The sequence below is a fragment of the Dyadobacter sp. genome (assembly GCF_039919315.1).
Classification (GTDB): Bacteria; Bacteroidota; Bacteroidia; order Cytophagales; family Spirosomataceae; genus Dyadobacter.
Genome location: NZ_JBDSFX010000026.1, coordinates 1 through 89,498 on the forward strand (window position 1 = coordinate 1; position 89,498 = coordinate 89,498).

85 protein-coding genes and 1 tRNA gene are annotated in these 89,498 nt (G+C 44.6%); 33 read left to right on the plus strand and 53 right to left on the minus strand.

Features of this window, described 5'->3' with window-relative positions:
- Positions 1-272, plus strand: a 272-nt coding sequence (locus tag ABIO93_RS07560; RefSeq protein WP_348066121.1) for a type II toxin-antitoxin system RelE/ParE family toxin, incomplete at its 5' end; no start/stop codon positions are given.
- On the opposite strand, the gene recF is transcribed toward ABIO93_RS07560, so the two are convergent.
- Positions 269-1,372 (minus strand): DNA replication and repair protein RecF, encoded by a 1,104-nt coding sequence (gene recF / locus ABIO93_RS07565; RefSeq protein ID WP_348066123.1) that lies wholly within the window; start codon positions 1,370-1,372, stop codon positions 269-271. The two genes, ABIO93_RS07560 and recF, sit on opposite strands and share 4 nt — an antisense overlap.
- 128 nt (positions 1,373-1,500) lie before the next feature.
- On the opposite strand from recF, the gene pdhA reads away from it, so the two are divergent.
- The 3 genes from pdhA to ABIO93_RS07580 all read left to right on the plus strand — a co-directional run bounded on the left by pdhA (position 1,501) and on the right by ABIO93_RS07580 (position 3,743).
- On the plus strand, positions 1,501-2,532 hold the full coding sequence (gene pdhA / locus ABIO93_RS07570; RefSeq protein WP_348066125.1) for a pyruvate dehydrogenase (acetyl-transferring) E1 component subunit alpha: 1,032 nt from the start codon (positions 1,501-1,503) through the stop codon (positions 2,530-2,532).
- A 136-nt stretch (positions 2,533-2,668) separates the two neighbouring features.
- Positions 2,669-3,541 (plus strand): twin-arginine translocase subunit TatC, encoded by an 873-nt coding sequence (gene tatC / locus ABIO93_RS07575; RefSeq protein ID WP_348066127.1) that lies wholly within the window; start codon positions 2,669-2,671, stop codon positions 3,539-3,541.
- A 13-nt stretch (positions 3,542-3,554) separates the two neighbouring features.
- A complete protein-coding gene (locus tag ABIO93_RS07580; protein ID WP_348066129.1) occupies positions 3,555-3,743 on the plus strand; it encodes a hypothetical protein in 189 nt (62 codons plus the stop codon).
- Between the two features lie 11 nt (positions 3,744-3,754).
- Here ABIO93_RS07580 and ABIO93_RS07585 read toward each other — a convergent pair whose 3' ends face one another.
- The 5 genes from ABIO93_RS07585 to ABIO93_RS07605 all read right to left on the minus strand — a co-directional run bounded on the left by ABIO93_RS07585 (position 3,755) and on the right by ABIO93_RS07605 (position 8,398).
- The gene (locus ABIO93_RS07585) at positions 3,755-4,846 is read right to left on the minus strand and encodes an aminotransferase class I/II-fold pyridoxal phosphate-dependent enzyme (RefSeq protein ID WP_348066131.1); all 1,092 of its coding nucleotides are present in this window, start codon (positions 4,844-4,846) and stop codon (positions 3,755-3,757) included.
- A gap of 20 nt (positions 4,847-4,866) precedes the next feature.
- The gene (locus ABIO93_RS07590) at positions 4,867-5,877 is read right to left on the minus strand and encodes a dipeptide epimerase (protein WP_348066133.1); all 1,011 of its coding nucleotides are present in this window, start codon (positions 5,875-5,877) and stop codon (positions 4,867-4,869) included.
- Positions 5,878-5,895: 18 nt separating this feature from the next.
- Entirely contained in the window at positions 5,896-6,771 is an 876-nt protein-coding gene (locus ABIO93_RS07595) for an NAD kinase (RefSeq protein ID WP_348066134.1), read from the minus strand.
- 91 nt (positions 6,772-6,862) lie between these two features.
- Positions 6,863-7,534: a CBS domain-containing protein gene (locus ABIO93_RS07600; protein ID WP_348066136.1), complete on the minus strand. Its 672-nt coding sequence runs from the start codon at positions 7,532-7,534 to the stop codon at positions 6,863-6,865.
- Positions 7,535-7,624: 90 nt separating this feature from the next.
- Positions 7,625-8,398, minus strand: a complete 774-nt coding sequence (locus ABIO93_RS07605) for an alpha/beta hydrolase (protein WP_348066138.1) — start codon at positions 8,396-8,398, stop codon at positions 7,625-7,627.
- A 341-nt stretch (positions 8,399-8,739) separates the two neighbouring features.
- On the opposite strand from ABIO93_RS07605, the gene ABIO93_RS07610 reads away from it, so the two are divergent.
- Positions 8,740-9,648, plus strand: coding sequence for an alpha/beta hydrolase (locus ABIO93_RS07610; protein ID WP_348066140.1), 909 nt, complete (start codon positions 8,740-8,742; stop codon positions 9,646-9,648).
- 4 nt (positions 9,649-9,652) lie between these two features.
- On the opposite strand, the gene ABIO93_RS07615 is transcribed toward ABIO93_RS07610, so the two are convergent.
- The 7 genes from ABIO93_RS07615 to glpK form a co-directional block, all read right to left on the minus strand.
- Entirely contained in the window at positions 9,653-10,813 is a 1,161-nt protein-coding gene (locus ABIO93_RS07615; protein WP_348066142.1) for a polysaccharide biosynthesis protein, read from the minus strand.
- 114 nt (positions 10,814-10,927) lie between these two features.
- The gene (locus ABIO93_RS07620; RefSeq protein ID WP_348066144.1) at positions 10,928-12,325 is read right to left on the minus strand and encodes an NADH-quinone oxidoreductase subunit N; all 1,398 of its coding nucleotides are present in this window, start codon (positions 12,323-12,325) and stop codon (positions 10,928-10,930) included.
- Positions 12,326-12,333: 8 nt separating this feature from the next.
- A complete protein-coding gene (locus tag ABIO93_RS07625; protein ID WP_348066146.1) occupies positions 12,334-13,782 on the minus strand; it encodes an NADH-quinone oxidoreductase subunit M in 1,449 nt (482 codons plus the stop codon).
- 56 nt (positions 13,783-13,838) lie between these two features.
- On the minus strand, positions 13,839-15,755 hold the full coding sequence (gene nuoL, locus ABIO93_RS07630) for an NADH-quinone oxidoreductase subunit L (RefSeq protein WP_348066148.1): 1,917 nt from the start codon (positions 15,753-15,755) through the stop codon (positions 13,839-13,841).
- 63 nt (positions 15,756-15,818) lie between these two features.
- Positions 15,819-16,172, minus strand: a complete 354-nt coding sequence (gene nuoK / locus ABIO93_RS07635; RefSeq protein WP_348066150.1) for an NADH-quinone oxidoreductase subunit NuoK — start codon at positions 16,170-16,172, stop codon at positions 15,819-15,821.
- A 104-nt stretch (positions 16,173-16,276) separates the two neighbouring features.
- On the minus strand, positions 16,277-17,086 hold the full coding sequence (locus ABIO93_RS07640; RefSeq protein ID WP_348066152.1) for a 3'-5' exonuclease: 810 nt from the start codon (positions 17,084-17,086) through the stop codon (positions 16,277-16,279).
- Between the two features lie 293 nt (positions 17,087-17,379).
- A complete protein-coding gene (glpK, locus tag ABIO93_RS07645; protein WP_348066154.1) occupies positions 17,380-18,879 on the minus strand; it encodes a glycerol kinase GlpK in 1,500 nt (499 codons plus the stop codon).
- Positions 18,880-19,048: 169 nt separating this feature from the next.
- On the opposite strand from glpK, the gene pbpC reads away from it, so the two are divergent.
- Positions 19,049-21,349, plus strand: a complete 2,301-nt coding sequence (gene pbpC, locus ABIO93_RS07650; protein WP_348066156.1) for a penicillin-binding protein 1C — start codon at positions 19,049-19,051, stop codon at positions 21,347-21,349.
- Positions 21,350-21,449: 100 nt separating this feature from the next.
- Here pbpC and ABIO93_RS07655 read toward each other — a convergent pair whose 3' ends face one another.
- The 3 genes from ABIO93_RS07655 to ABIO93_RS07665 form a co-directional block, all read right to left on the minus strand.
- On the minus strand, positions 21,450-22,364 hold the full coding sequence (locus ABIO93_RS07655; RefSeq protein ID WP_348066158.1) for a M28 family peptidase: 915 nt from the start codon (positions 22,362-22,364) through the stop codon (positions 21,450-21,452).
- Between the two features lie 172 nt (positions 22,365-22,536).
- A complete protein-coding gene (gene cysS, locus ABIO93_RS07660) occupies positions 22,537-24,039 on the minus strand; it encodes a cysteine--tRNA ligase (protein WP_348066160.1) in 1,503 nt (500 codons plus the stop codon).
- A gap of 23 nt (positions 24,040-24,062) precedes the next feature.
- Positions 24,063-24,455, minus strand: a complete 393-nt coding sequence (locus ABIO93_RS07665) for a DUF5618 family protein (protein ID WP_348066162.1) — start codon at positions 24,453-24,455, stop codon at positions 24,063-24,065.
- A gap of 195 nt (positions 24,456-24,650) precedes the next feature.
- Here ABIO93_RS07665 and ABIO93_RS07670 point away from each other — a divergent pair, with 195 nt between their 5' ends.
- The 3 genes from ABIO93_RS07670 (at position 24,651) to ABIO93_RS07680 (ending at position 27,063) form a co-directional block, all read left to right on the plus strand.
- Entirely contained in the window at positions 24,651-25,568 is a 918-nt protein-coding gene (locus ABIO93_RS07670) for a PfkB family carbohydrate kinase (protein WP_348066164.1), read from the plus strand.
- A 117-nt stretch (positions 25,569-25,685) separates the two neighbouring features.
- Entirely contained in the window at positions 25,686-26,495 is an 810-nt protein-coding gene (locus ABIO93_RS07675) for a glycerophosphodiester phosphodiesterase family protein (RefSeq protein WP_348066166.1), read from the plus strand.
- Positions 26,496-26,520: 25 nt separating this feature from the next.
- Complete coding sequence (locus ABIO93_RS07680; RefSeq protein WP_348066168.1) at positions 26,521-27,063, plus strand: hypothetical protein; 543 nt, start codon at positions 26,521-26,523, stop codon at positions 27,061-27,063.
- Here ABIO93_RS07680 and ABIO93_RS07685 read toward each other — a convergent pair.
- The 4 genes from ABIO93_RS07685 to kdsA all read right to left on the minus strand — a co-directional run bounded on the left by ABIO93_RS07685 (position 27,057) and on the right by kdsA (position 29,647).
- Positions 27,057-27,590 (minus strand): DNA-3-methyladenine glycosylase I, encoded by a 534-nt coding sequence (locus ABIO93_RS07685; RefSeq protein WP_348066170.1) that lies wholly within the window; start codon positions 27,588-27,590, stop codon positions 27,057-27,059. The genes ABIO93_RS07680 and ABIO93_RS07685 overlap by 7 nt on opposite strands.
- Positions 27,591-27,628: 38 nt before the next feature.
- Complete coding sequence (locus ABIO93_RS07690) at positions 27,629-28,087, minus strand: GyrI-like domain-containing protein (protein WP_348066172.1); 459 nt, start codon at positions 28,085-28,087, stop codon at positions 27,629-27,631.
- A gap of 82 nt (positions 28,088-28,169) precedes the next feature.
- Entirely contained in the window at positions 28,170-28,838 is a 669-nt protein-coding gene (locus ABIO93_RS07695) for a phosphatase PAP2 family protein (protein WP_348066174.1), read from the minus strand.
- Positions 28,835-29,647: a 3-deoxy-8-phosphooctulonate synthase gene (kdsA, locus tag ABIO93_RS07700; RefSeq protein ID WP_348066176.1), complete on the minus strand. Its 813-nt coding sequence runs from the start codon at positions 29,645-29,647 to the stop codon at positions 28,835-28,837. The genes ABIO93_RS07695 and kdsA overlap by 4 nt, the downstream gene beginning before the upstream one ends.
- A gap of 230 nt (positions 29,648-29,877) precedes the next feature.
- Between kdsA and ABIO93_RS07705 the strand changes: the two genes are divergently transcribed.
- The 5 genes from ABIO93_RS07705 (at position 29,878) to ABIO93_RS07725 (ending at position 34,597) form a co-directional block, all read left to right on the plus strand.
- The gene (locus ABIO93_RS07705) at positions 29,878-30,114 is read left to right on the plus strand and encodes an acyl carrier protein (protein ID WP_015813362.1); all 237 of its coding nucleotides are present in this window, start codon (positions 29,878-29,880) and stop codon (positions 30,112-30,114) included.
- A gap of 44 nt (positions 30,115-30,158) precedes the next feature.
- Entirely contained in the window at positions 30,159-31,412 is a 1,254-nt protein-coding gene (gene fabF / locus ABIO93_RS07710; protein WP_348066179.1) for a beta-ketoacyl-ACP synthase II, read from the plus strand.
- Positions 31,413-31,433: 21 nt separating this feature from the next.
- Positions 31,434-32,180 (plus strand): ribonuclease III, encoded by a 747-nt coding sequence (gene rnc / locus ABIO93_RS07715; RefSeq protein ID WP_348066181.1) that lies wholly within the window; start codon positions 31,434-31,436, stop codon positions 32,178-32,180.
- A 236-nt stretch (positions 32,181-32,416) separates the two neighbouring features.
- Positions 32,417-32,848, plus strand: a complete 432-nt coding sequence (locus tag ABIO93_RS07720) for an Hsp20/alpha crystallin family protein (RefSeq protein ID WP_348066183.1) — start codon at positions 32,417-32,419, stop codon at positions 32,846-32,848.
- A 216-nt stretch (positions 32,849-33,064) separates the two neighbouring features.
- Positions 33,065-34,597 (plus strand): Do family serine endopeptidase, encoded by a 1,533-nt coding sequence (locus ABIO93_RS07725; protein ID WP_348066185.1) that lies wholly within the window; start codon positions 33,065-33,067, stop codon positions 34,595-34,597.
- A 76-nt stretch (positions 34,598-34,673) separates the two neighbouring features.
- On the opposite strand, the gene ABIO93_RS07730 is transcribed toward ABIO93_RS07725, so the two are convergent.
- Positions 34,674-36,308 (minus strand): pseudouridine synthase, encoded by a 1,635-nt coding sequence (locus tag ABIO93_RS07730; protein WP_348066187.1) that lies wholly within the window; start codon positions 36,306-36,308, stop codon positions 34,674-34,676.
- A 304-nt stretch (positions 36,309-36,612) separates the two neighbouring features.
- On the opposite strand from ABIO93_RS07730, the gene ABIO93_RS07735 reads away from it, so the two are divergent.
- The 4 genes from ABIO93_RS07735 (at position 36,613) to ABIO93_RS07750 (ending at position 42,413) form a co-directional block, all read left to right on the plus strand.
- Positions 36,613-38,562, plus strand: coding sequence for an acetoacetate--CoA ligase (locus ABIO93_RS07735; protein ID WP_348066189.1), 1,950 nt, complete (start codon positions 36,613-36,615; stop codon positions 38,560-38,562).
- A gap of 105 nt (positions 38,563-38,667) precedes the next feature.
- A complete protein-coding gene (locus ABIO93_RS07740; RefSeq protein WP_348066191.1) occupies positions 38,668-40,371 on the plus strand; it encodes a S41 family peptidase in 1,704 nt (567 codons plus the stop codon).
- Between the two features lie 36 nt (positions 40,372-40,407).
- A complete protein-coding gene (locus tag ABIO93_RS07745; protein ID WP_348066193.1) occupies positions 40,408-41,160 on the plus strand; it encodes an SDR family NAD(P)-dependent oxidoreductase in 753 nt (250 codons plus the stop codon).
- Positions 41,161-41,183: 23 nt separating this feature from the next.
- Positions 41,184-42,413, plus strand: coding sequence for an MFS transporter (locus tag ABIO93_RS07750; protein WP_348066195.1), 1,230 nt, complete (start codon positions 41,184-41,186; stop codon positions 42,411-42,413).
- 20 nt (positions 42,414-42,433) lie between these two features.
- On the opposite strand, the gene ABIO93_RS07755 is transcribed toward ABIO93_RS07750, so the two are convergent.
- The 3 genes from ABIO93_RS07755 to ABIO93_RS07765 form a co-directional block, all read right to left on the minus strand.
- The gene (locus tag ABIO93_RS07755) at positions 42,434-43,120 is read right to left on the minus strand and encodes a peptidoglycan DD-metalloendopeptidase family protein (RefSeq protein WP_348066197.1); all 687 of its coding nucleotides are present in this window, start codon (positions 43,118-43,120) and stop codon (positions 42,434-42,436) included.
- Positions 43,121-43,171: 51 nt separating this feature from the next.
- Positions 43,172-45,745 (minus strand): zinc-dependent metalloprotease, encoded by a 2,574-nt coding sequence (locus ABIO93_RS07760; protein ID WP_348066198.1) that lies wholly within the window; start codon positions 45,743-45,745, stop codon positions 43,172-43,174.
- 83 nt (positions 45,746-45,828) lie between these two features.
- Entirely contained in the window at positions 45,829-46,764 is a 936-nt protein-coding gene (locus tag ABIO93_RS07765) for a phosphatase (protein ID WP_348066200.1), read from the minus strand.
- A 157-nt stretch (positions 46,765-46,921) separates the two neighbouring features.
- Here ABIO93_RS07765 and rpsU point away from each other — a divergent pair, with 157 nt between their 5' ends.
- The 3 genes from rpsU (at position 46,922) to ABIO93_RS07780 (ending at position 50,746) form a co-directional block, all read left to right on the plus strand.
- The gene (gene rpsU / locus ABIO93_RS07770; RefSeq protein ID WP_026629542.1) at positions 46,922-47,116 is read left to right on the plus strand and encodes a 30S ribosomal protein S21; all 195 of its coding nucleotides are present in this window, start codon (positions 46,922-46,924) and stop codon (positions 47,114-47,116) included.
- 105 nt (positions 47,117-47,221) lie between these two features.
- The gene (locus ABIO93_RS07775; RefSeq protein WP_348066202.1) at positions 47,222-48,094 is read left to right on the plus strand and encodes a tyrosine-type recombinase/integrase; all 873 of its coding nucleotides are present in this window, start codon (positions 47,222-47,224) and stop codon (positions 48,092-48,094) included.
- Between the two features lie 66 nt (positions 48,095-48,160).
- A complete protein-coding gene (locus ABIO93_RS07780) occupies positions 48,161-50,746 on the plus strand; it encodes a phosphoenolpyruvate carboxylase (protein WP_348066204.1) in 2,586 nt (861 codons plus the stop codon).
- A gap of 56 nt (positions 50,747-50,802) precedes the next feature.
- Here the strand turns inward: ABIO93_RS07780 and ABIO93_RS07785 are convergent, their stop codons facing one another.
- The 6 genes from ABIO93_RS07785 to ABIO93_RS07810 form a co-directional block, all read right to left on the minus strand.
- Positions 50,803-52,245 (minus strand): lipopolysaccharide biosynthesis protein, encoded by a 1,443-nt coding sequence (locus ABIO93_RS07785; protein ID WP_348066206.1) that lies wholly within the window; start codon positions 52,243-52,245, stop codon positions 50,803-50,805.
- Positions 52,246-52,266: 21 nt separating this feature from the next.
- Positions 52,267-52,800 carry a dTDP-4-dehydrorhamnose 3,5-epimerase family protein gene (locus ABIO93_RS07790; RefSeq protein ID WP_348066208.1) on the minus strand — a complete coding sequence of 178 codons (534 nt, stop codon included), beginning with the start codon at positions 52,798-52,800 and terminating at the stop codon, positions 52,267-52,269.
- 18 nt (positions 52,801-52,818) lie between these two features.
- Positions 52,819-53,727: a glycosyltransferase family 2 protein gene (locus ABIO93_RS07795; RefSeq protein WP_348066210.1), complete on the minus strand. Its 909-nt coding sequence runs from the start codon at positions 53,725-53,727 to the stop codon at positions 52,819-52,821.
- Positions 53,728-53,798: 71 nt separating this feature from the next.
- Entirely contained in the window at positions 53,799-54,296 is a 498-nt protein-coding gene (locus tag ABIO93_RS07800; protein ID WP_348066212.1) for a hypothetical protein, read from the minus strand.
- A gap of 147 nt (positions 54,297-54,443) precedes the next feature.
- A complete protein-coding gene (locus ABIO93_RS07805) occupies positions 54,444-55,031 on the minus strand; it encodes a hypothetical protein (protein WP_348066214.1) in 588 nt (195 codons plus the stop codon).
- A 5-nt stretch (positions 55,032-55,036) separates the two neighbouring features.
- Positions 55,037-56,893 (minus strand): M12 family metallo-peptidase, encoded by a 1,857-nt coding sequence (locus tag ABIO93_RS07810; protein ID WP_348066216.1) that lies wholly within the window; start codon positions 56,891-56,893, stop codon positions 55,037-55,039.
- A 239-nt stretch (positions 56,894-57,132) separates the two neighbouring features.
- On the opposite strand from ABIO93_RS07810, the gene ABIO93_RS07815 reads away from it, so the two are divergent.
- The 3 genes from ABIO93_RS07815 to ABIO93_RS07825 all read left to right on the plus strand — a co-directional run bounded on the left by ABIO93_RS07815 (position 57,133) and on the right by ABIO93_RS07825 (position 59,003).
- Entirely contained in the window at positions 57,133-57,567 is a 435-nt protein-coding gene (locus ABIO93_RS07815) for a MarR family transcriptional regulator (RefSeq protein WP_348066218.1), read from the plus strand.
- A gap of 229 nt (positions 57,568-57,796) precedes the next feature.
- Positions 57,797-58,528, plus strand: a complete 732-nt coding sequence (locus ABIO93_RS07820; RefSeq protein WP_348066220.1) for an SIMPL domain-containing protein — start codon at positions 57,797-57,799, stop codon at positions 58,526-58,528.
- A gap of 148 nt (positions 58,529-58,676) precedes the next feature.
- Positions 58,677-59,003, plus strand: coding sequence for a YtxH domain-containing protein (locus tag ABIO93_RS07825; protein WP_348066222.1), 327 nt, complete (start codon positions 58,677-58,679; stop codon positions 59,001-59,003).
- A gap of 50 nt (positions 59,004-59,053) precedes the next feature.
- Here ABIO93_RS07825 and nudK read toward each other — a convergent pair whose 3' ends face one another.
- Positions 59,054-59,635, minus strand: coding sequence for a GDP-mannose pyrophosphatase NudK (nudK, locus tag ABIO93_RS07830; protein WP_348066224.1), 582 nt, complete (start codon positions 59,633-59,635; stop codon positions 59,054-59,056).
- Positions 59,636-59,778: 143 nt separating this feature from the next.
- On the opposite strand from nudK, the gene ABIO93_RS07835 reads away from it, so the two are divergent.
- Positions 59,779-60,285 (plus strand): cupin domain-containing protein, encoded by a 507-nt coding sequence (locus ABIO93_RS07835; RefSeq protein WP_348066226.1) that lies wholly within the window; start codon positions 59,779-59,781, stop codon positions 60,283-60,285.
- 5 nt (positions 60,286-60,290) lie between these two features.
- Here the strand turns inward: ABIO93_RS07835 and ABIO93_RS07840 are convergent, their stop codons facing one another.
- Together ABIO93_RS07840 and ggt are read right to left on the minus strand one after the other, a co-directional pair.
- Complete coding sequence (locus ABIO93_RS07840; RefSeq protein WP_348066228.1) at positions 60,291-61,685, minus strand: hypothetical protein; 1,395 nt, start codon at positions 61,683-61,685, stop codon at positions 60,291-60,293.
- Positions 61,686-61,770: 85 nt separating this feature from the next.
- Entirely contained in the window at positions 61,771-63,552 is a 1,782-nt protein-coding gene (gene ggt, locus ABIO93_RS07845) for a gamma-glutamyltransferase (RefSeq protein ID WP_348066230.1), read from the minus strand.
- A gap of 129 nt (positions 63,553-63,681) precedes the next feature.
- On the opposite strand from ggt, the gene ABIO93_RS07850 reads away from it, so the two are divergent.
- Together ABIO93_RS07850 and ABIO93_RS07855 are read left to right on the plus strand one after the other, a co-directional pair.
- On the plus strand, positions 63,682-64,923 hold the full coding sequence (locus ABIO93_RS07850) for an ABC transporter permease (protein WP_348066232.1): 1,242 nt from the start codon (positions 63,682-63,684) through the stop codon (positions 64,921-64,923).
- Positions 64,924-64,988: 65 nt separating this feature from the next.
- Positions 64,989-65,441, plus strand: coding sequence for a hypothetical protein (locus ABIO93_RS07855; protein WP_348066234.1), 453 nt, complete (start codon positions 64,989-64,991; stop codon positions 65,439-65,441).
- An 8-nt stretch (positions 65,442-65,449) separates the two neighbouring features.
- On the opposite strand, the gene ABIO93_RS07860 is transcribed toward ABIO93_RS07855, so the two are convergent.
- Complete coding sequence (locus tag ABIO93_RS07860; RefSeq protein ID WP_348066236.1) at positions 65,450-65,782, minus strand: translation initiation factor; 333 nt, start codon at positions 65,780-65,782, stop codon at positions 65,450-65,452.
- 17 nt (positions 65,783-65,799) lie between these two features.
- Positions 65,800-66,675, minus strand: a complete 876-nt coding sequence (locus ABIO93_RS07865; RefSeq protein WP_348066238.1) for a diacylglycerol kinase family protein — start codon at positions 66,673-66,675, stop codon at positions 65,800-65,802.
- Between the two features lie 226 nt (positions 66,676-66,901).
- Between ABIO93_RS07865 and ABIO93_RS07870 the strand changes: the two genes are divergently transcribed.
- Complete coding sequence (locus ABIO93_RS07870; RefSeq protein ID WP_348066240.1) at positions 66,902-67,336, plus strand: nuclear transport factor 2 family protein; 435 nt, start codon at positions 66,902-66,904, stop codon at positions 67,334-67,336.
- Between the two features lie 54 nt (positions 67,337-67,390).
- Here ABIO93_RS07870 and ABIO93_RS07875 read toward each other — a convergent pair whose 3' ends face one another.
- Positions 67,391-67,873: a lipocalin family protein gene (locus ABIO93_RS07875; RefSeq protein ID WP_348066243.1), complete on the minus strand. Its 483-nt coding sequence runs from the start codon at positions 67,871-67,873 to the stop codon at positions 67,391-67,393.
- A 120-nt stretch (positions 67,874-67,993) separates the two neighbouring features.
- Positions 67,994-68,986, minus strand: a complete 993-nt coding sequence (gene meaB, locus ABIO93_RS07880; protein WP_348066247.1) for a methylmalonyl Co-A mutase-associated GTPase MeaB — start codon at positions 68,984-68,986, stop codon at positions 67,994-67,996.
- A 137-nt stretch (positions 68,987-69,123) separates the two neighbouring features.
- Between meaB and ABIO93_RS07885 the strand changes: the two genes are divergently transcribed.
- The gene (locus ABIO93_RS07885; RefSeq protein WP_348066251.1) at positions 69,124-71,118 is read left to right on the plus strand and encodes a M1 family metallopeptidase; all 1,995 of its coding nucleotides are present in this window, start codon (positions 69,124-69,126) and stop codon (positions 71,116-71,118) included.
- 72 nt (positions 71,119-71,190) lie between these two features.
- Here ABIO93_RS07885 and ABIO93_RS07890 read toward each other — a convergent pair whose 3' ends face one another.
- The 5 genes from ABIO93_RS07890 to yihA all read right to left on the minus strand — a co-directional run bounded on the left by ABIO93_RS07890 (position 71,191) and on the right by yihA (position 75,375).
- Positions 71,191-72,135 carry a ketoacyl-ACP synthase III gene (locus tag ABIO93_RS07890; RefSeq protein ID WP_348066255.1) on the minus strand — a complete coding sequence of 315 codons (945 nt, stop codon included), beginning with the start codon at positions 72,133-72,135 and terminating at the stop codon, positions 71,191-71,193.
- Between the two features lie 132 nt (positions 72,136-72,267).
- Positions 72,268-73,401, minus strand: a complete 1,134-nt coding sequence (locus tag ABIO93_RS07895) for a glycosyltransferase (RefSeq protein ID WP_348066257.1) — start codon at positions 73,399-73,401, stop codon at positions 72,268-72,270.
- Positions 73,398-74,057 (minus strand): deoxyribose-phosphate aldolase, encoded by a 660-nt coding sequence (gene deoC, locus ABIO93_RS07900; RefSeq protein ID WP_348066259.1) that lies wholly within the window; start codon positions 74,055-74,057, stop codon positions 73,398-73,400. Before deoC ends, ABIO93_RS07895 begins: the two co-directional genes overlap by 4 nt.
- 77 nt (positions 74,058-74,134) lie before the next feature.
- Positions 74,135-74,659: a DUF5606 domain-containing protein gene (locus ABIO93_RS07905; RefSeq protein ID WP_348066261.1), complete on the minus strand. Its 525-nt coding sequence runs from the start codon at positions 74,657-74,659 to the stop codon at positions 74,135-74,137.
- Positions 74,660-74,766: 107 nt separating this feature from the next.
- Complete coding sequence (gene yihA / locus ABIO93_RS07910) at positions 74,767-75,375, minus strand: ribosome biogenesis GTP-binding protein YihA/YsxC (RefSeq protein WP_348066263.1); 609 nt, start codon at positions 75,373-75,375, stop codon at positions 74,767-74,769.
- A gap of 176 nt (positions 75,376-75,551) precedes the next feature.
- On the opposite strand from yihA, the gene ABIO93_RS07915 reads away from it, so the two are divergent.
- The gene (locus ABIO93_RS07915; protein ID WP_348066299.1) at positions 75,552-76,010 is read left to right on the plus strand and encodes a thioredoxin fold domain-containing protein; all 459 of its coding nucleotides are present in this window, start codon (positions 75,552-75,554) and stop codon (positions 76,008-76,010) included.
- A 73-nt stretch (positions 76,011-76,083) separates the two neighbouring features.
- Here the strand turns inward: ABIO93_RS07915 and gmd are convergent, their stop codons facing one another.
- A complete protein-coding gene (gene gmd / locus ABIO93_RS07920; protein WP_348066265.1) occupies positions 76,084-77,196 on the minus strand; it encodes a GDP-mannose 4,6-dehydratase in 1,113 nt (370 codons plus the stop codon).
- Positions 77,197-77,267: 71 nt separating this feature from the next.
- Positions 77,268-77,894, minus strand: a complete 627-nt coding sequence (locus tag ABIO93_RS07925; RefSeq protein WP_348066267.1) for an SPOR domain-containing protein — start codon at positions 77,892-77,894, stop codon at positions 77,268-77,270.
- Between the two features lie 55 nt (positions 77,895-77,949).
- On the opposite strand from ABIO93_RS07925, the gene murB reads away from it, so the two are divergent.
- Positions 77,950-78,966, plus strand: coding sequence for a UDP-N-acetylmuramate dehydrogenase (murB, locus tag ABIO93_RS07930; RefSeq protein WP_348066269.1), 1,017 nt, complete (start codon positions 77,950-77,952; stop codon positions 78,964-78,966).
- A 139-nt stretch (positions 78,967-79,105) separates the two neighbouring features.
- Here murB and ABIO93_RS07935 read toward each other — a convergent pair whose 3' ends face one another.
- The 4 genes from ABIO93_RS07935 to ABIO93_RS07950 form a co-directional block, all read right to left on the minus strand.
- Positions 79,106-81,073 carry a T9SS type A sorting domain-containing protein gene (locus ABIO93_RS07935; RefSeq protein WP_348066271.1) on the minus strand — a complete coding sequence of 656 codons (1,968 nt, stop codon included), beginning with the start codon at positions 81,071-81,073 and terminating at the stop codon, positions 79,106-79,108.
- A gap of 123 nt (positions 81,074-81,196) precedes the next feature.
- Positions 81,197-81,907: a glycosyltransferase family 2 protein gene (locus ABIO93_RS07940; RefSeq protein ID WP_348066273.1), complete on the minus strand. Its 711-nt coding sequence runs from the start codon at positions 81,905-81,907 to the stop codon at positions 81,197-81,199.
- 63 nt (positions 81,908-81,970) lie between these two features.
- The gene (locus ABIO93_RS07945; RefSeq protein WP_348066275.1) at positions 81,971-82,879 is read right to left on the minus strand and encodes an ROK family protein; all 909 of its coding nucleotides are present in this window, start codon (positions 82,877-82,879) and stop codon (positions 81,971-81,973) included.
- Positions 82,880-82,952: 73 nt separating this feature from the next.
- Positions 82,953-83,663: an SDR family oxidoreductase gene (locus ABIO93_RS07950; protein WP_348066279.1), complete on the minus strand. Its 711-nt coding sequence runs from the start codon at positions 83,661-83,663 to the stop codon at positions 82,953-82,955.
- 62 nt (positions 83,664-83,725) lie between these two features.
- Between ABIO93_RS07950 and ABIO93_RS07955 the strand changes: the two genes are divergently transcribed.
- Both ABIO93_RS07955 and ABIO93_RS07960 read left to right on the plus strand, forming a co-directional pair.
- A complete protein-coding gene (locus ABIO93_RS07955; protein ID WP_348066283.1) occupies positions 83,726-84,454 on the plus strand; it encodes an ABC transporter permease in 729 nt (242 codons plus the stop codon).
- A 45-nt stretch (positions 84,455-84,499) separates the two neighbouring features.
- Positions 84,500-85,246, plus strand: a complete 747-nt coding sequence (locus ABIO93_RS07960; protein WP_348066287.1) for an ATP-binding cassette domain-containing protein — start codon at positions 84,500-84,502, stop codon at positions 85,244-85,246.
- A gap of 6 nt (positions 85,247-85,252) precedes the next feature.
- Here the strand turns inward: ABIO93_RS07960 and ABIO93_RS07965 are convergent, their stop codons facing one another.
- From ABIO93_RS07965 to ABIO93_RS07985, 5 genes are all read right to left on the minus strand, one after another.
- Complete coding sequence (locus tag ABIO93_RS07965; protein WP_348066289.1) at positions 85,253-86,755, minus strand: oligosaccharide flippase family protein; 1,503 nt, start codon at positions 86,753-86,755, stop codon at positions 85,253-85,255.
- A gap of 138 nt (positions 86,756-86,893) precedes the next feature.
- Positions 86,894-87,499, minus strand: a complete 606-nt coding sequence (locus ABIO93_RS07970; RefSeq protein WP_348066291.1) for a TetR/AcrR family transcriptional regulator — start codon at positions 87,497-87,499, stop codon at positions 86,894-86,896.
- A gap of 235 nt (positions 87,500-87,734) precedes the next feature.
- Positions 87,735-87,805, minus strand: a tRNA-Gln gene (locus ABIO93_RS07975).
- Between the two features lie 66 nt (positions 87,806-87,871).
- Positions 87,872-88,750: an ACP S-malonyltransferase gene (gene fabD / locus ABIO93_RS07980; protein WP_348066294.1), complete on the minus strand. Its 879-nt coding sequence runs from the start codon at positions 88,748-88,750 to the stop codon at positions 87,872-87,874.
- Between the two features lie 98 nt (positions 88,751-88,848).
- Positions 88,849-89,498, minus strand: a 650-nt coding sequence (locus tag ABIO93_RS07985) for a gliding motility-associated C-terminal domain-containing protein (protein ID WP_348066296.1), incomplete at its 5' end; no start/stop codon positions are given.

Here is an 89,498-nt window from a genome sequence, read left to right on the forward strand (position 1 = left end):
AGCTAAAGTGGACTTCTCTGGCAAAGGATAATTACCTTGACACGGTATCTTACATTTACGATACCTGGGGAGAATCAAGTGCAGAAAAATTTACAGATAATTTGGAAACCAGTTTGAAAAACCTGGAAAGATTCCCTTTTGTGGGTAAACAGCACGACCTAATACCTTCGGTTCGTCAGTTGGTGTTAGGCAGGCAACAGAGCTTATACTACACTGTATTTGATAATATGGTGCTAATTCTGAATATTATAGATGCAAGAAAGCGTCGCTAATCCTTTGTATTCAATATCTTTTCAATCTCAAAAAACCTGACATCAGCCTTCACGTGTTCCAAAATTCTTTGGGAGCGTTCGGGGCGGGCGTCTGTGATGAATACTTGACCGAGAAAACCGGTATCGATTAGTTCAATGAGCTTTTGAATGCGGCGGTCGTCGAGTTTATCAAAAATGTCATCCAGCAAAAGAATAGGCGTTTTTTCTTTTTCTTCTTTCAGTAACTCAAACTGCGCCAGTTTCAATGCAATCAAGAATGATTTCTGCTGACCTTGCGAGCCGAATTTCTTCAAAGTAACCCCGTCAATTTCGAAAATGTATTCGTCTTTGTGTACGCCTTTACCAGTTCGCTGCGCGTGCAGATCACGACTGCGGTTCTTGCGGAAATCCGATGGGAAATCTTCACTCGCTACTTCGCTTTCATAAATAACGTCGACTTGCTCGTGCCCGCTGCTCAGAAATTGATAGTACTTGTGAAAAAGCGGCACAAAACGCTCCATGAACGTACTGCGGTGCTTATAAATCCTTTGAGAAAGGATAATTAAAGGCTCATTGTAAGTTTCCAGCAGGTCTTCATCCAGATAATTGCGTTCGGAAAACAGTTTCAGCAGCCCGTTGCGCTGGGTCAGTATCTTATTATATTGCAGAAAATCAAGAAGATAGCCAGGTGTTGCCTGCGCAAGCACACCGTCGAAGAACCTCCGCCGCTCTTCGCTGCCATCACGGATCAGGTCGGTATCGTCGGGGGCTATTAAAACAAGGGGAAACAGACCAATATGGTCGCTGAGCCGGTCATAGTTCTTTTTATCGGCCATAAACACTTTTCGCTGGCCCCGCTGGAAGCTGCAGGTGATCTGCGTATTGCGTCCGGAATCTTTGAAAATACCGTCCAGAACGAAGAAATCATTAGCGTGCCGGATACCCAGGGCATCCTGATTGTGAAAGGCGCTTTTGGTAAGTGTCAGGAAATATATCGCATCGAGGAGGTTGGTTTTGCCACTTCCGTTCTCCCCAACAAGGCAATTTACATGTTCGCCAAAGGTAAAGGCTTTCTCTTCATAGCTTTTAAAGTATGTAAGGTGGAGCTTTTCTAGCCACATGAACTTCTTTGTTATTTAGTTTATGCTTATTTTCGCAAATCATTTGCGTGAGTACGGCAAAAAACAGACTCTGTTCAAACCACTAACTTTAAGACAAAGTTCTGTCTTTATAAACGAGAACCAAATACATGGCCACCGTTACGGAAAAAAAGAAATCTTCAGCCCCCAAAAAATTACAGCATTCGAAGGAACGTTACCTGTTCTGGTTCGAGAATATGCTTTTGCAACGTCGCTTTGAAGAAAAAGCGGGCCAGCTTTATGGCCAGCAGAAAATACGTGGTTTTTGTCACTTGTACATCGGTCAGGAGGCTTGCTCTTCCGGTGCCGTGACGGCACTGAAAGAGGGCGACAAGTACATTACCGCTTACCGCGACCACGGCATTCCCCTTGCATTGGGAACTTCTCCTAATGCGATCATGGCTGAACTTTATGGTAAAAAGACAGGGACTACCAAAGGAAAAGGTGGATCTATGCACATTTTCGATAAAGAAAAAGGCTTTGTAGGTGGACACGGAATCGTTGGAGCCCAGATCCCATTGGGAGCGGGTATTGCTTTTGCCGAAAAGTATAACAAGACCGGAAACCTTTGTATCTGCTATTTCGGTGACGGAGCTATTCGCCAGGGAGCTTTCCACGAAGCGTTGAACATGGCAATGAGCTGGAAGTTACCGGTTATTTTTGTTGTGGAAAACAATGGTTATGCGATGGGAACTTCGGTAGCAAGATCTTCCAATGTAACAGAACTTTACACATTGGGTGAAGCTTACGACATTCCATCTGAGCCTGTTGACGGAATGAGCGTAGAAGCGATCCACGAAGCAGTTGAGAGAGCGTCAGAACGTGCCCGTAAAGGCGATGGTCCGACATTCCTTGAATTCCGTACCTATCGTTATCGCGGACATTCCATGTCAGATCCTCAGAAGTACCGTTCTAAGGAAGAAGTAGAGGAATACAAACATCGTGATCCGATCGAGCAAATCCGTGCAGTAATTTTGGATAATAAGCTGGCTACGGAGGAAGAGCTGGAAAACATTGATAAAAAGATTAAAGAGACAGTAGCAGAATCTGTACAGTTTGCAGAGGAATCGGAGTTCCCGGATGCGAAAGAAGCCTACACAGATGTGTATGTTGAAAGCGATTATCCGTTCGTAATGGATTAATCTGAATAGAAACACTTTATAAAAACCCGCCGGACTTACTTCGACGGGTTTTTTGAGTAATTTCAGCTTTTCCTCAAAGACAGCAATCCTGTTTTTGCTTTTTCACGTAGATAGAGTTTTAGTAATATTTAATAATATGCCCTTGGATCAGGAATTTGAGAACGAAGAAGAAGATAGCGAAGCCAAAGAGATGTCGTTTCTGGGGCATCTGGAAGAGTTAAGATGGCATGTGATCCGCGCAGGCGGTTCGATTCTGGTATTCGCCATTCTTGCTTTCATCTACATTAAAGAAATCTATCATTATGTCATTATAGCCCCTTCGCAGCCCGATTTCTGGACGTATCGGATGATGTGCATACTTGCTGATAAGGTTAATTACGATGAATTGTGTATCAAGGCGTTGAACTTTAAATTGCAGGCCATCGGTGTAGGCGATCAGTTTACAATGAGTATGACGTCGGCGGTCATTGCCGGACTTGTGTTTGCTTTTCCATATGCGTTTTGGGAAGTATGGCGGTTTATCAAGCCAGGCCTGAAACCTTCGGAGCGCAAATCAGCGCAGGGAGCGGTTTTTTATGTTACGTTCCTGTTTTTTTCAGGGGTATTTTTTGGATACTATATCGTGACCCCCTTGGCCATAAACTTCCTGGCAAATTTTACCCTCGATCCGTCTATTATCAATGAATTCAGTTTGTCATCCTACATTTCGCTGGTGGCAACGTTGACATTGGCTTGCGGTATCGCGTTTCAGCTTCCTATTGTGGTTTATGTGCTTGCAAAAGTCGGTGTGCTTACGCCTGCATTTATGCGTGAATATCGGAAACATGCCATGATCGTAATCCTGATCGTAGCAGCGGTCATTACACCATCACCAGATATTTACAGTCAGGTAATCGTTGCCATTCCATTGTTCCTGCTGTATGAATTGAGTATCATGGTAGCAGGGAAAGTTGAAAGAGAGAAATTGAGAGAGGAGAAAAGATTAGCGACTACCGGAGATAATAATTAATTGGCCCTGCCTTTTGGGAAAATCCGTATCATCGGCACAAGAGTCGCAAGAAAAGAAAAGAGAGAATATTACCAAAAAAGACAGATTAACTGACGTCTTTTATGTTAAAACCCTCGTCGACGAAGACACGACGAAATGGATTGCTAAGGATGTTCCGATAGATCTTGATCGGCTCCTGGCTGAATCTAAAATAGTAAGATAGATTTTTGAAACTTATATGTTTCTGTTACAGACCTCAGCCAATCGGTTGAGGTCTTCTTTTTGATGGATAGAGCTGATCGCAAGACGGGTTATCGGTGCGTCTGTGGGTAGCGGGTAGGAGAAGCACGATGCCATGATTCCATTTTTCAGCAAATGGTCGAAAAGCGCCGTGCTTTTACTGCACATGACCGGATATCCTGGTAGCGAAACGAAGAGATCGGAATTCGGAATTTGACTGTTCAGGTAGGCAATATTTGCTGATAGCTTTGAAAATGCAGACCCATAGACATTTGTTTCCAGTAACTTTTTCAATGTATATGCATAGGCAGGGGTAGGGGGCGATGCGCCGGCAAACCAGGGTGACTTGCGTAGCAATGCGGTTATATGTTCGCTTCCCCAGATCGCCCCACCAGGAATGCCAAGTGCTTTGTTGAGGGAGGATAGAAAGATGGTTTTCTCTCTCAATGTTGCATGAAGTTTATCTCCTGCACCATCTCCATTCGGTCCCGACACGCCCAATGAATGTGATTCGTCCACTATTAACCAGACGTTTCCCACATTGTGAAGCAGATTAAATATCGAAAGGTCATATTCCTCCACCATAGGAGAGCCCGTGGCATCCGTACAAATAATGTGCACGGAGTCTTTGGAATCATCATTGATCGAAGTTACAATGCTGGCCGCCCAGCTGTTCCAGGGAGTCTCATTTGAAGTATAGTTTTTCCCCCAGATCGCCGGATGTACACGCGGAGCATAATGATAGATTACATTTGAATATTCCCCGGTTTCTTTGAGCACATTCTCAATTTCCTTCATAACAAGCTGGCCGGCCAGCATACCCGACGAAATCAAAAGTGCAGAATCTCCCTGAACAAACCGTGCAAATAGCGTTTCTACTTCCTCAAATACGCCCAATCGCAAGCTGTTATTTCTCGAACTACCAAAGTGCGTACCATACAAGTTAATACCTTCCAAAAGGCAGCTACGAAATTCTTCGTTGTGACCCATTCCGAGATAATCCGTACCACTAAACCAGAGGTATTCGGTTCCATCGGTTGTCAGAACAGTCCTTCCCGGAAGCGTATTGGTTTGAAAAACGGCCACTGGATTTTGATAATAGGATTTTATTTTAAAATCGCACCGGTGCCATTCGAATCAGCATAAATCACTTTTCCAAAATCAAATGTGACACCAGTAGCCGGGTCATTGCTGATGAGGAGTGAGCCGTCCATATCGACATAATCCAGCAATGGAAGCAGGTGTGCGATGGCCGAAATGCCTACACTGGATTCAGTCATGCACCCTACCATCGTTTTCATTCCAAGACTTTTAGCCTCGGAAATCATTCTCAAAGCTGCGGTAGGTCCGCCACATTTGGTGAGCTTGATATTAACGCCATGGAACAATCCGTGACATTTCTTTACATCGTTTTCAAGTATGCAACTTTCATCGGCGATAATGGGCAATTGGCTGGCTGCGAATACCTTTTTCATTCCTTCAATATCGTCAGCAGCCAGTGGCTGTTCAATGAATTCGACACCTAGTTTTTTCAGCTTTGGAGACAGTTCGATGGTCTGCTCGGCAGTCCAGGCGCAATTGGCATCCACACGGAAAATAGCGTCGGTATGCTTGCGCAACTCCTGCACTATACGAAGATCTTCGTTGGTGCCTAATTTGATCTTATAGATGGGCCAGGGGAGCTCTTGCATCTTGGAAACCATTTTTTCCACAGTGTCAATTCCAATCGTGAAATTGGTCATAGGCAAATGGTCCGCCGATAATCCCCAGCTTTGATATAGCTTCTGATGTTTCTTTTTAGCAAAGTAATCCTGCGCTGCTTCATCGAGCGCACATTGTGCAAAGGAATTGTCTTTTAAAAGTGGATTGACCAGCGCCCAGAGTTCTTCCGCAGATTGGTATGCTTTACCCTCGACCATATTTCTCACGCCATCAAGAGCAGAGATCATATTTTCAATGGTAATACCGTAATATGGATTCGATGTCGCCTCGCCCAGGCCACTCAGTTGTGCGTCCCGTAGCTCAACGATCAACGTAGGTTGAACATCACGCGAGTCGTGGGCGATCGTGAAGGTATGTTTTAGATGGAGGTCAAACGTGTGAAATATCAGCTGCATAGTATAAATGTGTGTTGATCAATTGCGCATGTCAAGTCCCCAGGACAACTTGCTTCTGAGGGTATTTAGAAAACTATCGTCCAGCATTTTGATCAACTTGGCCGTAAAATCTGCTTTTCTGATAGTCAATTGCGTGTTTTCGTCTACTACCCTGGATCGGGCGTCGAGAGAAACCAAGAAATTATTGCTACGGCTTTTTACTTCCAACTTGATCACCGCGGTGTCCTCTACCACCAGAGGCCGCACGTTCAGGTTATGCGGACTGATGGGGGTGATGATGAAATTTTGCGAATGCGGAACAAGTACTGGCCCGCCACAGCTCAACGAATAGCCGGTAGAGCCAGTCGGGGTGGAAACGATCAGTCCATCTGCCCAATAGGAATTTAGAAACTCGCCATTCAGGTAGGTATGTACGGTGATCATGGACGAAGTATCGGTTTTAGTGATAGTGAAATCGTTCAAGCCAAAATTCAGTCCGTCAAACAGATCAATGTTGGAATCGACGGCGACTAATGTTCGATCATCTATCCGGAATTGGCTGGTTTCTAATGCGGCTATCATATCGGCGATCCTTTCGGGCGATACTGTCGCTAAGAAACCTAACCGGCCTACATTGATACCGATAGCGGGAATCTGCCGTTTTCCAACGTGTGTGATGGTTTCAAGCAATGTACCGTCGCCTCCCATGCTCACAACCAGGCGTGCGTCAAAAAGCTCTTCGGGTTTGTCATAAACAAGTTGAGAAAAATGCGCAATTCCGGTTTGGTCCAAAAAAATACGGAAGGGCCTGGAAAGCTGGACTTCAACTTTACGACGGGACAGTTCGTTGAACATATTTTCAATGAACGGGCGGGCGGACTCATTAAAGTTACGTCCGTGAATTGCTATTTTCATGAAAGAAAAAGTAAATCATCTTGTTTCTCCCGAAATATACGCGACAAATGTCCCGATTCAAAAGAGAAGAATTATTAGAAGCAAGAAGAAACTAGGTGGCAAGGTATCGCAAAAGCATGTCCAGGCGCTCCTGGTCCACACTTTCGATCGGATCATTGGCATGGGCTTCTTCCACTTCATAACCGAAGCGTTCAAGCGTTGCAATGATCGGGGTAATATGGGTGCGGTTGAGTTTTAAAGTAAGCTTAGCCTCATTCAGCGGATCGTAGCTTTCACCGGATGAATAGTAGCTGCTTAAAATCTTGGTGCCATTCGATTCGACCAAACGGCTGATTTCTGATAGGGAATAACTTCGCTCAGCTATTTTAAGTACAATTACTGCGCCTTTTTCCTGAACGCCGAGATCGTTGACAAAATGTTCCACAAGCTCATTGACCAGTATGCTTCCAGCGAAGCTCCTGTCGTCATGCAGGACTGGAATAATCTGCAAGCCGAACTGGTTCACGATCCGGAGCAGCTCATATGGATGTTGATCTTCTGCCGCAAAAATGTCTTTGTGCTGAATGATCAGTCTGGCGAGCGCCTCGGTACTGTCCGTTATATCGAAAAGAATGTCTTGTGAAACGATTCCCTGATATAACCCATTATCCGCCACAATTAACTGCTTCACGCCGAATTCGTCCATCCAATCCAATGCCGTGCCCACCGAATCACTCGGTTTGAGAACGGGAATCATGGGATTAATGAGAGAAGCAGCGAGCATATTTTCAGAAGGTCATTTTTCGAATCTATAAAAAAACTATATATCTATCAACTTTCGAAGCAAAAGAAATTTTTCAGCCAATCGCATTCATCAGGCAATCGGAACGGAAATGTGTTTTTGTAAAAAACTTTCCAGAATAATATTGAATTCATGTGGATGTTCCATCATGGGAGCATGGCAGCATTTATCAATAAAGTACAATTCTGAACCTGCAATGAGACGGTTGAACTCATACCCTACGTGTGGTGGCGTAATGGTGTCGTTCAGGCCCCATACCAGCAAAGTAGGAACGTGGATATCGTGGAGGTCTTTGGCCAGATTATGGCGCTGGGCCGACTTGGCAATACCAACAATGCTCATGCACTTGGGAATGCTGGATGTGGTTTCGAAAACCTCGTCAATGAGGTCTTTGGTAGCAACCTCCGGATCGTAAAATGTATAAGCAACGCGCTCCTTGATATAATCATAGCTTCCTCTCTTTGGAAAAGAGCCGCCCATTGAATTTTCAAAAAGACCTGAACTACCTGTCAAAACCAGTTTGTGAACATTATCCTGGTTTTTTAATGTATATAACAACCCGATATGGCCACCCAGCGAGTTTCCGATTACGGTAACGTTGGTGAGGTTTTTAAAGGCAACGAAATCTTCCAGAAATGCGAGAAGCGCTTCAAGACCTGCCTCGCGTGGGGGCAGCTCGTAAATGGGCAGCAAAGGAATGATAACCCGGTAGCGGTCTGAAAAATGATCGATAATGCCATCCCAGTTACTCAATGCACCGAAAAGGCCATGCAAAAGCAGTAATGTTTCGCCTTTTCCTTCGTCGATAAACTGAAACCTGTCTTCTGCATGAACTGGATATTTCATTCTCTTTTTTGTGGATTATAATGGTTTATCAAGCTGTAAAACTCAAAAAGAGTTCACTCAGGCTGTTTATAACGTATCGAAGAAACTAATGCATGATTTGGATACATTACAAAACTAGCTATTTTTTTAATGCATTTACGTTGTAAAGTAACAAACCGCATTTGATTTTCTTGTAAATATTATATTATTATTAAAAGAATTAGTCGGTTAACATAGAATGGTGCAATTTCGTTCTTCGGGAATTGCAATCCTTATATCCGAAATTTAACTAGAATTTATCTTTAAAAAGATTAGAAAAATATTAAATCCACCTTTAATTAACTCCCGGTTAATTGAAAATTATGTCTATCACCAAGCTTCTGACACTTTTGTTCGTCGTTTTACCAAGTATTTGGATTTCGCCCTACGCACAGACTACCATCGCTCTCTACCCGGATCAAATTCCCAACGCGCTGTCGGCGAAGGATCAGGAAACCAATAAGGACAACGTTGCCCGAAATGTATCGAAACCTACTTTAAGTATTTTTTTACCGGAGGCAGGGGCAGCGAACGGTACCGCCGTGATTGTATGTCCCGGGGGAGGTTACGGGGTGCTGGTGATGGACCGTGAAGGGTACCAAGTTGCCAAGGCGCTGAACAAGGCCGGTATTGCGGCATTTGTGTTGAAATACCGGCTGCCCAGTGAGGAAACCATGCAGGATAAATCGATTGGCCCGTTGCAGGATGCGCAGCAGGCCATCAGAACAGTGCGGGAGGGGGCCGCAGATTGGAAAATTGATCCTCAAAAAATCGGGATCATGGGCTTTTCGGCTGGCGGACATTTGGCTGCTACGGCCGGGACTCATTATGACAGTACATTTATCGACAATCCAAAGAAGACAAGCCTTCGTCCCGACTTTATGATACTGGTTTATCCTGTGATCAGTTTGCTGGATAAAATCGGGCACAAAGGATCTGCTTCCAACTTACTAGGCGCTGCTCCGGGTATTGAAAAGGCAAAGTATTTTTCCAACGAATTGCAGGTTAGCAAGACAACTCCACCCGCTTTTTTGACACATGCCGGCGATGATACCGTGGTACCGGTTTCGAACAGCATCAAATTTTACGAAGCCCTCAATGCAAAAGGAATTCCGTCGGACCTGCATATTTATTCCAAAGGGGAACACGGTTATCTGAAAGTCCCTGCATTTGAGGAATGGTTTGGAAGGTGCCGTCATTGGATGCAGATCAATGGTCTTTTATCCCAGTAATCAATTACTTCGCATTCGATACTCCCTTTTTGTCGAGCTTTTGGAAGTCTGAATTGTCACTGATGTACTCCGGGATCATGAGTTTCAAGAGAGCTACCATTTGATCAGTTTGCCCCGATTGAAGCACTTCCGTCAGCAGCGTTTTCATCTTTTCTACATGGATGAACGAAATAGGGGCCACGCTCGCGATTCTGATTTTTGGGTGATCGGTAGTGGTACAACCTTCTACACACAACAATTCTTCGTAAAGTTTTTCACCCGGCCGCATACCGGTGTATTCAATGCGAATGTCCTTTTCAGGCTGTAAACCGGACAAATCAATCATTCTATTCGCGATGTCTACAATCCGCACAGGGTTACCCATATCGAAGAATAGTATCTGCCCATTTTTGCCGACAGCTCCTGCTTCCAAAACAAGCTGACACGCTTCCGACACGGTCATAATGTAACGCGTTACGTCCGGGTGAGTGACCGTAATGGGGCCACCGGCAGCGATTTGCTTCTTAAAAATGGGAATAAATGAACCATTTGAACCAAGCACATTGCCGAATCGGGTAATGATAAATCGGGTGTTTCCCGACCGCCTGGACCCTAGATATTGCAGGTAGATTTCCGCCATTCGTTTGGTAGCGCCCATCACGCTCGCTGGCTTCACGGCCTTATCCGTGGAAATGAGTATGAATGTGCCAACGCGATAGGCAAGCGCCAGGTCTGCCAGTATCTGAGTTCCCAGTACATTGGTTTTAATGGCCTCATAAGGATGCTTTTCCATGATAGGAACGTGCTTGTAAGCCGCTGCGTGGAAAATGATCTCAGGCTGCGCGGAGGATATGATTTCGTTCATACGGATCGCATCGGTGACATTGGCCACAAATGAATGTATTTCAAGATACGGGAAACTTGCTTTAAGATAGAGGTCCAGTTCATGAAGATGCGTTTCTGACTGATCTAGCAAAAACAATTTATCGGGATTGTAGGAAGCAATCTGCGTGGCGAGCTCACTGCCAATGGATCCTGCCGCACCGGTAATCAGGATGATTTTGTGAAGAAGCTGGTTGCTAATATTAGCCTGATCAATGACAATCGGGTCCCGTCCGAGAAGGTCTTCGAGATTGAACGGCGTTATGCTTTGAACTGAAACGGTCTTGTTTTGATGTGACTGCATATAAAATGTAATTCCTGGGATAGGAGGATTATATTTTATACGTAGGTTTTAAGAAGAGGTCACAAAAAAAGCTGTAATCGTACAGCTCTTTTTACAAATCGATCAAGAATATTTTTACATCAATCCTTCAAAAATGCCTGGCGCGAGTCCAAACAGGATAGTAAGGAATGTGGCGAGTACCAGGATGACCTGATAAAAAGGTGCCACCCTGATTTTGACCAGGTCTCCCTCTTTCAAATAAGATGAAATGATGACACGGAAGTAATAATAGATACCGACAGTTGACATAAGCACCGCAATCACCGCAATCCAGATAATCCCTCTTTCTGCGGCGCTGGTAAAGATGAAAAACTTACCCCAGAATCCGGCTGTTAGAGGTATACCGGCCAGTGACAGCATAGAAACCGTCAGTACGAAAGCAAGCAAAGGGTTTTGCTTGGCAAGACCATTGAATGCTTCATAACGTTCATTGGGCTGTCCTTCGATTGTTTTTTCTTTTGAAACCAACATCAAAACTCCGAATGCAGAGATGGTTGACAGGGAATAGGCCAGCGAGTAAAATATAATGGCGTTCTGAGAAGGCTTTGTCATGGCGGTTAATGCGATGAGCAGGTAACCCGCATGAGAGATACCGGAATAGGCCAGCATTCTCTTGAAGCTGTTTTGGCTGGTGGCACCAATGTTTCCGACCAGCAGCGTAAGCACTGCTATTACCGCGATGACGATCCACCAGAAGCCATAAATGCCGGTGAAAGAGGTACTAAGTAATCTGAATAACGCAGCAAATCCGGCGGTTTTTACAACGGTCGACATGAATGTCGTAAAAATGGTAGGCGCACCTTCATATACATCGGGCGTCCAGAAATGGAAAGGAGCTGCGGAAACCTTGAAAAGCATTCCGATCAGCAATAATAGCAGTCCGGCGTATAGAATGTATGACTGGGTACCAGCTGGAATATTGGAAGCAAATCCCTGGATTTGCGCCAATTTGAATGAACCGGTTGCGCCATAAAGCAGCGCCATCCCGAAGAGCATAAAGCCTGTGGCAAATGCGCCCATCAAGAAATATTTCAGGGCAGCTTCGTTGGAGCGTAAGTTTCGCTTATTGCTACCCGTGAGAATGTACATGGCAACAGAAAGGATTTCAACCCCGATAAAGAGCATGATCAAATGCTCGAAACTGACCATCATAATGGCTCCCACCAATGAAAAAAGCATCAAACCATAATACTCCGCAGGCTCAGAATCAGCATTGTCCTGAAATCCACCGGAAATAGCGACGATCATGAAAGCAGAAAGTAATATGATCCCGTTGAAAGCCAAAGTAACGTTGTCGACCCGCAACATGTCATAGAAGTACAGCAACGGACCTTTGTTCCATTCCAGAAAATTGCTAACCAGGGCAATGATCAGAAAAAGGAGGGTTGCAGGAAGCAGGATGTTTTTAGATTTCGAGAAGCCGAGGAAAAGCGTAACGACTCCAAGAACTGACAACAATATAATGGGATACATATTCTTACTTAGTTATTTACCAGTTGCAAAAGTTGGCTTACAGCAGGTTCGGTTAATTTCAAAAATGTGCTTGGGTAAATACCAATCCAAAAAACCATGATGATCAGCGGTAATAGCACGGCCCGCTCGCTGGCGGTAAGGTCCTGAAAGCCTTCAACCCATTTGGACTTCGGCCCAAACATTGATTTCTGGAACAGGCGGAGCATATAAACAGAGCCCAGGATGATGGTCAATCCGGCAACAGCACCCAGCCAGCCGTCATAATTGAATACGCTGGAAAGCAGCAGGAATTCACCTACAAAACCATTCGTTAAAGGCAATGCAACGCTTCCGAGTAACAATATCATAAAGTACACACTCAAATGTGGTGTAGACTGGCTGATCCCGCCCAACTGATCCAGGTACCGGGTTTTAGTTCTGGAATAAATGATGTCAATGATAAAGAACAGCCCGATCACATTGATACCATGAGCAAGCATTTGGATCAATGCTCCTTGTAAGCCATTCAATGAAGAAGAAAATACACCCGCGGCCATCAGTCCAACGTGTGCAAATGACGAGTAGGCGATCAGGCGCTTCATATCGCTTTGCTGAATTGCGATAATGGAGCCGTAAATGATTCCGATCACGGACAGGACCATCGCCATCATTCCCCATGTTTCCATTCCTTCCGGAACGATGGGTAGCAAGAAGCGGATCAGACCATAAACCCCCATTTTCAGCATGATACCGGATAAAAGCATCGTGGCGGGTGTGGGTGATTCCGTGTAAGTATCAGGCTGCCAGGTATGAAAAGGGAAGAGAGGCATTTTGATCGCGAATGCGATGAAGAATGCCCAGAAAATAAATCCCTCAACCAGCGGGCTTAATTGAAGCTGATAGAATGCCGTGATTTCGGAGGAATGCGTTCCAGGTGTTTGGTAATACAAATAAACCAGCGCCACCATCATGAATAAGCTACCGAAGATGGTGTAAATGAAGAATTTCAATGTGACTTTCAGACGATTTTCTCCACCCCAGACTGCCGCGAGAAAGTACACGGGGATCAATGCTGCCTCGAAGAAAAGATAGAAAAGAAAAGCGTCAGTTGCAGTAAAAACACCGATTAACGCGGATTCCATGAAAAGAATGAGCGAATAAAACGTGGCCGAATTCTTGTACTCGTGCTTGAACGCGGAGAGAATGATCAGGGGTGTCAGGAATGTGGTGAGGAGCACCAGTACCATGCTAATTCCGTCGATACCGGCAGCAAATGATATGCCACCCGAAGCAACCCAGGCGTATTTGAAACCAAACTGACTACCTGCCGCAGGATCGAATTGCATCCAGGCGGTGACAGCTAAGCCGAGCGAAACCAGGCCGCCCAATAACGCTACCTGCTTTGCCAGGCGGTCACCGGACAAAAGGGTGATAACACCTGCTGCTATCGGTAAAAGTATTAAAAGAAGAGTAAGCATATTTTCAAGTCAACGGTCAGCAACAAATGGTGAACGGATTTTTTGATAAGTACTGATCAAAGTAAAAGTTTCCAGAACAAAATGACCACAATGCCTAAAACCATGGCAAAAACGTAGTCTCCCGTTGAACCTGTTTGTGTTTTTTTCAAAAGCTTCGCCAGCGAACTGATAATCCTGACGGCAGCATTGACAAACAGATCAATAAAAAATTCTCCGAAACTGTACAGAACATTGGATAAAGTTTTCGACGACTTCACAAAAACCGAATCGTAAAGCTCATCCACATAGTATTTGTTGTAAACCAATTTTTGAAGAGACGATTTTTCAGTCGTATCAGGCGCAGGTACGGATGCTTTTTGAACATACATCACATAAGCAACAATGGCGGACACCAATGCTACTGCAACAGAAACGCCCATTAAAAGATATTCTTCTGAATGAGAAAGGGTAGTTGGCTCAAATGCTATCGGATTAACCTGGCGGGCTGCATCGTAAAGCGGGCTCATGAATTCGGCCAGGTGATGCGTGCCGTGCAACGCTTCCGGAACACCGATGAATCCACCCACAGCCGAAAGTACAGCGAGAATGATCAATGGGATCGTCATGGATGCAGGTGACTCGTGCAAATGATGCTCCTGCTCATGCGTACCGCGGAATGTTCCAAAGAATGTAAGGAAAAGTAAGCGGAACATATAGAAAGAGGTCATCAGAGAACCCAGCACACCAATTACCCAAAGTAATTTGTTGTGCTCAAACACATGCGCAAGGATTTCATCTTTGGAGAAAAACCCTGCGAATGGCGGGATACCTGAAATGGCAACGGTTGCAATCAGGAATGTAATAAAGGTAACGGGTAGTTTTTTTCTTAATCCGCCCATAGACCTGATATCCTGCTCGTCGGACATCGCGTGAATGACGCTACCGGCCGCGAGGAATAATAATGCTTTGAAGAATGCGTGGGTAATGACGTGAAACATCGAGGCTGAATATGCCATCGCGCCCAAGCCCATAAACATATAACCTAGCTGACTCACCGTAGAGTAGGCCAGTACTTTCTTGATATCATTTTGTAAAAGACCAATGGATGCAGCGAACAACGCAGTGGCGGCACCGATAATACCCACGATCTCTAACGTAGAAGGAGCAAGCGAGTACAAGACATTGGAACGGATCACCATATAAATACCGGCCGTAACCATTGTAGCGGCGTGGATCAATGCTGAAACCGGTGTCGGACCAGCCATTGCATCAGGTAACCAGGTGTATAACGGTATTTGCGCTGACTTACCCATGGCCCCGATAAACAGAAACAATGTAATGGCAATGATCGCAGGATCGCCGATCGGGAAACTGGTCGCTTTACTGAATACCTCTGAATACTCTACCGAACCGAATGTGGCGATGATCGTGAAGATACCCAGCAGAAAGCCAAGGTCACCTACACGGTTCATAATGAATGCCTTGCGGGCAGCATTGTTGTAGTTTGTATTTTTATTCCAAAAACCGATGAGCAGGTAAGAGCACAGTCCCACACCTTCCCAGCCGATGAACATGATCACATAATTGGAACCCAGCACCAGCACGAGCATGAAAAACAAAAACAGGTTCAGGTAAGCGAAGAACTTCCCAAAACCGGCATCATGATGCATGTAGCCAATGGAATAAATGTGGATCAGCGAACCCACACCGGTAATGATCATCAGCATTAAAAGAGAAAGCTGATCAATCTGGAATGAAAAAGGAATGTTCAGGGCGCCAACGGTGATCCAGTCGAAAAGCGGAACGACCAGTGGCTGACTTCCGGATGCCAGAAATGCATTGAAAGTCATGACGGATAAAACGAAACTCGCCACAACGGCCAGTGTTCCGATAATTCCGGCGGCTCCTTTTGGAATATTGGGAAATCCGAGTCCGTTGATCAGGAAACCAAGTAATGGTAACAGCGGAATCAGAATGAGTAATGATGCAGACATGTTAATTTTTTAATCTTTAATCTCTTGAATAGCTACCCGTTGTGTCAGCCAGGCACGAAGCCTTTACCATTTCAGCTTGTTAAGGAAACCGATATCTGTATTTCTCGTATTACGGTAAATCATTACAATAATGGCCAGGCCAACGGCGACTTCCGCAGCTGCAACTGCCATGATAAAAAATACAAACACCTGCCCGGAAGGATCTGATCTATATGAAGAAAAGGCTATCAGAAGCAGGTTGGAAGCATTCAGCATCAATTCGACAGACATAAAGATAACGATCGCATTCCGGCGCGTAAGCACTCCGATAATACCGATCGCAAAAAGTAAGGTGCTGAGAATTAGATAACTTTGAAGAGGAATATTTTGAATAACCGCTGGTATATTAACCTCTGGAACATTAGGGTTTGGAATCATAGCAGGTTTACCTGGTTGGATATTCGGTTAAAATAGTCAAAAATAGATTTCCGGCAAAAATAGACATAAATACTACTTACTCAAACCTGTTGAGAAGGATTATGTCAACGCTGGGTTAATGCTCTCAATTTAATCTCCGTCAGTTTCCTTTTGGTATCCAGCGGAAACTCGCCTTTCATGATCCAGTCGAAGAACGAAGGCTCATTTTTCAGGACATCGGCCACGCGTTTACCATTGTGTTTCCCAAAATTGAAAACCTCTTCCCCTTTATCATTATAGGCCATACGACCAGCGAAATCAATCATTTTAGAGGCAGTGAGTTCATGCAATGCAGCCATATCATTCTTGATGGGCTCCGTTTCAACGCCATGGGCGTCAGTCACTTTCATGCCTTCGTAGCGAGCGATCTGCCCTTGAAGTACTTCGAATGTAGCAATAGTATCTGCCTCGGCACTGTGGGCATTGGTGAGGGTTTTTCCGCAGTAAAATTTGTATGCAGCAGAAAGGTTGCGCGGTTCCATCATGTGGTAAATGCGCTGTGCGTCAACGGTTTTACGATTTTTTACATCAAAATCAACACCAGCGCGAAGAAACTCTTCGACCAGCATTGGTATGTCGAATCGATTGCTGTTGAATCCGGCCAGGTCGCATCCTTCGAGAAATGATGAAAGGTTTTTGGCGATGCCTTTAAAAGTAGGCGCATTCTTTACATCCTCATCATAAATACCGTGTATCAGACTGCTTTCCAGTGGGATAGGCATTTCGGGATTGATCTTCCTGGTCCGTATTTCCGTTTCCCCGTTGAGTAAGGCCTTCACGACCGAAATCTCTACAATGCGGTCACGGACGATATTGACTCCTGTGGTTTCGAGATCAAAAAAAGCAATCGGCTTTTTGAGACGGAGGGTATGCATAAGGCTACTCTTAATTTGATTTAAGCGCCGCGAAGTTACGTTGAAACGTAGGACAGCGCAAGAAAGAGATTAGTTTATATAGATTATAAAAAGGTTAAAAGGTAGGGATCGGCCTAGTTCGAAGGTGTCAGGGATGGTCAGATATAGTCATTTGTTGTCATTGATAGTCATGCATTGTCATTTTTTTGTCAGAGGGGTTCGATACTTGTTCTTATGTATTGTTTACCTAAAAGCGACCACAAATGACAATACATGACAACAAGTGACAATTTCTGACTATAAATCACAATAGGTCAGTCAATCCAGTCATACGATTTGGTCACTGCTTTTTTCCATCCCTTGTAGAATCCTGCCCGTTTTTCTTCATCCATATCTGGATTCCAGGTATGTGCAATCGCCCAGTTTTTGGTGAGTTCTTCTGTATTTTTCCAATAACCAACAGCCAGGCCAGCGGCGTAAGCTGCCCCTAATGCGGTAGTTTCAGCCACAGCCGGTGATACTACCTGCGTGTTCAGAATGTCGGATTGGAATTGCATGAGCAACTGATTAGAAACCATTCCCCCGTCGACCCGCAGGGAGGATAGTTCAATGCCGGAATCTTGCTCCATGGCCCTTACAACGTCCAATGTCTGATAGGCGGACGCTTCCAGCACGGCCCGTGCAATGTGTCCTTTGTTCACATAACGGGTTAGGCCTGCGATCACGCCCCTGGCGTCGTTCCGCCAGTACGGCGCATAAAGTCCTGAAAATGCCGGTACGATATAGGCACCGCCATTGTCCTCGACAGTTTTCGCAAGTTCTTCAATATCACTACTTTTCTGGATCAACCCGAGATTGTCGCGCACCCATTGTACCAGCGCGCCAGTAACTGCTACGCTTCCTTCCAGGGCGTACTGGACAGGTTGTTTTCCAAACTGATACGCAATAGTAGTCAGCAGGCCGTTTTCAGAAGTTTTCAATTCAGTACCGGTGTTCATTACTAAGAAACAACCAGTACCGTAAGTGTTTTTGGCCATACCCGGCTGAAAACAGGTTTGTCCTACGAGGGCCGCATGCTGGTCGCCCAGGTCGCCTGCTACGGGTACGCCGGGCAGTATTTCGTTGGTAACGTGTCCGTAAATTTCGCTGCTGCTTTTAATGCTGGGCAGCATGATTTCCGGAATGTTATAAGCGTCGAGCATGCTTTTGTCCCAGCGCAAAGTCCGCAGGTTCATGAGCTGTGTACGGCTTGCATTGGTAACATCGGTGACGTGAATACCACCATGTACGCCGCCTGTCAGATGCCAGATCAGGAAGGTATCAATGTTCCCGAAAAGCGCTTCTCCTTTTTCTGCATCCGCGCGAATTCCCTCCACATTTTCGAGGAGCCATTTTAATTTTAGACCACTGAAATAAGTCGAAACAGGTAGCCCGGTAATGTCCCTGAACTGGTTCAGCCCACCTTCTTTTTCATATTTTGCCACCAGCTCGGTGGTCCGGGTATCTTGCCAGACCAATGCATTATAGTATGGTTTGCCGGTTCTTTTATTCCAAACAACAGTGGTTTCTCTCTGATTTGTAATACCAATCGCCGCAATGTCAGCGGCAGTAGCGGATACATTAATCCGTGCAATAGCGATCACTTCCAATGTATTTTTCCAGATCTCGGTCGGGTTATGTTCTACCCAGCCCGGATGCGGATAAATTTGTTCGTGTTCCTTTTGACCTACTGAAACGATATTTCCCTGGTGGTCAAAAAGTATGCAACGGGTACTGGTTGTTCCCTGATCAATGGCGGCTACATATTTGGACATATGGTACTATGATTGGCTTTATTTGCAATAAAGTCAGTAAGTAGGGAAAATTAACCGTCAGGGGCAAATGAGGCCCTGATTTTATTCTTTGAAAATATTTTTAACAGGAGAAAACCTTCATTCAACTATATTTATAGCCATTCAATTACGATTTGCACACCTCCCGGTCATGAAAATAAAAAAGGTCAAAAGAGTCATCGCGGTACTTGCCGGCCTACTCCTCCTTTTTTTGATTCTCGATTTGATCTTTCCTTTCCAACCCCGCATCCGGTACGCAACCCAGATCACTGATCAGAAAGGCAATGTGATTCATGCTTTTTTGAACAAAGAAGATAAATGGAGGCTCTATTCGACTGTTTCTGAAATCACGCCGCTGCTTAGTAAAACAATCATCTATAAGGAGGACCAGTACTTTTATTATCATCCGGGTGTTAATCCGGTGGCTATCGTGCGGGCTGCGTTCCGTAATATTTTTTCCGGAAGAAGGACATCCGGCGCCTCCACAATCACGATGCAAGTAGTGCGGCTGATCGAGCCGCGGCGCAGGACTTATCTTAACAAACTCGTAGAAATTGGTAGGGCTTTTCAGCTGGAATTACATTATTCCAAAGAAGAGATATTGCAATTGTATCTCAATCTGGTGCCTTACGGGGGGAACATTGAAGGAATTAAAGCCGCATCACTGCTCTATTTTGGCAAACTGCCACAACTGCTGAGCTTGTCAGAGATTACAGCATTGACGATTGTGCCAAACCGTCCTTCGAGCCTGAGACCAGGAACGAGAAATGAGGCTTTGAAAATAGCAAGAAATGAATGGTTGTTACGGTTTGAAAAAGAAGGGCTATTTGAAAAAAATATCATTCAGGATGCATTAAACGAACCATTACTGGTCAGAAGATTGCAGGCTCCGCGGCAGGCCCCACATTTGGCGTTTCGGCTGAAACAACAATACCCCGATGAGCCGGTTATCGAGACAACGCTTAAACTTCAAGTCCAGAATCAGATTGAAGAGCAGGTTAAAAACTACATTAACCGGCTGAAAACGATGAACATTCATAACGCGTCGGTGCTGGTAATTAATAATGAAACCATGGAAGTGGAGGCCTATGTTGGCTCTGCGGATTTCAACAACCCTTTCGACGGGGGGCAGGTAGACGGCGTTCGGGCAGTGAGATCCCCGGGAAGTACTTTAAAACCATTGTTGTACGCCATGGCTTTTGACAAAGGCATTATTACTCCAAAAACAGTTTTGAATGATGTCCCCGGTAACTTCGCTGGCTACGAGCCGGAGAACTTTGATAAGCATTTCAATGGTGCAGTGACTATGGAATTCGCGTTGGCCAATTCGCTAAATATTCCCGCAGTGAAGGTATTGAAGGACATCGGCACACCCGCGTTGATAGATAAATTGAGAAAATCAGGCTTTAAAACCATTGATAAACAGGCAAAAGGGTTGGGGCTATCCATGATTCTCGGCGGCTGCGGGGTAACATTGGAAGAACTGACGCGCCTTTTTGCAGGATTTTCGAATGAAGGAAAGCTAAGGAGTTTGAGATATAGCACTTTCAATCCGGTGGATAAAAAGGGTGCGGCCATTGTTTCAAGCGAAGCGGCTTACCTGGTCACCAACATTCTCACGCAGATTACCCGTCCCGACCTTCCCACCAATTTTGCCAACACCTACCATTTACCCAAAATCGCCTGGAAAACAGGTACTTCCTACGGCAAGCGCGACGCGTGGAGCGTTGGCTACAACCGCAGATATACGATCGGGGTGTGGGTAGGCAACTTTTCAGGCGAAGGAGTGCCGGAACTCAGTGGCGCTAATACCGCGACGCCATTACTGTTCTCAATTTTCAATTCATTGGATTATAACTCACCGAAAGGCTGGTACAAATCTCCGCCCAACATTGCTGTCCGTAATGTGTGTCCGGCGAGCGGGGATATTCCGTCGGAATTTTGCGAGCATCAGATTCCAGACCAGTACATTGTGGGAATTTCAGCATACAGAAAATGCCAGCATTTGCGGTGGGTTTTTACCGATCGCATTGGCAAGATCTCGTATTGTACTTATTGTCTGCCTGAAAGTGGCTACGAGAAACGCGCATACCCTAATTTGGCACCTGAGCTCATTGCATTTAATGAACTCCAAAAAATTCCCTACCAGAAAATTCCGCAACATAACCCGGCCTGCGAGCGAGTTTTCCATGAAGGTGCGCCGCTGATTGTCAGTCCGAATGAAGGGAGCGAGTATTACATTCGTAAGGATGAGCCGCAGCAAATTCAGCTCGCGTGCCAGACCGCCAATGATGTGCAGGAGGTTTTTTGGTATGTTAATGACAAGCTTAGCAAAAAGGCGCCGCCGCATGAAGGAATTTTCATTAATCCACCGATGGGTAGGGTCAAAATATCATGCAGCGACGATAAGGGGCGGAATTCGGATATCTGGATTGTGGTGAAGCGAATGTGAACCTGCGGTCATTTCTGGTCATTCGTAGTCATTTTTTTGTCACTCATTGGCTGGCTTTAAACAACACATGACGATAAATGACAATACATTGACTACCAAGTCAAAGTGCCTGCCCCTCAGCTTCCTGATAAAGAACTTGTACAAGCGTCTGACCAACAGCTTTTAATGTTTTTGGGTCAATGTTTTCCATTGTATCGTGGCTGGTGTGCCACTGATCAAAAAACGTGTGGGAAATGTTATTCGGCCGTGTATGAATGATATCGATCATCGGAATATGCGCCACTTTATTGACTGGCCAGTGATCGTCCGTGATAGATCCGCCTCTTTCATCAATAAAATAATTGTTGTAACCAAGTCTGCTGGCAGTAGTCCAAACTTGCCGCACCACATCCTCCGCATTTTGAACCGAAAAACCTTCTTTCAAAAACGTAGCGCCTTTTGCACCCACCATATCCAGCAGTACCCCGAAATAAGCAGTGTAATTGGGCGTATGTTTGTTAGCAGACCAGTATTGCGAACCCAGGCAAAAACCACTGTATTCCATATTTGTTTCTTCACCTTCGGTACTACCCCAATCTTCGGCGTCGAAAAATATAATGTCGACCCCAATCTCTGGTTTTTTGGTTTGTAGGGACAAAACGCGGGCGATTTCCAGCAGTATACCTACGCCACTCGCGCCATCATTGGCAGCGATGACCGGTTTGTTTTTAACCAACGAATCCTGATCCGAAAATGGGCGGGAATCCCAATGTGAAGTCAGCAAAATACGTTTGGTAGCAGCCGGGTTGAAACTTCCGATGATATTTCTTCCATTGACCTTGGTACCGTCATATGTAGTATCAACAAAAGGCTGCTCAATCACTTGCAAACCGTATTTTTTTAATTCTGAAACCAGAAAGTCACCACAAGCTTTGTGCGGTGCAGAGTTAGGAACGCGTGCGCCAAAATCAACCTGTTTCTGAACAAATTTAAAGGCGGAATCTGCATTAAACTCAGGGCTTTTAACCAATGCCACAGCTTGTTCAGCCGTTTGATCAGAAGTAGTCTTGGTTTTACAGCTGGAAATGCAAAAAATTATGAATATTAGGATTGTTAATTTCTTCAACAACAGATCCCTGGAAAGAAATAGCATCTTCTGATTTTATATTATTGCGTTAAAACCGGCCAGTAGAGCCGGCGTCTTTTGATCATTCCTCATAAGCCCAGTCGATCCTCACTTTCGTGTCGCGGATCACCAGTCCCTGATTTTTGAAGTAAGAACGGATTTCATCGACTTTTTCGTAATTCCGTAACAATTTAAATTCGCTGTACAATTTCAGCATGCCGTCAAGAATACCGTAGCCTTCGGTCAATTCCTCTTTCAGGCCAAGCACATCTTCGAAGAAAATGACGAAATTTTCTTTCAGCGACGTGAAGACAGCTTCTCCCAATTGAGCCGTTTTTAGCTGACCCATATTGATCATATTAATGTATTTGAGCAAATTGAATAGGTTAGCAAATGCTACTGCGGTATTGAGGTCATCATTCATGGCACCGTAAAAACCATCAACGGATTTCTCAATGTCCGCTTTTTTAGCTTCGTCAGCTGCTACTCCGTCTTCATGCACATAGGTCATCAACTTGGCATTCCTTAAACCATTTGCGAGCTTTTTATAACCCTTATTGGCAGCTTTTAACGCCTCGTTTGAAAAATCCAATGTACTGCGATACTGGCTTTGTAACATGAAAAAACGAACACTCATCGGGCTGTACGCCTGATCCAGCAAGTCGTGATTTCCGGAAAACAATTCAGATGGAAGAAACGAGTTACCCAGTGATTTGGACATTTTTTGCCCATTCACCGTCAGCATATTGGTATGCATCCAATAGCGCACGGGCTCTTCACCGGTCAGGGATTTCCCTTGTGCGATCTCGCATTCATGGTGAGGGAATTTTAAATCCATTCCGCCGCCGTGAATGTCGAATTGCTTACCTAAGTACTTCGCACTCATGCAGGTACATTCAAGGTGCCAGCCAGGGAAACCCATTCCCCAGGGCGAATCCCATTGCATGATGTGTTCAGGACTGGCTTTTTTCCAAAGCGCAAAATCTAATGGATTGCGTTTTTCTGCTTGTCCGTCCAGGTCGCGGGTTTCGTTCAAAAGGTCTTCGATAACACGTCCGGAAAGCTTACCATACTCATTCCCGCCAGCCTGGTACTTATTAATATCAAAATACACGGAGCCATTGGATTCATAAGCCGCGCCTTTTTCTACCAGTTTTTGTACTGCTTCGATCTGTTCAATGAGGTGACCGGTCGCAGTAGGCTCGATACTTGGTGGTACTAGGTTGAAAATGGCAGAGACATCATGGAAATCATTGGTATACCGCTGCACGATTTCCATAGGTTCCAGCTTTTGCAGCTTCGCCATCTTGCCAATTTTGTCTTCACCCACTTCTCCGTCGCCCACCAAATGGCCCACATCCGTAATATTTCGAACGTAGCGTACCTTGTAACCAATGTGCGTCAGGTAACGATAGAGGATATCGAATGATAGAAACGTACGGATATTTCCTAAATGGACATTGTTATAAACGGTGGGACCACACACATACATTCCGACATAGGGAGCTGCAATGGGAACAAATACATCCTTTTTACGGGTAAGTGTATTGAATATTTTGAGAGGCTGGAAAGTTTGTGCGGTCATTTATATTTTACTTTCTTTTTGATCTAATATTTAGAAGATGGTTTTTCAAGTTTCATTTCAACCCATCCGATTATCTGCTCTGCTTTGTCTAGGCCAAGGTCTGCCAGTTCTGCACTTTTAGCGCCATCGTACCCCATTGCGAGATGAAGAATTTCATAAGCCAAAGCGAAGTTGGAAGTGACTTTTTTGTCCAAACCACTCAATTCTTTTTGATACCATTCGACACTCTTTCTTGTTCTCTTCTTTTTTTCACCGAATAATTCATTTAGAGCTAGTAAGACTCCTGTGTAAGCAGCATGTCCAGCTATTTTAACATATTTCGCGTCGCGATACAATCCATCCTGCTTTTTCGCATTGTTACTGAGAAACCCTTTTGCATTGTCAATGTGTCTTCTTGCTTCTGAGATTTCTTCCATTTAAGTATGTGTTGATAGTGAAGGATAAAAATTCGATCGTTTACAAAAATAGCAAATAACCAATGATTGATTAGTAACTGTTTAGCAGAAAGCTATCGCGCAAAATCGCTATTCGGTCGTTTTGATTATCTTCGCAGCGTTTTTATAACAAAGGCACAGTTTGAAACTAACTTAAAATCAATACAATACTTATTTATGAGTTTACTAACCGTAGGATCTGTTGCATTCGATGCGCTCGAAACACCATTTGGAAAAACAGACAAAATTATTGGCGGTGCAGCCACTTATATCACACTAGCGGCATCATATTTTACCAAAGAAAATAATCTGGTAGCAGTAGTTGGCGGTGATTTTCCAAAGGAAATGATTGACTTGCTGGAAGATCACGGCGTGAGCACTGAGGGACTGGAAATTGTTCAGGATGGCAAAACTTTCTTCTGGTCGGGTAAGTATCATGAAGATATGAACACCCGTGACACGCTGATCACTGAGCTGAATGTCATGGAGCATTTCGATCCGACCATTCCGGAATCCTACCAGGGAACTGAATTTCTGATGCTGGGTAATACGGTACCTGCTACTCAGAAACTGGTGATCGAACGCATGGCGAAACGCCCGAAGCTGATCATGCTCGATACCATGAATTTGTGGATGAACATTGCATTGGAAGATCTAAAAGCGGTTCTGAAACTGGTTGACTTGCTTACCATTAATGATGAAGAGGCGCGTCAGCTTTCAGGAGAGTATTCTCTTCGCAAGGCTGCTGCCAAGATCATGGCAATGGGGCCGAAAACGTTGATCATTAAAAAAGGAGAGCACGGCGCATTGTTGTTCCAGGATGATAGGATTTTCTTCGCGCCTGCATTGCCGCTGGAAGAAGTTTTCGATCCGACTGGTGCTGGCGACAGTTTTGCAGGCGGATTTATTGGTTATCTGGCTAGTACAGATGACATTTCCTTTGAAAACATGAAACGCGCGATTATTTATGGTTCAGCCATGGCGTCATTCTGTGTTGAGAAATTTGGAACAGAACGCCTGGTTAACCTTACTCAGGAGGAGATCACTGCAAGAGTTCAGGATTTTGTGAACCTTTCGAGTTTCGAGATTAAATAAATGAGTTTAAAGTTGATGGGTCTATGAGTTGAGAAAATATAATTCTTTTGCTTGTAGACTCATTTTTTGCATAAACCCCTCGTTAGTAACCTGCCCAAAGTTTTCAATCCAATGAATATGTCCTTCCGAAATGTCATAGCTATCCTGATTTTTGTCGCTGCGACATTACCAGCTAGTGCACAGCACCATCCTACATTGCCTCATTCAAAAAATAAAATTGTAGTAATTTCTCACCGCGGGAATCATGTTGAGTCGCCTGAAAACACATTAGCGTCCACCAGAGAGGCCATAAATTGCGGTTCTGACTATGTGGAAGTGGATCTGAGGACGACGAAAGACGGGCATTTGGTAGTACTGCACGATGCGAAAGTGGATCGGACAACCAATGGTTCGGGCAAAATTGCCGATATGACTTTGGCAGAAGTTAGAGATTTGCAGGTTTTTAACCGAAATAAAAAAACGCACCGTATTCCCGAATTCAAAGAAGTGCTGGCGCTTTGCAAAGGCAAAATCAACATATACCTCGACTTCAAGGAGGCGGACGTAGCGGAAACCTGGCGTCAGATTAAGGCGGCTGGAATGGAAAAGCAAGTGGTAGTTTACCTTAATAAAGAGGTGCAGTACCAACAATGGAAAGACGCGGCGCCGGAAGTACCTTTAATGACTAGCCTGCCAAAAGAAGTTACGACTGGCGAACAGCTGGCTGATTTTCTTAAAAAACTGCACATTCAGGTCCTTGACAATGTTGCTAACCACGAATTGGTAAAGGCCGCAAACAGTCATGGAGTAGCGGTTTGGCTGGATGTTCAGGACCCGAAAGAAGGCCCAGCTTCCTGGAATGAGGCATTACATAAAGGTGTTCAGGGATTGCAAACTGACAAACCTGCCGAAATGGTTAGTTTTATAAAAAAACTCGATACTAATTAACGTGAAATAATTATCTGCATTGATCATGAAAATTTTCAGAATTTCTCTTGGAATTATTTTCATTCTAAATGCCTGTAATTCTGCTCCTAAGACTGTAGCGGTGAATGATCTGCCAGCTAAACCCGTAGCGTTGCAAATTCCCTCTAACATCTTATATGCTGATATAGATCCTTTTATCTCGGTGAAAGGGATGACTACCCGCGAAGTAACCACCCTATTTGAGCAAATGCTCACTGCCGACCAGCAGTATCGTGACAGCCTGAATCACGGAAACAAACAAAATGAAGCGCTTTATTTGAAAAAAATGGTTGCGAATGATGAGGCAAACCTCAAAATTCTGGACAAAATCGTTCAGGAGTTTGGCTGGCCGGAGATAGATACTTTTGGTGCGAAAGCTGCTGAAACCGCATGGCTTATTATTTGGCATCAGCGAGGTAAAAGACACATTCTCTGCAAATACTTTGATCTGATGGAGAGCGCTGTTGCAAGGAAACAAATGAATGCGGCTTCATTCAATCAAATAAAAGACACGATCGAACAGTTATCGCCCGACCAAGTCGTTTATTGATTTGATGTGTTTAGATAAATCGGGCAGTCAGGGTCGTGGGCGCCGGGTAGGTAGCCGGTACTCATCAAAAATTCGTTGACGATTTCGCCGCCAGTGAATTTGAATGTCTTTTTGAAAAGCTTCACCCATTCCAGTTTGGTTAATGGGTGATTGGCATTGAGCCAGCCTTTGAACGAGCCGAAATCTTTTTTTAGCTCCAATATTTTCTGTGCATTCACGATCGCGGCATTGATTTTCAGACGATTTCGGATAATTCCGGGATCCTGCAAAAGCCGCTCGCGATCATTTTCATCGTAGGCAGCCACTCTTTCAATCGAAAAATTACTATAAGCCGAACGGAAGCTTTCCTGCTTGCGAAGCATTAACAACCAGCTCAGCCCGGCCTGGTTAATTTCCAAAAGCAATCGTCCAAACAATTCGTCGTCACTGTCGATTTGAAAACCGTACTGATGGTCGTGGTAATGCTTATGAAGCAGATAATCAGCTTCTTCTGAAATATTATTGTTGACGAAAGTGCAATATGACATGCTGGTAATTATTACTTAATGAAGTAGCGATCGAATGCTTATTTCAAAATCCCGATCTGAATTTCTGTAATGTTTCGCTCGGGATTTTCGAAATCCATATTAATATAAATTTCACGATTTTCACCTGAAAACGCCAAGTTTCCGGAAATGATTGAGGACACCAATGTACCATAAGCTTCGCCAAATCCATTCCAGTCTCCGTAAAGCTGATCGGTGGCGCATTCGAACTTGTCCAGGTATTTTGTTTGAAATGCAGAGTTTGCCAATTCAGGCTTTGGAGAAACGGGCAAGGCGATGGTCAATGTGAATACCGTTTCAGGATTGCCATCCGCACCATTGTAAATCCAGTACACAGGGCCATTGATCTCTAAATTATTCTGGACCGCATCCCGGTAGAGTGTATGCGCGACATGGCGAATATGTTCGGAAATTTCCTTTAATGAGGTCTGTGTTTCGAAATACAAAACATGGATGGGCTGAATAGTTTTAAGCTGCATTTTGCGGTCGGTTTAATTTGTTTATGCAAATGAAACGGCTTCCAATGACAACCCTATGTCAGTAGTTGTGTGAAAATTCATTTTAATGTTTCATCCGGCGAACCTTCTGTTGCAGCCACGGATAACTGATGTACAATACCTTTGTCGCGCCTATCCCTATTCCCGCACCCATGAGTACATCCGCGAGCCAGTGCTTGTTGTTGAGCACGCGTAATGCACCCACGGCTGTGGCAGTACCATACCCTCCAATGCTGTAAAGAACGCTTCGCCGCCCATATTCTTCGTGCAAAAGGGTAGCATTGGTGAAAGCAGTAGTAGCATGTCCCGATGGAAAAGAGTGATAATCTTCACCATTGGGCCGAGGGTAACGCACAATTCTCTTCAAACTCTGCGTCACTCCCTGCGCTACCAGATTGGAAAGCAAAGCCAGAATAACCTGATCCCCGAGGGAATGCTTGCCTTTTACGCCCGAAGCCGCAAGGCTCAAACTGACCACTCCCGGCGCATAAGGCAGGAAGTCGTCCACATTAGTACGAAAGTCTGGGTATCTGGAAACCACATTTTCCTGCAAATGCCTGCTGATTCTGCCCTGCACGATCAGAGCAGCAATCCCCAGGGATACTGGCGGAATTACATCGCCAGCTTTGACCGTCCAGAGCGTGGAATCTCTTTGCGCCAGCGATTCCTGACTGAAAAAATTACAGCACAGGAAAAGGCATAACAAATGTGTCCGGGCCAATTTTAACATCATAGGATCGCTTCTCTCACACGCACGAGTCTTTCCAAAAGGCCTTCCAGCTGATCCAGCGGCAACATATTAGCACCATCGGATTTCGCCTCGGCAGGATTAAAATGGGTTTCTATAAAGAGCCCGTCCGCACCGACTGCGATAGCCGCTTTGGCAATCGTCTCGATCAGCTTCGGTTTGCCGCCTGTTACGCCGGAAGTTTGGTTAGGTTGCTGTAAAGAATGCGTACAATCCATCACGATGGGTACACCAAATGAAGCCATTTCGGGAAGATTACGGTAATCGACGACGAGGTCGCCGTAACCAAAACTATTTCCACGGTCAGTTAAAATTACCTGGCAGTCGGGATTGACCTCATTGATTTTTTCAACTGCAAATTTCATAGAACCTCCCGAAAGAAACTGTCCTTTTTTCACATTGACAGCCTTGCCAGTTCTTGCAGCGGCAGCGAGCAGTTCGGTTTGCCGACATAAAAACGCTGGAATTTGAAGTACATCTACATACTCAGCGGCAAGTGCAGCTTCATGCGATTCATGGATGTCGGTAACGGTAGGTATGCCGAATGTTTGGTGTACTTCCTGTAAAATTTTCAGTGCTTTTTCGTCCCCTATGCCCGTAAACGAGTCGATTTTTGTCCTGTTGGCTTTGCGGTAGGAGCCTTTGAAAATATATGGAATGCGCAGTCGGTCGGTAATGGTTACGATATGTTCAGCGATACGGAGCGCCATATCGCGGCCTTCGATCGCGCAGGGGCCCGCCATCAGGAAAAATTGGGGAGAATCCGTGTTTTTTAAATCAGGTATTGAAATCATACTGTCATTAATCTGTGAACAATAAAAGTTTCGCGAATGTACAGTTATCCGTAATGTTCTCTATATGATGGATAGATTTCTTGAAACTTAACCCGGGTAAGCATTTGATTTTCTGCTTTTTTTATTTTCGGTGTACGGTACACTATAAAATGAATGGACTAAAAAAATTTTGAAAAAGTGAACTGAAATATCTTTCTTTGTTGCGATTTTAACCAAAAAGTGATTATAAAATGTCAGCAATTGCAGAAAGAGTTAAGCAAATTATCGTCGAGAAACTCGGCGTAGAAGAGTCGGAGGTTACACCGGAAGCAAACTTCCAGAACGACTTGGGAGCGGACTCTCTAGATACCGTTGAATTGATTATGGAATTTGAAAAAGAATTCAATCTATCTATCCCTGATGATCAGGCAGAGAACATTGGTACAGTTGGCCAGGCTGTTGCATATCTGGAAGAAAACGTGAAGTAATTCGGTTTCTTTGCTGTATCATCTTCTATTTCTGTCCCTATTTTATGAGTTTTAAGCGAGTTGTAATTACAGGAATGGGTGCATTGACGCCCATCGGGAATGATGTTTCTACCTTTTGGACAAATTTGGTTGCAGGTGTAAGCGGTGCAGCACCTATCACGCGTTTCGATGCTGAGAAGTTTCGTACCCGTTTTGCCTGCGAGATAAAAGGTCTGGATATCAATAATTACATTCCGCGACAGGAAGCCCGTAAAATGGACCCTTTTGCACAGTACGCCGTCATTGCAGCAGATGAAGCAATGACGGACGCCGGCTTTGACGCAGATACGCTTGATCTCGACAAAGCCGGTGTTATTTGGGGTACCGGAATAGGCGGGTTGAAAACCTTCGAAGACGAAGTGATCAACTATGCCGAAAACGGTAAAATCCCACGGTTTAATCCATTCTTCATTCCCAAGATGATCGTGGATAGCGCCTCGGGAGTATTATCCATCCGCTACGGATTCCGGGGGCCTAATTTTATTACAGTATCTGCCTGTGCTTCTGCTACTAATGCATTAATCGACGCCTTCAATTATATCAAGCTCGGCATGATGAATGTCTGCATTTCGGGAGGTTCCGAAGCAGCTGTTACCATTGCAGGGGTTGGAGGTTTCAATGCATTAAAAGCATTATCAGAAAGAAATGATTCTCCTGAAACAGCCTCACGTCCTTACGATAAGGACCGCGACGGATTTGTACTCGGAGAAGGCGGAGCAGCTCTTATTCTGGAAGAACTCGAACATGCAAAAGCGAGGGGAGCTAAAATATACGCTGAAATGATCGGGGCCGGAATGTCATCCGACGCCTATCACATCACCGCTCCTCACCCGGAAGGTTTGGGGGCTCACATTGTCATGAAAAATGCAGTTGAAAATGCCGGTATCAAACCGGAAGACATCGACTACATTAATACGCACGGTACTTCAACTCCAATCGGAGATCCGCAGGAAATTAAAGCTATCGAGAAATTTTTCGGTGACCACGCCTACAAGCTTAGCATTAGTTCTACCAAGTCCATGACCGGCCATTTATTGGGCGGAGCAGGAGCAATAGAAGCGGCTGCCTGTATCATGGCTATCAGAGATCAGATTATCCCGCCCACTATCAATCATTTTACCGACGATCCGGAAATCAATCCAAGATTGAACCTTACTTTCAATAAGGCTCAGAAAAGAAATGTTAATATTGCACTAAGCAATACATTTGGTTTTGGAGGGCATAATGCATCAGTCATTTTCAAAAAATATGAGGACTGAGGACTGATTAACTTTTTACACTTGGCAAAGCGAATTCTTATACCGATACTCTCTCTTTTCAGAACCGGAAGTGCTGAGGATAAAAAATTTAAGGAATCGATTGCTCATGTAATTGGCGACCGGCCTTCCAATCTTGGCGTTTACCAGCTCGCATTCCGCCATACTTCCGCTTCCCGGGAAACAGCCATCAAAGGTTTTCGCGAGTCCAATGAAAGATTGGAGTATCTGGGAGATGCCGTTTTAGGCATGGTCGTAGCAGAATTCCTTTTCACCAAATATCCCTATAAAGACGAAGGTTTTTTAACAGAGATCCGTTCCCGCATTGTAAACCGCGAATCTCTTAATCAGATTTCAAGAAAGCTTGGCCTCGACCGGCTTATCGAATACGACGGCAACCGCCGCGGAATGTCTCCGAGATCTTCAATGTACGGCGACGCGCTGGAAGCGTTTGTAGGAGCTATTTACCTGGATAAGGGCTTTCGGTTCACCCGGACTTTTATCATTAGCAAACTAATTACACATTACGATCTGGACAACATTATCCAGAACAACGCCAACTTCAAAAGCCTCATCATCGAATGGGCGCAACGCGAGGGCAAAGAGATCCGTTTCGAAATTCTGGAAGAGCGGGGAACACGGCATCATCGCGAATTCATTTCCCAAATCCTCGTTAACGACGAGCCATTTGCTACGGGCAATGGTTTTACCAAGAAAAAAGCCGAGCAATCTGCTTCTGAGCAGGCCTGCGTTTTACTGGAATTAAAATAAGCTTCATTTTACGCTAAATTGGGTTGCTGGTCTGCAAACAGCAAACGAGACATTTTGTGCGTTCGCTTTTGATAAAAATCGGCCATTTTGTCAGTTAATTTGTGATTTTAGGCAAAATAACGACATTTTGTCCTATATTTTAAGTGTTTTTTCAAAAGGTATAGAAGTTGATAATGACAGTGCATAACCGCAACGGTTAAAACTGAAATTTACAAACAACAAAAAACCTTATAGCAATGAGCACATTAGTCAAAACACATTTCGCAGGTCCATCTTATTTGAACGGATTTTTTGGTAAGGATCTATTGAATGAATTCAACACGCCTGCTTTCTCAGGAAGTGTACCAGCTGTAAATGTTATTGAAAGTCAGGAAGGGTTCCGCATTGAAGTGGCTGCTCCCGGTTTACAGAAATCAGATTTCAAACTGAATCTTGAAAAAAACCAACTGACCATTTCGGGCCAAAAAGAGCAAAAAGAAGAGGATACCAATGAAAAGTATACCCGCAAAGAATTCAAGTATACTTCGTTCCAACGTACTTTCACATTGCCTAACTCAGTGGATGGCGATAAAATTGAGGCTAGTTACTCCGAAGGTATTTTGAGCGTAGCATTGCCAAAACGTGAAGAAGCTAAGGAAAAACCTGCCCGTGCAATCGAAGTTGCCTGATCTTTTAAGCATTAGAAAAAGGCGTTATTTGCGAAAATAACGCCTTTTTTATGAGCAGGGAGCAATACAAAATTCTCATATTCGTCTGGCAGGATATTTTAGTAATTATCAAATACGATATCTTTGTTAAAATATGTTAAAAGAGCTGGACACGGGAATAAATTGTTATTTGCTTTGCGTTATTCATTCACAAAAATATAACCCCAACATATGTCTATGAAAACAAATTGGAAAGGTTTAGTGTTGGTTGGGTTGATTTCAAGTGCATCAACCCTCGCTGGCTTTAAACTTCTTGGTAATGATAGTGATAGAGATGTAATTTTTAAAGAGGCTCCATCCGAATCTATTAACCGTTTTACTTCGACCGGAGCTCCGGTGGGCGCCCCTGGTGATTTTGTATACGCAGCTGAGGCCACTACTCCAACAGTGGTGCACATTAAGTCCACGATGACTCGCCAGTCATCGAGAGGCCAGCAGCAGATCCCTGATATATTCAAAGATTTCTTTGGTGACGATTTCGGAGGAGGTTCACGCGGCCCGCAATCTCAGGAAGCGTCGGGTTCAGGAGTTATCATTTCCCCTGATGGCTACATTGTAACCAATAACCACGTCGTGGAAGGAGCTCAGGAGTTGGAAGTGACCTTGCATAACAAAGGTAAATTTAGGGCGAAAGTGATTGGTGCTGATCCATCTACGGATATTGCAGTGATTAAAATAGAAGCCAAAGACCTTCCGGCCGTGACCATCGGCAATTCTGATGCGGTGAAAGTAGGAGAATGGGTAGTGGCAGTAGGAAATCCTTTTAACCTGGAATCAACTGTAACTGCGGGTATTATCAGTGCAAAAGGTCGCGGATTGGGTATCATTGGCCAGTCAAGCCGTCGTAATGGCGTGACGCCAGCTTCTACTGCAGCAGGTGATTCTCCATTAGAATCATTCATTCAAACGGATGCCGTTGTGAACCCTGGTAACAGCGGTGGTGCATTGGTAAACCTGAAAGGGGAGTTGATCGGTATCAATACGGCCATTGCCAGCCCGACAGGAAGCTTTGCAGGTTATGCATTCGCAGTTCCTTCCAGCATTGTTAAGAAAGTATCAGGCGATCTGATCAAGTTCGGAAATGTGCAACGCGGCTACCTCGGTATCGCATTGGACGATCTGGACAGCAGAAAAGCAGAAGAGTATGGCGTGAAGGTGAACGACGGTGTGTATGTACGTGAATTCACTGAAAATAGTGCAGCCAAGGCAGGCGGTGTGGACAAAGGTGACGTGATCGTGAAAGTAGACGGACTGAACATTCATTCAATTCCTGAACTGCAACAGTCGATCGGTCTGCACAAGCCTGGCGATAAAGTGAACCTGACTGTGAATCGTGATGGTAAAGAAAAAGACCTTTCGATTACATTGCGTAACCGTACCGGTGGTTCTGAAATTATCAAACGTGACGAAACAGCAGCTGTTATGAACACGCTGGGTGCCCAATTCGGTAACCTGAGCGACGCTGAAAAACAACGTCTTGTCCGTTACAAAATAGATGGTGGAGTGAAAGTACTATCCATTGACGGCGGTAAATTTGCCCGCTCACAAGTGGAAGAAGGCTTTATCATCACCAAAGTGAATGGAAAGGCAGTGAAGACTGTGAAAGAATTCGAATCAGCAATTGCCGGCAAAGAAGAATCAATGGTGCAGTTTGAAGGGCTTTATCCTGATGCTCCATACGATGTTTACTCGTTCGGCTTCCGGATGTAATATTATTGAGGTTCAAAAAAGAAACCGGCTGTTATGTTTATCATAGCAGCCGGTTTTCTTATGTATCGGATTTGAATTAGAGCATAAATTTCAGTTTTACGACTTCCTTTTCGCTCAAAAACCGCCATTTCCCGCGGGGCAAATCCTTTTTATTTAATCCTGCAAAAACAGTACGGTCCAGTTTCTGAACTTCGTAACCCATGTGTTCGAACATCCGGCGAACAATGCGGTTGCGTCCGCTGTGAATTTCCAAACCGACTACCATTGCATCCGGTGTTACAATTCCAACTTCGTCGGGCCGGATAAATCCGTCTTCCAGTTCAAGGCCGTGCTGTAACAACTCGAAATCCTCAGTAGTAATGGGCTTGTCGAGCTCAGCCTGGTATATTTTCTTGATACCGCCTGACGGGTGCGTCAGCTTTTCAGCCAGTTCGCCATCATTGGTCAGCAATAGTAACCCAGTCGTATTTCTGTCGAGTCTTCCTACCGGGTACACGCGTTCAACACATGCGCCCTGGATCAGGTCCAGCACCGTTTTACGCTCTTCCGGATCGTCGGTCGTAGTAATGTAATCCTTCGGCTTGTTGATTAGGATATAAACCATTTTTTCAGGGTTCAATGCCTTCTTACCGTATTTGACAACATCGGTACGATGAACTTTATAGCCCATTTCGGTAATGGTCTTACCGTTCACCGAAATCTGGCCGGAAGCAATCAGGTCGTCAGCTTCACGTCGTGAACAAATACCAGCATTGGCGATGTACCTGTTCAGACGTATTTCTTCGCTTTCTTCCTTTTTGTTCTTTGGAGCATTCTTTTTTTCATATTCCGACAGATTGTATCTCGGAGCGCTCTCAAAACGTCCTACTCTGCGATCTGCTCCACGATCTTCTACTGGCGCGGGCTGTTCTTCTTTCGGCTCGCGCTCTCTGAAATTCCGAGCGCCGGAGGCGTCAGATTCGTCTTTTTTTTTAAAAACAGGACGTTCTTGTCTGTCGCGCGGCGTAAATGAACGCGCAGGACGATCCGATTCTGTCCTTGGTTTGAACTCACGGGACCCGGTGTTTCCGGTCGAACGCGGCCTTTCAGTTCTCTCACTATTAAATGGACGTTCGCCACGATCCGATTCTGTTCTTGGTCTGAATTCCCTTGAATCATTTTCACGGTCGGGACGTGGCCGCTCAGGTTTGTCGCCAAATGCACGTCTTACGCCTTTCGGCCGATTATCATCACGTGGCCTGTCATGATCACGCGGCCTGTCGTTATCCCTTGGTTTGAACTCGCCTCTTGGCTTATATTCCTCCCTTGGCTTAAATGAGCGTCCTTCTCTTTCAGGACCAGTTTTACCAAAATCCTTTCTTTCTCCACCACGATTTTCACCATCGCGGCTAAATGTGCGAGGTCTGTCGGAAGCAGGTTTTCCTTCGCCATATTTTTTGAATTCAGGCTTGTCAAAACGCGGCCTTTCGGTACGCGGTTTTTCATGGTCAAAATTCGGCCTGGCTTTGGGTCCTGTATTTTCTGTGTTGGAATCCGCCTTTCTTAAACTTGATTTTTTAATACTGGGCTTGCTGAAACGGCTCTCTGCTTCTGGCCGTGCTTTTTTAAACGGACGGGCTGAACCGTCATTGCTTTTGCGGAAGGAGCCTGTCCCACCGTTCGAAGGACGCGAAGCGCCGGCTTCCTTCGAATTGGTTGTTCTTTTTCTCATTAGGAATGCAGTATCACTACTGGAGTTTTTTTTCCTCTTAACAAATTTACCGTGTAACTGATGGTGATTTTATTGGTAATCAACTTACTATGTTGCCACTAAAATCAGTTAACTAACGTATCTGATGATCAGAGTACTAGTAATTTTAAAATTTTAGGGAACAAAGATACGGTAATTTTTTGAGTAAATATTTTTGTTTCTGTTTATGCCAAAAGTGACAAAGGAACGTTTATAAGTACTATCGGAGAAAACGGGTTGCAAATGCCTATTTTACCTATCTAAACCTTCATCAAAAGTATTGAATATGTCAACTGACGTTCAGGACCAACCTTTATGGAAACCCGGAAAAGCTTTGCTGGAACAATCCAATCTCAGAAAATATATGGATTGGCTGTTCGTAAAAAAAGGACTTTATTTTCGCTCTTACCATGACCTGTGGGAATGGTCGGTGACGGATCTGGAAGATTTTTGGGAGAGCCTGTGGCAGTATTTCAATATCAAATCACACGATCTTTATCTGGAAGTTTTGCAAAAAACACTGAGCGGAATGATCGGTACCAAATGGTTTTCCCGCGCTAAGCTGAATTACGCAGAACATATTTTCAGGAATAAAACAAAAGATCGTCCCGCGATCATCTTTCAGTCAGAACAAGCAGAGTTAAGGGAAATTTCCTGGGAAACACTGGAAGCAGAGGTCGCAGCAGTGGCAACGTGGTTGAAGCAAAGAGGAGTAAGGTCAGGAGATCGTGTAGCAGGCGTTTTACCGAATATCCCACAGGCGGTTGTTGCTTTTCTGGCAACCAATGCAGTCGGGGCGGTGTGGTCATCCTGCTCGCCCGATTTTGGCAAAGCAGCGATTACCGAGCGGTTTTCACAAATTGAACCCAAAGTGCTTTTTATCGCTGACGGATATACCTACAATGGAAAGACGCACGATATGACTTCTTTCGCACAAGAATTGTCGGCGGCGCTACCGAGTGTGAAGGATACCGTTTTGGTTACCAACATTCATTCAGAAGCCCGGCCAGAGCGTTTTACAGCCTGGGAAGATATTTTGCATTTACAGCATTTCGGGATTGATTTTGAACCTGTTCCATTCGATCACCCGATCTGGATCCTGTATTCTTCCGGTACTACCGCCCAACCCAAAGCGATTACGCACAGTGTTGGTGGTTGCCTGATCGAGCATATGAAAGCGTTAATGCTGCATCAGAATGTTAAACCAGGCGACCGGTATTTCTGGTACTCTACTACTGGCTGGATGATGTGGAATTATGCATTGGGCTCCATGCTATGCGGCACCACGCTCGTGATGTACGATGGCGCACCTGCTTACCCATCGTCGCAAGTGCTGTGGACTCTGGCAGAAAAAGCAAAAATTACGCATTTCGGAAGTGGCGCGGCCTACTTTATTGCCTCCATGAAAAGCGGGGTAAGCATTACCTCTGAAAGACTTAATCATTTGGAAACCATTGGCTCCACTGGCTCACCATTGCCTCCTGATGTGTACGAATGGATCTATAAGCAGGTAAAAAAAGACGTCTGGCTGATCTCGCTGAGCGGAGGGACGGATGTATGTAGTGCGTTTGTGGGTGGTTGCCCGATCCTGCCTGTGTACGCGGGAGAAATTCAATGCCGGATGCTGGGATGCAGGATTGAAGCTTATGACGATCATGGTAAACCGGTACTCGACGAGTTGGGTGAAATGGTGATCACGCAGCCCATGCCTTCCATGCCTATTTATTTTTGGAATGATCCTGATGATGAGCGTTATCTGAGCAGCTACTTTGACGTTTACCCGAATGTATGGCGACACGGTGACTGGATTAAAATTACATCCAGAAAATCTGTGATCATCTACGGCCGGTCGGATGCGACCTTAAACCGTGGCGGTGTAAGGATCGGTACGGCGGAAATTTACCGTGCGGTTGAGAGTATCCCGGACGTGAAGGATAGCCTGGCGGTGTATCTTGAAAAAGAAAACGGAGAAGGTACGATCTCATTATTTGTAGTATTGACGAAGGACAAAACATTAACCGAAGAGCTGAAATCGCAGATTAAGAATGCCCTGCGCACCCAGTACAGCCCGCGCCACGTGCCCGACACGATTGAACAGGTGAACGATATTCCCTATACGATCAATGGTAAAAAAATGGAAGCTCCTATGAAGCGGATTTTAATGGGCCAGGACCCTGCCAAAGTGATCAATATCGATACCATGCGAAATCCCGAGTCGTTGAAGGCTTTTGTTTAACGCTGAGTTTCATTTGCATTAAGCAACCAAAATCGTTTACTTCACGTTAGAAAAATGTGCTCCGTGCGGGCAGATTTTATACCCCTTTCAAAAATCTCAACCAGCATGAATCCAGAAAAATCCCAGACACCGATTCATAATTCCAAGTCAGTGGTACGTTTGCCGATCATAATAGGCATTACCCTGGCAGCAGGGGTACTTTTAGGTAGTACGTTTTTCAGCGGCGGCAAGAAATTGTCGGATGTTGCCAAAGGATACGCCAAGTACCGGGAAGTGCTGATGCTGGTCGAAAACAATTATGTCGATTCTGTCAATACAGACGAGCTGGTGGATTTTTCCATTGCCAAAATGCTCGAAAAGCTAGATCCCCATACTGCCTATTTCAATACAGAAGAAGCTTCTGCCGCTCGCTCGCAATTGGAATCAGGATTTGACGGAATTGGCGTGGAATTCAACATTTACAATGATACCGTTTACGTGGTAACTCCATTGAGCGGAGGGCCATCCGAGACAGCCGGAATTCAGAGCGGTGACAGGATTATTTCTGTTAATAAAGAAAATCTTTCAGGGCCTGGTGTTACCAATGCGCAGGTTTACAAATTGTTACGCGGAAAAAGAGGTACCAAAGTGGACCTGGCCATTGAAAGGGTAGGGTTAAATGAAAAGATGAATTTCGCCGTGGTACGCGACCGTATCCCGACCTATTCGGTTGACGCGTCTTATATGGTGGATCAAGAAATTGGCTACATTAAAGTGAGCCGTTTTTCTGAAACTACATTCGATGAGTTCAAATCGGCATTGAAGACATTGAAAGCAGAAGGCCTTAAAAACCTGATCCTGGATCTGCGTGGTAACCCAGGCGGCTATATGGAACGCGCTACGAGCATGGCTGACGAATTTATTGCGGGCGATAAATTATTGGTATATACAGAAGGAAAAGACAGCCGTTTCGACAGAAAAACCCGTTCTCACGTGGATGGCCTTTTTGAACAGGGACCATTGATCGTACTCGTTGATGAGGGTAGTGCATCAGCATCTGAAATTTTGGCGGGAGCATTACAGGACCATGACCGCGCATTGGTTGTAGGCAGAAGATCTTACGGAAAAGGATTGGTACAAATGCCGATCAAATTAGCCGATGCTTCGGAACTGCGGCTCACGATTTCAAGATATTATACACCAAGCGGCCGCAGCATTCAGAAACCTTATGAGTTAGGAAAAGGAGAGGATTATAGCCAGGACCTGTCGCACCGGTACGAAAGCGGTGAATTGTTTAATGCCGACAGTATCAAATTTGATAAGACCAAAATATACAAAACCGACGGCGGACGCATTGTTTACGGGGGCGGGGGAATCACGCCAGATATTTTTGTGCCAAAAGATACGCTGCTGAACAGCAAGTATTTATTTGAATTATATTCCAAAAACATCATCCGGGAGTATGCATTGCGGTATGCGAATGAGAATAAGAAAAAGCTTGAAAAACAGTCTTTCAACGAGTTTCTAAGTTCTTTCCAAATCTCGGACGCTATGCTTTCGGAAATGGTAAAGGACGCTTCCAAATCAGGTATTAAACCTAACGAAAAAGAATTGCGCCATTCAAAATCATTGATCACTTCTCAAACAAAGGCGATCATTGGCCGGTATGTTTGGGGAAGGAAGCAAAAGAATGGGTTGAACAATGAGGTTTTTCAGGTACTCAATCCAACGGATAATGTTTATCAGCAAGCTGTTCAGCTGTTTAGCCAGGCAGCACAACTTGAAAAAGGCAAGTTCAGCAGCATGAACATTCCTAAAAACAAGGATTAGGCTGCTCATTTTATAGTAACGCATTAATAATTTGTAATGTCCCGAATTGCATTGATTACCGGAGCTACTTCCGGAATTGGAAAGGCAACTGCTGAAATTTTCGCTGATGCCGGCATTGACCTTATCCTTTGTGGCCGTCGTAAAGACCGGCTCGATGAAGTCGCTGGAACCCTCGCTTCCAAAGCAAAAGTAACCACATTGATTTTTGATGTCCGCGACAAAGGCGCGGTGCTGGCCATGATAGGCTCACTACCGGACGAATGGAAAAACATTGACATATTGATCAATAATGCTGGCAATGCACACGGCATGGGGTCGCTGGATGAAGGTGATACGGACGATTGGGATGCAATGATCGACGGAAATGTCAAAGGGTTACTTTACGTCTCCAAAGCTGTTATCCCATTATTATTGGAACGTGGAAAAGGTCATATCGTCAATATCAGTTCCATTGCAGGCAAACAGACCTATGCCAACGGCGCGGTTTATTGTGCGTCAAAAGCGGCTGTGGAAGTGCTGAGCGAAGGAATGCGGCTCGAACTGACACAGCATGGAATCAAGGTAACCAACGTTGCGCCGGGCGCAGTTGAAACTGAATTTTCTTTGGTGAGGTTTAAAGGGGACGAAAACCGTGCTGAAAAAGTATATCAGGGTTTTGATCCATTGCAGGCTAGCGACATTGCGGATGCTATTTTTTATGCAATTAATGCACCTGATCGCGTAACCATCGCAGATATTACCATTCTTGCGGGTGCTCAGTCAGCCGCAACAACCATTCACCGGAAATAGACCTTTTCCGGTTTTTATTGCTTATGAAAACTTTCAACGAAGGTGCTGCCGCCGACACTGCTGCGTCGCTCACTGCCTCACAAACAGTATTTCCTATATTGTTAGCATTGAGTTTCTCGCATTTGCTGAACGATACCATGCAATCCCTGATCCCGTCCATTTACCCAATGGTGAAGGACTCATTTCAATTAAGTTTCTCACAGATCGGCCTCATTACTTTTACTTTCCAGATTAGCGCGTCGGTGTTTCAACCATTGGTAGGCTCGTATACTGATAAAAGGCCACAGCCGTACGCGCTGGCTGTTGGGATGTGCTTTACGTTACTAGGGTTGATTTCCTTGTCTCTCGCTAATAGTTTCAATATTGTACTGGTATCTGTCGGCTTGATAGGTATCGGGTCCGCAGTCTTTCATCCGGAAGCTTCCCGCGTCGCACGTATGGCGTCGGGCGGAAAGCATGGGATGGCACAGTCGCTTTTCCAGGTAGGAGGGAACGCGGGTAGCTCGCTTGGGCCTTTGCTGGCTGCATTGATCTTACTACCGTATGGCAGGTTTCAGATCATCTGGTTTTCACTGGTGGCACTGCTGGCGATCGTGATTTTATCATGGGTAGGGGGCTGGTATAAGCAAAATCTAGCTCAAAATGTGGTTAAAAAGGCTGGTAGCGTTGTTAAACAGGACACGCACCTTTCAAAAGGGCAGGTTATATTTGCCATATCCATTCTGCTGCTGCTCATTTTCTCGAAATACATTTATATGAGCAGCATTTCTAGCTATTTCACTTTTTACCTGATCGATAAGTTTGGAGTGTCCATTCAAAGTTCGCAGATATACCTTTTCGCATTTCTGTTCGCGGTGGCGGCTGGTACCTTCATTGGTGGCCCAGTTGGTGATCGTATTGGCCGTAAGTATGTTATCTGGATTTCAATTCTGGGCGCCGCTCCTTTCGCATTACTGCTTCCCTATGTTAATCTGTTCTGGACAGGCGTGTTGAGCTGCGTGATTGGATTGATATTGTCGTCTGCTTTTTCAGCCATTCTGGTATACGCTCAGGAACTGATTCCAGGTAAAGTCGGAATGATCGCAGGCTTGTTTTTCGGATTCGCTTTCGGCATCGCGGGAATTGGTTCGGCAATATTAGGAAGCCTGGCCGATCAGACCAGCATTGAATACGTTTTTCGTATTTGTTCGTTTTTGCCGTTAATTGGCTTGTTGACGGGGTTTTTGCCTAATTTGGAGAAGGGGAAGGGTTGATTAGGCTGGACTGAATTTTTTCAAATCACCCCATTCTCACCAATTCTCAAAATCAAATTAGGATCAGGGCAAATGGATACATAATGTTCGCGGTCCTTAATGCTGCTTACTCCTGGAAAATCGCCGAGGTAGGAACCGATATCACTAATGATCTGCAAATGAAGGTGCGGCGGCCAGTCACCATTTTCGGGGTAAGGTCCTATTTCAGCAAATTTTTCACCGGCAGCAATGCTTTTCCCTTCGAAAAGGCCGTCTAGTGACGATAGCGATAAATGTCCGTAAAGAGTGAAGAATTTAATGTCCTCCAATTCGTGACTTAAAATAATGGTTGGCCCGTAGTCGCCGTAGTGATCATTGAAGGCAAAACTATACACGATGCCATTCAAAGGCGCATAAATAGCCTCGCCCGCCCCGGCCCATATATCCGTACCCAGGTGAATGCTCCTGGGGTTTTCCTCTTCCGATGTAAAATGCTTCCTATGCCTGTAAATAACGCGGTCTTCCCCATAGCCACCGATGCCGGTGAACGTATTTCCGGAAAGCATTTCTTCGAAAATATATTTTGAAAAAATATCTGTTTCCGAAAAGTCCCTTCGCAGCAATTCATGGTTATTCGCAGAGAAATCCAGTCTTCGGTAAGGTTTCTCATTTCGGATAACTGCAGCGAATTCGGTATGTTTCAGAAGTAACTGTTTGAGAGTGGCCATGGGTTGATAAAAAAGGAACTTACCAAGTCTCGAAGACTTGGCAAGTTTTATTTATTTCGGATCCAACGCTTGTTTGATTCGCTGGTGCACATCCTGCAAGTGGTACTTGGTATTTTTATCGGTATTTCTTGCTATTGCTCCCTGTAAAGTTGTTTTCAGGCTTTCCAAATGTGCTCTAGCCACAGAAGGTAAATCGGTTTTTTCCAGTTCAACGACTCTTGTTGAGAAGCCGTAAGTAATACCCACCGGCACCGACAACACATTCGCCTTGCCAGGTTTCAGTAAATCGATTAACTTTTCGGCATACACCTTTTGCAAGTTTCTACGATACAGATCAATGCTTTTACCCGTTTTCGCCTCCGACCATATGCCATTTTCAAGATCTGTAAAAAGATCATCCAGCGTATAGTTTTTCGCAGAAAGACCCGTTTCCATCAATCTGACAGCCCTGTCGCCCGCAAAGAGAGACGTTAATGTATATTCCTGTAAAGCTTTAATAGCCTCAACACCCGACTCCGGCTTGATCTTGCTTAGGATATTCTGGTCGAGCAACCATACCGGTGTTTTGAATAACTGCGTATTTAAAAAATCAATAGCGTCTTTCTGAGTAGCTTTTGGTACGGTCGTGAAAGTAGAACCATCCATGTCGTAGGTAGTCGGCGTATCGTAAATGCCACCGACGTTCTTGATCACATGACCCAGGTAGCGACGATATTGCGTGACGACATTACCATAAATTTCATCAAGCTCCTTATAACTTTCACCATCCTCCTTGCTCCATTCAATCAGATTTGGGATGATCCTTTTTAGGTTTTTAATACCATATTCAGAAGCTTTCATGGCATTGTCACTCAAATCTTCCGTTTGGTAGCGAGGGTCGTACGGACTGATCTCAGTTCCAAAATGCAGTCGAACATCCTTATACGCTTCCTTCGTCAGGTTGTTGAGCAATGCTTTCTCAGCCGCCACATCTTTGGCGTCCGTAAAATTGGAATATCCCCATTGAATGGCCCATTTGTCGTAATCGCCTATTCTTGGGAAAAGATTAGTAACACCATCTTCCGGCTGCGCCACGTAATTGAAACGCGCATAGTCCATGATCGACGAGGTATGTCCGTGCTGCTCTACCCAAGCTTTATCACGCAATTTTTCAACGGGTGTGGCCGAGCTAGCGCCCATGTTATGACGTAAGCCGAGCGTGTGACCGATTTCGTGCGAAGACACAAAACGTACCAGCTGGCCCATCAATTCATCATCAAATTTCTTTTTACGTGCATTTGGATCCACTGCCGCAGCCTGGATAATGTACCAGTTCCGGAGCAGCCGCATGACGTTATGGTACCAGCCAATGTGGCTTTCCAAAATTTCACCGCTTCTTGGATCGTGAACGTTAGGGCCGTAGGCATTCTGTATATCAGCCGCGAAGTAACGGATCACGGAATAGCGCGCATCTTCCAGGCTCATAGTAGTATCTTTTTCGGGCCAGTACTCACCTCGAATGGCGTTTTTCCATCCTGCTTTCTCAAACGCAGCCTGCCAGTCATCTACACCTGCTTTCAAATATTTGCGCCATTTTTCAGGAGTTGCCGGGTCGATATAATAAATGATGGGTTTCTTAGGTTCGATCAGTTCACCATTCTTTTGACGCTTTGCATCTTCTGCATTTTTAGGTTCCAATCTCCATCTCACCGCGAACACCTCAGTGTCAGATCGTTGAGATTCTTCTCCGAACACCGCATATTGGTTTGCAAAATACCCTACCCGGCTGTCAAAGATCCTTTTACGCATTGGTTTTTCAGGAAGCAGGATCAAGGAAGTATTCATTTCAAATGTAACCACACCCGCATCCAGTCCTGATGGCAGGTATTGACCGATAGACGGAACCGGCGTGGTTGTCAGCAACTGGGGTGCAACTGAAAATGTCTTTACGGTCCTGATTTCAGTATTAATCGGGTAGGAACTGATTTTTTCTATGTAGGAAGCTTCTTTTTTGAACGCAGTCAGTTTTAATAATTGCTTACTGATCGAGCTGAGCGAAAACACCTGGTTATCTGCATTAAAAAAATCCGTTACCTCAATAACGGATGATTTTGCACCCGGATCTTTTTTGACGGCTTTGATATCAAAAACGCCGATGATGGGGTCAGAATTGGAATTTTTTACGGCTTGAAAAATGGGTTTGGTGCTGTCCGGGCTGGCCACAACGATGGTTACCGAACGCAGCAGCAAATTGTTGTCCATTCCTTTTTCCCAGCGGATCATTTGCCTGTTTACTTCTTCTCCACCAAAAATCCCTCCACCCGCTGCCGTTTTAGAGTAGCGTGTAACGGCCATAATGTCGTGGTCAAGTAATGAATCAGGGATCTCGAAATACCACTTTTCATCCATTTTGTGGACTGAGATCATCCCTTTCTGGCTCACCGCACTGGTGTCGATCAGATCTTTGAAGGCTTTGGGGCCTTTCTTTTTGTCGTCTTTCAGCTTGTCTTTCACCGCCGTCGCAACTGCATCGACGGCTTTGTCAATCTTGATGTCTTCCTGTTTCTTTTTTTTTCTTTGCGCCTGAGCGTCATTCACATACAGGAAAACGAGTCCCGTGATAAGAAGGTAGCGTATTAATCTCATAGAGTTGGTTTGATAAAAACTGAATTACAAAAATAACAACTGGCATTACAGTGCGAGCGAATAATACGTTAGCGGTAACTTAATTATTTTGACATTAATTCGGCGAGAACGCCTTCTTTTAAGGCATAACTGGATACCTGCAATTTCCGGATTCCATGGCTTTTCAGGACATAATCGATCAGGCACACTGCAACCACGATCATATCGACGCGCAATTCGATCATTCCGGGGATGTCCATTCTTTCGGCATGATTTCCGGAGAGTATCAGCGCGTAAATACGGTAAAATTCTTCGATGGGTAATTCAAAATCAGTCTGTTTCCGGGATGGCCAGTCACTGGTGCGGTGATGAAAATCAATGTCGATTAATGTATCGAATGTACCGGACGAACCGACCAATTTTTCAGGAGCATACTGATGTACCGCATTGGCAAGGGGAATCAGGTTTTCTTCGAAATGATTATATAGGTTCTTTCTGTCTGACTGCGACAATGGATCGTTACGCATGAATTTTTCCATCAGTCGCTGACCACCTATCTCGAAGCTTTGTTTCCAGAAGATCTGAGACTGATTGCCAATGATAAATTCGACGCTTCCGCCACCGATATCCATAATGAGTGAGGGCGAATGTCCAATGTCGGCACCATTTCTGACTCCATAGTAAATGTATTCGGCTTCCCTGTTTCCGTCGATTACGGTAATGTCAATGCCTGTTTTGGTAAGGATCTGAGCGCAAAAGTCAGTTTTGTTATCCGCATTTCTAATGGCACTGGTTCCGAATGCAAATGTATTTTCAGGTTCAACATTAAATGAATCCAGTTTTTCCCGAAAATATAGCAGAACATCCATTGCCCGGTCTATTGCTTCCGGCGTGATGATCCGCTTGTTTATTCCGCCCAAACCAATCCTCGCTGGCCTGCTTTCATGAAAAATACTAGTAAAGCTTCCCGCGTTTTTATCGACGATCAGCAGATGAAAAGTATTTGTTCCTAAGTCAATAATTCCCAGTCGCGAGCTCATATCGGGCTGTTTAATCTGTTAATGGGTTTCCTCTCAGTGCAATGATTGCAAAAATAACCTAATATTAATGACTTATTTCTTGATTTTCTGTTTGATAAAGCTTTTCTTTGCAGTCCGATTTCAGAAACCAATTCAAAGAACATTATTTTTTATAAGCATGCTTATTATAAACATTAAAGACAACGAATCGATTGACCGCGCTCTTAAGCGTTACAAGAAAAAATTTGAAAGAACTGGTACAATGCGCCAGCTTCGTGCTCGTACTGCTTTCGAAAAACCATCTGTTAGACGTCGTTTCGAAGTTCTGCGTGCCGTTTACAAAGAAAAAACTTACGGTCATTTAGAAGACTAGTTCTCCGGAATTGCTTTCTGAAAGATTTCGATAGGATTATTATATCCATTCCATATGAAAAAGAGCTGTCTTGTGTTAGACGGCTCTTTTTCGTATGTTAGGCCTATGATAACCGCATTTCTGGAATTTTTGAAGTTTGAAAAACGGTCCAGCGTTCACACAGTCAAGTCATATGAGACTGATCTGGACCAGTTTCAGAAATACCTGCTTTTCCAATATGATATTAAAGCGCCGGAATCTGCGACATCTCCTATGTTGCGCTCCTGGGTTGTCAGTTTAATGGAAGAAGGCCTTAATCCTTCCTCTATTAATCGAAAAATAGCATCTCTTCGAGCTTATTATGGATTTTTGAGACGAAAAAAACACATTAGCGACGATCCTACCAAAATTCTCTCGGCATTAAAAACCCGCAAAAAGCTGCCGGCATTTGTGGAAGAAAAGGCCATGGAAATGCTGTTTGAGGCAGATACATTTACAGATGACTTCGCAGGAATCCGAGACCGTGTCATTCTGGAACTCCTTTATGGCAGTGGTATCCGGCTTGCAGAACTCATCGGTCTGGAAGAAAAGGACCTGGATCTGGCCGGACGAACGATTCGGGTTTTTGGTAAAAGGGCCAAGGAGCGGATCGTGCCGATTTCAACAACATTAATCGTTTTGCTGCGAAAATACCTGGAACAAAGGGCCCCGCTGGAAGGCGTGGACGCATTGATTATAACCGATTCCGGGAAAGAGGCTTATCCCGTTTTGATCCAGCGGACAGTTAAAAGATACTTATCCGCCGTCACCACGCTTTCTCAGAAAAGCCCCCACGTTTTACGTCATACTTACGCCACGCATTTGCTAAACCGGGGCGCAGATCTGAATGCAATTAAAGAACTTCTCGGACACGCTAATCTGGCGGCTACGCAGATCTACACGCACAACTCCATTGAAAAGCTTAAAAAAACGCATCAACAAGCCCATCCAAAGGCCTGAAACCCATTTTTTAGAAGTATATTTGCCTCCATTGCAGATTTCAAAATATAATTTCGTCACTCCCATATGAATAACAGTTTCCAGGACGCAGTTGTAACGAAGTACAATATTTTCAATAGCCTTTTCCTGAGTTTGCCGTATCGCGGTATTTTTCAGACAGGTTCGTTACTTCCCATACTTACCCAGCAAAGTGAGACAGGATTTCAGGAGGGCAAGTCCCCCAAAGAAATCATTGAACACTTTTTTTCAGAGCTTCTGGAAACGGCGACGCCAAAAGAACGGGCGGATTTGCTTTTTGCTTTTATCCAATACATTGAGAGACAGGTTGTTCTTTTCGATTCAGTAGAGGATGCAGCATTCGATCAAACGCATGATCTGACCGGGAAAGGTTCGGTAACTTACCTGACCGAGCGTCTGGATAATGATGAGTTGAAGAAAAAACTCCTGACGAAGCTGGAAGATTTCAGTGTACGCATAGTGCTTACGGCGCATCCTACCCAGTTTTATTCGGGAAAGGTTTTGGGGATTATCAATGACCTGGAAGATGCGATCAAGGAAAACGATTTTACGGAAGTAAATCAGCTGCTGTTGCAATTGGGCAAGACTGCATTTATCAACCATGAGAAGCCAACGCCTTTCGATGAAGCGGTGAGCCTTTGCTGGTTTTTGGAAAATGTATATTACGATGCCATTCCCTCCATTCTCGAAAAACTGATCAATGGGCTGGGAATGAGTGTGCATGACTGGCAGTATCCTAATCTTTTCAGACTTGGATTTTGGCCCGGCGGTGACCGCGACGGTAATCCGTTTGTGAACCCCGAAATCACATTACAAGTTGCTGCGAGACTGAGAGAAACGTTGCTGAGAGGATACTACCGCGATTTGCGTCAGTTGAAACGCCGGTTGACTTTCAAAGGAGTGGACGATGCGGTTTCGCTGGCCGAGAAAAAAATGAACAGCACGATTTTCGGGCCGTTTGAAGAAGGCTATGAAAATGCGCAGGAGCTGATCGATGAATTGCTGAAAGCGAGAGAAGTGCTTGTGAGCAAGCATCAGGGACTTTTTGTTGAACTACTTGATAATTTTATATTGAAGCTGAATATTTTCGGCTTCTTCTTCGCTAGTTTGGACGTGCGGCAGGATAGCCGTAAACATGCCAAAGCTTGGGAAGATATATTGAAAAGGCTGGAAAAGAAGATCCCTCTGCTGAAATACAGTGATTATGAAAGCTGGGATGAAGCCAAAAAAATTGATCTGCTTTTGTCGCTTAACATTCCTTTGAGAGACGAAGACTACGAAGATCCGCTTACCAAAGATATTCTCGGCTCAATTCGGGCCATTAAGACTATCCAGGCCAGGAATGGAGAGAAAGGTGCTCACCGTTACGTAATCAGCAATAATACCTCGGCATTAAATGTTATGCAGGTAGTATCGCTCGCGAAAAATCTGATCGCTGACGAAGACGGCAAACTGGCTCTGGATGTAGTTCCTCTTTTCGAAACAGTGGATGACCTTGCGAATGCGCCTGACATTATGCGGACGCTGTACGAAAGCGACTACTACCGCACGCATTTGGAAAACCGCGAAAACCACCAGACGATCATGGTAGGGTTTTCGGACGGTACCAAAGATGGTGGTTACCTTCGTGCAAACTGGTCTATTTACCGGGCAAAGGAAGAGCTGACGAAAGTTTCCCGCGAGTTTGGGATCAAAGTCACGTTTTTCGATGGTCGCGGAGGGCCTCCTGCACGTGGTGGTGGTAACAATCACAATTTTTATTCATCGCTTGGCTCGGACATTGAGGATAAAGAAATTCAGTTAACTGTTCAGGGACAGACGATCAGCTCGAATTATGGAACTGTAACCACGGCTATGTACAACCTGGAAAGGTTGTTTACGGCTGGTTTGGAAAACCATTTGTTCAGAGGGAACCGGGTAGAAGACGAATTGAGCGCGGAAGATAAAGTTTTGATTGAGGATATGGCAGTAATCGCCTATAACTCTTATCTCGATCTCAAAAATCATCCAATGTTCGTGAAATACCTGGATAAGAAGACACCATTGCGCTTCTACGGCCAGACTAACATTGGAAGCCGCCCTACCAAGCGTGGCAATGATGATGAGGGATTGAAATTTGAAGACTTGCGTGCAATTCCTTTTGTAGGCTCATGGGCACAGATGAAGCAGAATGTACCAGGTTTTTACGGGTTCGGGTCTGCTATTCAGGAGTTGGCGAAGATCGACAAAACGGAAGATATCAAGCAGCTTTATAAAAGGTCATTGTTCTTCAGGACACTGATCGAAAACTCCATGCAATCATTGTCCAAAGCGTTTTTCCCTGCCACCAAGTACCTTCGCGATGAGGAGGATTACACGGAGTTCTGGGATAAAATGTACAATGAGTTTTTACTTACAAGAGAGCTATTGCTTGAAGTATCAGGGCAAAAAGAACTGCTTGACAGTAATAATGTAACGAAGGTATCGATCAAAACGCGCGAACGTATCGTGCTTCCCCTGATCACCATTCAGCAGTACGCCTTGCAAATGCTGGCAGGAGATCCTGCGAAGCTCCAAGTGGATGTGGAAACATACAATCAGCTGATTATGAGAGCAATGTTTGGAATTATTAACGCTGCGCGCAATTCAGCTTAGAAGTTAAAATATAATAGAGCGTAAGGCACTGGTGATTCCGATCACCGGTGCCTTTTTTATTCGTTAACCTCCGGTTTGGTAAATAATTCGGGGTGAAATTTTTTAATGAATGCCCCATAAAATGTTCCGCCGAGTAGAATGGCGGTGACCAATTGATAAACAGGGGTAAAGTATTGCCCTAATGCGAAGCGGAATAATAGAACCAAAAGCAGCATTACGATGGCTGGAAAAGCATTTTTAGTAATAATCTTCATGATCGCGATATTAGTTAATGGAATAAGGCTTCCCACAAAATAATTGTGAATGAAGAAGCTGATGAAGCTGGTCACAACTACACTTTCTGCCACGCCTTCCAGTCCAAAGTTAATTCCGACCAAAATACCTGAGACCGCAATGATCCGGGTAATTGTAATGATTTTCAGGTAAGTTTTAGTTTTTCCGACGGCCTGAAAAATAGCTCCCGGAAAAACGCAAATTTCAAAAAGCGACGCCACGCCCAGTATGCGGAGCACCGGAATAGCCGGAAGCCATTTTTCTCCCATAACAATCGGAACAGCCAGGTCACACACGGAAGCAAATCCGAAAATGATGGGAAAGGCAATTAATGTAGCGAGCGAAACTACTTTCAGATAGTGATAGCTCATGGCTACCGGATCCTGTTGAACTTTTGAAAGAGCTGCGAATACAACCTGAGAAATCCGGCCTTTAATGTTGGAAATTGGCCACATATAGAGGCTGTACGCCAAACTGTAAATGCCAAGCGTCCCCGTTCCCATCCATTTCCCGATTAAAATATCATCAATGCGCCTCCCAAATAGCAACATAAACTGAGACATGGATTGAGGAACGCCGTAGTTAACCAGTTCTTTTACTTCTTTAATGGCAGGGTCAAATTTGAATTTCGGCCAGGCAATGAAGCAAAAATAAAATGTCCTGACGCCTTGTGCCAGCAAAAGTCTGACGACCAGTGCAACCCAACCATAACCAGCATAGGCGAGATACACAGACACGATCCCGGAAATGACTATACCGAAAAAAGAGGTGACTGCGATCTTTTCAAATAACAGTCGCCTTTGTAGCTCAGCCAATGGAAACGTTTCCAAAAATTGGAGAGGTATGGTAAGGCTCAGAAGAAAAAAAGCACTTTCAAGATCAGGATTTTGATAAAAAGAAGCGATATAGGGTGAGCTAAGCCAAACTACGAGCATCATAAATAAAGCAGAAGTCCCGGCAATGAGCATTACCGCCGAATAAAAGCGGTCGGACAACACCTGCCTTTGCGTGAGGGCCGACGCACTTCCCAAAGATCCAAATGTTTCGATCAGCCCGACAAAAGCCAATGTTGCCGTCATGACCCCGAAATCGTTAGGTTCAAGTAAGCGACTCAAAATCAACGTAAAAGCAACACCAGTGAGTTGTCCTCCGAATGATAAGATCAGGTTCCACCGGATGCTGGAAAAAAGAGAATTCTCAAAACTATCTAAACCTTCGTCAGCCAATTCCTCAATGTCAAGGTATAATTATGAGAATGTATAAGGTATTTCCGGTGAATCCAAGGGAATTCTCCAATGGTCCGGATCGTCGTACTGGTAAGCTTTATCCACAATATTAAGTAATGCGGCGGGTTCGCTGGTGTAATTCTGAACGCCGTGCCATACTCTCGGAGGTACAATGATGAGCATGGGCCGCAATTCGCCACATCGGAATTCATTGATCTGTCCATAAGTAGGTGATTCCTCGCGGGCATCATATAACACGACTTTAATAGAGCCGGTATTGACAAAAATGCGGTCGGTCGTAATTTCATGTGCATGCCAGGCTGAAATACCCTTCGGGTTGAGTGAAACCTGGAATATTTGTGCTACGGATAAGTCGTCCAGTTCCCAGTCCTGCCTGTATATCTCGGTTAGGTAGCCATTATTTTTGATGACGTTTTTCACTTCCTTTACAGAAACACCATCTATGAACTTAATGTTGGACGGATTCCATTGCGCCGTGATACTCTTGGGGTCTTTGATCGCACCGTCAATGCCCCATTTCGAAGTTTGTAACATTTGAGTAAATAATTTACGTTAATTCAGTCCTCTTTTTTTTCGATAGTTGAGTAATAAGCCACCTTTTCCAAAATTTCGTCTGACATTAAATTCTATGGTATTTAACCCCAGTTTTATAAATAATGCTTGTATTTTTTTTGTAAAGAACCGCCAGTAATAAGTATTTTCGTCATAATAAATTTGCTCAAAACAGTTATACAATGCCTTGGTAGCCAGCTGTTCCCGGAACTGAGGGTTGTTTTTAAGTTGATCGGAGTAATAGCTGTTTTCGTAGAAATGCCTCTCACTGTACGCATTTTTGCGGGAGCTGGAAGGAATTGCGATCACTGTAAAATGCTTAGTAGGTAAGATGCGCTTGCCTGCCTCATACACCCGTTTGAGCCAATCGTGTGAAGGTACCAGATACAGGTCTTTCCCCGGCCGCCAGAAACCCACTTCCTGGACAAATTCTTTATGCAGCAACCAATTGGAAGCCGGTACAAAAACCTGAGAAGGATGATAGCCGTATTTTTCAGAAATGACCCCACTGAGGATGGAAAGGTGTTTTTCTTCGTGATGATCAATAAATCCGGCGGCTAGTACAAGGTCCGCGTCATTGGCTTTTAGGAAATTCAACGAGAATTCGAGATGATCCGGAAACCACAGATCGTCGTGATTCAGAAAAGCAATGTAATTGCCCTTAGCCAGTCTTAAGCCCACATTGTTAGGTTCTGACTGCTCGCCAAAATTCTCTTTTAAATTGGTAAATGTAACCCTTGGGTCATTAATACCGGCTACCACAGCCTCAGTATCATCCGTGCAGCAATCGCCGACGATGATCAACTCCCAATCGACAAACGTTTGGTTCAGAACGGATTGAATGGAGTATGCCAGGATATTACTGCGATTATAGGTTGCAGTAACAATGGAAATGACCGGACTTTTCATGGACTAAAAAGAAGCCGTTCGAGCAATCTTACTGCAAATCAGTCATTAAGATGCTGTGAGATGACGGATTTTTACAAATGTCGTTTCACCGGGATTACTATTTTGGTGTGGAATCGGCCATTGGTAAAACGGAGGGTATCTTCATAGGAATTGGGATATCTCTTGGAACGTAAAACAAAGGAAACGCTGAAAGTGCCCTTAACTTCCATACTGCCATTTTCCTGATATTCATTTAGTTGAAGGTAATTTTCTTCTAGGGGCAAAAGGTCGTATCGATCTCGAAATATATCTTCATCGATAAAGGTTTCAAGCGATGCATTGACAGAAAGCGAATCCTTACAAGTGGTTTCGTTGTAAGGAATAACTTTATAGCGGCCTGGTTTAGGGGGGATTTTTCCAAAACCCAGTATTTGTTGGAGTACCCCTTCGGAATCTTGAAGCATCGAATAAATGTAAATACTTTTTATAAAACAGTTTGCAAAATCTGGCTTTGTGGTGGAGCCGCGAACGGTTTGGTATGCATTACTATACGTTTTCTGCCAATCCCTTCCATTCACTTTGGCTTTCATGTATCCCCATGAGTTTAATGGAACTACGCTACCACGTTCGCAAGCAATGAAGGAGAACATAATGGCTGATAGCACAATTTGGATTGGGCGCTGGAATTTTGAATTGTAGGTATTCATTTTCGAAACATATTTGTCTGATTTGAATGACTAATAAATGTCGATGACCTTAGTATGGAATTTTCCCTCGGTAAAATGCAATGTGTCTGAAAGTGCGGGAATATCACCGCGTTTTTCAATTAATAGCGTTAGCTGAAAGTGGCCTTTTATTTCTTTGGTATCGCAATTAAATTCATCAATCTGTATATAGTTGTCGGGCCCTGTTAACGTGTTATAAAATTCTCCTACTACATCTCCATCCTGCTTGATAGTAAAAAGATTTCCATAAACTGGGTCGTCTTCGCTACAATGAAATTGAATTGAGGGAACAATGGGATATCTACCAACGGCTATTGGAATTTTAATGAAGTAGAGTTGCTGACGCAGATAACCCTCTGATGAATATAGTTCAGATAAGAGATCGATGTGTTCCTTGGCGCAAGGAAAGGAAGTAGAAGGAGGAATTACGGCACACTGTACAACCTGATACGCATTTTTATATATCTTATTCCATTTCTTACCATTCAGCTTTACTGTCAAAGTCCCTAAGGAAGGATTTGTAGGAGGATGAACCCGGCCGAAGTCACACGCGATAACAGCCAGGGTTACAATTATTTGTATGATTTTGCTCCTAAGCATAAGCATTAATGACTAACGACTACTTGTTTACTCTCTTGAAACTGACCAGCTTTCAAGTGGATAAAATAAGAACCAGTGGCAATGTTATTTGTTATCCATTCATGAGAGTGAAATCCTTTTGTTTCTTTCTCGTCTAAAACAAGTGTTGCAACAATTTGACCAGCTTGGTTTGCAATTTCTAATCTGACCTGTGCCTCTGTTTTAAGATTATAGCTGATATGCATCAATTTTGAGCCAGGGTTTGGAGCCGCATTTAACGTGGTATTATCAAACCCAATTGAATTTTCTTCTAAAACTCCTTTTTTATACGGACTGGGCATTTGGGCAGTTATTGCAATAAAGGCGGTGGTTGCTTGTCCATTTCCGACAACTGTTCCTTTAAGATATATCTTTTGATTCTGATAAAAATACCAAGTAAAGATGTCGGTTGTGATATTGGAGGTGGTATAATTTATGCCGTCATAACTATATTCCCAAACGAAAGAGTATGGTGCATTGCCGCAGCTGTATGTTAATTCATAGTTTTTTCCACCTTGGGTAGTAACATATGTTGGACCGTCCAGATAGGCAACAAATGGTGGATTTGGATTAGGTCTGAAATTACCGACGCCTATATGCGTTTCGCCGACCCGCTTGGAATTGTTGTTATCAGCGTTAGTGCCAGTGGGCTTTCCTCCTACTGAGATGTTCGGATTTGAGAAATTTAGTAATCGATTGCTTCCATCATTTGTGTTGTTACTCATTACGGTTCTATCAATCACAATCCCTAAACCGTTCTTTATGTTATATCCCTGTGCGTACTGAGGATTGCCCGATTCATTATCGTGCCTACACCCATAAATGTGACCAACTTCATGCGCGAAAGTCTTATTTGTCACCGAATTTAAAATTTGGACAATAGAATATGCAGTTGAATTGTTGTTGAATGGCTCAGCAGTTGCGCCTCTGGCTCCGTAACCACCATTTGTGTAAAGGACAATTAAATCTGCTTGATATTGATTACGCAGATTTTGAGCACTTACATTTCCAGGTAAGTCGGTAACGTCTTGTGTCATGCTATTATCCTTCTCAATAAAATTCAGCAGTACTACTCCGGCCAAAGTCAATACCGCATTACTGGTTATCCCACTGTTATAAATGCAACTATTGAATTGAGCTATTGATAAATTTGCCTGATCTGAAATTGCCTGAATGCTTCCTGCCAATGCCAACGCATTCGGCGTATAAAGCACCAGCACCCGAGGATTGACAAGCGGCTGACATGGCTGCATTTTGGCATTACTTTGTGACTTGATGTCATCTTCGTAATGTGTCTCTGTGGCTCCTGCATTCATCCTACCTCCACTTCTTCCACCGCCAGTAGTCACGCAACCTACATCACCGGCCGCCGTCATGTCAATCTCCTGCAAGCAGTACAAACCTCCCGGCGCGGGAAAGATTTCGTACACACCTTCGGGCGTAGAAATGTGAGCGCAGACCCTGCCTGCTTTGGATATAATGATGACTGTTCCGCGGTCTTCGTCGGTTTTGCCTATCCATTCGTAGTCGGTTTCGGATTGGTATTCAACGTGGCTGGCTTCCGCGATGATCGGGTTTTGTTTACCGGGAATATCCAATGCAAGAATGCCGTCTCTTTGCGACTCCGCCAACGGGTTAAGCTTGATGAAATCGTATCGCGCAAGGTTCGGATTTTTGCGGAGCCGGAGTTTGTAAGCACTCATATCTGCATTGTCGGGAATCCCGTCAGTGGGCGCGACCCGTATAAATGGATCCGTCTGGCCGGAGGAGCGTGTGATGCTTATGGAAAGAAGAAGAATTAGACTTAGGATTGTCTTGACATAAGCGGTAAGTAATTTCTGCATTGTAATAAATGTTTAGTGTGCTGATGACTGTACTAGTTCTTTTGAAATGTTCTATTATTTCTTTGATTGACAAAATTATTTTGGCAACAATGATCGACAGGCGGCTATTTGAGGACCAACGGCAGGTTAGCATTGGACAAGATTGTTTTTTTGATAATTTTCCTTGCAATTATTAGTAGACGAATTGTTGGATGGGCTTATACCGGTAACTCAATAGATAAACTTCAACATTTCTCCACATGACACATCATTCGGATCAGCGTGCCTATTTTTTTAAAATAGATACGACTATCAAGAAGATTCGTAATGCTTTGCAGAAGCAATTAACCGAGGCAGGTTTTGATCTGACGGTTGACCAATGGGTTCTGATTGACCATATTTTTCGAAAACAAGGAATAAGCCAAAATGAGCTGGCAGAAATGACTTTCAAAGATCCACCCACTGTGACGCGAATCATTGATCTGCTTGAAAAAAAAGGATTGGTGGAACGTGGACCTGCGGCCGGTGATCGCAGAAAATTTAACCTTTTTCTCACTAAAAATGGGCAAACGACCTATAATCAAGCGTTTCCGATTGTGGCAGATATTCGCCGAAAAGGATGGGGGAGCCTCAGCGACTCAGATTATCAGCATTTCGTGAGAATTATGGATTCTATCTACCAGAATTTTACCTGAAATTTTAGAAAATGTTCATTTGATTTAAGTGGAAGTATAACAACCGGTTAGGATTATACTTCCACTTTTTATTTGCCTTCAAGTGGTAGAATGAGGTAGTGCGATAGCCACAATTATGGATGCGCCCTTAAACCTTCGGTATATTTTTACATCTAAACGATACGTTGAACATGCTGACGGTTGTCAGTTTTACGTGTTTATAGTTTTCATTTATTACCATTTTTAAGCCATGAAAAAATTCGTTTTGCTCAGTTCCATGCTGGTCGCTTCTGTTTTATCGCCTGCATTTTCTCAGGTACGTTCCGAACAGCTAATCCAGGTCCCTACCATTGAAGTTGCCGGATTTGCCGAAATTGAAGTCGTTCCCGATGAGATTTATTTTAACATTTCGCTTCGGGAATATTTTGAAGACGAGAAAAACCAAAAGGATAAGGTCGTGATCAGTACCCTTGAAAAGCAGCTGATCAAAGCGATTGCTGATGCGGGGTTACCGAAAGAATCGCTATCTGTAAGCGGGGTGGGAGGTTATCAGAATTATACCGACAAAAAGAAAAAACCGGCCACGTTCCTGGAAGCCAAGCAGTATGAGCTGAAAGTAAGCAGCGTAGAGAAACTGGATGGAATTTTATCCAAAGTGGAAAGCAGGGGCGTTCAGTATGCCAATGTATCCCGGGTTGACCATTCCAAAAAAGAGGAATTCAAAAAGCAGGTCAAAATTGACGCATTAAAAGCGGCGAAGGAGAAGGCGACGTACCTCGTAGCTTCTCTCGACCAGAAACTTGGAAAAGTACTGGAGATTAAAGAGCTGGATGAAAATCTGTATTTTCCGCAACCTGTTTTTGCAAAGAATGTAAGAGCTTTTGCCCAGGCAGAATCGGCGGATGTGGCAGCTGACAGCGATGTTCAATACCAGAAAATCAAGATAAGCTACCGCATGCAAGCCGCTTTTGAAATAAAATAGGCCATGATAAGCGACCGACGCTCAGCGCCCGACCCAAAAAGGTTGGGCACAGTTTTTTGACGGTGAAAGGTTGATATGTGAAGGCTTTCTTTTGTAACAAAGCATCAGTATCTTTAAATTAAAATCTCAAACTAAGTAACTGGAAATCATGAGCGTAAACGGAAAACACCTGGCCACATTTATTCTTGGTGCAGCCGCAGGAGTGGCAGCACATAAATACCTTCAAAGCGAAGAGGGAGGGAAGCTTTTGGAAGATCTGAAAACGAAAGCCAATAACCTGAAATCGGAAGCCGAGGGGACTATTGATAAAGTGCCGGAATACTTTGAAGAACTGAAAGCAAAAGGTGCTGACACGTTGAAAAGCAATTTTCCGGATGCCGAGGCATTCTTTAAAGATTTGTATGAAAAATTTGTGGGAGGCAAAGGCGCCACTACTGACGCTGAGGTAACTCCTACGCCAGATCCAATTTCGTAATATACCAAGCATTGTCTTCCTGCGCGATCAGGAAGGCAATGTTTATAAGGCTACACCAGCAATCTATTCAGCTGTGCATACTGAATCAGCATAATGGTTTTCGCGTCCCTGATTTCTCCGCTTGCTACCATTTCAATGGCTTTTGTGAATGGGATCTCCATCACTTCGATATTCTCCTGCTCCGTTTCACATCCGCCACCATCGCTAACCTTCATATCGTCGGCGTATTCAGCTACAAAAAAGTACAGTATTTCAGTTACTGAACCGGGAGACATGTAAGCCTCAAAAATCTTCCTGACTGAGCTAAGTTTGTAGCCGGTTTCCTCTTCGGCCTCTCTTTTAATGCAATCCTCCGCATTGTCTTTATCAAGCAACCCGGCGCAAGCCTCTATCAGCATGCCGGTGTGATTACCGTTGGTGTAAGTGGGTAGCCTAAACTGCTGAGTTAGAATAACAGTCTGTTTTTGAGCATTGTATAACAGAATGACAGCCCCATTACCACGGTCATACGCTTCACGGCTCTGGCGTTCCCAGTTTCCGTCATGACGCTGATAATCGAAAGTATATTTTCTTAAAGTGTACCAGTTGTCAGACAAAACTTCCTCATTGACGATGCTAACCCTATTGTTCATGATGATTGAATTTGATCATTTAAGATTAATTTTGATCAAATGTACGAATCAACTGTAAATTTGCCAACATTGAAGCGCATAGATTAGCACTATAAATGATTAACCGGCTTTCCGGTGTAAATTGGCCATCATCTTTTTCGACTATGAAGCCAGCAAATTATTGGATTGAAAAATACCAGTTACAACCTCACCCGGAAGGAGGCTACTACGCGGAGACTTACCGTTCAAGCGAAGTAATAGGCCAGCAGGCATTACCTGAGCGGTTTACAGGCGACCGCTCGTTTTCCACCGGGATCTATTTTTTACTGGAGACTCACAATTTTTCAGCATTCCATCGGATTCAATCAGACGAAATGTGGCATTTTTATGCGGGAGCAGCGCTGGAAATTTTCGTGATTGATCCTGACACCAGAGAGCTGGAAGTGATCAAACTAGGCAATGATCCCGAGAAAGGCGAGACGTTTCAGGCTTTGGTACCCGCCGGAACATGGTTTGGCTCCCGCCCCGCAAAGGGAAGCGATTATTCGCTGGTAGGCTGCACGGTAGCCCCAGGTTTTGACTTTCAGGATTTCGAAATGGCCGACAGAGTAATATTACAAAGCCAGTTCCCGGAATTTGAAGAGCTCATTCGGGAACTGACCAGACTGTAAGAGTACTAGCGAATTTCCATTTTTGACCAATACGGTTTGGATTCTTTACCATCAGCTGCACTAAATGAAGTGACTTCATAGCTTCCGGTTGCCAAGTCTTTGGGAATGGTGTACTTACCAATTGCAAAGCTCACTCCCGCAATACCCCAATTAAAGACTTCCAGCTCTGGTTTGAGTTCAACGACCCTTCCGGCATTTTTCAAACGCAGGCTAGGCAGCTTTTTAACATCAAAATTGAAACCGGGATAACCAGCAGCGAGAGGCAGGGATCTTACGAAAAACACATCTCCCATACGAAAGGACAGCACATTTGTATTGCGGTTCAGGGTCTGGCTGATATCCCCCTTCCAAATGTTTTCAACGGCATTTATTTTACTATTCCAAATTGTTTCTACTTCGCTGGGTTCAAGATTTGACTTATATATGGAACTTTTACCCAATAATTTGTCATCCTCGTAAAAAGAGACCAAATAAGGCCCCTCGGGAAGTTCGGCGGGGATATCGTCCAGCGTCAGTCGTGAAGCATCATTGAAACGAATACTCCTTGTAACTGGTGTCGAAAGAAAATCACTGGTGAATGTCACAGAATATTTTTTATCCGGAAGAAAAAATCCGCCCGTTGCTTTAATGGTGTCCTTTTTAGAATACTCAAATTTATAGTCGGGCAGTACATAAAACTGAGGCGTATCCCTGATGAACCTGATTCCCTCAAAAACGACGGATTTCTGGTTAAACAAACTGATCTCCATCGCGAGAGGATCCCTGGTTATGAAATTCTGTGCGTCAGGAAAGTTAACGTACATGTTGTCTGAATACAGATGGCTTTCAGTTGTAAAGCCAGTTTTACGATTGATAATCTTGACGGTAGGGCCGTATTGCCCGGGTGCCGCAGGAATACTGCCTACTTTGGCCATATAACGGAGCGGTAAAATGCTGCCGCTCGCATTAACTGGAATCTCCTTACTGAGCAGGTCTATTTTGGGTGTTCCGGAGAAATTGAAGTACACATTGAAATAAAACCAACTTCTTTCAGGATTGTCGCTTACTTTAAAATGCAATGGGTTCGTACCCTTGTAGCTGTATCTGATAATACTGTCAGGGATAATTGCTATTTGCGCACTGTCCCAAAGCATAATGTTTTTCTGCATGGACACTTTGACCTCCGCCTTACTCTCGTCGTAGCTATCCGGCAAACTCACCATATAGCTGTTTGTCACAGAGTCAAATTCGATCTTCTCAGCACCGGTAACAGTGATGCCTTTCAGAAATTCTATGGCCTTAATCAGATTCTCTTTCTCCGGTTCGGGTTTTGGCGCGACAACCAGAATTTCTGAGTCTTTTTTACAGTTAACCAGTAACCCCGTCAAAACGAAGAAGCTCAGGTAGATCAATTTTTTCATGGCCGATTAAAAATGAACAAGTGGTTACATTATCTCTCGAATTAAGCTGAATTAAGAATAAAATACAACTAATTTGACAAAAAATCTAATAGCCCACGCTTGTGTCATCACCCCTTGGATCCGAGCCTCCTTCGAGAGACCCGTCGGGGAGTACCAGAATGCAATCCATTCTGCCGATGGTGTTGCGTTGTTGTTCGAGGATGTAGCCTTTTTCCTGTAACTTTTTGACCGCGCTTTCCGAAAATGCATTGGCTTCGAAAGTGGTTTTATCGGGCAGCCATTGGTGGTGAAATTTCAACGCATTCACCGATTGCTGCATCGTCATGCCATGTTCGAGCACATTAAGTACGGTCTGGTACACGGACGTAATGATGGTCGATCCGCCGGGTGTACCCACTACCATCAGCAGCTTTCCGTCTTTTTCAATGATAGTAGGCGTCATGGACGATAACATTCTTTTACCCGGCGCGATCGCATTCGCTTTATTTCCAATGAGTCCGTACATATTGGGAGCGCCCGCCTTCACGCTGAAATCATCCATTTCATTATTCATAAAGAAGCCGCCACCTTTGATCACCACACGACTTCCGTAGCCGCCATTCAATGTAGTCGTAACAGACACTGCATTGCCCTCTTTATCCACAATGGAAAAATGGGTGGTTTCCAGACTTTCGTAACCGGGTAATGTTCCGCCGCTTACATTTTTACTATCGGTTGCCTTATTCCAGTCAAAATCGCTCCATCGCTGTTTCAGATAATCCTTACTCATCAGTTCCTGGGCGGGTACTTTCACAAAATCCGGATCGCCGAGAAACTTTGCACGATCCGCATACACCCGGCGTTCGGCCTCGATCATGACCTGAATGGTCGAGTCGCTATGCCAGCCCCATTTGCGAAGCGGATGCGGTTCAGTCAGTCGCATGAGCTGTATCAATGCGATTCCGCCGCTGGAAGGAGGCGCCATGGTAATCACTTTGTATTCTTTATAGGATTCAGTAATGGTTTCCCGCCATTGCGCATGGTATTCTGCCATATCCCGCTTTGAAATGATCCCCTCATTGTTTTTATTAATGTCCTTAACCAGTCGTTTGGCTGTTTTGCCCGTATAAAAACCGTCACGTCCTTTTTTCTGAATTCTTTTCAAAACCTTGCCCAAATCCTTCTGTACCAGCAGATCACCCGCCACCCATTCCTTCCCGTATGGATTTAGAAAATATTTGGTACCGGGATTCAGCTGCTGAACATCTTTCTGAACCGCATTCAATCCTCTCGCTTCCCGCTCAGTCTGGATTACACCTTTCGTTGCCAGCTCAATAGCGGGCTGTAACAGCTGTTTCCAGGGCAATTTACCATATTTGGCATGCGCCTCAGCCATTCCTGCCACCGACCCGGGCACTCCCGAAGCCAACCTGCCCAGCGTACTGGATTTAGGGATCACATTTCCGTCTTTGTCGAGATACATGTCCGCATGTCCTTTGGCAGGTGCTTTTTCACGGAAATCAATGCTGTAACTTTTTCCTCCTTGGTCCCGAAAAACCAGGAAACCACCTCCACCGATGTTTCCGGCTGAAGGGTGGACTACTGTCAAAGCAAACTGAACTGCTACTGCCGCGTCAACCGCATTGCCACCCGCTTTCAAAATCTCGATACCTACTTTCGAGGCTTCCGGATGCGCAGATGCCACGATGCCGTTTTTGGCAATCACACCAGGCTGGTTGCTATAAAATGGCTTCTGATTAGGATCGTCGGAAAGGAACTGATAAAAGCCAGTCGACTCTTTTACTGGGTTTTGCGCCAGTGCCAGGCCCGGTAAAATGCTGACTGTAAAAAGAAGTGCAGAGCGTAAATTCATCTTAGGAGTGTTCATGTTAGTGTTGTAATTTATTAAATCCAACCGTTTTTCTTACCTTTTATACCAATTTATTTCAATGCCAGAGACTTAACAGGTAACTTTTGCATCGAACGGATTTAAACAAAATTTGTCGAAGAAGTAGCTATGAAATTTTTACGTCAAGTATTAGAAAGTTTCCGGTTTGCCTGGCAAGCTTTGAAATCCAACATTACGCGCACCATCCTTTCGCTACTCGGCGTAACGGTGGGTATCTTCGCGATTGTGGCTGTGTTCACCATTGTGGACTCGCTCGAACGCAGCATCAGGGAGAGTTTAAGTTTTATAGGAGACAAAGTCATTTATGTCCAAAAGTGGCCCTGGGGCTTCGGTGGCGAATATGAATGGTGGAAATACTTCCAGTGGCCCGAGCCTACTTACGCCGAATACAAATACCTGTACGAAAACCTGGAAAGCGCCAGTGCGGTGGCCATTATGGATTTTAAGGGCGGTACTACACTTAAAAATGGCTCAAACAGCATCAACGCACAAATTCAGGGCGTTTCTTACGAGTACAATCTCATATCAGAAATTCCAATTCAAGACGGTCGGTACTTCATTCCGCTGGAAACCAATAATGCCCGGAATGTGGCCGTAGTAGGCGCTGACATTGCCGCCGCATTGTTTCCTGGCCAGGAACCGGTCGGGAAGACATTCAAGCTGGCAGGTAATAAATTTACGATCGTCGGTGTGCAGGTAAAAAAAGGAGAGAGCCTTGTAGACTTTGGAGGAAGTCCAGACAAGAACTGCATCATTCCTTTTTCCTCGTTTTCTAAAATGTTCCAATCTGGTAGAAGGAATGCGGATATTGTGGTGAAAGGCTTCCCGGAAGATGAAGGCATGAAAGAAGTGGAAGCTGAAATCACAGGTTTGATGCGAACAAAACGGGGCATTAAGCCGCGGGATGGTGCTAATTTTTCCTTAAATCGGCCGGAAGCCGCAGCAGATGCCATTTCAGGTCTTTTTGCGGTGCTTAGCATTGCTGGCTGGGTGATCGGTAGCTTCTCGATCCTGGTCGGAGGCTTTGGAATCGCCAACATTATGTTCGTTTCGGTCAAAGAACGTACCAATTTGATCGGTATTCAGAAATCTCTGGGTGCTAAAAATTACTCCATACTGTTCCAATTCCTGTTTGAAGCGATTATGCTGAGTCTTGTGGGAGGTGGCGTGGGGATTTTACTGGTATACTTATTGTCTTTTATGAAAATGGGTTCTTTGGAAATCATCCTTACACCGGCCAACATTCTGCTGGGCCTCGGAGTTTCCAGCATCATTGGCGTGCTTTCAGGAATTATCCCTGCTATGCTGGCGGCCCGAATGGATCCCGTGATTGCGATCCGGGCGAAATAATAACTAGGAAAAATCAAACGCTTTCACGAAGTTCGCTTCTATCATAAACACTGAAAATCACTGTTATGCGTAAATGGGTCATATTTGCCATATTTCTGGCCATCGTATTCGGAATCCTATACTACCTCACTTTCGGCTATTATAGCGAAGGAAAGCGGGGAGGTTTTATTACCAAACTCAGCAATAAAGGTTACTTGTTCAAAACCTATGAAGGTGAGCTCCGGATGGGCGGTCTCTATGAAGGAGACGGCACCATGAATTCTTCTGAATGGATTTTTTCAGTAAGCGGAAAAAACAAAGATGCCATTTCCAAACTGGAAGAAGCCATTAAAAACGGCCACCGGGTGTCGCTGACTTATGAGGAGAAATTTTTTACCCTGCCCTGGAATGGGGATACTAAGTATTTTGTGACCAATGTGGAGGTTTTGGAAAGTGGCCGCGTGACTACGCCGGTTCCACAAGTACCTGCCAAGCCTATTCCGGACCCAACCGAGCTGGATACAAACAAGGTGCTGTAAGCCGGGGATTATCCTCCGGCTTTTTTTGCTTTATAGTTTTTGGAAGAAAGCCAGTTGATCACCTTGTCGCGATGGTCACCCTGGATCTGTACTTCCTGATCTTTTACAGTTCCTCCGCTTCCACAAAGCGCTTTTAACTGTTTTCCCAAAGCTTCCAGATCCGACAGGCTCCCAATAAAGCCTTTGACAACCGTAATCACTTTTCCACCGCCTTTACGGTCCAGCCATATCCGCAGGTCCTGTTGGGCCGGAGATAATGTTTCTGGTTCGTCATCCGAATCATTATATTCAAAATCAGGGTTGGTGGAATAAATAACTCCTGAGCGGTTCTTCTTCGACATAAGATATTTATGTTTTGTTAAACGATCACATGTAAACTCGCAGGATTGATCTGGATCTCAATTCGGGTCGTGTTCATTTGGAAAGGCTCGCCATCATAATGTATCATCGGCGGCACGTCAGTTTCAACCACAGCCCCACTCAGATGTTGATAATCGATAAAACGCGACGGTTTAAGTTGTTTGGTAAAAAGCTGGTACGCCAGCGATGTGCCATACCATTTTGGGAACGGCTTTATCGTGCAAACGTCGAGCATTCCGTCCTGCAAGTTGGCTTGTGGCGCCACCCATGCATTGTTCCCAAACTGTCCGGCATTGGCAAAAGAAAGCGAAAAAGCATGCGTATCTACACCATTCAGGCGGAAAGTCTGCGGCTTATAGCTCCAATACGACCGGAACGAAACATTGATATAAGTAGCCAGTCCACGCTGGTTTTGCTGGCTGAACAAATGCCCGACATAGGCATCAAAACCCATTCCTGCCGTACAGAAAAACGGAATATCATTCACCCGCGCACTGTCGATCGTAATAGCTTTACCCTCAAATAATCGTTTCAATGCAGCTTCCAATGTGAGGGGAAGGCCGAGGTGGCGGGCCAGCCCATTACCCGAGCCCAACGGTATGATCCCGATAGGCGTTTCCAAGCCGACGAGTGGTTGCGCAACTTCATTCACAGTACCATCGCCGCCTACCGCGACAATCGCTTTCCAGTCTTCGGTTTTCAGGTTTTCTTTAACCAGGGCGGTAGCATGGGCTCTCTCCTCCGTAAAAAGGATTTTGGCGTAGCTATCGTGTTTTTTAGCAAAGGCACTGATCGTGTTTTGCAATACTTCTGTCCTTTTGCCGATTGAAGTACCCGAGTTGGGATTTAGTATAAACAAATAGGGCTGATTCACTGGTCAGGCAAAGAATAAAAACAGAATGAGCAAGAAAACAATAATGAACAGATAGTATAGGCCATCGATAAAAGGGTATTTCTGCCGGTCAAGCTTTTTGAAAAAATCACTGAACTTACTCATGCCTCTTTGCCTCTGACGTTTCTAATGTGAATATGGCTGTTCCGACCGTTGTTTAACGTATATTCGGGCAACAGCAATCATTTTACAAAAATCCATAAAAAATATGAGAAACTGGCTTTTCACGATCTTTCTGATAGCAATCACCGTCACAGCCCAAGCGCAGACGGATAAAGACAAGAAGGAAATTCTGGCCACATTAAACCGGCAGGTTTCAGACTGGAACCAGGGTAACATCAAGTCCTTCATGAATGGTTACTGGGAGTCCGATTCGTTGATGTTTGTTGGTAAAACGGGGGTGACTTATGGTTATAAGGCCACCTATGAAGGTTATCTCAAACGTTACCCGGATCTTGCGACGATGGGCAAGCTGAAATTTACCTATATTAATTTCTCATTTCCAGGGCCGGGGGTGGCTTTTGTGGTTGGGAAATTCCATTTGACAAGACCTGAAAAAGGAGACCTGGAAGGACATTATACACTACTTTGGAAGAAAATAAAAGACAAATGGGTCATTATATGTGACCATACCAGCAGCTAACCAAAACAGCCGGCTCTTCTCAGAACCGGCTGTTTTATTTTATCGTGCGGAGCTTTATACTTTTTTGAATTGCAAAAGAGCGTTTATAGCCGGTTTGGTAGGATCTGTCTGGGTGTTCACGACAACCGTCAGGTTAGTGGCAGTTTGGGTGATCTTGAATTCCTGGCTGGTGGTAGCGGTCGATAGCGTCAATTTGTCGCCAACCACTTTCCATTTCGCGTCACTACCTACCGGAACAAATGCGCCCATAGCTGAAACCGCGGCAGGACAATCGGCAGTCGTAATGCTATTATTTGCGTTAAATGTAAGTTTCAAATCATAAATGCACGGAGCTAATGTGGTGATAAATTGCAATGCTGGAATCGTTGTCCCGGCAGTTTCAGGTGTGATAGCGGTTACCTGCCATTTGCCTACAATCGGGTTGGTATCCACAGGTTGCGGATCTGGATCTTTATCATCTTTACAGGCCACAATGGCCACAGCCATAAATAGGAATGCAAGGAATGTTAACTTGCTAAGGGCATAGGTAATTTTCATAACAGGGAAGTAATAGTTTGACCAGTTTATATACGTTGCTTTTTTAACGTTCAAACATAGCTTAAAAATGCTTTTACAGGAAATATTTGTGATTTAGAGGTAAAATTTAATGTAAAAAGGTTACTTAGTCCTTCCCAAAAACAAATTGATTAATTCCTGCGCTGCCGTTACCGGAAGTATCTGTCCCTCACGCACATGCTCTTCACTGCCCGCCAACTTCGCCCTGACCGACGCATTATCATAAAACTGATCTTCCAGGCTCTGACGGATATGTTCATGAAGCCAATCCAGGTTCTGAAACTGTCTGTTTTTGTCAAAAAAACCATTTTTTGAAGTTATTACCTCATATTCCTGAATCATTTCCCAAATCGCATCAATGCCCGATCCTTCCGTGGCCGAGCAGGCGATTACTTTCGGGGTAAATCCCGATGGCGACTGTGGTAGGTGGTGTAATGCATGCTGGTACTCATTCACTGCCAGTGCTGCCGGTTGCCGGTTGGCGCCGTCCGCTTTATTAATGGCGATGGCATCCACCATTTCCATGATGCCTCTTTTGATTCCCTGCAATTCGTCGCCCGCACCAGCGAGCATAAGTAGCAGGAAAAAGTCAGTCATCCCTTTCACCAATGTTTCAGATTGTCCCACACCCACTGTCTCGACCAGGATCACGTCATAACCGGCGGCTTCGCACAATAGCATGGCCTCCCGTGTGCTGCGCGCCACGCCTCCGAGCGACAGGCCTGTGGCCGACGGGCGAATGAATGCGTGCGGGCTGTGAGCAAGATTTTCCATTCGGGTTTTGTCGCCCAGAATGCTACCGCCTGACTTTTTACTGCTTGGATCTATCGCGAGTACGGCAACACGCTTGCCTAATGATGTAAGATATTGCCCGAATGCTTCAATGAAAGTGCTTTTCCCGACACCCGGTATCCCCGTAATTCCGATGCGTAATGCCGTGCCTGTCATGGGCAGGATACTTTGCAGAATTGCTGCTGCCAGTACTTTGTCTTCCGCTAATTTACTCTCGATAATGGTTATAGCGCGGCCGAGCATTGTACGGTCTCCTGTGAGAATTCCCCGGGTATATTCTGCAACGGAAAGTCGTTGGCGCATCGCGTTTTTGGCTGGTTAAAAGTCAGAATCTTGATCTGGTTTCTGATCCGTAAAAATGAAACTTTTTATCCTAAAAAAGGCGAAAAGGTGTATATTGCTCGTTTACAATCCTATATTTTCAATATTTAATCATTCGAATGAAAATTTCAATATTTCGCCTGGGCCTGTTAGCTATGAGTAGCCTGGGGTTTTTCAAAACGGTCGCACAGGAGGCGGACAAGGTGAAGTACGATGCGCATGTGCTTTTTCATCCATTGTTTAATTTCCAGCCAGGTGGCGAGTATCGGACGGGAAGCGGCGCCCCGGGACCCAAATACTGGCAGAACCGTGCAGATTACAAAATCAATGTTGCGCTGGAAGAAGAGAAGGGAACGGTGAGTGGCGAAGTGGAGATTACCTACAAAAACAATAGCCCCGAATCACTTGAATTTATTTGGTTGCAACTCGATCAGAATGCATTCAATGACAATTCGAGAGGCGGACGGACCACACCGGTTACGGGCGGACGCTTCGGAAATACAGGATTTATCGGCGGTGACTCGATTAAGACCGTTACCATTCAACAAGGCAAGGACAAATTCGTAGAGGCTAGTTACAAGATCACGGATACACGCATGCAGATCCGTCTGGCGACACCTGTGAAAGCCAACGGCGACATTATCAAAATCAAAATTGGTTATACATTCAAAATCCCTGAATATGGCTCCGACCGGATGGGAACGCTAGAAACCAAGAATGGTATCGTTTACGAAATGGCGCAATGGTACCCACGGGTGGCCGTTTTTGATGATATAGAAGGATGGAATTTACTGCCTTACCTGGGCGCCGGAGAGTTTTATCTGGAATATGGAGACTTTGAATATAATGTAACTGTTCCCTGGGACCACATTGTAGTAGGCTCAGGAGAATTGTTAAACCCGAATGAAGTACTGACTGCGGAACAGAGAAAAAGACTGTCAGACGCCGCCAAAAGCGACCAGACTGTGATGATCCGTACCGCCGAAGAGGTTACCAATCCCGCGACCAGGCCTAAGCAGTCGGGTACATTAACATGGCGCTTCCGTTGTGTGCAGGCACGTGATATTGCCTGGGCTACTTCAAAAGCATTTGTTTGGGACGCCGCGCGTATGAATTTACCAAAAGGAAAAACCGCTCTTGCCCAATCTGTCTATCCGGCTGAGGATGGCGGGCTCGAAGGCTGGGGACGTTCTACGGAATATGTAAAAGGCTGCATTGAGTTTTATTCCAGCTACGTGCATGAGTATACCTACCCGGTTGCGACCAATGTGGCCGGTATAGTAGGTGGAATGGAGTATCCTGGTATCGTGTTTTGTAGCAGCAAAAGCCGCATGGACGATTTGTGGGGCGTTACCGATCACGAATTCGGTCACAACTGGTTTCCAATGATTGTTGGAAATAACGAACGTAAGTATGCCTGGATGGATGAGGGTTTCAATACATTCATCAACTTCCTTTCCGCTGACAACTTCAATAATGGGGAGTACAAAACGACCCAAATGAATGATTTGCACCGGTTAGCGCCCATGATCTTCCGTCCCAAAGCAGATCCTATCCTGACAATTCCCGATGTAGTGCAGGCGGTAAACCTGGGTTGGGAAGCTTATTATAAGCCCGCATTGGGACTTAAAATGCTGCGTGAGCAGGTGCTGGGCAAAGATCGGTTCGACTATGCATTTCATTTGTATGTACAGCGTTGGGCGTTTAAGCACCCTACTCCTTACGACTTTTTCAGGACGATGGAAGATGCAGCGGGTGAGGATCTGGGCTGGTTCTGGAAAGGATGGTTTTTTGAAAACTACAAACTTGACCAAAGCGTAAAAGAGGTGAGTTATGTAGAGCAAAACCCGCAGAAAGGATCTTTCATTACCATTGAAAACCTGGATCAATGGGCGATGCCTGCGAAAATTGATATTGAAGAAATAAGCGGTAAAAAAACGCGCATTGAACTGCCGGTAGAGATTTGGCAAAGAGGCGGCAGCTGGACATTTAAAGCGGCGACGCAGCAGCCTATCCGTTCGGTAACGATTGATCCTGAACATAGCCTGCCAGACATTGACCCTGATAACAATATATGGAAACCAGCCATGTTTGCTGAGCCGGAAGTAAATTAAGACATTATCGGTTATCAATAGAAAAGCCTTCCAGTATAACCGGAAGGCTTTTCTATTATTATCAGAACTTGATCAGATTGTAATCAGCATGGCTCCGTAAGAGTAGCCGCCACCGAAAACGGTGATCACGATATTTTCTCCTTTTTTGAATTTATCCTTATTCTCGGAAAGTGCGATCGCACAGCCTGCGCAACCGGTGTTACCGAGATACTGAATGTTTGAAATAAGCTTTTCCACGGGTATTCCGAGGGTATTGATCACATTCAAACTGATGCGATGATTAGCCTGGTGCGGAATGAGATAATCAAGGTCGTCGATGGTCAGTCCGCAGGCTTGCAATACTTGCTGGCTTACTTTCGGCATGTATACACAGGCATTCTGGAACACGTCGCGGCCGTAAGGCATAATCACGCCACGGTCATTGGGGCGCAGTACCACGGCTTCAATCGCTTTTCCGCTGGTGGCGGCGCCGCCGGTGATCAGTTTCTGGATTTTCATATCAGAGTCTGTCTGACGTTCTTTGGAAATGAGAAGGGCCGAAGCGCCATCTCCCCACAAATGTCCCGAAACCGTATCCATTTCATTATAGTAAGCAGTGTTATGGTCAGACACAACTACAACGGCTTTAGACGCCTTACCCAATGCAAAATAACCTTCTACAATTTCAATGGCGTTAAGCAATGAAGAGCAGGCGGACGAAATGCTGACAACCGGTATGTCCGGGATCTGAAGCTGGTACTGCACAGCATGTGCCAGCGTCACAATGGTATCGTAGGGAGTATAAGTAGCTCCAACAATAAGGTCTATTTCGTTTTTGCTGTAAGGGATACGTTCAAGTAAGGATTCAACCGCTTTAATCGCCATAGTGGAAGTATTTTCTTCCGGAGATGCCTTACGTCTTTCTGAAATTCCTGTGCGTTCTACAATCCATTCATTGGATAGATTGTTCAGATTTGTAAAATATTCATTACCAATAACTTCGCTTGGTAAATAATGACTAACTGTATTAATATACATGATTGAGAAGTTGACTTCGCAAGCTACGATTCTTTTTATTTCCGAAAGTTAAATATTTCGTAGAAATCGTAGCACTTAATATTTGAACAATTCAATAATAAGTTTATAAAATTATAGCAAAAGGAGTAATCGTTACATAACCCTTTCACTTTTTAACAAACTTTTGTAAAATGACAGAAGAATGCCTTCCTCCTTATGCCAATTATAATTTTTTTCAACCGATTTCCTACCCCTACTTCCCATTAATCTGCCCAAATCGGGATTTTCAATGAGCCAGCTGAGTTTTTGATACAATGCATCGGAATCATAAGGAGAAATGCAAAAACCGCATTCCGATTGTTCCACGACTTCCCGGTAAAGCAGGAAGTCGGAAGCAATCACCGGGAGTCCTAATGACATATATTCGAACAGTTTAGTTGTATAAGATTCCGGATAATCTGCCACTGGTTTCAATAAAGCAATTCCTGCGATGGCATTTTGTGCATACTGCAAAGCCTTTTTCAGATCGGTATAACCGTAAAATGTTATGTTTTCACGAACATCTTCAAAGCCAGGTAGTTCTGCCATTTCCTGTTGGTCCAATCGCAGCGGGCCAAACAAATGCACATGGATTCCCGGATACGTGACTTTCAATCTGGACAAAGCTGCTACTAGTATATCAAAACATCGTTCCAGAGAGATTACCCCCGTGTAAAATAATTGTGGTTTGTCAGAAATACTGCCTTGTTGCGACTTATTGGCATCAATGAATGCAACCGAAGCATAATTATGAATGACGGCATGCGGGTATGCCAGGTCCCGGTATTCATCTAGATATGCTTTTTCGGTAAAAACAAAGTGGAAACTACGTCGTGCCAACCGATCAAAGTACCGGAATAGGTAGCGATAAATAGCTGCATTGTTGTAACGTTTGATACTAAACTTCTTGTAAAGATTTTCCTGCACCTCGTAGATCACTTTGGTACCCAGCCATTGAAACAAAAAAGCCAGCGGCAGCAGCTCGGGAACGAAAATATGGACTAGATCGGGCCTGATTCGCAGGTAGTTCCACAATGCAACCGGCTGGCAGAGCAATGCTCTTGCGAACAACCCTTTGAAATACGGAAGGCTGATGGTCTTAAATGCATGGAACCCAACATTCGTTCCTGCGCCGGGCAATGCACAGAACACGTCGTAATGTGCGGATAATGAAGGTGCTATCTTGTAAAAAATACGTGGATCGGTGGCGGGATGAACAGTACTCAGGAGCATAATGCGTTGCTTCATACCTGCGTGACGATCGAAACACCTGCCGAGGTACCAATGCGATCAGCCCCCGCTTCGATCATCGCAATAGCCTGGTCATAAGTTTTAATGCCGCCCGAAGCCTTGATCTTAATGTTTGCAGGAAGTATGGACCTGATAGTTCTGACTGTTTCGGCCTCCGCACCTTTGGGAGCAAATCCGGTAGAGGTTTTGACAAAATCCACATTTGCTTCGGCACAGATTTCACAAGCCGTGTAAAGGTCGAATGTATCCAGGTATGCGGTCTCAATGATCACTTTCAGCAATGCATTACCCGCATGGGCGAGATCAGCAAGCTGCCGGAGCTCTTCACGGACACTCAGGTAGGCCATGGATTTGAAACGCGAAATATTCATCACCACATCCAGCTCGGTCGCTCCGTCCTGCAATGCATTTTCGGCTTCTGCGATTTTGGTAGCGGTAGTAGTGTACCCCATCGGAAAACCGATCACCGTGGCAATCTCGATCCTGACAGGACAAAATTCAAACATTTCGACCGTGTAGGCCACGTAGGAAGGAGCAATGCAAACGGCCTTAAACTGATGTATCCAGGCCTCTTCACAAACCTTACGGATATCCGTCTCACTCGCCGTAGGATTGAGTAAGGTATGGTCAATGTATGCGGAGAGGGTTGTCATGTTCGGATACCCGGAGTTGGAAAAAGTAAAAACCCTGTCTGGCAGACAGGGTTTTAATGCAAAATGCTATGTTTTGACTACGCTTTGGTCTTTTCTTTCTTGGCCGGTTTTTTAGCAGGCTCTTCAGCTACTACTTCCGTTTCCTCGGTTTCAACCACCGCTTCTTCCTCAGATGTTATAAAAAGCTCAGGGATATATTTTGACAATAAGTTGTACCAGGTTATGATCTTCTTGATGTCAGACACATATACTTTGGATCTGTCAAATTCCGGAAGGATTTTGTTCAGGAACTCAATGAAGTCTTTATCAGAAGAAGTTTTAACCTGAATAGCGATCTCTTCTCCGTGAATTTCCCGGATTTTAAGGAAAACGTCTGCCAGCGGAACTGATTCTTCTTCGCCATCAGTGAAAATGGAAACATCTTTCAACACTGAAACACGCGCAGTTGGCCCGATCAGGGTTTTTTCTCTTTTTTCGTCAAGACTCTCAACGATCACGCCCGCACGGCTTGGCTTAAGAATGCGGAACAATCCGCCTTTACCTGAAACATTTGCGATTTCTTTCAACAAATCCATTCCGGTTGACTCTACTTTTTCACTCATCCTTTCTTACTATTAGTTATATCTTGATTATGATTATGTTGAATGCGATGACCAACTAAATTTTGTCGCAAAATAACGGAAAGATTGACCGTTATACAACCTCCTGCCTACTTTGTCTTCTCAAACGACTGATTATAAGTTTCTATTGTTTGCAGGATGGCGTCGCGGCCTTCGTTTTTTTCCGCGGATGTAACGAACATGGGAGGCACTTCTTCCCATAATTCACTCAATGTTTGCCGGTATTCTTCTACTTTGTTGGCGACCTGTCCGGGTTTCAGTTTATCAGCTTTGGTAAAAATAATATGAAATGGTATCCCCGCCTCGCCTAATGCTGTTATAAATTCCAGATCCGCGGCCAATGCGCTGTGCCGTACATCAATAAGCACAAAAGTGCAGATCAGGTTTTCGCGGTTATGAAGATAATCGTTGATCATCGTCTCCCACTTTTCGCGCTCTACCTTACTCACTTTGGCATAACCATAGCCGGGCAAATCCACCAGGTACCATAGTTCATTGATGAAGTAATGGTTAATGAGCTGTGTTTTACCAGGTTGCTGAGAAGTTTTCGCGAGCGACTTCTTCCCGGTAAGCATGTTGATCAGGGACGATTTACCGACATTGGACCTGCCTATGAAAGCATATTCGGGCAAATCAGGCTCAGGGCATTTCTGGTAATCCGAATTGCTCATTACATATCTTGCTTCCTGAACTTTCATATTTATTTGACGTTAATAATGATGCGAAGTTACTTTTTTCTTTTTTACCAACCTTGTGGAGCGGCATTACTGTGAAATCGGAGTCTTGTTAATCAGGGAATTGGATAAAATAAAACAAAGGGGTATTTTCGTTAGTGAGTAATTGAAACTGTAACTAAGTCGAAAAGATGAAAAGTTTGAAAAAATTAGGTTTCCTGGTTGCAATGCTGTCCCTGACGTTTTCAGCGGGATATGCAGGCGACGGGAACAAAAAATCGGATAACACTGCTGAGAAGGGCATTCAATTTACAGAAGCTTCCTGGGCAGCTATTCTAAAAAAAGCCAAGAAGGAAAACAAAATCATATTTTTTGATGCTTATACTACCTGGTGCGGACCTTGTAAATTGCTACAGAAGAATGTTTTCACCCGCGCAGATGTGGCGAAAGTTTTCAATGCGAAGTTTATCAATGTAAAATTTGATATGGAAAGCGGCGAAGGCCCCGCGCTGGCTGAAAAATATCCGCTTGAAGGCTATCCGACATTGTTCTTTATTGATGGCAATGGAAAGATCGTGCAGACGCTACTGGGTTACCAGACTCCTGAGAAATTAATAAAGGCTGCAAAATCTATTCAAAAATCTCCAAGAACGATTTAAAGATTGAGTAGCTGAAAAAAATAAACCCCGGTGGATTTTCCGCCGGGGTTTATTTTTTGGTACAAGGATTTTCCTATTCGTAGTAGTTCGGAACGCGGTGTCCGCTGCTTTCCAATAGTCTGTCCTTCTTGAACAACATCACATCAGCGGCAACCATATCATTCACCAGTGCTTTCAGGTCATATTTCGGTTTCCATCCCAGCTTGGTCATCGACTTGGTAGGATCGCCGATCAGCAACTCTACTTCGGTCGGGCGGAAATATCTGGGGTCAACAGCTACCACTTCCTTGCCAATTTCGATCTGGTAATCCGGGTTGGAACATTTGCTCACGACAGCGATCTCTTCTACGCCTTCACCTTTGAATTCAACTTCGATACCTACTTCTGCAAAAGCCATTTTAACGAACTCGCGGATGCGGGTCGTGATTCCGGTAGCGATCACATAGTCTTCGGCCACTTCCTGTTGCAGGATCAGCCACATTGCTTCCACAAAGTCCTTGGCATGTCCCCAGTCACGTTGCGCATCCAGGTTACCCAGATACACTTTGTCTTGCAGGCCCAATGCGATACGTGCAACGGCGCGGGTGATTTTTCTCGTTACAAAAGTTTCACCGCGCAAAGGAGATTCGTGGTTGAACAAAATTCCATTCACCGCGAACATATTGTAAGCCTCACGGTAATTGACTGTGATCCAGTATCCGTAAAGTTTGGCAACAGCGTACGGTGAGCGTGGGTAAAATGGCGTGGTTTCCGACTGTGGAACCTCCTGCACCAATCCGTATAATTCGGAAGTGGACGCCTGATAAATCTTTGTTTTCTTGGTCAATCCCAGCAAACGCACTGCTTCCAGGATACGAAGAGTACCAATGCCGTCGACATTAGCCGTGTATTCGGGTTCCTCAAAACTCACCTGCACATGCGACATAGCGCCCAGGTTGTAGATTTCGTCAGGCTGAACTTCCTGTACAATGCGGATAATGTTGGTAGAATCGCTCAAATCACCGTAATGCAGGTGAAAGCGAACATTTTTTTCGTGCGGATCCTCGTAAATATGATCAATGCGCTGCGTATTGAACAACGAGCTGCGTCGCTTGATACCATGCACTTCATATCCTTTGCTCAAAAGTAGTTCTGCCAGATAAGAACCGTCCTGTCCGGTAATACCGGTAATTAGGGCTTTTTTCATTATTGCCTTAGGTATGTATATGTGGATAATTTTATCCGGTTTAAAATAAAAAACAATTTATCAAGGTCAACTCAGTTGCTTTCAGAAGCCACATTGACCATCATACTTCTTTTAATGTCGACCCTGTCTGAAAGTATCACGGCAGACGAATACTGCTCGCGGATCAGGTCCAGGTATTGCTCAGCATCGCTCCGGTACATGAAATCTCCCACTTTCACGCGGTAAGTGGGCTGTGAGTACGAAACGTATGGATTAAGATCTGGAAATGCCTGGTAAATGTATGATTTGGCCGCGTCGGCCTCCTGTCGTACATTACCTACATAAATCTGAATGCGAAAACCGTTAATGTACCGGATCGCTTTATTTTGCTTGGCGAGCGTATCCAGAACCGTATCCAATCGCTTGTTTACGTACAGGGGTTTATCCACATTGGTGTTGGGAACATTGCTTTTTTTAGGAGCGACGGCTGTTTCTGACTTTTTTTCAATGATGGGTTCGGTGTACTCATAGCGAGGACGAACCGATGAAAGGTCTTCCTTGTATTCGGAGCCGGAAGAGCTGACCACCGATTTTTTACTGCAACCTGCGAGGACGATTATACCAAGATGCAAAGCCCATAAAAATTTCTTTTTCAGCATCATATCCTGAACCATTGTGACTGAGCCTACAAACTTAATCAAAAATGGATGAATCACCATACGACTGAATTTTGAATGTAATATCTAACTTTACCGGGCTATTATGACCATTTCAATGCAAATACAATCAAACTTTTCACTTCGCCACCTCAATACTTTCGGCCTCGAATCGGAGGCGCGCTACTTCGTGGAAGCCCGGACTATCGAAGAACTAACTGAAATTCTGCTCGATCCTGTATGGAAAGAGACCGCAAAATTTATTCTCGGCGGCGGAAGTAACGTCCTTTTTACCCGAAATGTTGATGCGCTGGTCATTCATCCGGTGATCAAAGGGATTGAAAAAATAAAGGAAGACGAGGATCATATTTGGTTGAAAGTCGGAGGAGGAGAAGTGTGGCATGACCTCGTGATGTATTGTGTTGAGAACAATTATGGCGGCATTGAAAATCTCTCACTGATTCCCGGAACAGTAGGCGCGGCACCCATGCAAAATATAGGCGCCTATGGCGTCGAGATCAAAGACGTAATAGAATCCGTGGAGGGTTTGGGCGTTCAAAATGGCCAGAAGCGGACTTTTACAAAAGAAGAATGTGAGTTCGGTTATCGTGAAAGCGTTTTTAAAAGGGTACTTAAAGATCAGTACGTCATTACCGGTGCAACATTTGTTTTAAATAAGAAACCGGTGTTAAATGTGGGGTATGGTGACGTGAAGAAGACATTGGAAGAAATGAATGTAGCGAGCCCGACGATCAGTGATGTGAGTAGCGCGATCATTCAAATTCGTCAGAGTAAGTTACCCGATCCTGCGCAAATCGGGAATGCAGGCAGTTTTTTCAAGAATCCTGAAATTCCATCGGAACAATTTGCCAGTTTGAAAGAGACTTTTCCGGAAATGCCGGGATATGTGGTGAGCAATGAAAAAGTGAAAGTACCGGCTGGCTGGTTGATTGAACAAGCCGGCTGGAAAGGATATCGCCGCGGCGCGATCGGGGTTCACGACCGGCAGGCCCTGGTGCTGGTCAACTATGGAGGCGGGAATGGTAATGATATTAAGGCCCTGGCGGAGGAAATTCAGGAATCCGTATCGTTCAAATTTGGCATTGCCCTGAATGCCGAGGTTAATTTTATTTGAAGTTGGTAAGACTTCCTTTGAAAGATTGCTACTGAACAGAATTAGCGATCGGCCATAGGGTATTTATCATACAGTAATTTTGATGGTTGCACCTATTAAAGTCCAATGCGCACAGATATGGCTTTGGAACACCGATTGCTCAATGCACTAGTAAAACCTTGCTGGTGCTCGACTTATCCCCATAATAAACCCTGAGAATATACTGGCCGGTACTGAATTCGTTCACATTAAAAGTGACCCAATTCTTATCGTTGTAACGCACATTTTTAAACTTTTTGCCATTCGCAGAGAAGAGCTCTACCAGGCTGATGTTGCCTTCGCCGGAAACAATATTAATAAAATCGGTTACCGGATTCGGATAGATCATGATGCTGATTGCCTGCGGGAGATCGTCACCGAGCTTCGTAATCGTTGTTGACGATAAATTAGATTCAGATTGATCCGTGTAGCCTCGGATACGATAAATATATTCAACGCCCTTTTTGGCTGAGCGATCGTCATATTCGAACTGGTTGGCCGGGAAATGCAATATTTCTTGTGTTGCAAGCAGAGCCTTAGGATCCGACCGCTCCAATATGTATCCGGTCGCATTTGGTAACTTATTCCACCTTAAAATCAATTGGTTCTTCTGTTCGCTCGATACTAACGTTATAGCGCCCAAATCGGTGTAAGGAAAGATCTTAGTATGATGAAACGCGAAAGCACGCTGCCCCTTCGTATTTTTTAGAAAAGGCCCAATGTAGACCCAGGCGGCATTGAGCAACCCCGAGTAGTGATATTTGGAGGGGAGGTACTTGATCGTAGAATCATTCGCGACCTCTTTCAGCTTTACGATAATCCTGTTAGCCTCGGCGCTCCCAGAAGCCAATTTTTTCCACTCGGCATTGAGATAGAAAAAGTCTTTCATGGAAAAAACCGAAGAGCTTTCCAAACTTCCTTCAATGTTCACAACTGTTGTATCATTGGGATAAACCATTTGCTGGTAGTCTTCAAAAACCATGGTTATCTCATCCTTTTTTGACGTAGAATAAAAGGCCTTTTGCAAGCTGGGTGAAGAGATTTTTTCTTTTTCGCCATAGTGATTAAATCCTGCCAGGTCCGCCAAATCTCGACCGACTTGCAGATATCCCTCTAAACCATAGTGGAATCCATTCCACCCTTCGGCACCCAAAGCTGCATAAGACTGGATAATGGGGTATTTTCGATCCAATGTTCTTTGTTGCTCCCGCAAAAGACCAATGCGGTCGTCATACGCCCCACCGCCGAAAAGGGGAAGTTGAAAGACGTATATTTTTTCAACCATTGGATAATCTTCCTGCCACATTTCTACCAGTTTGTCAAAACGTGGAGCCCAGGTTAGCGGATCAGACGACGCCTCTGTTTCGCCCTGCCAGAAAAATATGGCTTTCAATGATGGCAGCAATCCGGTTGCCTTAGCCGAATTCAGTAGGTATCCGTAAAAAGTCGACCGATCGGTGAGCGCTAGTAGGGAAGCACCGGCTGCGGAACCGTTGATAATGCAGGTGGGGATCTGATATTTTTCAGCAATGCTTCGTTGAAATTCAATCCCGAATATGCCTACCCGCTGACCGATATGATTGGCAAAACCCCAGGCAGCTGGGCCTCCTGAGGATCCGTATGTACGCGCGAATTCGTTTTGGTATTGATAGTCTACCTCCCAGGCCACAGCATTGGATTGTCCGTAAATGAGGTAAAAGTCACCCGCGACAATGTTATCGCGTCTCGCAATCAGCGTGGAATCAGATCCGGATTTGCAGGCGTAAATTTCAAATGCATACTCGGCTAGCTCAGCCTTAATTTTAAATGAAAAGCTGAATGGAGCTTCTGAGCCGTTATATTGAAGATTTTTTCTTTGATAACCGGTCTTTATTTTGTCCCTGAATTTGATGACAGACAAATAAGCGTATCCCTGAACCTGGACCCTGCCTAAAAAATCCACATCGGCTTGCCCGGTGCTATCCCTAGCAAAGAGCTGCATATCAGCAGGCACTTTATCGAGGATGGCTATGCCGGATTGCTGCGCAAAAGCAATTGAAATAAAAGAGCAGAAAAATGTTAATGTAGCAAGCAGTACAGATGCTTTCATGCGCGGGAGAAGGGGGATGAATTAGAAGATTTCCCTTACCAGGCATGGCAAAGGCTTTCTGTATTTATGTACAGAGATACAAAAAATAATACAAAAATTATTCCACAACTGACCTGGGAACCCCTAACTACCCAGCCCGTACCTGACAATGCAGTACAAAGCCCGAAAACCATCTTTCCAGTTGATTTTCTTGCCTTCTTCGTAGGTGCGTCCGTAGTAGGATACGCCTACTTCATATATTCGGATTTTCGGGACTTTGGAGATCTTGGCGGTGACTTCGGGTTCGAAGCCAAAACGGTTTTCAAGTAGTACCAGACCTTTGAGAATGTCGGCCCTGAAAAGTTTGTAGCATGTTTCCATATCTGTCAAATTGAGATTGGTAAACATGTTGCTCAGGAAAGTAAGGAATTTGTTTCCTATGGTATGCCAGAAAAAAAGGATGCGGTGTGGTCTCCCGCCCATGAAGCGGGAGCCATACACCACATCAGCATATCCTTCAATTACCGGTTTTAGCAAAATATTGAATTCCTGCGGGTCATATTCTAGGTCGGCGTCCTGCACGATAATGTAGTCACCGATGGCCCTGCGAATGCCCGTATGTAAGGCCGCCCCCTTACCCTGATTGTATTCATGGCGATAATAGCTTATCTCCATTTGCGGATTTTCCCCAATAAACCTTTTCGCAACGCCTTCCGTATTGTCCGATGAACAATCGTTGACTATTACTATTTCCTTTTGAAAGCCGCCAATCAGTTCAACAGATTTGAGTTTATCCAAAACTTTCCAAATTGTTTTTTCCTCATTGTAAGCAGGAACGATAACAGATAACTTCATCAGAACGTTAAAAGGTGAATAGAAATAAAGGACGTTATTGAGTATAATTTGGTTGCAAAAAAATCAATCAAAACATAATGAAGCAGCACCTAGTAAGCCTGCGTCATTAGCCAAAGTGGCCCGTTTAATAGTAATTGTCTTTAAATAATAAGGTGTTAGCCAGTATTCAAAACGCTCATTAATGGCGGGTAAAATAAATTCAAACGAGGCAGAAATACCACCACCGATCAAAATAGTTGTAATGTCCAGGATACGGATCATTGAAACAAGCCCTTCTCCAAGCAAATAACCCATTTCTTGAAATACCTGTTTCGCAAGCTCATCACCTTTCGAAGCAGCAGCAACGAGGCCGGTGGTAGAGATCGTTCCATCGTCAGGAAGCTGTGTCTGGCCAGTGTATTCGGCACGCATGGCATGGGCGAGGTCGAGCAATTCTTTTTTGCCGATGTTGCGTTCCAGCACTTTTCCATTTTTGGAAGGTACGTGGCCTGGCTCCATGGCATTACCGCCGCCGCCTTTGAAAACTTTTTTGTCAATAATGGCTGCCCCACCGATACCGGTACCGAGCGTTACGAAAATGTAGTCTTCGGGAAGCTTATCTTCTCCAAAATAATACTCGCCCAATGCAGCTGCATTGGCATCATTTTCAAGATAAAAATCGTGGTCTGGAAATCTTTCTTTCAGATCAGGAACAATGGCAATGCCATCAATTTCAGGAATAGCAGTAATTTCTATCAATGTAGTCCGGTCCCTCGTCGTGAGTCCGGGAACACCGATCCCTACTCTTTTTACCTCTGGATATTCAACGAGCTGTAACGCTATCGCATCTCCTAATCTTTCTATAAAATGCCCTGAACTACGCCAGCTGGCGGTATCGTGACTGTAAAAATTTGAAATTCTTCCATCCGTAGCGTCAACGATCCCCATTTTTACGTTAGTACCGCCCACGTCTATACCGAGGTATTGTTCCATGAAATGAAATATGGGTTTAATAAATAATTTTAAAAATGCGGCAATTTAGTAAAATTGCTCTATTGTTCACTAATCAATCCAAATCTCCGAGCTGTGGCCTGATTAAAATTTCTTCCATGACGGCACGCGGAGAAAGCGAGTAGGCAGCCCAAATCGCGTCAGCCACGTCTTTTGGATCTATAAAACGTTCCGCTGGCAAATCCACCCCTTTCCAGCTGTCTGTTAACGTCGCTCCCGGAAGCACAGCAGTCACTTTCACGTCGTGCGGCTCCATTTCTACGCGGAGTACCTTGGTCATGCCGTACAGCGCAAATTTGGAAATACAGTAGGAGCCGCCGTTGGGATAAGCCATAATGCTGGCCGTAGAACAAATGTTAAAAATGTGCCCTTTCCGGTTCGTCATCATGTCCCCTACGAAGCCTCTTGTCAGGTGATAGGCGCTGTAAACATTGGTTTCCATTGTTTTTTCCAATGTACCCTCTGCTTCATTATGCACCTGCCCGGGGATAAATACGCCCGTGTTGTTGACAAGTACCTCTGTAAACCTGTTTTTTGATTTGGCAAAGTTCAGGAACGCATCCAGGTCTGCCCGCAGGGAAAGATCAGCCGGTAAATAATATAATGTTGAACCGGCAAATCGGTCCTTCATTTCTTTTTCGAGATCTTCCAGATCATGAAGGTTTCTCGCACAGGTGATTATATCAAAACCACCGCTCATGAACCTTTCAATTAGCGCTCTTCCAATTCCTTTTGTCCCGCCGGTGACTACCGCTAATGGATTCATTTTTCTGATTACTTCTTTTTTTGCCTAATTTCCCCGAAAATATTGAATACAATCTAGATATCATGTCTGTAATCGGGAAATACTTTATTTTTTTAGGGACATTATTCGGAAAAGGGGAAAAATTGTCGGTTTACTGGCAGAGGCTGATGGAGGAATGTGTGGGTATAGGAGTGAGCTCAGTATTTATTGTTGCGATCGTTTCCACTTTTATTGGCGCAGTTTCGTGCATTCAAACAGCATATAACTTAGTGAGCCCGATCATCCCCGTCTCGACGGTCGCATTGATTGTGCGTGACATGTCTATACTCGAACTTGCACCGACCATTACCTGTATCGTTCTGGCGGGAAAGGTAGGTTCCAATATTGCCAGTGAGCTGGGTACCATGCGGATCACCGAGCAGGTGGATGCTTTGGAAGTAATGGGGATCAATTCGGCATCTTACCTGGTGTTGCCGAAGGTTCTTGCAGCGATGTTAACATTTCCTATGCTCGTTATTTTTGCCGGATTTTTAAATATTTTTGGAGGCTATCTGGCAGGGACATTGACCGGAGTAATCACGGAAAGAGACTATTTGAATGGTATCAGAGATTCGTTTGTGCCGTATAACATCTTTTTTATGTGTGTAAAACCGTTTGTTTTCGGTTTTCTGATTGCGACAATATCTTCATTCAAAGGTTATTTCACACAAGGCGGAGCATTAGAAGTAGGTAAAGCGAGCACGGGTGCAGTAACGAACAGTTGTATCTCCATTCTTGTCGCGGATTACCTCCTAGCCCAACTGTTATTGTAAAATGTTAATCAAAGCCGCCGGAATAGTTACAACAAGATCAAAACGATGATTGAAGTAAATAATATAGCCAAAGCTTTTAACGGTAAAGAAGTTTTAAAGGGAATTTCTTCAAAATTTGAAAAGGGGCAGACCAATCTGATCATCGGTGGCAGCGGGACGGGTAAAAGTGTTTTGTTGAAATGTATGATAGGCCTCGTAAAACCTGACAAAGGCAATGTGCTTTACAACGGCCGCGATTTTTATAATTGCGACAAGGAAACACAACAATCGATCCGGCGCGAGATGGGTGTTTTGTTTCAGGGAGGGGCGCTTTTCGATTCCAAAACGGTTGAGCAGAATGTCCGTTTTCCCCTTGATATGCTCACGGATCAGTCCATGCAGGAAAAGCAGGAAAGAGTCGCTTTTTGTTTGCATCGTGTAGGATTGGAAGCAGCCGCCAAAAGAATGCCTTCCGAAATTAGCGGCGGGATGAAAAAACGCGTAGGGATCGCCCGCGCCATCGTCATGAACCCCATGTACCTCTTTTGTGACGAACCGAATTCAGGCCTTGACCCGCTTACTTCTGTTAAAATTGATGAACTGATCAAAGAAATAACGGAAGAATACCAGATCACGACCATTATCATTACACATGATATGAACTCGGTGATGGAGATCGGGCAGAACATTATGTTCCTTTATCAGGGAAGCAAGCTTTGGGAGGGTGTCAATACCGAGATCACCAAGACAGTTGTGCCGGAATTGAAGGAGTTTCTTTTCTCCAATAAATTACTCCGGGAAATGCAGCCCTAGTACCTCTTATTTTTTGTTCAAAAAAGGAATATTCTTTCTTTCTAATAAAAATACACAGCCTGAAAAGACTGCCAGGATCAGCATGTGAACCGGTACAGAAATCATCAGATCATTGATTTTAAATAGCGTTGAGGTATAAATCAGGAGTGTACCTGCTCCAATGTACCCCAATGCGGAAGTTACGTCGTACGGGACCGGGTAAAACTTTTGCCCAAAATAATAACAAAGCGAAAGCATCGTAAACCCTGACAATGCAAAAGCGATCGCAAAACCCAGGTACCCTATCTGCGGGACGAGCAGAAAACTGCTGGCAATGGTGATCAGCGCACCGGTTAATGTCAGCCAGGTGCCGTACTGCGTTTTGTCGGTGAGTTTAAACCAGGTTGCCAGATTATAATAAATCCCCAGAAACATATAGCCAGCCAAAAGCCACGGAACTACCGACAAGCCTTCATGGTAGATCTTCTGTTTTAAGAATAGCTCGGCGAACAAGTCAAGGTTCAGGCATATTCCAACCCACATGATTACGCAAATGATGGTGAAGTATTTGGTAACCTTTGCAAATACCTCCGGCGCATTCTTGTCGTCGCCTTTGGAGAAAAAGAACGGCTCTGCAGCGTATTTGAATGCCTGAATGGCCAGGTTCATGAAGATCGATAATTTATAGCATTGGACGTAAATCCCTATCGCCTGCTTGGTGGTACGGCCCGGGTAAAAATCCTTAGGTAGTAAAAATTGAATAAAAGCCCGGTCGAAAAGCATGTTCACTACGCCTCCCGCATTCATGATCAGAATGGGGAATGCATATACCCAGACCGGCTTGAAAAGGGTTTTGTCAAATACAAACCTGAAATCCGAAAGCTCTTTTCGTAGTAGCCAGAAAAATAGAAAGTTGGCGACGAGATTGGCCATAATAATATAATCCGGTGCGTGCATCGGATCGTAAAAAATGGCAATTACAGGTTTGAGAAAAGCTAGATACTCGCCGGCGTAAACGTCCCTGCAAACGATCAGAAAGAACAGGTTCAGGAAAATGTTGATCAGAATGTTGGTAACCCGTACGATCACAAATTTTTTGCCTTTTCCTTCCAGTCGCAACCTCGCAAACGGAATGGATACAATGCCATCGATCGCCATGATGACTGCGAACATTCTGACAATGGAGACGCTTTCCGGGTATTTGATAAATTCGGCAGCACTTTCCGCAAAAATGAAGATCAGTCCGGAAAAGAATACGCTTACGAGAATGACGGCGCTGAGTATCAGATTGTAATACTGCTTTCGGTCCGCTTCCTGCCTGGCAAACCGGAAAAAGGCAGTTTCCATCCCAAATGTATAAAGAACCGTCGCCAGTCCGGCGTAGGCATAGAGCTGTCCTTGTGCGGCGATTTGTTCGGGTTCGAAAAGCTTGGTATGAAGTGCGACCAGCAGGTAGTTCAGGAAGCGGCCCAGCATGGTGCTGATACCGTAAGTCGCGGTTTCACTGGCCAGTTTTTTTAATACACTCATAATTGTTCAATCTGTTTTGCGCAATTCTCAGAGCAAAATCAGAGAAACAAATATAGGTTATGGACAATGGTTTATTTCCAATTCGCAAAAAAAGAGTCCTTCCGATCATTTGGAAGGACTCTTTTTGGTTTTTTTTATCTAGCTTCTCACATCGACAATAATGCGTTCGATCACTTTTTCGATCCGTTTCCATCCGTCGTCGGAATGCAGGTCGACGTCTATCATTTTTTCACGGTAGTCAGTAGAAATGGTCATATAATAGATTCCGGCTGTGAGAAATGTAACTAGAGCACTGGTGTCGTTGTAGTGGGGTAAGTCTCCGATCTTACTCAATATCCGTAATGCGACCTGGTTGCGGGCATCAGATAGCATGGATTTTCCGGTACCGATTTCCCACCTCAGCAGGTCACGGGTAGCCTTCCGTTCGCGCAGGTCATTCATAAAAGTGTGCATGAGGCTGGTAAGGGCCTTGCTGCGTTCTTCCGGGGCGAGAAGTGGCATGTTGTCAATGTACTCAGTACTGGTGGTAGAGGTATATTCGCCCGACTTTACATATTGCTCCATAAGCCCGTCGACGCTATCGAAGTATCTGTAAATCAGTACTTTATTTACTCCTGCTGTCCTGGCAATAAGATTCACACCTACCTTTTCAGTACCGTGTTGCTCAATCACTTCGCCGACCGCGCGGAGGATTTTACTTTTTGTCCGCTCTCGGTCGCGCTTCTTAACTTTGTCAATTTTCATATGGGTGCCGTTTAGGTTAAAACATGGTAAATGTAATATTTCATATGGAAATATTATACGTGTAAAATATTATAAGTCACCATTTTTTGAATTACGTAGCCTAAATGTGCGTTAATCGATAAAAACGCCTCATTGAAAGAGAAAAATGCCTATTTGGTCGACTAATTTGTATCGATTCTTAAAAAGGAAGCCACAAAAAAAGAGCTCATTTGCGATGAGCTCTTTAAACTTACTGTTGGCCGACAAGGACTCGAACCCTGAATAAGACAACCAAAATGTCCTGTGTTACCATTACACCATCGGCCAAAACCGTAAACAGTGGTGCAAAAGTAATGCGGGGAGTTTAAGTTGTCAAGTTTTTGGCGAAAAAAATTAAATGCTTTTTATTTCCGACTGGCTTGAAATCTTCTTTACCAAGCCCTGCAAAACCTTTCCCGGGCCACATTCTATGAACGTTTCTGCGCCGTCAACTACCATTTGCTCAACGGATTGCGTCCATCTTACGGGAGCGGTTAGCTGTGATATGAGGTTGTCTTTAATGACTGAAACTTCCGTCGCAGGTTTCGCATTTACATTCTGATAAATTGCGCAAATAGGTGCTTCAAACTGGGCTGCATGGATGGCGGAAGCTAATTCTTCCCGCGCTGGCTCCATCAAAGGCGAGTGAAATGCGCCTCCGACGGGTAATATCAATGCGCGTTTGGCACCCGCAGCTTTCAACAACTCGCAAGCTTTTTCAACACCTTCAATGGTACCTGAGATCACAACCTGCCCGGGACAGTTGTAATTCGCCGGAACTACGATCTCGTCGGTAATACCCGCGCACACTTCTTCGATGATGTTGTCGGCCAGGCCGAGAATGGCTGCCATGGTGGATGGACGGATCAGACATGCTTTTTGCATGGCATCTGCACGCTTGGCTACCAATGCCAGCCCGTCTTCGAATGACAGGGCGCCCGCGGCTACGAGTGCAGAAAATTCGCCCAGCGAATGTCCTGCAACCATATTGGGGGCAAAATCAGTACTGATCTTGGCCAGGATGACAGAATGTATAAAAATCGCGGGTTGGGTAACATTCGTTTGTTTGAGCTCCTCGTCGGTGCCTTCAAACATGATGTTAGTTATATTGAAACCAAGGATCTCATTTGCTTTTTCAAACAAAGCCTTAGCTGAATCTGATGACTGGTACAGATCGAGTCCCATTCCTTTGAACTGGGAACCCTGGCCGGGGAAAATGTATGCCCTTTTCATATTTACTGTTGTTAAGATTATTCATAGTGAACAAAAAGCCCGGCTGTCAAACCGGGCTACAAAGGAAATACTTGAAGACGAAAGAAAAAAGGCGATCACTACCTGAGCAGCTGTACCCATCCTTTGATGGTAGTAGGGGTGGTTACTTTTTTGGATGATTCAAAATAGACGGTCACCTCGTAGTAGTACTGTCCGGCAGCGAGGTCTTTTCCTGAATTGGTTTTTCCGTTCCAGTTGATGTTGACATCTTTGGTGGAGAACACCTGGGCACCCCATCTGTTGAAAACTTTGAATTCAAGCGACTGCACAAATGCGGGGCATTCGTAAGGCTGGAAGACATCGTTTTTCAAATCACCATTGGGCGTAAATACATTGGGCAGCACAAACATGGGGCAGTTGTCCTTGCAAACAATGTTGCTAGGGGCACTTTCACTGCCAAACCTGTTGACGGCCGTGACGAAATAGCATCCTGCAAACGAAGTAAGCCCCTGGTGGTCGTAAGTAGTCGACAATGGGGAAGGCGGCGTGGTCACGGTGGCGATCAATGCTGGCTGGTCGCCTTCGTAACGGGCATAGTATATTTTGTAAGCAAATACATTCGGATCGCAGTCTTTGCCGCCCACCGACTGTGGATAAGTCCATGACAAATGGTTGGTAAAAGTAGGGGAGTCACAGAAAGCTTCCGGGTGTGCCTGCAACGAATCACAGTTGAGCGGGTCGAGCGCGAGTACCGGCGGGCATGGCTTGG

Bases quoted from the DNA above. Each gene is read 5' to 3' on its own strand.
- recF (WP_348066123.1), bottom strand. From the start codon at position 1,372: ATGTGGCTAGAAAAGCTCCACCTTACATACTTTAAAAGCTATGAAGAG.
- pdhA (WP_348066125.1), top strand. From the start codon at position 1,501: ATGGCCACCGTTACGGAAAAAAAGAAATCTTCAGCCCCCAAAAAATTA.
- tatC (WP_348066127.1), top strand. From the start codon at position 2,669: ATGCCCTTGGATCAGGAATTTGAGAACGAAGAAGAAGATAGCGAAGCC.
- ABIO93_RS07590 (WP_348066133.1), bottom strand. From the start codon at position 5,877: ATGCAGCTGATATTTCACACGTTTGACCTCCATCTAAAACATACCTTC.
- ABIO93_RS07595 (WP_348066134.1), bottom strand. From the start codon at position 6,771: ATGAAAATAGCAATTCACGGACGTAACTTTAATGAGTCCGCCCGCCCG.
- ABIO93_RS07600 (WP_348066136.1), bottom strand. From the start codon at position 7,534: ATGCTCGCTGCTTCTCTCATTAATCCCATGATTCCCGTTCTCAAACCG.
- ABIO93_RS07605 (WP_348066138.1), bottom strand. From the start codon at position 8,398: ATGAAATATCCAGTTCATGCAGAAGACAGGTTTCAGTTTATCGACGAA.
- ABIO93_RS07610 (WP_348066140.1), top strand. From the start codon at position 8,740: ATGTCTATCACCAAGCTTCTGACACTTTTGTTCGTCGTTTTACCAAGT.
- ABIO93_RS07615 (WP_348066142.1), bottom strand. From the start codon at position 10,813: ATGCAGTCACATCAAAACAAGACCGTTTCAGTTCAAAGCATAACGCCG.
- ABIO93_RS07620 (WP_348066144.1), bottom strand. From the start codon at position 12,325: ATGTATCCCATTATATTGTTGTCAGTTCTTGGAGTCGTTACGCTTTTC.
- ABIO93_RS07625 (WP_348066146.1), bottom strand. From the start codon at position 13,782: ATGCTTACTCTTCTTTTAATACTTTTACCGATAGCAGCAGGTGTTATC.
- nuoL (WP_348066148.1), bottom strand. From the start codon at position 15,755: ATGTCTGCATCATTACTCATTCTGATTCCGCTGTTACCATTACTTGGT.
- nuoK (WP_348066150.1), bottom strand. From the start codon at position 16,172: ATGATTCCAAACCCTAATGTTCCAGAGGTTAATATACCAGCGGTTATT.
- ABIO93_RS07640 (WP_348066152.1), bottom strand. From the start codon at position 17,086: ATGCATACCCTCCGTCTCAAAAAGCCGATTGCTTTTTTTGATCTCGAA.
- glpK (WP_348066154.1), bottom strand. From the start codon at position 18,879: ATGTCCAAATATGTAGCCGCCATTGATCAGGGAACAACCAGTACCCGT.
- pbpC (WP_348066156.1), top strand. From the start codon at position 19,049: ATGAAAATAAAAAAGGTCAAAAGAGTCATCGCGGTACTTGCCGGCCTA.
- cysS (WP_348066160.1), bottom strand. From the start codon at position 24,039: ATGACCGCACAAACTTTCCAGCCTCTCAAAATATTCAATACACTTACC.
- ABIO93_RS07665 (WP_348066162.1), bottom strand. From the start codon at position 24,455: ATGGAAGAAATCTCAGAAGCAAGAAGACACATTGACAATGCAAAAGGG.
- ABIO93_RS07670 (WP_348066164.1), top strand. From the start codon at position 24,651: ATGAGTTTACTAACCGTAGGATCTGTTGCATTCGATGCGCTCGAAACA.
- ABIO93_RS07675 (WP_348066166.1), top strand. From the start codon at position 25,686: ATGTCCTTCCGAAATGTCATAGCTATCCTGATTTTTGTCGCTGCGACA.
- ABIO93_RS07680 (WP_348066168.1), top strand. From the start codon at position 26,521: ATGAAAATTTTCAGAATTTCTCTTGGAATTATTTTCATTCTAAATGCC.
- ABIO93_RS07685 (WP_348066170.1), bottom strand. From the start codon at position 27,590: ATGTCATATTGCACTTTCGTCAACAATAATATTTCAGAAGAAGCTGAT.
- ABIO93_RS07690 (WP_348066172.1), bottom strand. From the start codon at position 28,087: ATGCAGCTTAAAACTATTCAGCCCATCCATGTTTTGTATTTCGAAACA.
- ABIO93_RS07695 (WP_348066174.1), bottom strand. From the start codon at position 28,838: ATGATGTTAAAATTGGCCCGGACACATTTGTTATGCCTTTTCCTGTGC.
- kdsA (WP_348066176.1), bottom strand. From the start codon at position 29,647: ATGATTTCAATACCTGATTTAAAAAACACGGATTCTCCCCAATTTTTC.
- ABIO93_RS07705 (WP_015813362.1), top strand. From the start codon at position 29,878: ATGTCAGCAATTGCAGAAAGAGTTAAGCAAATTATCGTCGAGAAACTC.
- fabF (WP_348066179.1), top strand. From the start codon at position 30,159: ATGAGTTTTAAGCGAGTTGTAATTACAGGAATGGGTGCATTGACGCCC.
- ABIO93_RS07720 (WP_348066183.1), top strand. From the start codon at position 32,417: ATGAGCACATTAGTCAAAACACATTTCGCAGGTCCATCTTATTTGAAC.
- ABIO93_RS07725 (WP_348066185.1), top strand. From the start codon at position 33,065: ATGAAAACAAATTGGAAAGGTTTAGTGTTGGTTGGGTTGATTTCAAGT.
- ABIO93_RS07730 (WP_348066187.1), bottom strand. From the start codon at position 36,308: ATGAGAAAAAGAACAACCAATTCGAAGGAAGCCGGCGCTTCGCGTCCT.
- ABIO93_RS07735 (WP_348066189.1), top strand. From the start codon at position 36,613: ATGTCAACTGACGTTCAGGACCAACCTTTATGGAAACCCGGAAAAGCT.
- ABIO93_RS07740 (WP_348066191.1), top strand. From the start codon at position 38,668: ATGAATCCAGAAAAATCCCAGACACCGATTCATAATTCCAAGTCAGTG.
- ABIO93_RS07745 (WP_348066193.1), top strand. From the start codon at position 40,408: ATGTCCCGAATTGCATTGATTACCGGAGCTACTTCCGGAATTGGAAAG.
- ABIO93_RS07750 (WP_348066195.1), top strand. From the start codon at position 41,184: ATGAAAACTTTCAACGAAGGTGCTGCCGCCGACACTGCTGCGTCGCTC.
- ABIO93_RS07755 (WP_348066197.1), bottom strand. From the start codon at position 43,120: ATGGCCACTCTCAAACAGTTACTTCTGAAACATACCGAATTCGCTGCA.
- ABIO93_RS07760 (WP_348066198.1), bottom strand. From the start codon at position 45,745: ATGAGATTAATACGCTACCTTCTTATCACGGGACTCGTTTTCCTGTAT.
- ABIO93_RS07765 (WP_348066200.1), bottom strand. From the start codon at position 46,764: ATGAGCTCGCGACTGGGAATTATTGACTTAGGAACAAATACTTTTCAT.
- rpsU (WP_026629542.1), top strand. From the start codon at position 46,922: ATGCTTATTATAAACATTAAAGACAACGAATCGATTGACCGCGCTCTT.
- ABIO93_RS07775 (WP_348066202.1), top strand. From the start codon at position 47,222: ATGATAACCGCATTTCTGGAATTTTTGAAGTTTGAAAAACGGTCCAGC.
- ABIO93_RS07780 (WP_348066204.1), top strand. From the start codon at position 48,161: ATGAATAACAGTTTCCAGGACGCAGTTGTAACGAAGTACAATATTTTC.
- ABIO93_RS07790 (WP_348066208.1), bottom strand. From the start codon at position 52,800: ATGTTACAAACTTCGAAATGGGGCATTGACGGTGCGATCAAAGACCCC.
- ABIO93_RS07795 (WP_348066210.1), bottom strand. From the start codon at position 53,727: ATGAAAAGTCCGGTCATTTCCATTGTTACTGCAACCTATAATCGCAGT.
- ABIO93_RS07800 (WP_348066212.1), bottom strand. From the start codon at position 54,296: ATGAAAGCCAAAGTGAATGGAAGGGATTGGCAGAAAACGTATAGTAAT.
- ABIO93_RS07805 (WP_348066214.1), bottom strand. From the start codon at position 55,031: ATGCTTAGGAGCAAAATCATACAAATAATTGTAACCCTGGCTGTTATC.
- ABIO93_RS07810 (WP_348066216.1), bottom strand. From the start codon at position 56,893: ATGCAGAAATTACTTACCGCTTATGTCAAGACAATCCTAAGTCTAATT.
- ABIO93_RS07815 (WP_348066218.1), top strand. From the start codon at position 57,133: ATGACACATCATTCGGATCAGCGTGCCTATTTTTTTAAAATAGATACG.
- ABIO93_RS07820 (WP_348066220.1), top strand. From the start codon at position 57,797: ATGAAAAAATTCGTTTTGCTCAGTTCCATGCTGGTCGCTTCTGTTTTA.
- ABIO93_RS07825 (WP_348066222.1), top strand. From the start codon at position 58,677: ATGAGCGTAAACGGAAAACACCTGGCCACATTTATTCTTGGTGCAGCC.
- nudK (WP_348066224.1), bottom strand. From the start codon at position 59,635: ATGAACAATAGGGTTAGCATCGTCAATGAGGAAGTTTTGTCTGACAAC.
- ABIO93_RS07835 (WP_348066226.1), top strand. From the start codon at position 59,779: ATGAAGCCAGCAAATTATTGGATTGAAAAATACCAGTTACAACCTCAC.
- ABIO93_RS07840 (WP_348066228.1), bottom strand. From the start codon at position 61,685: ATGAAAAAATTGATCTACCTGAGCTTCTTCGTTTTGACGGGGTTACTG.
- ggt (WP_348066230.1), bottom strand. From the start codon at position 63,552: ATGAACACTCCTAAGATGAATTTACGCTCTGCACTTCTTTTTACAGTC.
- ABIO93_RS07850 (WP_348066232.1), top strand. From the start codon at position 63,682: ATGAAATTTTTACGTCAAGTATTAGAAAGTTTCCGGTTTGCCTGGCAA.
- ABIO93_RS07855 (WP_348066234.1), top strand. From the start codon at position 64,989: ATGCGTAAATGGGTCATATTTGCCATATTTCTGGCCATCGTATTCGGA.
- ABIO93_RS07860 (WP_348066236.1), bottom strand. From the start codon at position 65,782: ATGTCGAAGAAGAACCGCTCAGGAGTTATTTATTCCACCAACCCTGAT.
- ABIO93_RS07870 (WP_348066240.1), top strand. From the start codon at position 66,902: ATGAGAAACTGGCTTTTCACGATCTTTCTGATAGCAATCACCGTCACA.
- ABIO93_RS07875 (WP_348066243.1), bottom strand. From the start codon at position 67,873: ATGAAAATTACCTATGCCCTTAGCAAGTTAACATTCCTTGCATTCCTA.
- meaB (WP_348066247.1), bottom strand. From the start codon at position 68,986: ATGCGCCAACGACTTTCCGTTGCAGAATATACCCGGGGAATTCTCACA.
- ABIO93_RS07885 (WP_348066251.1), top strand. From the start codon at position 69,124: ATGAAAATTTCAATATTTCGCCTGGGCCTGTTAGCTATGAGTAGCCTG.
- ABIO93_RS07890 (WP_348066255.1), bottom strand. From the start codon at position 72,135: ATGTATATTAATACAGTTAGTCATTATTTACCAAGCGAAGTTATTGGT.
- ABIO93_RS07895 (WP_348066257.1), bottom strand. From the start codon at position 73,401: ATGAAGCAACGCATTATGCTCCTGAGTACTGTTCATCCCGCCACCGAT.
- deoC (WP_348066259.1), bottom strand. From the start codon at position 74,057: ATGACAACCCTCTCCGCATACATTGACCATACCTTACTCAATCCTACG.
- ABIO93_RS07905 (WP_348066261.1), bottom strand. From the start codon at position 74,659: ATGAGTGAAAAAGTAGAGTCAACCGGAATGGATTTGTTGAAAGAAATC.
- yihA (WP_348066263.1), bottom strand. From the start codon at position 75,375: ATGAAAGTTCAGGAAGCAAGATATGTAATGAGCAATTCGGATTACCAG.
- gmd (WP_348066265.1), bottom strand. From the start codon at position 77,196: ATGAAAAAAGCCCTAATTACCGGTATTACCGGACAGGACGGTTCTTAT.
- ABIO93_RS07925 (WP_348066267.1), bottom strand. From the start codon at position 77,894: ATGGTGATTCATCCATTTTTGATTAAGTTTGTAGGCTCAGTCACAATG.
- murB (WP_348066269.1), top strand. From the start codon at position 77,950: ATGCAAATACAATCAAACTTTTCACTTCGCCACCTCAATACTTTCGGC.
- ABIO93_RS07935 (WP_348066271.1), bottom strand. From the start codon at position 81,073: ATGAAAGCATCTGTACTGCTTGCTACATTAACATTTTTCTGCTCTTTT.
- ABIO93_RS07940 (WP_348066273.1), bottom strand. From the start codon at position 81,907: ATGAAGTTATCTGTTATCGTTCCTGCTTACAATGAGGAAAAAACAATT.
- ABIO93_RS07945 (WP_348066275.1), bottom strand. From the start codon at position 82,879: ATGGAACAATACCTCGGTATAGACGTGGGCGGTACTAACGTAAAAATG.
- ABIO93_RS07950 (WP_348066279.1), bottom strand. From the start codon at position 83,663: ATGAATCCATTAGCGGTAGTCACCGGCGGGACAAAAGGAATTGGAAGA.
- ABIO93_RS07955 (WP_348066283.1), top strand. From the start codon at position 83,726: ATGTCTGTAATCGGGAAATACTTTATTTTTTTAGGGACATTATTCGGA.
- ABIO93_RS07960 (WP_348066287.1), top strand. From the start codon at position 84,500: ATGATTGAAGTAAATAATATAGCCAAAGCTTTTAACGGTAAAGAAGTT.
- ABIO93_RS07965 (WP_348066289.1), bottom strand. From the start codon at position 86,755: ATGAGTGTATTAAAAAAACTGGCCAGTGAAACCGCGACTTACGGTATC.
- ABIO93_RS07970 (WP_348066291.1), bottom strand. From the start codon at position 87,499: ATGAAAATTGACAAAGTTAAGAAGCGCGACCGAGAGCGGACAAAAAGT.
- fabD (WP_348066294.1), bottom strand. From the start codon at position 88,750: ATGAAAAGGGCATACATTTTCCCCGGCCAGGGTTCCCAGTTCAAAGGA.